This is a genomic window from Marinithermofilum abyssi, from assembly GCF_014641195.1.
In the GTDB taxonomy this organism is placed as follows: Bacteria; Bacillota; Bacilli; order Thermoactinomycetales; family DSM-45169; genus Marinithermofilum; species Marinithermofilum abyssi.
Window position 1 is genome coordinate 1 of sequence record NZ_BMHQ01000009.1, and the last position, 115,343, is coordinate 115,343.

113 protein-coding genes, 4 tRNA genes, 2 pseudogenes and 1 other annotated feature are annotated in these 115,343 nt (G+C 52.8%); of the genes and pseudogenes, 24 read left to right on the plus strand and 95 right to left on the minus strand.

Annotation, left to right across the window (positions count from 1 at the left end):
* Positions 1–706 (minus strand): RNA-guided endonuclease TnpB family protein (locus IEW70_RS12430; RefSeq protein WP_188648254.1); only part of this gene is annotated, 706 nt, incomplete at its 3' end.
* Positions 707–962: 256 nt separating this feature from the next.
* On the opposite strand from IEW70_RS12430, the gene IEW70_RS12435 reads away from it, so the two are divergent.
* Positions 963–2,600, plus strand: a complete 1,638-nt coding sequence (locus IEW70_RS12435; protein ID WP_188648255.1) for a PucR family transcriptional regulator — start codon at positions 963–965, stop codon at positions 2,598–2,600.
* Positions 2,601–2,621: 21 nt separating this feature from the next.
* Here the strand turns inward: IEW70_RS12435 and IEW70_RS12440 are convergent, their stop codons facing one another.
* The 7 genes from IEW70_RS12440 to IEW70_RS12470 form a co-directional block, all read right to left on the minus strand.
* The gene (locus IEW70_RS12440) at positions 2,622–3,512 is read right to left on the minus strand and encodes a nitrilase-related carbon-nitrogen hydrolase (protein WP_188648256.1); all 891 of its coding nucleotides are present in this window, start codon (positions 3,510–3,512) and stop codon (positions 2,622–2,624) included.
* A gap of 17 nt (positions 3,513–3,529) precedes the next feature.
* Complete coding sequence (gene hydA / locus IEW70_RS12445) at positions 3,530–4,921, minus strand: dihydropyrimidinase (protein ID WP_188648257.1); 1,392 nt, start codon at positions 4,919–4,921, stop codon at positions 3,530–3,532.
* 17 nt (positions 4,922–4,938) lie between these two features.
* Positions 4,939–6,201 (minus strand): NAD-dependent dihydropyrimidine dehydrogenase subunit PreA, encoded by a 1,263-nt coding sequence (gene preA / locus IEW70_RS12450; protein ID WP_188648258.1) that lies wholly within the window; start codon positions 6,199–6,201, stop codon positions 4,939–4,941.
* Positions 6,202–6,226: 25 nt separating this feature from the next.
* A complete protein-coding gene (locus IEW70_RS12455) occupies positions 6,227–7,564 on the minus strand; it encodes an NAD(P)-dependent oxidoreductase (protein ID WP_188648259.1) in 1,338 nt (445 codons plus the stop codon).
* Positions 7,565–7,584: 20 nt separating this feature from the next.
* Entirely contained in the window at positions 7,585–9,099 is a 1,515-nt protein-coding gene (locus IEW70_RS12460; RefSeq protein WP_188648260.1) for an NCS1 family nucleobase:cation symporter-1, read from the minus strand.
* A 188-nt stretch (positions 9,100–9,287) separates the two neighbouring features.
* Entirely contained in the window at positions 9,288–10,676 is a 1,389-nt protein-coding gene (locus tag IEW70_RS12465; RefSeq protein WP_373285965.1) for an aspartate aminotransferase family protein, read from the minus strand.
* 16 nt (positions 10,677–10,692) lie between these two features.
* Complete coding sequence (locus IEW70_RS12470) at positions 10,693–12,189, minus strand: CoA-acylating methylmalonate-semialdehyde dehydrogenase (RefSeq protein ID WP_373285973.1); 1,497 nt, start codon at positions 12,187–12,189, stop codon at positions 10,693–10,695.
* A gap of 305 nt (positions 12,190–12,494) precedes the next feature.
* Between IEW70_RS12470 and IEW70_RS12475 the strand changes: the two genes are divergently transcribed.
* Positions 12,495–12,608 carry a sporulation protein YjcZ gene (locus tag IEW70_RS12475; RefSeq protein ID WP_188648261.1) on the plus strand — a complete coding sequence of 38 codons (114 nt, stop codon included), beginning with the start codon at positions 12,495–12,497 and terminating at the stop codon, positions 12,606–12,608.
* 371 nt (positions 12,609–12,979) lie between these two features.
* On the opposite strand, the gene dapF is transcribed toward IEW70_RS12475, so the two are convergent.
* Together dapF and IEW70_RS12485 are read right to left on the minus strand one after the other, a co-directional pair.
* Positions 12,980–13,813, minus strand: coding sequence for a diaminopimelate epimerase (dapF, locus tag IEW70_RS12480; protein ID WP_188648262.1), 834 nt, complete (start codon positions 13,811–13,813; stop codon positions 12,980–12,982).
* Between the two features lie 391 nt (positions 13,814–14,204).
* Complete coding sequence (locus IEW70_RS12485; RefSeq protein WP_268234874.1) at positions 14,205–16,943, minus strand: calcium-translocating P-type ATPase, SERCA-type; 2,739 nt, start codon at positions 16,941–16,943, stop codon at positions 14,205–14,207.
* Positions 16,944–17,092: 149 nt separating this feature from the next.
* Here IEW70_RS12485 and IEW70_RS12490 point away from each other — a divergent pair, with 149 nt between their 5' ends.
* The 5 genes from IEW70_RS12490 to IEW70_RS12510 all read left to right on the plus strand — a co-directional run bounded on the left by IEW70_RS12490 (position 17,093) and on the right by IEW70_RS12510 (position 22,380).
* Positions 17,093–18,811 carry an Rqc2 family fibronectin-binding protein gene (locus tag IEW70_RS12490; RefSeq protein ID WP_188648263.1) on the plus strand — a complete coding sequence of 573 codons (1,719 nt, stop codon included), beginning with the start codon at positions 17,093–17,095 and terminating at the stop codon, positions 18,809–18,811.
* Between the two features lie 2 nt (positions 18,812–18,813).
* On the plus strand, positions 18,814–18,969 hold the full coding sequence (locus IEW70_RS12495; protein ID WP_188648264.1) for a hypothetical protein: 156 nt from the start codon (positions 18,814–18,816) through the stop codon (positions 18,967–18,969).
* 177 nt (positions 18,970–19,146) lie between these two features.
* Positions 19,147–19,914: a 3-oxoacyl-ACP reductase gene (locus IEW70_RS12500; RefSeq protein WP_188648265.1), complete on the plus strand. Its 768-nt coding sequence runs from the start codon at positions 19,147–19,149 to the stop codon at positions 19,912–19,914.
* A 352-nt stretch (positions 19,915–20,266) separates the two neighbouring features.
* The gene (locus tag IEW70_RS12505; protein WP_188648266.1) at positions 20,267–20,860 is read left to right on the plus strand and encodes a DeoR family transcriptional regulator; all 594 of its coding nucleotides are present in this window, start codon (positions 20,267–20,269) and stop codon (positions 20,858–20,860) included.
* 134 nt (positions 20,861–20,994) lie between these two features.
* A complete protein-coding gene (locus tag IEW70_RS12510; protein WP_188648267.1) occupies positions 20,995–22,380 on the plus strand; it encodes a PepSY-associated TM helix domain-containing protein in 1,386 nt (461 codons plus the stop codon).
* 155 nt (positions 22,381–22,535) lie between these two features.
* Here the strand turns inward: IEW70_RS12510 and IEW70_RS12515 are convergent, their stop codons facing one another.
* The 4 genes and pseudogenes from IEW70_RS12515 to IEW70_RS12530 form a co-directional block, all read right to left on the minus strand.
* Entirely contained in the window at positions 22,536–22,991 is a 456-nt protein-coding gene (locus tag IEW70_RS12515; protein WP_188648415.1) for a hypothetical protein, read from the minus strand.
* Complete coding sequence (locus IEW70_RS12520; protein ID WP_188648268.1) at positions 22,909–23,232, minus strand: tyrosine-type recombinase/integrase; 324 nt, start codon at positions 23,230–23,232, stop codon at positions 22,909–22,911. Before IEW70_RS12520 ends, IEW70_RS12515 begins: the two co-directional genes overlap by 83 nt.
* Before the next feature lie 16 nt (positions 23,233–23,248).
* Positions 23,249–23,794 (minus strand): annotated as a pseudogene (locus tag IEW70_RS12525) (tyrosine-type recombinase/integrase); the annotation flags it as partial.
* Between the two features lie 24 nt (positions 23,795–23,818).
* Complete coding sequence (locus IEW70_RS12530) at positions 23,819–24,139, minus strand: phage integrase N-terminal SAM-like domain-containing protein (protein ID WP_188648269.1); 321 nt, start codon at positions 24,137–24,139, stop codon at positions 23,819–23,821.
* A gap of 694 nt (positions 24,140–24,833) precedes the next feature.
* On the opposite strand from IEW70_RS12530, the gene IEW70_RS12535 reads away from it, so the two are divergent.
* A complete protein-coding gene (locus IEW70_RS12535) occupies positions 24,834–25,625 on the plus strand; it encodes an HAD family hydrolase (protein ID WP_188648270.1) in 792 nt (263 codons plus the stop codon).
* A gap of 146 nt (positions 25,626–25,771) precedes the next feature.
* Here the strand turns inward: IEW70_RS12535 and IEW70_RS12540 are convergent, their stop codons facing one another.
* From IEW70_RS12540 to IEW70_RS12595, 12 genes are all read right to left on the minus strand, one after another.
* The gene (locus IEW70_RS12540; RefSeq protein WP_188648271.1) at positions 25,772–26,152 is read right to left on the minus strand and encodes an NUDIX hydrolase; all 381 of its coding nucleotides are present in this window, start codon (positions 26,150–26,152) and stop codon (positions 25,772–25,774) included.
* A gap of 607 nt (positions 26,153–26,759) precedes the next feature.
* Complete coding sequence (gene pyrE, locus IEW70_RS12545; protein ID WP_188648272.1) at positions 26,760–27,347, minus strand: orotate phosphoribosyltransferase; 588 nt, start codon at positions 27,345–27,347, stop codon at positions 26,760–26,762.
* Positions 27,348–28,112 (minus strand): orotidine-5'-phosphate decarboxylase, encoded by a 765-nt coding sequence (gene pyrF / locus IEW70_RS12550; RefSeq protein WP_229751969.1) that lies wholly within the window; start codon positions 28,110–28,112, stop codon positions 27,348–27,350.
* Positions 28,113–28,243: 131 nt separating this feature from the next.
* Entirely contained in the window at positions 28,244–31,477 is a 3,234-nt protein-coding gene (carB, locus tag IEW70_RS12555; protein WP_188648273.1) for a carbamoyl-phosphate synthase large subunit, read from the minus strand.
* Positions 31,470–32,567 (minus strand): glutamine-hydrolyzing carbamoyl-phosphate synthase small subunit, encoded by a 1,098-nt coding sequence (gene carA, locus IEW70_RS12560; RefSeq protein ID WP_188648274.1) that lies wholly within the window; start codon positions 32,565–32,567, stop codon positions 31,470–31,472. The genes carB and carA overlap by 8 nt, the downstream gene beginning before the upstream one ends.
* 120 nt (positions 32,568–32,687) lie before the next feature.
* Positions 32,688–33,986: a dihydroorotase gene (gene pyrC, locus IEW70_RS12565; RefSeq protein ID WP_188648275.1), complete on the minus strand. Its 1,299-nt coding sequence runs from the start codon at positions 33,984–33,986 to the stop codon at positions 32,688–32,690.
* Between the two features lie 6 nt (positions 33,987–33,992).
* A complete protein-coding gene (locus IEW70_RS12570) occupies positions 33,993–34,910 on the minus strand; it encodes an aspartate carbamoyltransferase catalytic subunit (RefSeq protein WP_188648276.1) in 918 nt (305 codons plus the stop codon).
* Positions 34,911–35,217: 307 nt separating this feature from the next.
* The gene (gene uraA / locus IEW70_RS12575) at positions 35,218–36,573 is read right to left on the minus strand and encodes a uracil permease (RefSeq protein WP_188648277.1); all 1,356 of its coding nucleotides are present in this window, start codon (positions 36,571–36,573) and stop codon (positions 35,218–35,220) included.
* Positions 36,574–36,723: 150 nt separating this feature from the next.
* Positions 36,724–37,260 carry a bifunctional pyr operon transcriptional regulator/uracil phosphoribosyltransferase PyrR gene (gene pyrR / locus IEW70_RS12580; protein ID WP_188648278.1) on the minus strand — a complete coding sequence of 179 codons (537 nt, stop codon included), beginning with the start codon at positions 37,258–37,260 and terminating at the stop codon, positions 36,724–36,726.
* A gap of 214 nt (positions 37,261–37,474) precedes the next feature.
* Positions 37,475–38,404, minus strand: coding sequence for an RluA family pseudouridine synthase (locus tag IEW70_RS12585; protein WP_188648279.1), 930 nt, complete (start codon positions 38,402–38,404; stop codon positions 37,475–37,477).
* The gene (gene lspA, locus IEW70_RS12590; RefSeq protein ID WP_373285966.1) at positions 38,401–38,889 is read right to left on the minus strand and encodes a signal peptidase II; all 489 of its coding nucleotides are present in this window, start codon (positions 38,887–38,889) and stop codon (positions 38,401–38,403) included. Before lspA ends, IEW70_RS12585 begins: the two co-directional genes overlap by 4 nt.
* Before the next feature lie 107 nt (positions 38,890–38,996).
* Positions 38,997–39,704 carry a TraR/DksA C4-type zinc finger protein gene (locus IEW70_RS12595; protein ID WP_188648280.1) on the minus strand — a complete coding sequence of 236 codons (708 nt, stop codon included), beginning with the start codon at positions 39,702–39,704 and terminating at the stop codon, positions 38,997–38,999.
* Positions 39,705–39,923: 219 nt separating this feature from the next.
* Between IEW70_RS12595 and IEW70_RS12600 the strand changes: the two are divergent.
* Positions 39,924–40,410: pseudogene (locus IEW70_RS12600) on the plus strand (nucleoside transporter C-terminal domain-containing protein); the annotation flags it as partial.
* A 263-nt stretch (positions 40,411–40,673) separates the two neighbouring features.
* Here IEW70_RS12600 and ileS read toward each other — a convergent pair.
* The 36 genes from ileS to IEW70_RS12780 form a co-directional block, all read right to left on the minus strand.
* Entirely contained in the window at positions 40,674–43,454 is a 2,781-nt protein-coding gene (ileS, locus tag IEW70_RS12605) for an isoleucine--tRNA ligase (protein ID WP_188648281.1), read from the minus strand.
* Between the two features lie 42 nt (positions 43,455–43,496).
* Positions 43,497–43,734: a binding site (T-box leader), on the minus strand.
* Positions 43,735–43,960: 226 nt separating this feature from the next.
* Positions 43,961–44,758 carry a DivIVA domain-containing protein gene (locus tag IEW70_RS12610; protein ID WP_188648282.1) on the minus strand — a complete coding sequence of 266 codons (798 nt, stop codon included), beginning with the start codon at positions 44,756–44,758 and terminating at the stop codon, positions 43,961–43,963.
* A gap of 158 nt (positions 44,759–44,916) precedes the next feature.
* A complete protein-coding gene (locus IEW70_RS12615) occupies positions 44,917–45,699 on the minus strand; it encodes a YlmH family RNA-binding protein (protein WP_188648283.1) in 783 nt (260 codons plus the stop codon).
* A gap of 2 nt (positions 45,700–45,701) precedes the next feature.
* A complete protein-coding gene (locus IEW70_RS12620; protein WP_229751970.1) occupies positions 45,702–45,977 on the minus strand; it encodes a YggT family protein in 276 nt (91 codons plus the stop codon).
* 4 nt (positions 45,978–45,981) lie between these two features.
* Positions 45,982–46,383 (minus strand): cell division protein SepF, encoded by a 402-nt coding sequence (locus tag IEW70_RS12625; protein WP_308423164.1) that lies wholly within the window; start codon positions 46,381–46,383, stop codon positions 45,982–45,984.
* A gap of 35 nt (positions 46,384–46,418) precedes the next feature.
* Complete coding sequence (locus IEW70_RS12630; protein ID WP_188648285.1) at positions 46,419–47,108, minus strand: YggS family pyridoxal phosphate-dependent enzyme; 690 nt, start codon at positions 47,106–47,108, stop codon at positions 46,419–46,421.
* Positions 47,101–47,940: a peptidoglycan editing factor PgeF gene (gene pgeF, locus IEW70_RS12635; RefSeq protein ID WP_188648286.1), complete on the minus strand. Its 840-nt coding sequence runs from the start codon at positions 47,938–47,940 to the stop codon at positions 47,101–47,103. The genes IEW70_RS12630 and pgeF overlap by 8 nt, the downstream gene beginning before the upstream one ends.
* A gap of 50 nt (positions 47,941–47,990) precedes the next feature.
* Positions 47,991–48,299, minus strand: coding sequence for a YlmC/YmxH family sporulation protein (locus IEW70_RS12640; RefSeq protein WP_188648287.1), 309 nt, complete (start codon positions 48,297–48,299; stop codon positions 47,991–47,993).
* 100 nt (positions 48,300–48,399) lie between these two features.
* Positions 48,400–49,176 carry an RNA polymerase sporulation sigma factor SigG gene (gene sigG, locus IEW70_RS12645; RefSeq protein ID WP_229751971.1) on the minus strand — a complete coding sequence of 259 codons (777 nt, stop codon included), beginning with the start codon at positions 49,174–49,176 and terminating at the stop codon, positions 48,400–48,402.
* Between the two features lie 119 nt (positions 49,177–49,295).
* On the minus strand, positions 49,296–50,018 hold the full coding sequence (gene sigE, locus IEW70_RS12650) for an RNA polymerase sporulation sigma factor SigE (protein WP_188648289.1): 723 nt from the start codon (positions 50,016–50,018) through the stop codon (positions 49,296–49,298).
* A 44-nt stretch (positions 50,019–50,062) separates the two neighbouring features.
* Positions 50,063–50,971, minus strand: a complete 909-nt coding sequence (gene spoIIGA, locus IEW70_RS12655; protein ID WP_188648290.1) for a sigma-E processing peptidase SpoIIGA — start codon at positions 50,969–50,971, stop codon at positions 50,063–50,065.
* A gap of 247 nt (positions 50,972–51,218) precedes the next feature.
* On the minus strand, positions 51,219–52,334 hold the full coding sequence (gene ftsZ, locus IEW70_RS12660) for a cell division protein FtsZ (protein ID WP_188648291.1): 1,116 nt from the start codon (positions 52,332–52,334) through the stop codon (positions 51,219–51,221).
* Positions 52,335–52,370: 36 nt separating this feature from the next.
* Entirely contained in the window at positions 52,371–53,609 is a 1,239-nt protein-coding gene (ftsA, locus tag IEW70_RS12665; RefSeq protein ID WP_188648292.1) for a cell division protein FtsA, read from the minus strand.
* A 155-nt stretch (positions 53,610–53,764) separates the two neighbouring features.
* Positions 53,765–54,502, minus strand: a complete 738-nt coding sequence (locus tag IEW70_RS12670; protein WP_188648293.1) for a cell division protein FtsQ/DivIB — start codon at positions 54,500–54,502, stop codon at positions 53,765–53,767.
* A gap of 149 nt (positions 54,503–54,651) precedes the next feature.
* A complete protein-coding gene (gene murA / locus IEW70_RS12675) occupies positions 54,652–55,923 on the minus strand; it encodes a UDP-N-acetylglucosamine 1-carboxyvinyltransferase (RefSeq protein ID WP_188648294.1) in 1,272 nt (423 codons plus the stop codon).
* 14 nt (positions 55,924–55,937) lie between these two features.
* The gene (gene murB, locus IEW70_RS12680; protein WP_188648295.1) at positions 55,938–56,846 is read right to left on the minus strand and encodes a UDP-N-acetylmuramate dehydrogenase; all 909 of its coding nucleotides are present in this window, start codon (positions 56,844–56,846) and stop codon (positions 55,938–55,940) included.
* A 111-nt stretch (positions 56,847–56,957) separates the two neighbouring features.
* Complete coding sequence (gene murG / locus IEW70_RS12685; RefSeq protein WP_188648296.1) at positions 56,958–58,076, minus strand: undecaprenyldiphospho-muramoylpentapeptide beta-N-acetylglucosaminyltransferase; 1,119 nt, start codon at positions 58,074–58,076, stop codon at positions 56,958–56,960.
* A 30-nt stretch (positions 58,077–58,106) separates the two neighbouring features.
* Positions 58,107–59,207, minus strand: coding sequence for a stage V sporulation protein E (spoVE, locus tag IEW70_RS12690; RefSeq protein ID WP_188648297.1), 1,101 nt, complete (start codon positions 59,205–59,207; stop codon positions 58,107–58,109).
* A gap of 48 nt (positions 59,208–59,255) precedes the next feature.
* Positions 59,256–60,626, minus strand: coding sequence for a UDP-N-acetylmuramoyl-L-alanine--D-glutamate ligase (murD, locus tag IEW70_RS12695; RefSeq protein ID WP_229751972.1), 1,371 nt, complete (start codon positions 60,624–60,626; stop codon positions 59,256–59,258).
* Positions 60,623–61,624, minus strand: coding sequence for a phospho-N-acetylmuramoyl-pentapeptide-transferase (gene mraY / locus IEW70_RS12700; RefSeq protein WP_188648299.1), 1,002 nt, complete (start codon positions 61,622–61,624; stop codon positions 60,623–60,625). Before mraY ends, murD begins: the two co-directional genes overlap by 4 nt.
* A complete protein-coding gene (locus IEW70_RS12705; protein WP_188648300.1) occupies positions 61,625–63,022 on the minus strand; it encodes a UDP-N-acetylmuramoyl-tripeptide--D-alanyl-D-alanine ligase in 1,398 nt (465 codons plus the stop codon).
* Between the two features lie 10 nt (positions 63,023–63,032).
* Positions 63,033–64,514, minus strand: a complete 1,482-nt coding sequence (locus IEW70_RS12710; protein ID WP_188648301.1) for a UDP-N-acetylmuramoyl-L-alanyl-D-glutamate--2,6-diaminopimelate ligase — start codon at positions 64,512–64,514, stop codon at positions 63,033–63,035.
* Between the two features lie 115 nt (positions 64,515–64,629).
* Positions 64,630–66,561, minus strand: a complete 1,932-nt coding sequence (locus IEW70_RS12715; protein WP_188648302.1) for a stage V sporulation protein D — start codon at positions 66,559–66,561, stop codon at positions 64,630–64,632.
* Positions 66,562–66,681: 120 nt separating this feature from the next.
* Positions 66,682–68,811, minus strand: coding sequence for a PASTA domain-containing penicillin-binding protein (locus IEW70_RS12720; protein WP_188648303.1), 2,130 nt, complete (start codon positions 68,809–68,811; stop codon positions 66,682–66,684).
* 13 nt (positions 68,812–68,824) lie between these two features.
* Entirely contained in the window at positions 68,825–69,238 is a 414-nt protein-coding gene (gene ftsL / locus IEW70_RS12725) for a cell division protein FtsL (RefSeq protein WP_188648304.1), read from the minus strand.
* Positions 69,235–70,182: a 16S rRNA (cytosine(1402)-N(4))-methyltransferase RsmH gene (gene rsmH, locus IEW70_RS12730; RefSeq protein WP_229751973.1), complete on the minus strand. Its 948-nt coding sequence runs from the start codon at positions 70,180–70,182 to the stop codon at positions 69,235–69,237. Before rsmH ends, ftsL begins: the two co-directional genes overlap by 4 nt.
* Positions 70,183–70,214: 32 nt before the next feature.
* On the minus strand, positions 70,215–70,652 hold the full coding sequence (gene mraZ / locus IEW70_RS12735; RefSeq protein WP_188648306.1) for a division/cell wall cluster transcriptional repressor MraZ: 438 nt from the start codon (positions 70,650–70,652) through the stop codon (positions 70,215–70,217).
* 142 nt (positions 70,653–70,794) lie between these two features.
* On the minus strand, positions 70,795–72,054 hold the full coding sequence (locus IEW70_RS12740; protein WP_188648307.1) for an adenosylhomocysteinase: 1,260 nt from the start codon (positions 72,052–72,054) through the stop codon (positions 70,795–70,797).
* A 118-nt stretch (positions 72,055–72,172) separates the two neighbouring features.
* Positions 72,173–73,801, minus strand: a complete 1,629-nt coding sequence (gene bshC, locus IEW70_RS12745; RefSeq protein WP_188648308.1) for a bacillithiol biosynthesis cysteine-adding enzyme BshC — start codon at positions 73,799–73,801, stop codon at positions 72,173–72,175.
* Between the two features lie 232 nt (positions 73,802–74,033).
* On the minus strand, positions 74,034–75,434 hold the full coding sequence (locus tag IEW70_RS12750; protein WP_188648309.1) for an MFS transporter: 1,401 nt from the start codon (positions 75,432–75,434) through the stop codon (positions 74,034–74,036).
* Positions 75,435–75,509: 75 nt separating this feature from the next.
* On the minus strand, positions 75,510–76,460 hold the full coding sequence (locus tag IEW70_RS12755) for a ketopantoate reductase family protein (RefSeq protein ID WP_188648310.1): 951 nt from the start codon (positions 76,458–76,460) through the stop codon (positions 75,510–75,512).
* A 198-nt stretch (positions 76,461–76,658) separates the two neighbouring features.
* Positions 76,659–78,194, minus strand: coding sequence for an acyl-CoA carboxylase subunit beta (locus IEW70_RS12760; RefSeq protein ID WP_188648311.1), 1,536 nt, complete (start codon positions 78,192–78,194; stop codon positions 76,659–76,661).
* Between the two features lie 33 nt (positions 78,195–78,227).
* Positions 78,228–79,004, minus strand: coding sequence for an enoyl-CoA hydratase-related protein (locus IEW70_RS12765; protein ID WP_188648312.1), 777 nt, complete (start codon positions 79,002–79,004; stop codon positions 78,228–78,230).
* Positions 79,001–79,918 carry a hydroxymethylglutaryl-CoA lyase gene (locus tag IEW70_RS12770; protein WP_188648313.1) on the minus strand — a complete coding sequence of 306 codons (918 nt, stop codon included), beginning with the start codon at positions 79,916–79,918 and terminating at the stop codon, positions 79,001–79,003. Before IEW70_RS12770 ends, IEW70_RS12765 begins: the two co-directional genes overlap by 4 nt.
* A 13-nt stretch (positions 79,919–79,931) precedes the next feature.
* Positions 79,932–80,147, minus strand: coding sequence for an acetyl-CoA carboxylase biotin carboxyl carrier protein subunit (locus tag IEW70_RS12775; RefSeq protein WP_188648314.1), 216 nt, complete (start codon positions 80,145–80,147; stop codon positions 79,932–79,934).
* Positions 80,148–80,158: 11 nt separating this feature from the next.
* The gene (locus tag IEW70_RS12780) at positions 80,159–81,508 is read right to left on the minus strand and encodes an acetyl-CoA carboxylase biotin carboxylase subunit (protein WP_188648315.1); all 1,350 of its coding nucleotides are present in this window, start codon (positions 81,506–81,508) and stop codon (positions 80,159–80,161) included.
* A 179-nt stretch (positions 81,509–81,687) separates the two neighbouring features.
* Between IEW70_RS12780 and IEW70_RS12785 the strand changes: the two genes are divergently transcribed.
* Positions 81,688–82,161 carry an N-acetyltransferase gene (locus tag IEW70_RS12785; RefSeq protein ID WP_188648316.1) on the plus strand — a complete coding sequence of 158 codons (474 nt, stop codon included), beginning with the start codon at positions 81,688–81,690 and terminating at the stop codon, positions 82,159–82,161.
* Positions 82,162–82,201: 40 nt separating this feature from the next.
* Here the strand turns inward: IEW70_RS12785 and IEW70_RS12790 are convergent, their stop codons facing one another.
* The gene (locus IEW70_RS12790) at positions 82,202–82,819 is read right to left on the minus strand and encodes an RsfA family transcriptional regulator (RefSeq protein WP_188648317.1); all 618 of its coding nucleotides are present in this window, start codon (positions 82,817–82,819) and stop codon (positions 82,202–82,204) included.
* Positions 82,820–83,176: 357 nt separating this feature from the next.
* Positions 83,177–83,953, minus strand: a complete 777-nt coding sequence (locus IEW70_RS12795; protein WP_188648318.1) for an enoyl-CoA hydratase/isomerase family protein — start codon at positions 83,951–83,953, stop codon at positions 83,177–83,179.
* A 240-nt stretch (positions 83,954–84,193) separates the two neighbouring features.
* Here IEW70_RS12795 and IEW70_RS12800 point away from each other — a divergent pair, with 240 nt between their 5' ends.
* A complete protein-coding gene (locus IEW70_RS12800; RefSeq protein WP_188648319.1) occupies positions 84,194–84,421 on the plus strand; it encodes a DUF2626 family protein in 228 nt (75 codons plus the stop codon).
* 50 nt (positions 84,422–84,471) lie between these two features.
* On the opposite strand, the gene IEW70_RS12805 is transcribed toward IEW70_RS12800, so the two are convergent.
* The 8 genes from IEW70_RS12805 to IEW70_RS12840 form a co-directional block, all read right to left on the minus strand.
* Positions 84,472–85,575 (minus strand): class I SAM-dependent methyltransferase, encoded by a 1,104-nt coding sequence (locus IEW70_RS12805; protein ID WP_188648320.1) that lies wholly within the window; start codon positions 85,573–85,575, stop codon positions 84,472–84,474.
* 163 nt (positions 85,576–85,738) lie between these two features.
* Positions 85,739–86,698 (minus strand): cysteine synthase A, encoded by a 960-nt coding sequence (gene cysK / locus IEW70_RS12810; protein WP_188648321.1) that lies wholly within the window; start codon positions 86,696–86,698, stop codon positions 85,739–85,741.
* Positions 86,671–86,997: a rhodanese-like domain-containing protein gene (locus tag IEW70_RS12815; RefSeq protein WP_188648322.1), complete on the minus strand. Its 327-nt coding sequence runs from the start codon at positions 86,995–86,997 to the stop codon at positions 86,671–86,673. The genes cysK and IEW70_RS12815 overlap by 28 nt, the downstream gene beginning before the upstream one ends.
* An 85-nt stretch (positions 86,998–87,082) precedes the next feature.
* Entirely contained in the window at positions 87,083–87,619 is a 537-nt protein-coding gene (gene resA / locus IEW70_RS12820) for a thiol-disulfide oxidoreductase ResA (RefSeq protein WP_188648323.1), read from the minus strand.
* Between the two features lie 170 nt (positions 87,620–87,789).
* Entirely contained in the window at positions 87,790–88,503 is a 714-nt protein-coding gene (locus tag IEW70_RS12825; protein ID WP_188648324.1) for a cytochrome c biogenesis CcdA family protein, read from the minus strand.
* Between the two features lie 28 nt (positions 88,504–88,531).
* Entirely contained in the window at positions 88,532–89,146 is a 615-nt protein-coding gene (locus IEW70_RS12830; protein WP_188648325.1) for a TlpA family protein disulfide reductase, read from the minus strand.
* Positions 89,147–89,528: 382 nt separating this feature from the next.
* Positions 89,529–89,798, minus strand: a complete 270-nt coding sequence (locus IEW70_RS12835; RefSeq protein ID WP_188648326.1) for a hypothetical protein — start codon at positions 89,796–89,798, stop codon at positions 89,529–89,531.
* Positions 89,779–90,057 carry a prolipoprotein diacylglyceryl transferase gene (locus tag IEW70_RS12840; protein WP_188648327.1) on the minus strand — a complete coding sequence of 93 codons (279 nt, stop codon included), beginning with the start codon at positions 90,055–90,057 and terminating at the stop codon, positions 89,779–89,781. The genes IEW70_RS12835 and IEW70_RS12840 overlap by 20 nt, the downstream gene beginning before the upstream one ends.
* A gap of 377 nt (positions 90,058–90,434) precedes the next feature.
* Between IEW70_RS12840 and IEW70_RS12845 the strand changes: the two genes are divergently transcribed.
* Complete coding sequence (locus IEW70_RS12845; RefSeq protein ID WP_188648328.1) at positions 90,435–90,989, plus strand: TVP38/TMEM64 family protein; 555 nt, start codon at positions 90,435–90,437, stop codon at positions 90,987–90,989.
* Positions 90,990–91,096: 107 nt separating this feature from the next.
* On the opposite strand, the gene IEW70_RS12850 is transcribed toward IEW70_RS12845, so the two are convergent.
* Positions 91,097–91,735: an MBL fold metallo-hydrolase gene (locus IEW70_RS12850; RefSeq protein ID WP_188648329.1), complete on the minus strand. Its 639-nt coding sequence runs from the start codon at positions 91,733–91,735 to the stop codon at positions 91,097–91,099.
* A gap of 167 nt (positions 91,736–91,902) precedes the next feature.
* Between IEW70_RS12850 and IEW70_RS12855 the strand changes: the two genes are divergently transcribed.
* Positions 91,903–92,487: a YhcN/YlaJ family sporulation lipoprotein gene (locus IEW70_RS12855; RefSeq protein ID WP_229751974.1), complete on the plus strand. Its 585-nt coding sequence runs from the start codon at positions 91,903–91,905 to the stop codon at positions 92,485–92,487.
* Between the two features lie 32 nt (positions 92,488–92,519).
* Here the strand turns inward: IEW70_RS12855 and IEW70_RS12860 are convergent, their stop codons facing one another.
* The gene (locus IEW70_RS12860; RefSeq protein ID WP_188648330.1) at positions 92,520–92,975 is read right to left on the minus strand and encodes a pyridoxamine 5'-phosphate oxidase family protein; all 456 of its coding nucleotides are present in this window, start codon (positions 92,973–92,975) and stop codon (positions 92,520–92,522) included.
* Between the two features lie 135 nt (positions 92,976–93,110).
* Between IEW70_RS12860 and IEW70_RS12865 the strand changes: the two genes are divergently transcribed.
* Entirely contained in the window at positions 93,111–93,446 is a 336-nt protein-coding gene (locus tag IEW70_RS12865; RefSeq protein WP_188648331.1) for a DUF5665 domain-containing protein, read from the plus strand.
* Between the two features lie 23 nt (positions 93,447–93,469).
* A complete protein-coding gene (locus IEW70_RS18540) occupies positions 93,470–93,634 on the plus strand; it encodes a DUF2197 domain-containing protein (protein WP_188648332.1) in 165 nt (54 codons plus the stop codon).
* 1 nt (position 93,635) lies between these two features.
* Here the strand turns inward: IEW70_RS18540 and IEW70_RS12875 are convergent, their stop codons facing one another.
* The 6 genes from IEW70_RS12875 to IEW70_RS12900 form a co-directional block, all read right to left on the minus strand.
* Positions 93,636–93,917: a hypothetical protein gene (locus tag IEW70_RS12875; RefSeq protein ID WP_188648333.1), complete on the minus strand. Its 282-nt coding sequence runs from the start codon at positions 93,915–93,917 to the stop codon at positions 93,636–93,638.
* 44 nt (positions 93,918–93,961) lie between these two features.
* Positions 93,962–94,255: a YlaH-like family protein gene (locus IEW70_RS12880; RefSeq protein ID WP_188648334.1), complete on the minus strand. Its 294-nt coding sequence runs from the start codon at positions 94,253–94,255 to the stop codon at positions 93,962–93,964.
* A 14-nt stretch (positions 94,256–94,269) separates the two neighbouring features.
* Positions 94,270–95,112: a deoxyribonuclease IV gene (locus IEW70_RS12885; RefSeq protein WP_188648335.1), complete on the minus strand. Its 843-nt coding sequence runs from the start codon at positions 95,110–95,112 to the stop codon at positions 94,270–94,272.
* Between the two features lie 105 nt (positions 95,113–95,217).
* Positions 95,218–95,967 carry a glycerophosphodiester phosphodiesterase gene (locus tag IEW70_RS12890; RefSeq protein WP_188648336.1) on the minus strand — a complete coding sequence of 250 codons (750 nt, stop codon included), beginning with the start codon at positions 95,965–95,967 and terminating at the stop codon, positions 95,218–95,220.
* Between the two features lie 90 nt (positions 95,968–96,057).
* Positions 96,058–96,336: an iron-sulfur cluster biosynthesis family protein gene (locus IEW70_RS12895; protein ID WP_188648337.1), complete on the minus strand. Its 279-nt coding sequence runs from the start codon at positions 96,334–96,336 to the stop codon at positions 96,058–96,060.
* A 429-nt stretch (positions 96,337–96,765) separates the two neighbouring features.
* Positions 96,766–96,963, minus strand: a complete 198-nt coding sequence (locus tag IEW70_RS12900; RefSeq protein WP_229751975.1) for a YkzI domain-containing protein — start codon at positions 96,961–96,963, stop codon at positions 96,766–96,768.
* A gap of 323 nt (positions 96,964–97,286) precedes the next feature.
* On the opposite strand from IEW70_RS12900, the gene IEW70_RS12905 reads away from it, so the two are divergent.
* Entirely contained in the window at positions 97,287–97,919 is a 633-nt protein-coding gene (locus IEW70_RS12905; RefSeq protein WP_188648338.1) for a YktB family protein, read from the plus strand.
* 325 nt (positions 97,920–98,244) lie between these two features.
* A complete protein-coding gene (locus tag IEW70_RS12910) occupies positions 98,245–99,711 on the plus strand; it encodes an aminotransferase class I/II-fold pyridoxal phosphate-dependent enzyme (RefSeq protein WP_188648339.1) in 1,467 nt (488 codons plus the stop codon).
* Between the two features lie 96 nt (positions 99,712–99,807).
* Here the strand turns inward: IEW70_RS12910 and IEW70_RS12915 are convergent, their stop codons facing one another.
* The 3 genes from IEW70_RS12915 to IEW70_RS12925 form a co-directional block, all read right to left on the minus strand.
* The gene (locus tag IEW70_RS12915; RefSeq protein ID WP_188648340.1) at positions 99,808–99,930 is read right to left on the minus strand and encodes a GapA-binding peptide SR1P; all 123 of its coding nucleotides are present in this window, start codon (positions 99,928–99,930) and stop codon (positions 99,808–99,810) included.
* Positions 99,931–100,147: 217 nt separating this feature from the next.
* On the minus strand, positions 100,148–100,447 hold the full coding sequence (locus IEW70_RS12920) for a DUF3055 domain-containing protein (protein WP_188648410.1): 300 nt from the start codon (positions 100,445–100,447) through the stop codon (positions 100,148–100,150).
* A gap of 170 nt (positions 100,448–100,617) precedes the next feature.
* Positions 100,618–101,058: a hypothetical protein gene (locus IEW70_RS12925; RefSeq protein WP_188648341.1), complete on the minus strand. Its 441-nt coding sequence runs from the start codon at positions 101,056–101,058 to the stop codon at positions 100,618–100,620.
* Positions 101,059–101,467: 409 nt separating this feature from the next.
* On the opposite strand from IEW70_RS12925, the gene IEW70_RS12930 reads away from it, so the two are divergent.
* Entirely contained in the window at positions 101,468–101,890 is a 423-nt protein-coding gene (locus IEW70_RS12930) for a DUF1885 family protein (RefSeq protein ID WP_188648342.1), read from the plus strand.
* Between the two features lie 155 nt (positions 101,891–102,045).
* Positions 102,046–103,254, plus strand: coding sequence for a DNA polymerase IV (gene dinB, locus IEW70_RS12935; protein WP_188648343.1), 1,209 nt, complete (start codon positions 102,046–102,048; stop codon positions 103,252–103,254).
* A gap of 135 nt (positions 103,255–103,389) precedes the next feature.
* Here dinB and IEW70_RS12940 read toward each other — a convergent pair whose 3' ends face one another.
* The 7 genes from IEW70_RS12940 to IEW70_RS12970 form a co-directional block, all read right to left on the minus strand.
* Entirely contained in the window at positions 103,390–103,920 is a 531-nt protein-coding gene (locus IEW70_RS12940; protein WP_188648344.1) for a phosphatase PAP2 family protein, read from the minus strand.
* A 136-nt stretch (positions 103,921–104,056) separates the two neighbouring features.
* Positions 104,057–104,131: transfer RNA gene (locus tag IEW70_RS12945), tRNA-Val, on the minus strand.
* Positions 104,132–104,148: 17 nt separating this feature from the next.
* A tRNA-Ile gene (locus IEW70_RS12950) sits at positions 104,149–104,224 on the minus strand.
* A 9-nt stretch (positions 104,225–104,233) separates the two neighbouring features.
* Positions 104,234–104,310, minus strand: a tRNA-Asp gene (locus IEW70_RS12955).
* Between the two features lie 5 nt (positions 104,311–104,315).
* A tRNA-Met gene (locus tag IEW70_RS12960) sits at positions 104,316–104,391 on the minus strand.
* Between the two features lie 154 nt (positions 104,392–104,545).
* Positions 104,546–104,737 (minus strand): hypothetical protein, encoded by a 192-nt coding sequence (locus IEW70_RS12965; protein WP_188648345.1) that lies wholly within the window; start codon positions 104,735–104,737, stop codon positions 104,546–104,548.
* A gap of 260 nt (positions 104,738–104,997) precedes the next feature.
* Positions 104,998–105,546: a phosphatidylglycerophosphatase A family protein gene (locus IEW70_RS12970; protein WP_188648346.1), complete on the minus strand. Its 549-nt coding sequence runs from the start codon at positions 105,544–105,546 to the stop codon at positions 104,998–105,000.
* A gap of 261 nt (positions 105,547–105,807) precedes the next feature.
* Here IEW70_RS12970 and IEW70_RS12975 point away from each other — a divergent pair, with 261 nt between their 5' ends.
* The 3 genes from IEW70_RS12975 (at position 105,808) to IEW70_RS12985 (ending at position 107,265) form a co-directional block, all read left to right on the plus strand.
* Positions 105,808–106,332, plus strand: a complete 525-nt coding sequence (locus IEW70_RS12975; RefSeq protein WP_188648347.1) for a YjcG family protein — start codon at positions 105,808–105,810, stop codon at positions 106,330–106,332.
* 6 nt (positions 106,333–106,338) lie between these two features.
* Positions 106,339–106,773: a GNAT family N-acetyltransferase gene (locus IEW70_RS12980; protein ID WP_229751976.1), complete on the plus strand. Its 435-nt coding sequence runs from the start codon at positions 106,339–106,341 to the stop codon at positions 106,771–106,773.
* Between the two features lie 147 nt (positions 106,774–106,920).
* Positions 106,921–107,265 (plus strand): hypothetical protein, encoded by a 345-nt coding sequence (locus IEW70_RS12985; RefSeq protein WP_188648349.1) that lies wholly within the window; start codon positions 106,921–106,923, stop codon positions 107,263–107,265.
* A gap of 54 nt (positions 107,266–107,319) precedes the next feature.
* Here the strand turns inward: IEW70_RS12985 and IEW70_RS12990 are convergent, their stop codons facing one another.
* From IEW70_RS12990 to IEW70_RS13010, 5 genes are all read right to left on the minus strand, one after another.
* The gene (locus IEW70_RS12990) at positions 107,320–107,493 is read right to left on the minus strand and encodes a hypothetical protein (RefSeq protein ID WP_188648350.1); all 174 of its coding nucleotides are present in this window, start codon (positions 107,491–107,493) and stop codon (positions 107,320–107,322) included.
* Positions 107,494–107,546: 53 nt separating this feature from the next.
* On the minus strand, positions 107,547–108,074 hold the full coding sequence (locus tag IEW70_RS12995) for an AAA family ATPase (protein WP_188648351.1): 528 nt from the start codon (positions 108,072–108,074) through the stop codon (positions 107,547–107,549).
* A gap of 252 nt (positions 108,075–108,326) precedes the next feature.
* On the minus strand, positions 108,327–109,796 hold the full coding sequence (locus IEW70_RS17900) for an SEC-C domain-containing protein (RefSeq protein WP_229751977.1): 1,470 nt from the start codon (positions 109,794–109,796) through the stop codon (positions 108,327–108,329).
* 167 nt (positions 109,797–109,963) lie between these two features.
* Positions 109,964–110,959, minus strand: a complete 996-nt coding sequence (locus IEW70_RS13005; RefSeq protein WP_188648352.1) for a resuscitation-promoting factor — start codon at positions 110,957–110,959, stop codon at positions 109,964–109,966.
* Between the two features lie 274 nt (positions 110,960–111,233).
* Positions 111,234–112,304, minus strand: coding sequence for a VanW family protein (locus IEW70_RS13010; RefSeq protein ID WP_188648353.1), 1,071 nt, complete (start codon positions 112,302–112,304; stop codon positions 111,234–111,236).
* 332 nt (positions 112,305–112,636) lie between these two features.
* Here IEW70_RS13010 and IEW70_RS13015 point away from each other — a divergent pair, with 332 nt between their 5' ends.
* Both IEW70_RS13015 and IEW70_RS13020 read left to right on the plus strand, forming a co-directional pair.
* On the plus strand, positions 112,637–113,962 hold the full coding sequence (locus tag IEW70_RS13015; RefSeq protein ID WP_188648354.1) for a cytochrome ubiquinol oxidase subunit I: 1,326 nt from the start codon (positions 112,637–112,639) through the stop codon (positions 113,960–113,962).
* A gap of 13 nt (positions 113,963–113,975) precedes the next feature.
* Positions 113,976–114,989, plus strand: coding sequence for a cytochrome d ubiquinol oxidase subunit II (locus IEW70_RS13020; protein ID WP_188648355.1), 1,014 nt, complete (start codon positions 113,976–113,978; stop codon positions 114,987–114,989).
* Positions 114,990–115,343 lie beyond the last annotated feature (354 nt).

Here is a 115,343-nt window from a genome sequence, read left to right on the forward strand (position 1 = left end):
AGAGCCGGGCTACTTTTAATCGGGCTTTGTTCCGGTTTTGGCTGCCCTTTCGTCTCCGGGACAGAATCCGCTGCCAACGGATCAACTGTTTCTCGTACTTCCGGTGATGTTTTGGGTTGGGAATCACCTCTCCACTGGAGAGAATCGCGAAATGTTTCAATCCCAGGTCGATGCCCACGGCTTTGGATTTGTCTACCGGCACAAAAGGGCTAAAGATCCGCTGACACAAGACGGAGATGAAATACTTGCCGGAAGGGTTTTTCCGCACAGTGGCGGATAAAATTCGTCCCTCGACCTGTTTGGACTTCGCAAAACGGACCCACCCCAGTTTCGGCAGTTTGATCCGATGGCCTTGGATGACCATCGTCGGCGGCCCCTTTTTCGGATAGTTGCACTGGGACGTGTACGACTGAACCGGATGCTTTTTGCTCTTAAACCGGGGGCGGTGATTCTGTTTCTTGAAAAACCGTTGAAAAGCATCCGCCAAATGCTTCAATGCATTCTGCAACGAAGTCGCATCCGGTTCCTTCAACCATTCCAACTCTTTTTTTAATTTCGTCAATTNCCCCGTTTGTTCATGAGCTTTGTTCCATTGACTTAAAAAATGGTTGAACACAAACCGTGTGCAACCGATGGACCGATGGATGAGACTGATTTGTTTCCGGTTCGGGTAGATGCGAAACCGATACGCCTTGTAGATCTGCATTCACTTCCTTGTCCCTTTGATTTTACCTCAGCAGGAACGTATGTTCTAGTCTTTTGGCGAAAAAATTGTCGGACGGTTGAGAGGGGGCAAGCCCTCCCTTGTCCGACGCTCACTTTCATCCCAACCATAAAGGGCTGGGTTTTCCCGGTCACTATTTAGGTTTGAAAAACCATCTCCCATGATGGATCAAGGAAAGGGCCGGTGTAAAGGCGAATACAACAGATAGAGGACAATCCGATTAAGGGAGGAATAGGGTATGGACCATCGAGAGCCATTTACGGTTGCAGATGTACTGAAACGTCCCATCTTCCTTACTTCCAGGGTGGCGGCGGGAAAAAGAGGCTTATCCCGCCCGGTCCGCTGGGTGCATGTGTTGGAAGATACCCAGTCCGCTTCCTTTGTCAATGGACAGGAGCTGATCCTCACCACCGGGATGGGCTTAAACGGCCAGGATGCGTTAGCCCTGCAATTTGTCCAGCAATTGACGGAAAGGGGTGTCTCCGGTCTGTGCATCGAATTGGTCCGTCATTTTACCCAGGTGCCGAAGAGTGTGATCCAGTTCGCGGACACTCACGGATTCCCGATTATCGTCTTTGAACAGGAAGTCCGATTTATCGATATCACGCAAGATATTCACGCATACCTCATCCATCGCCATCATCACCAATTGGTCTCCCTGGAAGAGATGTCCCGCCGCTTTTTACAATTGACACTCAGACCCCAGGGGATCCTTCAGATTTTACGTCTTCTCTATGAGGAAACCGGCTGCTGCGTTTGGCTGAAGGATCATTTTGACACCGATCTTACCTATCCCCCGGAAGTGACACCCGCCACCTTCCAAAAACAACAGGAAATCGTCCAGCCCATCCTTGCACTGGACATGCAGGTCGGAGAGTTGCACCTGGCTCATGACGGCAACTTCGCTGAATTTCACCACTTCATTCTGGACAGGGCCGCAACCGCGATCGCACAAGAGTTGCTGCGACGCATTTCCTTGGAAGAACGGCAATTGCGTCAGGTGCAAAAATGGATCGATGAACTGCTGAGTCGAGGGAGAGCACAAGTACCCTCAGCCCTCTCCTCCGCCTTGCATCAGGGCAACCCCTGCGCCTTGGCTGCGATTGCCCCTGTTTCCACGGATACGGACATGCTGGAAGAGTCCATCCATCTGCAATGGATTCGGCAGGCCTTCCCGGCTTTTTACCGGGAGGGGATTCACGCCTGGATTGCCCCCCAGGAACACGGATGGGCCATGGTATTGACAGACCTCCAAGGCCGTCCTCCCCATACTTTTACTTCAGCGATTCAAAAGGGATTTGATCGCCTGTTCGCTCAAATGAACGGCAGAGCCACATGGTGCTCGAACCCTTTTCGGATCGGAATTAGCCAAGGCTTTTATCAGCTTCAGCAGGCACCTCAAGCCTGGTCACAAGCCATGCTGGCCCTCAAAGTGCATAAGCGTCCCGGAATGGACCTCTTTTTCTCCCAGACAGACAGCTCCTCTCATTCCTCTTATTCTCTTACTTGTTATGACGACCTTCATACATGGCAGTTGTTTTTGCAGATGGACCCGGCCACTTTACAAAACTACATCTCGGATCAGCTCGGGCCTTTGTTGGATTATGACCGGCAAAACGGCACCGAACTGATCCGCACGTTGGAAGCTTTTTTCGCCTGCGGACAATCCAAACAACACACCGCCAAAACGTTGTTTATCCACCGGCAAACACTGTACTACCGTTTGGAGCAAATCACCAACCTGCTCGGCAAACGCTGGGAAGAGCCGCCTCGTCGGCTGGCCCTAGACACGGCTCTGGCTGCCCATCGTTTTCTGGAGATACATCAACAGCCATATCCTCGTTCCGCGCCGCAAAAAATCCCCGGCGAAGGGTAATCGCGCCGGGGAGTGTTTTTTTCACGGCAACAGGACGGCCATTTCCTGATAGGTTTCCGGACGGCGGTCCCGGTAAAACTGCCAGGTATTCCGGACCCTTTTGATCAACTCCCGATCCATCTCACCAAGGATCACTTGATCTTTGTCCCGCTCTCCGATGGCAACAAATTCGCCCCGCGGGTTCACCAAGTAGGATTGACCGTAGAATTCCCCCATGTCCCAGGGTTTTTCCCATCCTACCCGGTTAATGGCGCCCAGGTAATAGCCGTTGGCTACTGCATGGGCCGGCTGTTCCAATTTCCACAAATACTCCGACAAACCTGCCACCGTCGCCGAGGGATTGAATACCACCTCTGCACCGTTGAGTCCCAGGAGCCGCGCCCCTTCGGGGAAGTGCCGGTCATAACAGATATACACTCCTACTTTGGCATAAGCGGTGTCAAATACGGGATATCCAAGATTGCCCGGTTTAAAGTAGTATTTTTCCCAGAAGCCACAGCCTTCCGGCCCCGCCTGCACCTGAGGAAGGTGCTGTTTGCGGTATTTGCCTAAAAATCTGCCGTCCGCATCGATCACCGCAGCAGTATTGTAGTAGACTCCCGTCAACTCCTCTTCGTACACCGGGACGATCAGTACCACTTCCAGCTCTTTTGCCAGCTTCTGCATCAGCCGTGTCGTCGGTCCGTCCGGCACTTTTTCCGCCGCCGCATACCATTTGGGGTTTTGTTCGGTGCAAAAATACGGCCCGTAAAACAACTCTTGCAGGCAGATGATTTTGGCCCCTTCTCGAGCCGCCTCCCGAATCAGGGGCAGATGCTTTTCAATCGCCGCCTGTTTATGAACCTCCACTGGTTCCGACCCGTCCACATCATGAGAAGCTTGAATCAGCCCGATTTTCACTTTGGCTTCCATGGCGTTTCCTCCTTCAGTTAAAGATCGACAGGGCTAAAGCGCTGCCCCCGGACAAACTGTCCCATCCCCGGTCTACCGGTGAACCGGTCGTGATTGACAATGGTCTCCCCCCGCAGCAGAACATAGCGAGGCAGCCCGCTCACCTTCATCCCCTCAAAGGGGTTGTAATCCACGTTCATATGGTGCGTTTCGGCAGACAATGTCCGTTCCGCGCTGGGATCCCACACGACGATATCCGCATCACTACCGACGGCGATCGTCCCTTTTTGAGGGTACAAACCAAACAGTTTGGCTGCATTGGTGGACGTCAACGCAACAAATTTGCTCAAGCCGATCCGCCCTTCATGGACGCCAAAGTGATAGAGAATCGACATCCGGTCCTCGATGGTGGGCGCACCGTTGGGGATTTTAGTAAAGTCGCCCAATCCCAGCTCTTTTTGCTCTCGGTAGTTGAAGGAACACTGATCCGAGCCAAGCACATGCATCTCCATGTTTTTCAGCTTGTTCCACAGCACTTCCTGGTGCCATTGATCCCTAAGCGGCGGAGACATCACATATTTGGCCCCTTCAAACCCCGGCCGCTCGTAATCCGTATAGTCGCATACCAGATACTGCGGGCAGGTCTCCCCGTAGATGGGAAGCCCCCTTTTCCGCGCCTCGCTGATCTGGTCAGCCGCATGAGCACAAGTAACATGGACCACATACAGAGGGGCTCCGGCGATCTCCGCCAAACGGATCGCTCTGGCTGTCGCTTCCCCTTCCGCTTCCGGCGGCCTGGTAAGGGCATGATATCTGGGCTCCGTCTGACCCGATGCCAAAGCCTCCCGGACCAGTACATCGATGACGTCCCCGTTTTCGGCGTGCACCTGCACCAGCGCTCCGTTTTGCCCTGCCATGCGCAGCACCCGGAACAAGGTTTCGTCATCCACCTGCAGATTGTTCTTGTAGGCCATGAACACCTTGAACGACATGACCCCTTCTTTTTCCACCATGGCGGGAATCTCGTTCATCACTTCTTCCCGCATATCCCCGACCATCATATGGAATCCGTAGTCGATGGCCGCCTTCCCCTCCGCCTTGGCATGCCAGGTACGCAAGGAGTCAGCCAAAGTGCTTCCTTTTTCATGCAGGGCAAAGTCGACGATGGTGGTGGTTCCTCCAAAGGCGGCTGCAATGGTTCCCGTTTGGAAGTCGTCTGCCGTGATTGTCCCCCCGAAAGGCATATCCAGGTGGGTGTGGGGATCAACCCCTCCGGGAAACAGATAACAGTTGGAAGCATCAATCGTCTCGTGACCGATGGACAAAATCCGTTCTCCGATATGGGTGACGATTCCGTTTTCAATCAGCACATCGGCTTTCATCACATCGCTGGCAGTCACAACAGTGCCGCCGCGGATCAACGTACCCATAGCTTCTCCTCCCGTCGTTATTTTCCGCCTATACGCGCCATTTCCCGCTCACGCCAGGTTTGCGCCGGTTTGCTGGCATCCACCTGTACCATCGTGATACAGTCATCCACTGGACACACCATCGAGCAGAGGTTACAGCCCACACAATCTTCTTCCCGCACCACCAACCGGTGGATTCCGTCCGGCTGCGGTACCCGGTCAATGCATTGATGCGCCGTATCTTCACAGGCGATGTAACACTTGTTGCAGCGAATGCAGGCATCCTGATCGATGCGGGCGACCACTTTGTATTCCAGGTTGAGGTTGCCCCACTCGGTATAGCGGTGAACGGATCGTCCCGTCAGTTCCCGGACGGAGGCCAGGCCGCGGTCGTCCAGATAATGGTTCAGCCCGTCGATCATATCCTCCACAATCCCGAACCCGTGGTGCATCGCCGCCGTGCACACCTGGACCCCGGTCGCCCCCATCAGAAGGTATTCTACGGCGTCTCGCCAGGTGGAAACGCCCCCGATCCCGGAGATGGGAATGTTGATATCCGGATCCCGGGCGCAATCCGCCACCATGTGCAGGGCAATCGGTTTGACTGCCGGGCCGCAGTACCCGCCGTGGGCCCCTTTTCCATCCACATGGGGCACGGGATACCAGGTATCGAGATCCACCCCCATCAAGCTGTTGATGGTGTTGATCATACTGATCGCGTTGGCGCCCCCTTGCGCCGCCGCCCGTGCCGTGTGACGGATATCCGTGATGTTGGGGGTCAACTTGACGATGACAGGAACCTCCGCTGCCTCCACCACCCATTCGGTACTCTGTTGCACCAGCTCCGGCACTTGCCCGACAGCAGAACCCATCCCCCTTTCCGACATTCCGTGGGGGCAGCCGAAATTTAGTTCAAACCCGTCTACACCCACGTCCTGAACCCGCTTCACCAGCTCCTGCCAGCTCTCCTTTTTCGGTTCCATCATGAGGGATGCGACCACCGCTCGATCGGGAAACCGTTTCTTTACCTCCCGGATTTCCTTCAGGTTCACTTCCAACGGACGGTCCGTGATCAGCTCGATATTGTTCATGGCGAACATCCGCTGAGAACCTACCTGTAAACCGGCAAATCGGGAGGAAACATTGACGATGGGATCTCCGAGCGTCTTCCACACGGCACCGCCCCAGCCCGCTTCAAACGCCCGCATCACCTGGTATCCGCTGTTTGTCGGCGGGGCTGAAGCCAGCCAAAAGGGGTTGGGACTTCGAATGCCCGCCAAATCGATGGACAAATCGGCCATGGATTTGCACCTCCGGATTCTGGATTTATACCCGTTGCATGTGACTCCACTGTTGATGGAGACTCCATGCTGCAACTTTCCCCTGCTCGGCCGCTTCCACTACCATCGCTTCCCCGCGCCCTTTTTCAAAAGTGCAGTCCCCGGCGGCAAAAACCTTGGGATTGCTCGTTCGGAAGCGTTCATCCACTTGGATCACGCCGTCCCTGCACTCCACCCCCAGTCCCTGCAATACTTCCGTCAGCCGATGTTGTCCAATCGCGCGAATCACCGTATCCGCCTCGACCACGTACTCGGAGCCGGGGATGGGAACGGGTCGGGGGCGCCCGCTGTCATCAGCCGCTTCCAGCCGCATCCGGATAAACTCCACTCCCCGTACGCGTCCCTCTTCTCCCAGGATGCGGGTGGGTGCAGACAGCCAGCGAAACTCCACGCCTTCTTGCTTGGCAAAGTCGTATTCAAATTCGTAAGCCGTCATTTCCTTTTCGGTCCGGCGATACACCATCGTGACCTGTTCCGCCCCCAGCCGTTTGGAACAAGTAGCCGCATCCACGGCGGTGTTGCCCGCCCCGATCACCACCACGGTGCTGCCGATCTCCCCGATGCTTTTGCCGGTTTTCACCCGTTCGATCAACTCGATGGCATCCCACACGCCGGTCAGCTCTTCCCCTTCAATACCCAGCCGCGGCACAGCACCCATCCCGAAAGCCAACACCACAGCATCAAACCGGGTGAGCAGCTCTTGTGGAGAGATATCCCGTCCCACCGCCGTATCGGTATGCACCGTTACCCCCAGCTTCACGACCTGCTCCGCCTCCCACAAGGCGACATCCTCAGGCAAACGGAAGGGAACGATCCCGTAGGTGTTCAGTCCGCCCAGCCGGGATTTGGCCTCATAGATGGTGACACTGTGTCCCATCCGGGCCAACTCCCGTGCAGCAGACAATCCGGCGGGGCCGCCGCCTACCACCGCCACCCGAAACCCGGTCGGCGGCCCCGGCTGGAACAGTTCCACATCGTGCTCCCGTACCCAATCAGTCACATACCGCTGCAAATCCCCGATCCGGATCGCAACATCCTCCTTATTCAACACGCAGGCGCCTTCACACAACTCTTCTGTAGGACAAACCCGTGCACAACTGGCCCCTGCGGGATTAGCCTCCATAATCACACGGGCACTGCCCTTCAGATTGCCGGTGCGGATTTTGTGGATAAACGCCGGTACATCGATATGGGTAGGACAGGCTTGCGTGCAAGGGGCATCGTAACAATAGAGACACCGATTGGCTTCATGAACTACGTCCATGCGGCCCAAGGAGCGGTGAATGGATGCAAAGAGCGAAGAAGATTCCAACCTTTCAGACATGGTATTCCCCCCTTTGTTTCTCATTGCGAAACGTTAGCAGTAGACACCAACGACGGCTCATCTTCCATCTGGGTCATGCTTCGATACTCCACAGGCGAAACCAATGTCTCATGGTTGCGCATCAACCCTGTATAGACCACGACGGCTGTCACCATCCCCACAAGCAGAGCATTGTCCCACAGAATGGAAAGACTAGGTATCAACCACCCCAAAGCGGGAACAGCAACCCCGATGATCAACGCAATCACGCTGTTCCAGTTGATGCCGCCCCGATAATGGTAGCGTCCTTCGTTTTGATACAGTTCTGCCAAGGCCAGCCGCCGCTTGCGGACCAACCAGTAATCGGCAATGGCAATCCCGTCAATCGGTCCCAGCAACGCGCCGTAAGTGCCCAGCCAGCCAAAGATGTAGTTGCCGAAGTTCTCCATGATGTACCAGGGTTGAATCGCCATTCCAAGCAGTCCGGTAATCACCGCCCCCATGGCGAAGGTGATCCGTTTCGGCCACAGATTTTCGATCGCCCTTGCCGGAGCCACCACGTTGGCACCCACATTGATCGTCAGGCTGGAAATGGTGATCACTACCGCGCCCAGCAATATGACCGGAGCGGGAAAGCGGGTAATAATCGCCACCGGATCCCACAACGCTTCACCAAAAACGACGACGGTGGCGGATGTAACCGCAATGGCGAGAAAAGAGAAGGCCCCCATCGCCGTCGGCAGGGAGAGCGACTGTCCCACCACTTGCGCCCGCTGGCTTTTGGCATAGCGGCAGAAATCCGGAATATTGAGCGCCATCGTAGACCAGAAGGCGATACATCCCATCAATGACGGAAAGAACACCACCAAAAACTCACCCGCTGAATCAAATTTGGACGGTGCCGACAACATCGGTCCCAATCCGCCGGCAGCAGTCACCGCCCAGATGAACAGGCCCAAGGAGGCCGCCATCAGCAGCGGAGCGGAGAACTTCATCAGATTCTTGATGCTTTCCGGCCCTCTGTAGGCTACAAACACGTTAAGCCCCCAAAACAACAGAAAGACGATCACGGTATGCCCCGGCACATCCCACCAGCCTCGATACACTGCCTGCAACAACCCGTCGATCGCTGTGGTCCCGATCCAGCAGTTGATGCCAAACCACCCGGCGGCGATCAGCGCCCGAGCCAGCGCGGGGATGTGGGCCCCTTTTGATCCAAACCACAGCCGGGCATATACCGGATACGGGATGCCGAACTTGGTTCCGGCATGGGCATTTAACAAAATCGGGATCAGCACGATCAGATTGCCCAGCAGGACGGTCATCACCGCCTGCCACCAGTTCATTCCCAAGGAAATCATGCCGCCAGCCAGGGCATAGGCAGGAATGCACAGACACATGCTGATCCACATCGCGGCAAAATTCCAGGTGGTCCAATGGTGTTCTTCCCGGCGCGTCGGCCGAAGATCGTCGTTCCACAACGGACTCTCACTCAACCGTTCCGCTGTCTGTGTTTCCAATGTAACGATCCCGTTTTTCTCCACTTGGGACTTCACAGGGAATTGCCTCCCTTCTGGATGAAAGCAGGCCTCCCCACTCCGTTAGCCAAACAAATTCTCTAACTTTGTAGTGCTGTCTGCAGTATTGCCTTCGACCCGGATGTCCCCCGCGCGATATACCATTCTGATACGGAATACACCCCTTTACTTTGCATCAATAAATCCGTTTTCGCACCCGCACTTCACTAAATGAAATGCACTTCCTGTAGAGCCTCCTGCAATACGCGGACGATCAGATCCAGCTCTTCGTCGGTGATGATCAAGGGCGGCGCAAGAGTCAGCACGTTGTTTTGCCCCGGCACCGTATCGGAGTTTTTGCCGATGAGCACGCCCCGGCTTTTGCAAGCAGCGAGGATCCGGCCCACGATTTCCGGGGAAGCGGGCGTTTTGGTTTCCTTGTCCGATACTAGTTCCACTCCCGCTATCAGACCGAAGAAACGAAGATCACCGACTAAGGGATGGTCTACTAGAGACATCATCCGCTCCTGCATCCGCTGCCCCAGCTCTTCACATCGGGCCACCAATTCCATTTCTTCCATCAGCTCCAATGTCCTCAGTGAGAGAGCACAGGCCGTGGCATTACCTCCAAAGGTGTTGACATGCCGGAAATGGGCATAAGCGTGCTCATCTTTGAAGGCATTGAACAGATCGGCCCGCACTGCCGTCGCGGACAGCGGAAGATACGCACTGGTGATTCCTTTGGCCATGGTGACCACATCAGGTTTCACGGCAAAGTTTTGATGACCGAAGGATTTTCCGGAACGGCCAAATCCACAGATTACCTCGTCTGCGATCAAGAGCACCCCGTACCGGTCGCAAATCTCCCGCACCTGTTGCATGTACTCCGGAGGCGGCACGATCACTCCCCCTCCCGTGATCGCGGGCTCCATAATCACCCCCGCCACCGTGTCCGGACCTTCCCACTGAATCACCTGCTCAAAGATGGAAGCACATTCTATTTCGCAAGTGTCTCGGCTTTTCCCGAAAGGACAACGGTAGCAATAGGGCGGCGGCACATGAACAAAGCCCGGTGCCAGGGGTTCATAGTGTTGCTTGCGCACCGCCTGACCGGTAGCGGCCAAAGCTCCCAACGAGTTGCCATGATAGGCCCGGTACCGGGAGATAAATTTCCACCGGGTGGGTTCCCCGTTCTGAGCATGATACTGCCTCACGATTTTAAATGCCGTTTCATTGGCTTCCGAACCGCTGTTGGAAAAGAAGATCCGGTAGTCTCCCTCCAGCCACTCATTCAATTTCTCACTCAGCTGGATCGCTGGCAGGTGGCTCTGGGTCATCGGATAATAAGGAATCTGCAGCAGCTGTTCATAAGCGGCTTGTGCCAACTCGCGATTGGAGTACCCCAGGTTGACGCACCAGAGTCCCGACATGGCATCCAAATACCGGTTCCCCTCCAAATCGATTACCCAGGCTCCATCCCCTTTCGTGATAATCAGGGGATTCTGGCTGGCCGCGTAGGGGAGCATGTGATGCCAAACATATTGCCGGTCTTTTTCGATCCACGCCTGCCGCTCCTCCTTACTGACCCTTTCCGCCTCCCGGTGCATTTGGTTCATTCTCCCGCACCCCTTCCTATCGACCTGCTTTTGGAGATTCCTCTTCACTGCCAAACCATCGGCTGGTGACCATCTTTTTTTTCGTGTAAAATTCGATCGCATCCCGACCATTGGCATGCAAGTCTCCATAAAAGGATTGCTTCCAACCGCTGAAGGGGAAGAAGGCACTGGGAACGGGAACTCCCACGTTGATCCCCAACATCCCGGCTTGCACCTCTTCACGGAACCGTCGGGCCGACTCCCCGCTTTCCGTGTATAACACCGCTGCATTGCCAAACCGCGATCGGTTCACCACTTCCAATGCTTCCGTCAAATCCTTCACACGAATGACACTGAGCACCGGTGCAAACAACTCTTCCCGGACAACGGCCATTTCGGGACGCACCCGATCCAGGATCGTCGGACCGAGGAAGTATCCTTTCTCCTGTTTAGCTTGTTCATCCCGTCCGTCCCGGAACAATACCGCCCCTTCCTTTACTCCCTCTTCAATTTTGTTCAGCACCTTTTCCCGGTGCTCCGAACGGATGAGGGGACCTTGTTCGATTCCTTCTTCCAGGCCGTTCCCGACACAGATCTCATCTGCTGCTTTCCCCAACGATGCCAGGAACCGGTCGGCCACAGCCTCTTCCACCACCACGACGCTTCCCGCCATGCAACGCTGACCTGCACAACCAAAGGCCGAACTGGCTACATTTTGCACCGATTTAGCCAAGTGGGCATCTTGCAGTACAATATGATGGTTTTTAGCGCCGGCCAGTGCCTGTACGCGCTTGCCGCGGGCAGCCGCTGTCCGGTAGACGGTTTCCGCTACGGGCTGGGACCCGACAAAGGATACGGCATGGACATCCGGATGCTCCAACAGCCTACTAACAACCTCCTTGCCCCCATGTACCAAATTGAAGACACCTTCGGGAAACCCGGCTTCTGTCAAAAGCTCGGCCAAACGAGTCGCGGAGAGAGGGGTTCTCTCGGACGGCTTCAGTACAAAGGTATTCCCCGCGCCAAGGGCCAATGGCAACATCCACAACGGCACCATGACCGGAAAGTTGAATGGGGTAATCCCCGCCACCACCCCGACAGGCATCCGTACCAATTCCATATCGATGCCGCGGGAGACTTGCGGAGTGATCTCCCCTTTGATCAAATGGGGCATACCCGCGGCAAACTCGACCACTTCAATTCCCCGCCAGATTTCCGCCTCAGCTTCCTTCAGCGTTTTACCGTTCTCCTGGGTCAGCGTGCGAGCCAGACTGTGCAAATCCCGCACCAACAATTCCCGGAACCGGAACAACAGCCGGGCGCGCTCAACGACGGGGACCTCGCTCCACCCTGCAAACGCTTGAACCGCAGCCGAAACCGCCGCATCCACGTCGTTCCCAGTAGATAGAGGAACCTCTGCCAGCACCTCCTCCGTCGCCGGATTGGGAACCGGCAGCACTTCCCTTGCTTCCGAAGCACGCCACACTCCCCCGACAAAATTGGATAAACGGGTTGCTTTCATCGCTGTTTCCAACACCATCACCTCATTTGTCCTTTCTCTTTTAAGCTATCGGTTTGCTGTCGGTTTCTTGCCATACAAAATGTAAGAAAACAACATCGAATGTTTAAACACCAAAACAACCATTCTCTCTCCAAGGATACCCCAATTATCAGAATTTTCCCTCGTGCATTGCATACGAAAAATTCCGTATTCTTTCATACAGATTGAACACACTGCCGATCCACCAAGGCGGACACCTTTTTTTCACTTTCTAGGCGAGCACCTTTCCCCAAGCGGCCCGGCCACAATATTTATAAAGGGAGAAAGGGGGGAAACACATGAGTGGCTACGGTGGCTACGGTTACGGTTATGGATTCGGCCTGCGTCGTCTGTTGCTTTTCCTGCTGGTGATTGCGACAATTTTTGCTTTGGTCGGTATCTGGGGCTATTAATGAAAACAACCCTGCCCTTTCAGGCAGGGTTGTCAGTTTGTTGACAAACTTGTAGGATAGCTTCAACCTTTTGCCCGTCGCTCCCTTTCCCTCCAACGCAGTCGTCAAAAGTCGCTACTCAGGTAAAAAGAGTTCTTTAGCTCATTTTGAGAAACTTTGTCAGCAGTTGTATAAGAGTAGCAAGATGCCCTTTGCTAGTCGCGGTATCTGAACTCAGCGAAAAAATGTAGGATCGAGGCAAAAGCGGGCTACACATAGCATTTCCTATCGCGCCTCGGTCATCGTTTTGGAACAGACAGTACCCGCTTGTTTATGCTGCTGGGATCCGCGGGTGTTCTTTTTCTTTGCTGTTGGCGCCGTTGTGTCATGTATTACAACGCCCATTCCCCTTCAAACACTGTAACTGCAGGACCGATCATATATACGTGCCCGTCCTCTTCATTCCACTCGATCTGTAAATCGCCGCCCTTAAGATGAACGGTCGCTCGGCGTTCGGCTTTCCCCGTCAGTACTGCCGCCACCAACGAGGCACAGGCACCCGTACCACAAGCCATCGTTTGGCCAACCCCCCGCTCCCACACGCGCATATCCAGCTCATGAGGAGAGTGGACGGTCACAAACTCCACATTTGTTTTGTTAGGAAACAGCGAATGCGTTTCCAGGCGGGGTCCCCAGTTCTCCACCGGGAACTGCACCGCATCCTCCACAAAAATGACAGCGTGGGGATTGCCCATCGATACCGCCGTGAAATGGAAGGTGGTATCCTCCACTGTCACCGGCTCATCCACTACCATATCCTTGTCGAGGACGGTAGGGACTTTCCGTCCTTCCAACACCGGTGGGCCCATATCGACGCGGACCATGGCGGCCCCCTCTTTATCCTCTTCCATCCATACCTTCTGAAGACCGGCCTTCGTTTCCACTGTCAACTCCCGGCGAGCGCCGGAAATACGGTCATAATAATACTTGGCTACACAACGGACAGCATTGCCGCACTGCTCCGCTTCCGTCCCGTCAGCATTGATGATCCGCATGGCAAAGTCCGCCTGCTCCGACGGCTGAATAAAGACCAGTCCGTCTGCTCCCACGCCCAAATGGCGGTCACACACTTTCCGTGCCAGCTCGAATACATCAAGCGATAACGGCTCTTTCCGATGACATACGACAAAATCATTGCCCAGTCCGTGCATCTTGGTAAATTTCATCGGGATGAGTCCAACTCCTTTGGCGAACAAACAACAAGATATACTTATTGTGGCTTGCTCCACACTTCTAAAGCATCCCAGGAGCACTTCCTGCGGGCGCCGTGGGCTTCTCGGATCATTGGGCGCGGCAACCCGCTACCCTCTCCCCGAGCCTGAGAAATGCCGAGCCTCCATCGGTTACTCGACAGGAATCATTTTACGACAGGACCGATTCCTCCTGCCAACCCTCTCTGATTCGGTTCTCCAGGCACGAGTAGTTGAACGAATTCCGCTCGTGTCTTAACGATACCAAAACCTTGTCGGACTTGCCAGAGGTTTACACCCTCCCTCGTCCGACGCTCGCTTTCATCCCAGCCCTAAAGGGCTGGGTTTTCCCGCTCGCTATCTATATTCAACCCCTGCTCCCCGCCAGCCGGCGCACCGGACGCAAGGTGTCGAGCAAACCGGCAGCAATGGTAGGCAAAGCCGATCCGACGATCACGAGGGCCCACTCCCGGAAGCCGAGAGACACCGTATGGAAAACGGGCTGCAGCGGCGGGTAGTACATCACACCGAACAACAGCATCACCGAGGACAAAACCGCCAGCACCAACGGTTTGTTGGATAGCGGGCTCCGATGGAAAATGGATTGGCTGCTGCGGCAATCAAAGACGTAAATCAGCTGCGCCATCACCAGGGTGGCAAAAGCGACGGACTGGGCTCGGACCAAATCATCCGGTGCCTCGTTATATACCATCCAAAAGGCACCCAAGGTACATGCCCCGATCATGAGGCCCCGGGTCAAAATCTTCCACCCGACGCCTCGGGCAAAAATGCTTTCCCGGCTGTTCCGCGGCTGCCGGTCCATCGTATCTTCTTCCGCCGGATCCACCCCGAGAGCCATGGCGGGCAAGCCGTCTGTCACCAGGTTGACCCAGAGGATTTGGATCGGAACCAGCGGCAGGGGCAGACCGGCCAGCATCGCCATAAACATGACCAGGATTTCCCCCACGTTGCTGGCCAACAAATAACTGATAAATTTGCGGATATTATCGTAGATGCTGCGTCCTTCTTCAATCGCCGCCACGATCGTGGCAAAGTTATCATCCGCCAGTACCAGGGAAGAGGCTTCCTTGGAAACGTCCGTGCCGGTGATCCCCATGGCAATCCCGATGTCTGAGGCTTTGATGGCGGGAGCGTCGTTCACGCCGTCCCCCGTCATCGCGACAACATGTCCTTCCTTCTGCAACGCTTTCACGATCTTCAGCTTGTGTTCCGGCGATACCCGGGCATATACATGGATATCGTTCACCTTTTTCTGAAACTCCTGATCGCCCATCCGTCCCAGTTCACTTCCAGTCACGGTCAGCCCCCGGTCGGTCAAAATCCCCAGCTGCTGGGCAATGGCTACTGCCGTGATCTGATGGTCACCCGTAATCATCACCGTACGGATCCCTGCCCGACGACAGGTACGGATCGCATCTTTCACTTCTTCCCGAGGCGGATCGATCATCCCTGCCAGACCGACAAACACCAGCTCCCGCTCGGCAGCGCTTTCCCGCTGCGGCTCAGCCCCTTTCCACTCCCGGTAGGCAAAGGCCAGGTTGCGGAGAGCCATGGAAGCCAGCTGTTCGTTGGTTTCCGTAACTTGAGAGCGCAGAGCATCTGTCAGGGGAGTTTTCCGACCGTTGTTCAAGATGTGGGTACATTTGTTCAACAGTACATCGGGAGCTCCTTTGGAAAAGACCATCCGCTCTCCTTTGCGGTTTTCCACCAGTACCGACATCATTTTGCGTTCCGAATCAAAGGGGTACTCTTTCACCCGCTTCCAATCCCCGCTCAAACGCTCCTGGGTCACTTCCCCCTTGGCACCGACTACCAGCAACGCACCTTCCGTTGGATCACCGTCCACCCGCCACTTTTCCTGCTTGCGCCGGAGCAGTTTCCCTTTTTCACCTTCCCGTAGTAGCTCCGCATTGTTACAGAGAACCGCCACCTCCAACAGCCGTTTTAATGCAGGATTGGAAGCGGGTTTTACTTTTTGTCCCTGTATGGTAAACTCTCCTGCCGGTTCATACCCGGACCCGGATACTTGCACCTGCCGCCCGTCCGTCCAAATGTGGGTGACCGTCATCTTGTTCTGGGTAAGTGTCCCTGTTTTGTCTGAGCAGATCACGGAAGCACAGCCCAGCGTTTCTACTGAAGGCAGTTTTCGGACGATGGCCTGCCGCTTGATCATCCGCTGTACACCCAGAGCCAGCGCAATCGTCACAATGGCCGGCAGCCCTTCGGGGATGGCAGCGACAGCCAAGCTGACTCCCGCCAGGAACATCTTGTACGCTTCATGACCGTGAATAATGCCCGTCAATACTACGACTGCCGTCAAAGCCAAGGCAACGACGATCAAGATTTTCCCCAGTTGCTCCAAACGGCGCTGGAGCGGGGTTTGCATCGTTTCCGTGGATTGAATCAAGTGGGCGATCCGTCCCATCTCCGTCTCCATCCCGGTATGCACTACCACCCCTATACCCGTTCCCCGCACCGCCATCGTCCCGAGATATGCCATATTTTTGCGGTCCCCCAATGGCACGTCCCCCTGGGGCAGGCGGGCATCCGTCTTGTTGACGGGCACCGATTCCCCTGTCAGAGCCGACTCTTCAATATACAGGTTTTCAGCATGAATCAGCCGTACATCCGCCGGAATCCGGTCGCCGCTCTCCAACGAGATGATATCCCCCGGAACCAAATCGGATGCCGGAATCCGCATCCATCGACCGTTCCGCTTTACCCTGGCAGTCGGCGCCGACAGCTTTTTCAACGCGCTGAGAGACTTTTCCGCACGAAACTCCTGCACAAACCCCAAGATGGCGTTCAACACCACAATCGCGATAATCGCCACCGCATCCGTATACTCTCCCAACAGTCCGGACACCAGCGTAGCCGCCAGCAACACCAACACCATGAAATCTTTGAACTGATTGATCAACATCACCACGGGGGACACTTTCTGCCCCTCAGCCAGCTGATTGGGCCCCACTTTCTCCCGACGCTTCCTGGTTTCCGCCTCATCCAATCCCATATCGGGATCCACGCCGAAATAGGAGGCGACCCGCTCGCTTTCCCAATCCACAAAGCGGCTGCCTTCAGACACGTTTCCTCCCCCTTTGTCTCAAAAACTCTCATGGTAACCTTATTCAGACAGGCTCCGAAACATGTCTTAAGATCAACAAAGGCAACCAAGTAAAGGAAAACATGCTATACTAGTTAATACTGATTTGGTCGGAAGAAAGGAGCAGCAGCATGTCCTTTGACGGAATTACAACCCGGGCCGTCGTTCATGAATTGCAAGGAATCGTCGGCGGGCGTGTGGCGAAGATCTATCAACCCACGGAAACGGAACTCATTTTTCATATACGGTCCAAAGGAAGCAACCGGCGGGTGCTGCTCTCAGCCCATCCCGCCTATGCCCGGATGCACTTGACGGAAGAACCGGCGGAGAATCCGATGACGCCGCCCATGTTCTGCATGTTACTCCGCAAGCATTGCGAGGGGGGGATCGTAGAAAAGATAGCCCAAGTAGGGATGGAACGGATCGTTCACCTGGATATCCGTACCCGGAATGACCTGGGGGATGAAGTGATCCGCCGCCTGGTGGTGGAAATCATGGGGCGCCACAGCAATATCCTCCTGATCGACCCCGAGGCGAACAAGGTGCTGGACGCTATCAAACGAGTATCCCCTGCCATGAGCCGTCATCGTCAGGTAATGCCCGGAGCCCTTTATGAGCCGCCGCCGGAACAGCACAAACGAAACCCTCTGAATGTCGACAAAAAGACCTTTCTCCGTTCCATCCAATTTAACACAGGGAACATTCATCAGCAGATCATCCAGCGATTTACCGGCATCGGTCCGCTCAACGCCAAGGAAATGGTCTATCGCACCGGAATCGGCAACCGGGAACAGCTTTGGGAAGCTTTTTCTGCGGTGATCAACCAGGTAAAGGAACATCGCTATGAACCGACGATCGCCTACAACGGTTCCAAAGAAGTCTTTTCCATGATCCGGATCACCCACCTTCAAGAAAAGCGGGAGTTTACCCAGCCCAGCCGTTGTCTGGAAACCTTTTTCCACGGCAAAGCGGAACGGGACCGCTCCCGACAGCAAAACCACGATCTAATCCGGAAGCTCAAATCCGAGATCGAGAAAAACGAAAACAAGATCCGGAAGCTGGAGCAAGAACTAGCCGCTACGGAGAAAGCGGAGGAGTACCGTACGTATGGCGAACTGGTCACTGCTTTTATGCACCAGATCCAACGGGGAGATGAATCCCTGACTACGGTCAACTACTATGATCCGGAGGCGCCGGAAGTCACGATTCCGTTAGACCCTCAACTTACACCGTCGGAAAACGCCCAGCGGTATTTCAAGCAGTACAACAAGGCAAAAGCCTCCCGCAAGCACAGTCAGGAACAGATCGAGAAGACATGTCAAGAAACGGATTATCTGGAATCGGTCCTGGTTCAGTTGCTGGATGCCACGCCATCGGAAGCAGAGGAAATCCGGGAAGAGTTGGAAGAGCAAAAGTGGCTGCGTCCCTCCGGAAAACAAAACCGCCGGAAAAAGCAGCCGCAAAAGCCCGTACCCGCCTCCTACCGCTCCTCCGAAGGGATACCCATCCTGGTTGGGCGCAACAACAAGCAAAACGACTACCTCACCCACCGCTTGGCGTCTCCGAGAGACACGTGGCTACACACCAAAGACATCCCCGGCTCCCATGTGGTGATCCGCGGGGAACACTACGGCGAAACCACCCTTCACGAGGCGGCCATGCTGGCGGCTTACTACAGCAAAGCCCGGGAGTCCAGCCAAGTACCGGTGGATTATACGTTGATCAAGCACGTCAAAAAGCCTTCCGGCGCACGACCCGGTTTTGTCATCTACGAAGAGCAGAAAACCCTCTTCGTCACACCGGATGAGCAAGCGGTGCGAAAGTTGGAGCAACAGGGAAAGGATGGTTAACAGTGGATCCTCTCTTTTGGCTGGGGTTTGCCTTGGCTGCTTCCCCCGGCCCCGACTTTCTGTTGATCGCTTTGCTGCAACAGTCTGTTACCCTGTTCTCCTTCATCCGGGTGGCAGGCGCGCTCTGTATTTGGTGTACCTCGGACTCAGAAGTCTGAGAGGAAAATGGAAAGCTGGTTTTCGATCCTTTTTCTATCCCATCCCCTATCCTCAATGAATACGATATACATCCCGTGAAGATTGTGAAACGCATAGAACATAACATAACATCGATCTTGTTACGTTATAAATCCTTTCTTCGTTCCCCGCTGTACTCGAGAAGGAGAGGGCTTTTAATGAAACTGAAAGGAAAGACCGTATTGGTGACAGGAGGGAGCCGGGGATTGGGCGCCTCTATCTGCAAGGCTTTTGCTTCCGAAGGTGCATCCGTTGTCGTCAACTACCGAGAAAGCAAGGATGAGGCTAAGGCGGTGGTGGATACTATCGCTTCATCTGGAGGAAGGGCGATGGCCATCCAGGCTGACGTCCGGGACGGAGAAGCGGTGCGACGGATGGTGGAGGAGATAGGACGGGAGTGGGGACCCGTGGATATCCTAGTCAACAACGCCTTGTACCGGTATGAGTTTGATCCTGATAACCGATCCCGGACGGATACCCTGACCTGGAAGGAAATGCAAAACCAGCTGGACGGAACGCTAAAAGGCGCCTTTCACTGCGTACAAGCTGTGATTGGAAGGATGAAGGAACAGCAATTTGGTCGGATCATCAATATTGGAACCAATCTGGTCAATCACCCAGTAGTCCCCTATCACGACTACACCACGGCCAAAGCGGCCCTGATGGGCTTCACCCGCACCTTGGCATCAGAACTAGGCAGTTACAATATCACGGTGAACACGGTGGCCGCAGGCTTACTGGACCGAACCCGGGCTAGCCGGAAAACCTCCGACGAGGTCTTCGAAATTATCCGCTCTTCCAGACCCCTCCGGCGGGTCACCCAACCACACGATGTGGCTGGCGCAGTATTGTTCTTCGCCTCGGAATGGGCGAGACAGATCACCGGACAATATCTGATCGTGGATGGTGGGTTGGTAATGAACTGACAGATGGGTATATAAGGGGTCACCGTACCGAAAAAAGAAAATTGTACGCTAAGGAAAAAATCCGTTCCTTAAAAATTTGGAACGGATTTTTTCGTGCTGGTAAGCAAAAGTATTCTTTTTTAATAGTTACGCACTACTTAATTGGGGATTTTAAACTGATCTTCCTTGTTATATCGTAACATACATAAACAGCACTATGTGTTTGAATGAATCTGTTTTTGATTGCTCACCGTCAAAAAACAGTAACAAATTATATACACTATGAACTTCCTAATGTAAACGGATTCTTGTACACTAGATGAGGATGTTTGTTTACTGTTGTTATAACTCAACACAATCAGGGGGTGGAGGGATGTTACCCAACGAAAGGCGCCAGCAGATCCGGGAATTCATCCAAGAGCACCGGTCGGTTCGTATCAGTGATTTGAGTGAACAATTCCAAGTATCAGAGATGACCATTCACCGAGATCTCAAAGCGCTGATTGAAGAAGGTGTTGTAACCAAGACCTATGGTGGCGTGGAATGGAAGGCTTCGGTTGATCCCGTTACCAGTAGTTGTGTCTTGTGCGGCCGAGCGGGAGAGCAGCGTCTGGCGTATCGATTGGTTTGGGCTAATCATCGGGTAGAAACGGCATGCTGTCCCCATTGCGGCTTGTTACGTCATCACCAAGTGCAGGAGCAAGTGATACAAGCTCTCTGTCAGGATTTCTTTACCAATACCACTGTCAGTGCCAATGCTGCCTGGTATGTGTTGGATTCCCACGTCAGTGTCGGGTGCTGTCAACCACAGGTTCTGAGCTTTCAACACAAAGAGACCGCAGAGCGATTTGTCAAAGGATTCGGTGGTAAGCTTTTCCCACTAGTAGAGGCCATGGATTTCCTTCAACAGCAGATGAAGCAAGATGCATGTTCTGGGTGTCATTCTAACACGAAGGAGGAATTGTAATGAAAAGACTGTTTCTTGGGCTTTTAGTCGGTATGGTACTCCTCACAGGAACAGCTTGTTCTTCCGATTCCAACCATAAGCACCACAAAAATCATGAAAACCACGAGCATCATTAAAGGTCAGAGGTGTAAATAATGCAAGCGACATTGGAACCACAACAACGAAATGCTGAGGAAAACGATGCTTCGAAATTTTACCAAACCATCTGGCGGTGGCATTTCTATGCTGGGTTGATTTTTGCTCCTTTCTTTATCCTACTGGCGATCAGCGGGAGTGTCTATCTATTTAAGCCCCAGATCGAATCCTGGTTATATAAGGATTACTACTACGTTTCCGCCGGTGAGAAAAGACTGGCACCTTCGGAACAGATGAAGAGGGTAACCCAACAATATCCCAAATCGCAAGTAACAAGCTTTACAGAAGGAATCGCATCCAACCGTTCGACTGAAATTGGAATAATGAACGGTGGACAGATGTCTAAGGTGTACGTCAACCCCTACAACGGAAAGGTGTTAGGGAAAATCAATGATGATGACCGATTGCTGGAAAAAATGAAATCCATTCATAACGGTGAGTTATGGGGAGGCACCTTCGGCAATCGGATTGTCGAGTTGGCCGCTTGCTGGGCTTTCATCCTGGTTTTAACCGGTATGTATTTGTGGTGGCCGCGGAATCGAAAATCTTGGTGGGGAACGTTCCTTCCCAGACTGAAAAAAGGGAAACGCATCTTCTGGCGGGATATGCATGCGGTCCCCGCATTTTGGCTATCGGCTCTCCTAATTATCTTCATTTTTACCGGCCTTCCGTGGTCTGGAGTATGGGGAGAAATGGTCAATAAAGCAGCTACAGCCACCCATACCGGATATCCCGCTTTTGCTTTTTCCTTCGGACCCAAACCGGAATCCACCGTTCCAAAAACCAAGGATGTTGCCAAAGATGTCGCCTGGGCAGCGGAAAATATGCCAGTTCCCAAATCTTCATCCAGCTCGATTAAACCCTTGTCGTTGAATAAAGTAGCAGCCATTGCAAAATCCAAACAACTGGAACCTGGCTATACCATTTATCTGCCGGAAGGGAAAAAAGGGGTGTACACCCTTTCCACCAATCCGGATCGCCCACAAAAACAGGCAACGCTCCATGTGGACCAATACAGTGGCAAAACGTTGGCCGATTTGCGATTCAATGATTACGGTCCCGTTGCCAAAGCGATCTCGATTGGCATCGCCCTGCACCAAGGCACCTATTTCGGGTTGGCTAATCAGATCATGGGTGTGTTGGCCTGCCTCGGTTTGATTGGCCTGGTTGCCACTGGTGTCACCATGTGGTGGAAACGTCGGCCGCAAGGTAAACTGGGAGCCCCACAGAAAACTCCAACTGCCCAGACCATGAAATCGGGAACCGTCATCCTGATGATCCTTGGAATCTTCTTCCCGCTGGTCGGGCTCTCTCTGATCATCGTGTTGCTCTTGGATTGGCTAATCATTCGAAGGATCCCGTCGTTAAAGCAATGGGCAAGTTAATCGGACATCACTGCCCGAAGAGGGTTAACCTGCGTGAGTTACTTTGTTTCAAATTCCTGTCTACTTGAAGATAAAAGCAGCCCTGTTAATAGGGGCTGCTTTGAGTTATCTATTAAAAAGTGGAGGTAGCACAGCTCACTTTTGCCGCCACTCCTTTAATTCTGTTGTGTCTGGAGAGCGCGATGTTTTACATGTTCCCGGATAAAGAAGACCAGGGTGAAGATCATCCCTATAAATACACAATCGAGAAATCCAACCATTACCAGAGGATTTTCATTAGCGACCATGACACCCAGCATGGGTCCCATCAAACCACCCATGATTCTAGCCAACATTCCATCTAGGGCTGCGACCATATGTACGGGCCTTCCTGTGAGATAACCCAATCCAATTCCGAGGATAACGGAAACCATCGTTGGCCAAGTCATCTGTTTAAAGATAATTCCAAGAATAGTACCTATCAGTGTGCTACCCATCATGGCCGCCCCCATGGAAAGTACCATCCCCTGCATCGGGGAAAAGACACGCTTATGTCGATTGATAAGAATGTATAGATAGGTGATGCAAGCTAATACGAGGATACAACTGCTGATATACACAACCACCGGCAACACCCATTTCCTTTTGTTTTCCAACTATATTCCAGGAAGAAAGGGGCTTATTCCCGCCGTCAAGAAAAAGCCTTTTCAATCGCCCCAGCTCTTTGGCGGAAGGTTTCGCATAACGTCGGGTAACATTAATATCTGCGTGTCCTGCTAGCTCTGCAACGGTCCCAGCCCCAACGAGCTCTCGGCAATAGGTATGGCGAAGCTGGTGAGGATGAACGCCGAATTTCTCCAACACCCGTTGCACTGAGTAGGGATTACTTTTATTCCTTGGACTCCGAAATGCTGTCCACTGCTTTTCTTAAATCATGCTCACTTGGGGTAATGTATCTACGGGTCGTCTCCAAGCTTTCATGCCCTGCCAATTGCGCTACCACTTGCAGGGGTTGGCCGGCATCGATTAGGTTTCGGCAAAAGGAATGACGAAGGGAATGGGCTGAATAGTACGCCAACCCCAGCTGATCAAGGAACTTACGAATCAGATAATGCACCCCTTGGCGGGTCATCCGCTTCTTCCCCCGCTCAGATAGCAGCCACGCAGGAGAATCGGTCTCCCCTCTCACCTTCCCCCATTCTTCCATTGCCCGTTTAAGGTCGGGATTCATCAGCGCTACCCGATACTTCCCGCCTTTCCCCGATCGCACCACCAAGGTGCTACGCTCCAGACTGACGTCCTCTGCATCCAAGTCAACCACTTCGGAAATCCGGAGACCGGCTTGGAGCATTAACTGAACCATGGCCAGGTTGCGGGTTCGCTTCCATGGGTTAGTTTCTTTTCTTACCAGGTGCAGAAACCGGGCTTGCTGCGGCCGGGTTAACCACCGCGGCGTCTGTCACAAGGAAGAGGCCCGCCGGATCCGGACGGGATCGGTGGGGTTCAGAGTGAAGTGTCCGGCTTGGGTTAGGAAACTCCAATAGGTCTTCATCGCGGCAATCCGTTTGTTGATCGTCGACGGGGCCAACCGCACCACGGTTTGCATATGGCCGATCCAATCGTGGAGATCCCGGGCGGTCACCTGATCGGGATCAAAGGGCTTACCGGTACTTGTTTCCCACCAACGAGCGAGGATTTTTACTACACGAAGGTATTCCTGTAGGGTTAATTCCCCTTTGCCTTTTTCCTGCAGCCAGGCCTGAAAGGGTTGTATGTACATCGCACCTCTCCCCTCCCCCATCTTGGAATAAAATTTTGTTTTCCTTCTCAGCTGTTCATGCCTCCTTTCCCTCTTCGTATTCTGTAAAAGCTGAAACCCCCTTGAAATCTACGTATTCTATAAAGAAAAAACAGCCTTTTTGGGCTGTTTACTTTACAGAATGCATATTCGGTAAAGTTAATAGGTATTAAAAAGCCACTCTCTTCCAGAGTGGCCCTAAATTCCGTGAATCGTTACCGGCATGGGTTAAAAATCCATGTATCCCAAGAGGAGGTTCATGCCGACGATGGTGAGGGCCAGCACAATTATCAATGTAAATAACAAAAAAGTGAACCGAAAGAACAATTGCTTTAAGAAATTCATCCACCATCCCCTCCAAAGATAAAAAATTAATGACTTCAGTGCTGTCTCAAGTCATTTTAACATTCACTGTGCGCAAAGCATTTTCCAGTTTCTTCACAGACTGCTCCTCGTGGTAAGGGTATTTTTATAGACTTTGTCAACAGCCTCGGCATTCATTTGTAAAAAAGACCGCAATCCAGCAAAGGAGCGGTCACGCAGTGCATGTAAACGCATCCATTGGGCGGCAAACTCCTTCTTCTCCCCGAAAACCGGTTGCACCTACCCCGTAGAAAAGGATATAGTGGTGCAGTTGAGATATTTGTTCGGTTGACTGGGAAGGAGAGGTACTCACATGATCAAGCTGATTGTCAGCGATCTGGACGGAACCCTGTTGGATGAAGGACAAAAGGTACGTCCCACCGACCAGGAAGCCCTCCACCGTGCCGTAGATCAAGGCGTGGAGATCTGTCTCGCCTCCGGCCGGATGCAGGAAGAGTTCACCCGCGTCATGGATGAGACGGGACTCACTTGCCACGGCGTGAGTCAGAACGGTTCCTTTGTCCATACCAAAGATAACGAGTTGCTGCACCAACAAACCTTCTCGTTGGAAATGGCACGGGACATATATGATACCACGAAAGCGTTTGATTTGTTCCTTATGATCTGTTTTGAACACCAACTGGTGACGCCTCAGGAACATGCCTTTTCCGAATTGATCCGCACCCGTCTGTTCGCTCCCATTGATATTATGAGTGATGTGCGGGAACGGTTCAGCAACGAATGGCTCCCTTGCAAATTCAGTTATTTCGGTGAGCTGAGTGTACTCAAAGAACTGAAGGCGACCTTGGAAAACAACGCCAGCCTAGCTCCTCACATCGATGCTTTCATCTCCGACAAGGATTGTCTGGATGTGATGCCGGTCGGTGTCTCCAAAGGAACGGGCTTAAAGGCCTTGGTACAGCATCTCGGCATCCAGCCGGATGAAGTGCTTTGCGTTGGCGATGCTTTCAACGATGTATCCATGTTTGAGGCCTTCCCCTCCTACAGCTGCGCCATGGCTCACAGCCCGGAAGGCGTGCGTACCAAGGCCCGCTACACAGTGGGTTCGGTCGCGGAAGCGGTAGAGATAGGGTTAAAAGGTTAATGGGGAATGGGTAGTACACCCTTGTTCCATAAGCAAAACTCCTGCCATCTGATAAGATCCCCTTTGAGTGGACCGTAAGAAGCAAGCCCCTTACTGTTCACTTGGAGGGGATATTTCTAGATGAACCAAAATCATATTTTAAGAAATCACCAGCTAATTACTTTGCTTATAGATCTTTTGTACCCGTACGGCATATGGATACTTTCCATTTTCGATATATCTAGCCACTTATAATCCATGTGTTCATCGCTTATTACAATTTGTGGTCTACCCAAACATTCACAAAGATAAGTAACTATAAAAACATTTCTATCCGAAAACACTTTATAAACCCATACATCTACTAATTTCTTAACCGAGCAAAAGATATTCAATTCTTCTTTAATCTCTCGTATTACACATTGTTCAGGAGTTTCATCGGGCTCTAGTCTCCCACCAGGTAGCTCCCATTCATTTCTTTCATTTTTTAACAACAACACCTTATTGTCGTAGATAATGATCCCTTTTATTGATATAGGCAAATTCAACTTTCCTCCCCCTTAGTGAATCAGTTTCTAGCAACATTTCGAATCTTCCTTGAGGGTAAATCTCGGGGTTGTATGCTTGACGTTTTTTCCATATCGCAAATAGGATTCGTAACCATCGCCAAACTCCACCACCACGGGCACGATCGACGCTTTTGGGATTCATGAAAAATACACCGTGTAGCCTAGCGCGTGAAGATATTGCATAAGAGGTTTCCGTTGAAATCGTTACATGATGGAGGTCAGGGGCAAGAGATTGAATCTCAAGGATGAGCTGGTCCAACCGGCCATAAAAGAGGGATGTGAATGGAGCCCTTCTGCACAGTCATCAATGGATTCCCGTACACATCCCATCCATACCACAAACTACTGCAAAGATACAACACATTTTCAGTATGTCGAGAAAAGGACACTGTGGACCATGCGTGTATGGAAAGCTTCTTTGGACATTTAAGTCCGAGTGGTAGCTCTCTATTCCGAGAAAAAGAAGAAACAGTGGATCGTATCATCCATTACTGCAACTACGAACGCTTCCAGAAACGTCTCAACCATCTGAGTCCAGTGAGCCGCTTGAATTATTTGTCTACTGGGCAGGGGTAAGACTTCATTATCAACCGGTTTTCACTATTTCCCGGCTGCCCGGTTTTACCGCCGGAATCCCTTCCTTACAGAGAGGGCACTCCTTTGGCGCATAGCTCTCGATCTTCAGTTCCAGCAGGGAACGAAAAGGCACGTCAAAGGGATTGCCGCCGCCGCTCCGATCCACGATGGAACCGACTCCAACCAGAGTGGCTCCCGCTTCCTTCGCCAGCCGGATTACTTCGTTGACGGAGCCGCCGGTGGTGACCACATCTTCAATAATCACCACCCGTTCACCGGGTTGCACCGAGAAACCGCGGCGGATGGTCATCTCTCCTTCCTTCCGTTCGGTAAAGATGCAGCGGACACCGAGAGCGCGGGCAGTCTCGTGAGCGATGATCACTCCGCCCAGAGCGGGGCCCACCACCACATCCACCGCTTCCCCGTGAAACAACGCAGCCAGGGCTTTCCCGGCTTCTTCTGCTTCCTCCGGATGTTGCAACAACTGGGCGCATTGCATATATTGCCGGCTGTGACGGCCGGAGGAAAGAAGAAAGTGGCCTTGTTTCAACACATCTCTTCTCTTCAGCGCTTCTTCCACATTCCACGTTTCGCTCATTTATTCCACCTCTGCCTCGATGATTTCCTGGATGATCGCTTGATAGGCACTGACCGGATCTGGAGCCTGAGTGACCGGACGGCCCACTACCAGGTAGTCTGCGCCGTTGGCAATGGCTTGGGCGGGAGTCATGACCCGCTTTTGATCTCCGACGGCGGCTCCTTTGGGACGGATGCCGGGGGTCACCGTGAGGAAGCCGCCTGACGTCGCTTGTTTAATCTCCCCCGCCTCCTCTCCGGAGCAAACCACTCCGTCCACCCCGCTGGCTTGGGCCAGTCGGGCATAGCGGAGGACACTTTCTTTCACGGTGCCGGGGATTCCGATCTCTTCGTTCAACATCCTTTGATCGGTGCTGGTCAACTGTGTCACCGCGAGCAGACGGGGACGTTTCTCCCCCGCCTGCTCTGCTGCTTCTCTCGCCGATTCCATCATCCGGCTCCCTCCGCCGGCATGGAGGGTCACCAGATCAACGCCGAGACGGCTGATGGATTGCACAGCTCCCTTCACCGTATTGGGAATGTCGTGGAGTTTAAGGTCGAGGAAGACGGGAAAACCGCGTTCTTTCAGAGAAACTACCCATGACGGCCCCGTCGCGTAAAACAACTGCATACCCACTTTGACAAAGGGTTTGGCGCCTTCTCGATCCTTCCACCGCTCTAAGAAGGCTTCTGCAGGCTCCTTCCCGGGAAAATCCAGGGCGACAATCACCCGCTGGCGAGCCGTTTCTTGATTTTCTTTTTCCATAGGCGCTTTGGATATCTTCATCCCGTCTCCTCCCTCCTTGATCATGCAAATTAACTGTCTTTCAGCGGATTTCGTTATCCCTTCTTGCTTTGTTGCGAGAAATGCCGTTTTCATGGACCCACCCTCCGGCTCCAAACAAGGTTGAACTTCCTTCATGCTTTGGATAAGACCGCTTCTTGCTCCTTTTTTTCCTGTTGCTGAATCGGCTGACCGATCGGCTCCGCTGTGAGATAGATCGACTCCAGCGTGGTCAAAAGCGCCGCCACCGTATCCAGCGAGGTAAGACAGGCAATCCCGTGCTCTACGGCTTCCCTCCGGATGCGGAAACCATCCCTGGCCGGCGTTTTCCCCCGGGTCCAAGTGTTGACCACCAGATCGGCTTTGCCTACCCGAATCAGATCCAGAATATGGGGCGATCCTTCTTTCAGCTTGTTGACCCGAATTACCGGCAGCCCGGCGGCTTCCAGTGTGTCTGCCGTACCGCTGGTAGAGACAATCCGATAACCCAACTGGTGGAATCGGCGGCAGAGATCCACGGCTTCTTCTTTATCCTTATCGCTGATCGTAGCCACTACCGTCCCGAAGCGGGGCAGCGAAACGCCCGCCGCCAGCAGGCCTTTGTAGACCGCCCGGTCATAATCCCGGTCGCGTCCCATCACTTCCCCGGTAGATTTCATCTCGGGGCCCAGGGTGACATCGACCCGACGCAGTTTGGCAAAGGAGAAGACCGGCACCTTGACGGCCACTTCCGGGCCCTCCGGCCACAAACCTCCGTCAAATCCCTGTTCCGTCAAACTTTCTCCCAGCATGATCCGGGTGGCCGTTCTGGCCATGGGAACCCCGGTCACTTTGCTCAAGAAGGGCACCGTGCGGGAAGCCCGCGGGTTGACTTCCAGGACGTAGATTTCGTCTTGATGCAAAACAAACTGGATATTGATCAATCCGCGGATGTTCAGAGCGCGGGCGATTTCTTCCGTCATCGTCACCAACCGATCCTTCTGCTCTTGTGTCAGAGACTGCGGCGGATAGACGGCGATGGAATCACCGGAGTGTACCCCCGCCCGTTCCACATGCTCCATAATGCCGGGGATCAATACCCGCTCCCCATCGGAGATTGCATCCACTTCGATCTCTTTCCCCCGCAGATACCGGTCGATTAGGACGGGGTGCTGGGGATTCACTTTGACGGCGGCATCCATGTACGAACGGAGCTCCTCTTCGCTGTAGACGATCTCCATCGCCCGCCCTCCCAAGACATAGGAAGGTCGAACCAATACCGGGAAGCCCAGACTTTTGGCCTCTTCCGCCGCTTCCTCCACCGACGTGACAGCCACACCCGGCGGCTGGGGAATATTCACCTCTGCCAACAGATGCTCAAATTTTTTCCGATCCTCGGCACGGTCGATCTGTTCCAAGGAGGTCCCTAAGATCGGGATGCCTTCCTCTTTCAAATCCCGGGCCAGATTAAGCGCCGTCTGTCCACCGAACTGGACGATGACACCCACAGAATTTTCCTTTTCGATGACATGGAGCACATCCTCAAGATACAGCGGTTCAAAGTAAAGCCGGTCGGAGATGTTGAAGTCCGTGGATACCGTTTCCGGGTTGTTATTGATAATGACCGCTTCCAGCCCGGCAGACCGGATCGCCTGGATGGCATGAACCGTCGCATAGTCAAACTCCACTCCCTGCCCGATCCGGATCGGACCCGATCCCAGAACGACCACGGTCGGCCGGTCGCTTTTCTCCACTTCATCTTCGGATTCGAAAGTGGAGTAGTAGTAAGGAGTGGCCGCTTCAAATTCGGCAGCGCAGGTATCCACCATCTTGTATACCGGACAGAGGTTGTTCTGTTGACGGAGTTGCCGGACTCCCGCTTCGGTTTGACCCGACCAGCGGGCGATGGCACTGTCCGTGAAGCCCATGCGCTTCGCCAGTTGAAGCCGTTCCGGTGTCAGCTCTGCTCCGTTCAGTTCTTGTTCCATCGCCACGATCTTCCGTATTTTGTCCAGGAAGAAGCGGTCGATTTTGCTCAACCAATGGGCATCTTCCAAGGACAAGCCCCGTCGGAACCATTCAGCCAGAAGGAAAAGGCGTTCGTCATCCGGTGTTTCCAGACGGGTTTCCAACTCCTCCTGGGTCAGCTCCCGCGCTTCGCTCAGCTCAATATGATCCAATCCGATCTCCAGAGAGCGCACCGCTTTCAAGAGGGATTCCTCCAGCGTCCGGCCGATGGCCATCACTTCGCCGGTCGCTTTCATCTGGGTGCCCAGTTTGCGGTTGGCCGTAGTGAATTTGTCAAAGGGCCAGCGGGGGATTTTGCTTACCACATAATCCAGTGCCGGTTCGAAGCAGGCATAGGTTTGTCCTGTAACCGGATTGCGCAGTTCGTCCAAGGTGTAACCGATGGCGATTTTGGCGGCAATCCGGGCGATGGGGTATCCGGTAGCCTTGGAAGCAAGGGCACTGGAACGACTCACCCGGGGGTTGACTTCGATGACATAGTATTGGAAGCTGTCCGGATCCAAGGCGAACTGTACGTTGCATCCGCCCCGAATATCCAGGGACTCGATGATATGGAGAGCAGAGGTGCGCAGCATCTGATACTCCCGGTCCGACAGCGTTTGACTCGGGGCAAACACGATGCTGTCCCCGGTGTGTACCCCGACGGGATCCAAGTTTTCCATGTTGCAGACCACGATGGCATTGCCCAGGGAATCCCGCATCACTTCATACTCGATCTCTTTCATGCCGGCAATGCTTTTTTCAATAAGACATTGGCGGATCGGACTGTAACGAAGGCCATTTTCCACCGTTTCCCGGAGTTCCGCCTCGTCTTTGGCGATACCGCCGCCGGTTCCGCCCAGCGTGTACGCCGGACGCACAATGACCGGGTATCTGGTTTTCTCTGCGAAGGCAACGGCTTCCTCCACTTCTTGGACGATGGTGCTTTCCGGGATCGGTTCGCCGATCTCTTTCATCAAGGAGCGGAACTGCTCCCGGTCTTCCGCGCAGGTGATCGCCCGCAGATCGGTACCGAGGAGACGTACGCCCTCCCGTTCCAACACACCCGCTTCCGCCAGTTCCACAGCCAGGTTGAGCCCGGTCTGACCGCCCAGGGTGGGCAGCAATCCATCCGGCCGTTCTTTCCGAATCACTTGGGTGACAAACTCCGGTGTCATCGGTTCGATATACACTTTATCTGCCATGTCGGTATCCGTCATAATGGTGGCCGGGTTGCTGTTGATCAGGATCACCTCGATCCCTTCTTCCCGGAGGGACTGACAAGCCTGGGTACCCGCATAGTCGAACTCTGCGGCCTGTCCGATGACGATGGGACCGGAACCGATGACCAGGATCTTTTTGAGTGCGGTGTCTTTAGGCATGCATCTTCTCCTCCTTGTTGGGTCGGGAATGGTTCTCCATCATCTCGATAAACCGGTCAAACAGATACTCCGAATCGTGTGGACCGGGAGAAGCCTCTGGATGATACTGCACAGAGAAGGCCGGATATTTCACATGGGCCAGCCCTTCACAGGTTCCGTCGTTCAACGCCATGTGGGTCATCGTGAGCGATGTCCCGGGGAGGGAATCCACGCTAACGGCATATCCGTGGTTTTGTGAGGTGATGTAGGTGCGGCCGGAGGCCAACTCTTTCACCGGGTGGTTGCTTCCCCGATGACCGAATTTCATTTTCTCCGTATCCGCACCGCAGGCGAGAGCAAACAGCTGGTGCCCGAGACAGATGCCGAACAGCGGCACTTCCCCCAGCAGGGATTCCACCGTCTTTACCGCTTCCGGCACATCTTTGGGATCTCCCGGTCCGTTGGAAAGAAGGACGCCATCCGGGCGCAGCCGGCGGATCTCGTCAATGGAGGTATCATGAGGCACGACGACCACTTCACAGCCCCGTTTGACCAGCTCCCGTTCCAGCCCGTATTTGGCTCCAAAGTCCATCAATACCACTCGTTTGCCATAGCTGGGCAGGGTATAGATGCTCTTGGTGCTTACCCGGGCTACCTGATCCCGCATCGGCGGCACATCCAACCGTTCCGCCAGCTCCTCCCAGGCAGCCGGACGGGTGGTCAACACGCCCCGCATGGTGCCGTGCAGACGAATCTTGCGGGTCAGGTGGCGGGTGTCGATCCCCGCGATCCCGAGGATGCCTTGTTCGTTGAGCCAATTGGAGACGCTTTGTTCACTGCGCCAGTTGCTGGGCAACTCCGCATGCTCCCGAACAATAAAACCGTGGACAAAGGATTGCTGTGCCTCCATATCGTACCGATTCAACCCGTAATTCCCGATTAAGGGGTAGGTCATGGTGACGATTTGCCCGCAGTAGGAGGGATCTGTCAACACCTCCTGATATCCCGTCATCCCGGTATTGAACACTACTTCACCGATCGTTTCCCCTTCCGCTCCAAAGGAGGTCCCAACCCAGCGGGATCCGTCTTCCAGTAACAGCCGTGCTTCCATATTGCTCCCTCCCTGTGTTCGATCATTGCTTTCGCTCGTACGGGTGTGGTTCCCCGCTCACTCTCTTTTTAATGCCGAGGAGCTCGGTTTGCTTTCCACCTGCAGTGTCCTCATGGTCGCTTAGACGCCGGGCGTTTGCTGTTCCCAGACGATTTCGCCTTCCAGCAGGGTTAATACCGGCCAGCCCTTCCCTTTCCATCCCGCGAAGGGGGTATTCTTCCCTTTGGACAAGAACTCGGCAGGATGGATCTCCCGCTCTTCTTCCAGATCGACCACCGTCAGGTCCGCTGTTTTTCCTTCCTCCAAGGTGCCGTAGGGGAGACCGAAGCATTCCGCCGGAATCCGACTCATTTTGTCCACCAATTCCAGCAGGGTCAGCTTACCGGTCAGCACCAGATGGGTATACAGCAGCGGAAACGCCGTCTCCAAGCCGACGATGCCAAAAGGCGCTTCCGTCATGCTCCGCGCTTTTTCCTCCGCTGTGTGAGGGGCGTGATCGGTGGCGATAAAGTCGATCGTGCCGTCCTTCAACGCTTCCAGCAACACTTCCCGGTCCCGCTTTCTCCGCAGGGGAGGATTCATCTTAAACATCGGGTCCGGGGACGGGATATCTTCTTCACATAACAACAGGTGGTGGGGAGTCACCTCCGCTGTTACCCGCTGTCCCCGGGATTTGGCTTCCCGCACCAGCCGGACAGAGGCTTCTGCGCTGATGTGGCACACATGGTAATGCACCCCGGTATCTTCCGCCAGCAAAATGTCCCGCCCGACATGGATCGCTTCCGATTCGGAGGGGATACCCGGCAATCCGTGCTTCTCCGCAAATACCCCGTCGTGGACACAAGCACCGGGGACCAACAACGCTTCTTCTTCACAGTGGGCCACCACCGGCATATCGAGCTGGGCCGCCTGACACATCGCTTCCTTCATCACCCGGGGATTCTGCACCCCCACTCCGTCGTCAGAGACAGCGACCGCTCCCGCTTCTTTCAGTGCCGCAAAGTTCGTCAGCTCTTTCCCTTGGGAGCCTTGGGTGATGGCAGCGATCGGCAAAACCCGAGCACCGCCTCCCTGGCGTGCTTTTTCCCGAATGGCGCGTACCGTTTCCGGCTGATCGGTCACCGGACGGGTGTTGGGCATACAGGCCACTGTGGTAAAGCCGCCTCGCGCCGCCGCCTTCGTTCCCGTAGCGATGGTTTCTTTTGCTTCAAATCCCGGTTCCCGCAGGTGGATATGCATATCGATCAGACCCGGCAGGATCAATTTCCCACCCAGCTCCACCACTTGGTCCACGGTTACATTCTGCGCTAGGTTTGGACCGATTTTGGCCACTTTCCTCCCTTCTACCAACACATCCGCCGCAACCAACTCACCCGTTGTCCGATCCAGCACCTTTCCATTTTTCAGCAATCGTTTCATCCATTTTCACTCCTTCTCTAAGCTGCGTTCCAGTACGGCCATCCGTATCCACACACCGTTCGCCATTTGTTCAAAGATCAAGGATCGGGGATGTTCCACAAATCGATCTTCCATTTCCACACCCCGGTTGACGGGCCCCGGATGCATAATGATCGCGTGGGGCTGCATCATGGATTCTCGCTTGCCCGTCAGACCGTAAGCCCTCAGATAATCGTCCGCCGAGGTAAATATGGTTTCCCGGTGCCGTTCCAGTTGCACCCGGAGCATCATGACTACATCCGTCTGGCGCACAGCTTCATCCACCGGCACATAGGGAGCGTGCTGTTCCAGCTGAGCATCCCGCATCGAAGCGGGTCCGCTCAGCACCACTTCCGCACCCATGGTCTTGAGGGCCCACACATTGGACCGTGCCACCCGGCTGTGATGGATATCTCCGATGATCGCTACCCGCAGGCCTGCCACTTCTCCGAAGTGTTCCTGCATCGTAAACAGATCCAGCAAAGCTTGGGTCGGATGTCCGCCATTGCCCTCCCCGGCATTAACCAGGCTGAGCCCCAGGTCTTCCCGAGCCAACTCCGCCAGCACCCCGACACCGGCATGCCGTACCACCGCTATTTCCACGCCGATGGATGCCAAGGTTTTCATCGTGTCCTGCAGCGTTTCCCCTTTTACGCCGCTGGAGGTGTCCGGATTGAACTGGATCGTTTCCATGCCCAATCGCTTTTCCGCCACTTCGAAGGAGACTCGGGTGCGTGTGCTGGGTTCATAAAAGAGGTTGGCTGCGAACCGACCCGCTCCAAGGGCATGTTTTTGCTTCCCTTGCTGTTTCCAATATTTCGCTCGGTCAAGCAACTCCTGAATCTCTTCCCGGGACAATCCATCCGTATCCAACAGGTGCCTTCTGGATTCCATCGCCATCAACATCGCGAACCCCTCCCCTGGTATAAAAAAACTCCTTCCGTTTTTCGGAAGGAGACTCAGCTTGAGACAAAGGTTTTCAGGCAGAATTGCTCTCTTCTCCAATGGGACACCATCCAACGTTCGCTCAGCCTGTCAAAGGGACCCCAATGCCCGCTGTTCATCCAGGCTGTGACCTTTCCGTGTTCAGACACGTTCACGGGTGCGAATCGTTAAACCCCATCGGTTTGCAAAGACCGCCTCAAACCTGAAGCTCCTTCCACGGCCTCTCGGGACCGGATTTAAAGGAACTGCTTGTATATGATTGAAACGTTTATGCCGCTTGCGTGGAACCCCGGTTTTCTTCCTCCGCCCCGGTGGTTTTGGGCAAAACCAGATTGAGCAGGATGCCCATCACCGTAGCCAAAGCCATCCCTTCCACTTCAAAATGGAGTCCGGCAAATTTGAGGGCGGCTCCGCCCACTCCGATCACCAGCACGACCGAGGCGATCACCAGGTTGCGCTTGTCGTTGAAGTCGACACGGTCCTCCACCATCATCCGCAGGCCTGCCGAAGCGATGATCCCGAACAGCAGGATGGACACCCCGCCCATCACTGCCGGCGGAATCGTGGAGATTAGTGCAGACAGTTTGCCGATGAAGGAGAAGGCGATGGCGATGACCGCCGCTCCTCCGATCACGAAGACGCTGAAGATTCGGGTGATGGCCATGACCCCGATGTTCTCTCCATAGGTAGTGTTCGGCGGTCCTCCGAGCAGTGCGGCGATGGAGGTGGCCACCCCGTCTCCCAGCAAAGAGCGGTGCAGCCCCGGATCTTTGGCCAGATCCCGGTTCATGATGCCGCTGGTTACCATCAGGTGGCCAATATGTTCCGTCAATGTGACCAAGGCGACCGGTACAATCACCAGGGCGGCTTTCCAGGAAACCTCCGGAGTGGTGAAGTTCGGCAAGGCGAACCAGGAAGCTTCTTTGACCGGCGTGAAGTCCACCAGCCCGGCGAAGCAAGCCACGACATAACCGCCGATAATTCCGCCCAAGACCGGGATGAGGCGCAGGAATCCGCGGAAGAAGAGACTGAAGAGAATGGCTATGCCCAATGTGGCCAGAGCGACACCGAAATGCTTCAAGGAGTACACTTTCAAGGTCACGGTGTTCGCTTGTTCATCCACCTTTTCCACCTTTCCGGGCAGGGCGTGGAACTCCTGCACCGTATCCGGCAGCTCCCGCGTCACCTGCTGGGTGCTGGCCATGTCGACAGCGGTGGATGCCAACGCCAGCCCGATGACGATCACCACGGAGCCGATCACTACCGGCGGCAGCAAGTAGTCCAGCCAGCCCGATCCATAGCGGTGAATCAGGAGAGCCACCACTCCGTAAGTCAATCCGGCCAAAAAACAGCCGAAGAGGGCCTCTCCCGTTCCCTCCGTCTGGGACACGGTGATGATCGGGACGATAAAGGCAAAAGAAGAACCCAGGTACGCCGGGATTTTGCCCCGCGTAATGATCAAGTAAGCCAAGGTCCCGATACCGCTTGTCAACAGTGCGATCGAGGGGGACAACCCCGTCAGCAGCGGCACCAGGATCGTCGCGCCAAACATGGCAAACAGGTGCTGTAAACTCAAAGCCAGCCATTCCGTTGTTTTCGGTCGTTCATGTACATCCAGTCTCATCTCCTACATCCTCCTTCGCCACATATGAAAAAACCTCTTCACCGATTCCGGCAAAGAGGTACACGAGAGGCGCACACACGGATTGCGCACGCCGGGCGACCTCCCTTGCCGGCCTCTCGGGACCGCCTTAAAGGGGGCTAACCGTCTATATCATGAAGTTCGTATGGTAACCTGATCCTGTCCATCGATCTCCACCACTTGAACGGCGACAACCTCTGAACGGGAGGTGGGAACGTTTTTCCCCACATAGTCCGGGCGAATCGGCAATTCCCGATGACCCCGATCCACCAGCACCGCCAGTTGGATCATTTGCGGCCGCCCTTGGTCGATCAAGGCATCCATCGCGGCCCGCACCGTTCGGCCCGTGTAGAGAACATCATCCACCAGCACCACGGTTTTGCCGTGAACAGACACCGGCATCTCCGATCCTCGGACGTGGGGTTGTTCTCCTTTTTCCGTCAGATCATCCCGGTACAGGGTGATATCCAACTCCCCAACCGGCGGGCGGATGCCTTCAATGCGTTCCAGCCGCTCCGCCAACCGTCGGGCCAGGTAGATCCCGCGGGTACGAATGCCAACGAGGACACAATCGGCGATGCCTTTGTTTCTCTCCAAAATTTCGTGAGCAATCCGGGTGAGTGACCGTCCGATGGTCGCTTTGTCCAGCAGAATTTTTTCTTCAGGCATCGGGCTTCACCTCCACATCAAGAGCACAAAAAAACCCTTGCCCGTCAGGCAAGAGCTATTCCCTGCAAACAAGACACACGAACCCTGCGTCTCATTATCCGTCTACCCTTGCCAGCCTCACGGGACTGATTTAAAAGGTGCTCATTCAGTTGTTCTTATTATGACGAACCCGCGGCGGGCTGTCAATAGAAAAAATAAAAAAAATGTCGTCCGGTTACACCGAACGGCTGCGAAAATCGCGAATCAAACGTTCCATATCCTCCGGTAGATCCGCCTCCAAACGAATGCGTTCACCGGTGCGGGGATGATCAAATCCCAGGACCTGCGCATGTAGGGCTTGTCCCTGAATTCCATACTTTTTGCTGGTGGTGCTGTATACCGGATCTCCTACCAAAGGGTGCCCGATATGTTTCATATGTACACGGATCTGATGCGTCCGTCCCGTTTCCAGGCGGCATCGAACCAGTGTCGCATTGCCAAACCGCTCGATCACTTCAAAGTGGGTCACCGCGGGCTTCCCGTTTTTGGGCTCTACGGCCATCCGCTGCCGATGACGGGGATCCCGGCCGATCGGGGCATCCACCGTACCGAGATCGTGGGAAATGTTTCCGTGCACCAGCGCTACATATTCCCGGTCGACCGAGTGCTCCTTCAATTGTGCCGCCAATGATTGATGAGCCCCGTCATTCTTCGCTGCCATGATCAGACCGGAGGTATCTTTATCAATGCGGTGTACAATTCCCGGCCGAATGACGCCCCCGATGCCGGATAAGTCCTGACAGTGGGCCAACAGCGCATTCACCAGCGTTCCCGTCGTGTTCCCGGGTGCCGGGTGAACCACCATCCCCCGCGGTTTATTGACGACGATCACATCCTGGTCCTCGTAGGCCACGTCCAAGGGGATCTCTTCCGGATCCACCGACAGTTCTTCCGGCGGCGGCACGCGCACTTCCACTCGGTCTCCCTGTTTTAACCGGTAGTTTCCTTTGACCGCCTTGCCGTTCACCAGCACCCGCTTCTCCTTGATCCAGGATTGAACGGCCATACGGGACCATTCTTCCTCCCTGGCCGCCAGGTATTTGTCTATCCGTTCTCCTTCATCTGCTGCATCAACCGTAATCTGGTGAATCTCTTCCTGGTTCAACGTCCTTCCCCTGCCTTGGAAACGTACTCCTTTTCTCTCGCCGGCTGACGGAGAGTAACGATCACCATCAGGCAGACACCGATTACGATCGCTGAATCCGCTACGTTGAAGATGGGATAATGGATCAGTCGAAAATCAAGAAAATCAACCACTTCCCCAAACCGGACCCGGTCGATCAGATTGCCCACTGCGCCTCCTAAAATGAGAGACAATGACCACAACATCATCGCCCCTTCCTTGCGCAGGCGATAGATATACACCAACAATACCGCTGTCACCACAACCGTAATGCCGATAAAGAGCCATTGTTGGTTTTGAAGAATACCGAAAGCGGCACCCCGGTTCCGATGGGATGTGATATGAAAAACATCGTCCCACACTGGGATGGATTCGTACAATTCCATCCGGTGCAGGACGAACCATTTTGTCACCTGGTCCAGCAAAAGGACGGCGACTGCGATCCCATAGTATCTCAGAGCTGTCATTGCCCTCCTCCTGTCTCCTCACAGTTCCGCTCACTTTTCCAAATCATTGTAGCATACGCTTGTTCGCCAAACAACAAATACCCGGGCGGTTTTGCTTGGACTGTCGATTATTCGCTGGATTCGCTTTCAGCTCTCTCTTTTTCATCTGCCCGTCGGTAAGCATCATTATGGGTGATGTCTGTAATCTCCTCGGTATCGCCCCGTGCATCCGTAATGGCGAAGCCTTCGAAATCGTCCACATACCCCCGCCGCTCGTCGTTGTCGATCACCAGTTCGTTGTAATTTTTCCCTTCTCGGAAAAAGTCCGGCGGATTGGAGGTTCCATATTGCTCCACCTCTTGCCAGGCATCTTCCCCGTCATAAGCGCTTTGCTTGGTACCGTCATTGAAATGGCGGCCATAAGGCGGACGGAGCACCTTCTCCTCCACTGGACGCCGGTGAGAAACTTCCTTCTCGGTTTGGTGTTCAATGCAAAGGGAAGTCTCCGGAACAGCCTCCAGCCGCTCATAAGGAATTTCTTTTCCACAGACTACACAGGTACCATAACGGCCTGCTTCCATCTGCAACAAGGCCATCTCAATTTCTTCCAGTCGATGTTCGTCTTCCTCGTTGAGAGCCAGATCCTTGCCCCGTTCAAACAACTCCGTTCCGATATCCGCCGGGTGGTTATCGTAACCGGAGAGCTCGCCGATTGAATTGTTCATCCCGTCTCCCATTCCATAGTGATGGTTGTCGGCCAACCGCTCCTCCAGCCGCTTTTTTTCTTCCATCAGTTGTTGTCGCAATTGTTGTTGCTGTTCCTGTGAAAGCACCATCGGTTCCCCCCCTGGTCCTATGATCCCTTTGGCGACGAGCTTTTTCTTTGGATGACAAAGAAAAAACTGACCAAAAACGAAGGGGTATTTCATTTTCCCCCCGCTTTGGAATTAGGGTCCCCTATGGGCCGGAATTTCACGCTTCCTTTTCCATTAAAAAAAGAAACCCCCGATTGGAGACCTCTGCAAAACACTAGGAAAAGCTCCGATCGGCGTTTTGATGCAGCGGCGGGAGGTGCGCTGGATGGGTTGAAACTGGCCCTTAACGTCGGTGCGTTGCTGATTGCCTTTGTAGGCTTGATCGCATTGCTTAACGGGATTTTGGGAGGAATCGGAGATCTGTTCGGCGTCGCTGGATTGACCCTGCAAAAAGTCCTGGGTTATGTTTTTGCGCCGATTGCCTTTGTGATCGGGGTACCGTGGTCCGAGGCGATTCAAGCAGGGAGCTACATTGGAACGAAAATGGTGGTGGCCTACAGTGCATTGGGCCCGCACATTAATGAACTGTCCACCAAAACAGCCGCCATTGTCACCTTTGCACTGTGCGGTTTTGCCAACTTCTCTTCCATCGCCATACAGATCGGTACTATCGGCGGGTTGGCACCGGAGCGCCGCAGAGATGTCCCGCTTCGGCATCAAAGCGTTGATCGCCGGTACACTGGCCAATCTCTTAAATGCGGCGATTGCGGGGATTTTGATTTCCTGAGAACGACATCACCAGCACGAACAAGTGTGTCGAGGAGAGTCGAACCCATCGGCTCTCTTTTTTATAAATAAGGGGGCCTAAAAGAGACACTTACAGAAACGAGGAAAAGCGCCGATCGGCGCTTTTCAATTTGGCTTACGGATTGTCCGTTCCGCCCCGTGGAAGAAGACCCTTTTTGCAGAGGTCTCCCATGAGGGGGGGGTCACAAGTCGCTCCTTGTGAATGGCTCGTTATGGACAGAAGATAGACCCCAGGGGACTGTGTTACTTCACATCAGCATAATGTTTTTCCACGATGTCGGCACAACGGCCGCACAACTTCGGATGGGATTCGCTTTTACCCACTGCGGGGCTGATTACCCAGCAGCGCTCACATTTACCGCCTTCAGCCGGTGAGATCTTTACCTGAAGACCCTCGCCGGCCACGGCACCTTCTGCCGCCTCTGTCCCCGGATCGTGCAGTTTTACTTGGGAAACGATCAACAACTCCGCCAAGTTGTCCAAACTGCTCAGCAGACGGTGGGTCTCTTCGGTGGTGGGGTACAGATCCACGGCCGCACCGAGGGAGTTCCCGATCACTTTCGCGTTACGTGCCTCTTCCAATGCTTTCAGCGCCACGTCCCGCAAGTCGAGGAAAGCATCCCATTTGGCTTCCAGTTCATTGTCCAGCAAGGCTTCATCCACTTGGGGGAAATCTGTCAGCTGGACGCTGACGGCTTCCACTCCGGGAACGTATTTCCACACTTCCTCTGTCGTGTGCGGCAAAATCGGGTGAATCATTTTCACCAGAGTTAGCAAAGCTTCATACAGCACGGTTTGGGACGACCGGCGTTTGGCATCCTCTTCCGGCAAGATATACAGGCGGTCCTTCAATACATCCAAATAGAACTGGCTCATAAACACGGTGCAGAAGTGGTGGACCGCGTGATATACCATATGAAACTCGTACTCGTCATAAGCTTTGGTCACCCGTTGCACCAAGCGTTGCAATTTGACCAAGGCATATTGGTCCAGCTCATCCATCTGTCCATGGGATACCCGATCCGTTTTCGGATTGAAATCGGCCAGGTTCCCCAGAAGGAAACGGAACGTGTTCCGGATTTTGCGATACACTTCCGCGATCTGTTTCAGAATGTCATCTGAGACGCGCACATCCGCCTGATAATCCACGGAAGCCACCCAGAGACGCAAAATATCCGCCCCGTACTGCTTCATCACTTTTAAGGGATCGATGGTGTTGCCCAGGGACTTGGACATTTTCCGCCCTTCGCCGTCCAGGGTAAATCCGTGACTCAACACCGCTTTGTAGGGCGCTTCGCCTTTCGTGGCCACTGCCGTGGACAGGGAGGAGTTGAACCAGCCGCGGTATTGGTCAGAACCTTCCAGGTACAAATCCGCAGGCCACACGGTTTCTTCCCGTTGCATCAATACGGCGGCATGGCTGCTGCCCGAGTCGAACCAGACATCCATGGTATCCGTCTCTTTGCGGAAGCTGTCCCCGCCACATTCGGGGCAAACGGCTCCCTTCGGCAACAGCTCTTCCGTATCTTTGGCAAACCAGGAGGAAGAACCTTCCTTGGCGAACAGATCGGCGATGTGCTCGATGGTATCGTCGTTGATCAGCGGATGGCTGCAGGATTCACAATAGAAGATGGGCAAAGGCACACCCCATACCCGTTGCCGGGAGATACACCAGTCCCCCCGATCCGCCACCATGTTGTGGAGTCGTACTTCCCCCCATGCAGGCGTCCATTTCACTCCTTTGATGGCTTCGAGCATTTTCTCCCGGAAGCCGTCGATGGAAGCAAACCATTGCTCGGTGGCCCGGAAAATGACCGGTTGTTTGGTACGCCAGTCATGGGGGTATTGGTGGGTGATGAAGGCCAGCTTCAAGAGGTGGCCGCCTTCCCGCAGCTTCTCTGTGACCAATTTGTTGGCATCATCGTAAAATAGGCCTTCAAAGCCGGGCGCTTCCGCTGTAAAGCAACCTTTTTCATCCACCGGACACAAGACACCCAGGTTGTACTTCTGTCCCAGCTCAAAGTCTTCCGCACCGTGACCGGGAGCGGTGTGTACACAGCCGGTACCGGCATCCAGGGTGACGTGATCCCCGAAAACCACCGGGCTTTCCCGGTCATAAAAGGGATGACGGCATACCACACCTTCCAGCTCTTCACCGCGGAAGATTTGCACCTTCTCGTAGCCGTCGATTTCCGCCAGCTTCATCACATCATCCACCAGCTCATCGGCCAGCAGGAACTGCCGGTCACCGGCTTTCACCAGCGCATATTGGAACTCCCGGTTCAGGGCGATGGCCAGGTTGGCGGGAATAGTCCACGGAGTCGTCGTCCAGATCACGATGGAAGTCTGTTCTTCCGGCAACACCCCGTTTCCTTTCTTGACGGGGAAGGCCACATAGATGCTGGGAGAACGTTTGTCTTTGTACTCCACTTCCGCATCAGCCAAGGCAGTCTCCGAAGACGGGGACCAATAAACCGAGCGATAGCCGCGGTAGATGTAGCCCTTTTTTACCATGTCTCCGAAGATGCGAATTTGTTGCGCCTCATATTCCGGACGGAGGGTGATGTAAGGATTTTCCCAATCCCCGCGTACCCCGAGACGCTTGAACTGGCTTTTTTGCTTTTCCACAAAGGAGAGAGCGTACTCCTTGCACTGTTCCCGGAAGGTTACCGGATCTGTCTTTTTCCGGTCCACTCCCTTTTTTGTGGAGATCGCATGCTCAATGGGCAGCCCATGGGTATCCCATCCGGGAATATATGGGGCATCATACCCTTGCAGCGACTTGTAACGGATAATAAAGTCTTTCAAAATTTTGTTCAGCGCATGACCGATATGGATATCTCCATTGGCGTACGGCGGTCCGTCATGAAGGATAAATTTCGGTTTACCCTCCCGTTCCTTGCGCACTAACCGATAAATGTCGATATCCTCCCACCATTGTTGCATTTCTGGTTCGCGGTTGGGCAGATTCCCCCGCATCGGAAAATCTGTCTGCGGCAACCGCAACGTTTTTTTGTATTCCAATCCTTTCACCTCCCAATAAAAAAGGAAAACTTCTCACTCCCGGTTAGGGACGAGAAGTTTTCCCGCGGTACCACCCTAATAAGCCTTGTTTGGTCATATGTACAACCGAACAAAGCTCGCTTTCGGATTCCTAACGCGAATCACACGGTTTCCCCTACTCCGCAGTTCAGGGAAACGGCTCCCGGAGGATCTTCGACAGATGTTCGGGTTAGGCTTCCACCATCCCTAACTCGCTGATGCCGGATTTGCATCTGCCTACTCTTCCGTTCTTCGCCTTCATGGGAAAGCCTCTGATGCGGCTCCCTCCAACTTTTAAGGAACCAACCTTGCTCACGCTTCACCGGGGTAAAGAGGAGAGATCCTTCCTATCCTTTCCTTATGCCCCATCTTCTCGGGATAAACAAGGTTGTTGTATTTTACTCATAACCGGATGAAATGTCAAGGATATGGATTCGATGCCCCGGTTCAGAGAATCACCATATCCATCATCCTCGTCCTGCACCTGCTTAGAACATCGCCTTCTTCTTCAGCTTGCGGGAAGTTCTGCGAAGTTCGCGGCGAGGTTCTTCTTCCAGGTAACCGTGATCGGCATCGTCCATGTCAGAGGCATAGTCATCATGATGATGATACTCGTCTGCATGGTCCATTTCAGTGGACGGAGGTTCTGCGAACTCTTCCAGCTGCTTGCCGGCTTCATCCAAACCTTCTTCCAGCTCCTCAAGGGATTCCCAATCGGAGTTTTCCAGAATGTCCAGATGGGATTGGACCAAGGTTCTGAAGCGCGCACGATACACGGTAGCTTTTTGCTTCAGATCCAGCAGTTCGCTGTGGATGGCGCGAGCTTTTTGAAGGGCTTCGTTGATAATTCGGTCCGCATTTTTCTCCGCTTCCTGAACGATCAGTTCCGCTTCTTTCTTCGCGTTCAAGCGAACTTCCTCAGCCACTTCCTGTGCCACACGGATGGATTTGTGGATGCTTTGCTCCATCGAAGACAAGGAAGAGGGAGACATCTGCGATGCCGGTTGCGGTGGTTGCGGCGGCTCCGGCTCGCGATAACGCGGCTGGGGCTGCGGCGGCTGAGGAGGCTGCGGTACTTGCTCCACCGGCTCCATCTGTTGTTCCAGCGCTTGCTCCAGTTCTTGTTGCAATTCCTCGACCTGTTGTTCCAGCTGCTGCTTCTCACGAATGAGAAACTCAAAATCCTTAATAATTTGATCGAGGAAGTCGTTTACTTCATCTACATCATAGCCGCGAAACGAACGTTTAAATTCTTTGTTGTGTATATCCAAAGGACTAAGCGGCATTATTGACACCTCCTCAAGAGATTGGCTTCGCCACTTCTATTCTACAATGGTAGCAAAATTCCTTCCGGAAAGCTACAACTACTTGTCTAAAAACCATCGGTACACACTGGAAAATGACCATCGGATGACAAAATTTGCCGTAATGAAACCCTGTCAATCTATTGATATTTTTTGATTTCCACCCATTGGCGACCTTTTTTGGTCGTTCCGCAGAGATCGCCGACAAAAAGTCGTCCAAAGCCCCGCAGGGAGATCACATCCCCTGTTTCTACCTGGGCTGCCGGATTTTCTTCCACCTTCCAATTCACCTTGCATTTACCGGATTTAATCAAAGCTACTGCTTTGGATCTAGAAAGGGAAAAGCCTTCCGAAGCCACAGCATCCACCCGAAGCGAGGCTACAGTCACCCGCTTCCCTTCCAACGGCTGATCCGGTACGATCAACTCCGAACGCGAAATCTCACGGACCAGCACTGAGGTTCGGCCCACCCGGTCCAGCTGGGACCGGACAAAATCCGCCATCTCCCGACCGAGCACCACATGACAGCCTTGTTCATGGGGCAGGATATCCCCCACTTTTTCCCGCTTGATCCCCAGACCCAACAAAGAGCCCAGCACATCAGAATGCTGAAGCTCTTTTTGATTGGCAGATTCAAGGTGTAAAAAGGACAGCTCGAACGCTTCGGGTTCAGCCTCCATATACGGAGGCAGGATCAACCCTCGGCAACGTTCCGCATGCTCATATCCGCCATCGAAGCACAGGCCCAAATCCGGATCCCTTCGAATCAGCGATTCCACGATCACCCGCTCCCTCGGATTAAGAAAGAAGGTGAGATACGGTTGATAACGGCGAGATGTCCACTCCATCCAATCCAACACTTTTTCCGCCAAAATGCGCTCCTCCGGACGAAAGTGCGTAAACAACGCCTCTTTCGCTGCCATGATCAGAGCCCCATTAGCGCTTCCAGTATGAAGTAAACGCCGTGTTCAATGAATTGCAGGGCAAACAAGGCGATAATCGGAGAGATATCCAACATCCCTAACGGCGGAATGATGCTTCGGAATACAGAGAGATAGGGTTCGACCAAATGGGCCATGGCTCTGCGGACCGGCGACTCCCTCGCCTGTGGAAACCAAGACAGCAGGATATAGCCGAAGATCAGAAATTTGTAGATATTGAAGAGTGTGCCGATCACATCGTATATCATCATTACGTTCATGGAGTCACCTCAAAATGTCATTCGCTTCGTGGTTTAACAGATCGGATATCGTTCCCTGGATGTCTACATTGGACGGGGTACAGATAAACGTATGGGAACCGAGTTTCCGGATGTTTCCGCCCAGTGCATACACCGTTCCGCTTAAAAAGTCAATGATGCGGATCGCTTGGTCTTTGGGAGCCCGTTGCAAATTGACGATGGTAGGTCGGTGGTTCCTCAGGTTGTCAGCGATGTCTTTTGCGTCTTCGTAGGCTTTGGGCTCAATCAACACCATGCGAATATTTTTTTGCGAATGGAGCGAAACCACATTGCGGCGATCACGGGTTGCCGCGTTTCCCGGTTCGGATTCATTGTACTCCTTGTATTCCTCATCGCTGATTCCGAAAAACCCCATTACACGGTCCATGATACTCAACGGAACCGCCTCCTTCTACCACCGCTTCATTTTTTACCTCCAACCAAAATAGAACCTAAGCGAAGAAACGTTGCCCCTTCTTCCACCGCTACGACAAAATCGCGGGACATCCCCATGGACAGGTGCGGTACCTGTAGACGGGGGTGCTCCAGTCGCTGCAATTCCTGTTGCAGCTCTTTTAACCGCCGGAACACCGGACGAGTCTCCTCCGGATCATCCGTATAAGGGGCCATGGTCATCAGACCTTCGATCTGAAGGTAAGGAAACTGGGCAGCCTCTTCGGCAAACTCCACCAGCTTGTCCGGTTCGACGCCAAACTTGGAATCTTCTCCGGAAACATTCACCTGCAGAAAACAGCGCATGATCCGGTCCTGCTGCTCACACCGGCGACTCACTTCTTTCGCCAAAGACAAGCGATCCAGGGAGTGAAGGTATGTAAAGCGTTCCACAACCGGTTTCACCTTGTTCCGCTGCAGATGGCCGATAAAATGCCACGTTCCTCGATCGCCCAATGCATTCCATTTGGGAAGCGCTTCTTGCACGCGGCTTTCCGCGATATGCTCCAGCCCCGTATCCAACGCTTCCCGAGTCCGTTCCGTATCTACATATTTCGTCACTGCCACCACGGTTACCTCTTCGGGATCCCGACCACTCCGGCGGCAGGCTTCCTCAATCTGCTGTTGAATCCGTCTCCAATTGTCCCGAACATCACCCATGACGTCCTCTTCCTTTCCGTTTGCCGATAAAGGCCACCATACGACCTGTTTTTCCCTGGTCTCTTCGATGGGAGTGGAAGAGTTCCGGATGACAGCTCGTACACCACTTCGTAACGATAATGTTCTCCGGTTGAAGTCCCGCACGCATAAGCAATTGACGATTGGCTTGGCGAAGATCCAACTTCCATTTGCCCGGTTGTACAGGCCGCAAAACTTCGCTGGAAGCGTCCGGCAAAACCTCGAGCAACGGATGAGCCACTTTTTCGTCCACTTCATAACAGCAGCCGCCGATCGACGGGGCAATGGCAGCCAAGATGGTTTTTGCAGAGGCGCCTTTGCTTTCCATGGCTTCCACCATGCGCCGGCCGATTTCGCCGACAGTCCCGCGCCAACCTGCATGGGCCACTCCCACTATATCCGCTTCAGGACTATAAAACAGCAAAGGAACACAATCGGCGTAAAAGGAAGACAACAATACGTCCTCCTCACCCGTGATCAATCCATCGGTAGCGGGAATGGCGGTCTCCTGAGATTCCTTCCCTCTTCCCCGTTCACTCTGATCGACTACGTGAACGTGTGTGCCATGCACCTGATTGGCACAAGTCCAGCTTGATACAGGAAACCGCAGCTGTGAAAGGAGCTGCTCTCGGTTTTGCACGACTCTCCCCGGGTCTTCACCCACGTGCAATGCGTAATTCCAACGATCAGGGTCTTCTTTGGAATGGATATCCCTGGCACTCATCCCCACGACCAGATGCGGAAACTTCTCCTCCCATTCTTTGAGGGAGAAATAGGGGATGGAAGTATCCTGTCGCATGTAAAAAGGTTCCATTACCTTCCCTCCCTCTACATATTACCATACACCCAACGAGAGACAAAGTGTCAGGTTGAAGGCCGTTCGTGATCCGTTGACGGCGGTGTACTCAGAAGCGGACGCGGCTCCGCTTCATACCCTCGGGATTCCAGCCGGACCAAAATGACATCCGTTCCGATCTTTACGATTTGATGCCAGGGGATGACCCATTCTTTCCCTCCCGACCACAAGCCGAACAGACGACTTTCACCAGGGACCACCAGCGCTTTGATCTGTCCCTGACGCATATCCAACTCCAAATCATGGATTTGTCCCAACTTCCGTCCATCACTCACGCTGACGACATCCTTCGCTTGCAATTCAGATATTTTGACCATAACGGCTTCACCCTAAAGGTAGATTTATTCCAAGTATATGTAGACAGCGGGATTTATGTCCTAAAAAAAAACCGCACATCATCGTGTGCAGTTCTACTCCCTATTGAATGAATTTGTTCATCTGTTGGATCGCAGCTTTTTCCAAACGAGACACCTGGGCCTGGGAGATTCCGATTTCCTCCGCCACTTCCATTTGGGTTTTTCCCTCAAAAAAGCGCATGGATAAAATCATTTTCTCCCGGTCGTTCAGTTTCCCCATCGCTTCTCTAAGAGCGATCTCTTCTACCCATTGTACGTCCTTTTGATCGTCGTCGCTCAATTGATCCATCACATAGATCGGATCGCCTCCGTCCTGGTAGATCGGTTCAAAAAGAGAGACCGGATCTTGGATGGCATCCAGTGCAAACACGACTTCTTCCTTGGACACATTGAGCGCTTCGGAGATCTCGTTCACCGTGGGTTCCCGCGAGTGCCGGTAAGTGAGTGTATCCCGCACCTGCAGTGCTTTATAGGCGATGTCCCGCAGGGAGCGCGACACCCGAATCGGATTGTTGTCCCGAAGGTACCGGCGGATTTCCCCGATGATCATCGGCACTGCATAAGTGGAAAATTTTACGTTTTGGCTTAAATCAAAGTTATCAATGGCTTTCATCAAACCGATGCAGCCAACTTGGAAAAGGTCGTCCACATTTTCACCGCGGTTATTGAAGCGTTGAATCACACTTAACACCAACCGCAAATTACCGTTGACGAGCTTTTCCCGTGCAGAGCGGTCGCCGGCCTGAAGTTCCCGAAACAACTTGCGCATCTCTTCGTTCTTCAGCACCGGGAGTTTGGATGTATCCACTCCACAGATTTCCACTTTGTTACGTGCCATGAGTTCCCCTCCTAACGATACGTCACTGTTAAGTATCTCCTTCGGAGGGAAATTTATGATATACACATGGAAAAACTGTTCACCCAAAAACAAAAAGCGGAGGAAATCCCTCCGCCTTTTCACACCATTTTGTTGAACTCTTTTCGCAGCCGCTTGATAATCCGCTTTTCCAGTCGAGAAATGTACGATTGGGAGATGCCGAGCATATCGGCCACATCTTTTTGTGTTTTTTCTTCTCCGCCGTTCAACCCAAACCGCAGCTCCATGATCTTCCGCTCCCGATCCGACAGCTTCATCAAGGCGGCATGGAGGATTTTCCGATCCACCTGCTCCTCGATATTGCGGTAAATGGTATCGTTCTCGGTGCCCATCACATCGGATAGCAGCAGTTCGTTTCCGTCCCAATCCATATTCAAGGGTTCGTCAAAAGACACTTCCGAACGGATCTTGTTGTTCCGGCGCAGGAACATCAGAATTTCGTTCTCAATACAGCGGGAGGCATACGTGGCCAATTTGATTTTTTTGGAAGGATCGAAAGTGTTGACCGCTTTAATCAACCCGATTGTCCCGATCGAAACCAAGTCTTCGATATTAATCCCCGTGTTTTCAAATTTGCGGGCAATATACACCACCAATCGGAGATTGCGTTCAATCAGCATGGCCCGAACCGCTGAATCTCCGCTGGGCAAACGGTTTAACAACACTTCTTCTTCATCTCTCGACAATGGCGGGGGCAGTGCCTCACTTCCCCCGATGTAATAAATCTCTTCTCCTTTGAGTCCGATTTGCATAAGGATACGATACCACAGCAGCTGAATCGCCAATTTCCACTTAACCATCACGCTTTATCCCTCCCTTGTGATATCTCTTTATCCTTAAGGCACCATCAGCTCGCTTGCGTCATACAGGACGGATGGAGAATCGCCTGATACGTTCCATCGGATGATAACCTGCCCGCATCCAAGCCGATGAGCACTTTGCCGGATTCACGCCATTCCTGCTCATGAAGCACTTCCACTCTGTCCGGCTTCAGAACCAACATAACCCCACCATCGCTTCCCGCTCCCCGAAAGGGAACAAAACGAATGCGTGTCATCCACTCTGCAGGCAGCTGATTCTCCATCCCTCCCCAATTTTTCTCTTTGACCATGACGGCAAGAGATTCCGGCAAATAAGAAGCTATCTCCTCCAGTTCCACCATCATCACCGGTGTTCGGGTAATGGGATCTCTGAGCTGATTGCCGGTATCGATCAGCCCGGTGCATTCCAACCGCTGATCCCCAAAAGTAATCGCCACTTGAGCCAAATATTGATTCACTATCTGCCTTCGCTGCAGGGATCCGAAGGAAAAACGGGCATACAGCCATACAAGCGGAAAAGCGACCAGCACAAACACCCATGAGACAGGCGAGCCCCATCCGGAGGAAGCAGTAAACAGCACACCGCCTGCTACATGGGCTTCTCCGGACAATATATAATGGAGAGCAAACATTCCGCCGCCCATCACAAAAGAAATCAAATAAAACACGGTAACATTGCGCAGATATTGCAGCGGACTGTGATATCCGAGTGCGATCCATACCATGAAGAGGGACACCAGCAGTTTGATCAACATGGTGTGAGGGACGGCCAAAGGATCCCACAATTGAGCCATAGCATAAACAGCACCGAGGAGCGCCGCCGTAAAGATTCGCCATAGAGACGTTCGCTGCCGTCGGATGGCTGCAGTCAGCATAAGGATGAGAGAATCGATGCACAAATTGAGGAGGAAGACCATATCGGCATAAACCACCATAATTTAGGACATCCCTTCCTCTTCTGAGGTGGTTCCAGTATATATTAATCCTTATTCAATGTCTGTCTAAACTTGCTGGTACCACGGTACTTTTTTTGTCGAAAGAAGAAAAAAAGAGAGGCGGAAGGTGGACATATCTATGAACGTCGGAAAGAGCATAAATGTAGAACTGCCGGAACATCCAGCTACACATAAAAACAGGTTCTCTCCCCTGAGGTTTGGGAGAGAACCTGTACCATCACGTTCCCTATTTTTTCTTCCGTTGATAGCGCAGAAATGTGGGAATATCCAGATCGTCATTGGTACTGATCGGATTGATATCCAGCACATTCCGGTCACGGGACTCGTTTTGTTGCTGTTTGTTCTCATTAACATTAAAGTTGGGCTTTCCTACCCGTTTTTCCTGCTCGCTGTGGTCAAATCCCGTAGCGATCACCGTCACCAGGATTTCATCTTTCAGGTCCTCATTGATCACAGCCCCGAAAATCATGTTCACATCCGGGTCCGAAGCCGAAGCAACGATATCTGCCGCTTCGTTCACTTCATAGAGGCTCAGGTTGGTGCCCCCGGTGATGTTCATCAGAACGCCCCGTGCCCCATCAATCGAGGTTTCCAACAAGGGGCTGCAAATCGCCTTCTTCGCAGCCTCTGTGGCCCGGTTTTCGCCAGTGGCTGTTCCGATGCCCATCAGGGCGGATCCCCGCTCGGTCATGATGGTCTTCACATCGGCAAAGTCCAGGTTGATGAGACCCGGCACGGCGATCAAGTCGGAGATCCCTTGCACCCCTTGGCGGAGCACATTGTCTGCCTCGCGGAAAGCTTCCAACATCGGTGTGTTTTTATCGACGATTTCCAACAACCGGTCATTGGGAATCACAATCAGCGTGTCCACTTTTTCTTTCAACGCCGCAATCCCCTGATCCGCTTGCAAGGAACGCTTCCGTCCCTCAAAAGTGAAAGGACGGGTAACCACACCTACGGTCAGCGCTCCGGCTTCCCGGGCCACTTCTGCAATTTCAGGGGCGGCACCCGTTCCTGTACCTCCGCCCATGCCGGCGGTAACAAATACCATATCCGAGCCTTTCAACACATTTTCAATAATTTCCCGGCTTTCTTCCGCCGCCTTTTTCCCTACGGATGGATTGGCCCCTGCACCCAGACCGCGGGTCAGCTTCTCCCCTATTTGCAGCTTCGTCGGAGCATGGGAGCGGTTCAATGCCTGAGCATCCGTGTTCACGGCGATAAACTCAACTCCCTGTACACCGTTCTCAATCATCCGGTTGACGGCATTGCTGCCACCGCCGCCGACACCAATCACTTTAATCTGAGCAATTTGTTCAATCTCCATGTCAAACTCCAGCATCGATTGTCCCTCCATATCTCTCTCTATTTCTCAGGATCAAATAAACTCGCTGAACCAGCTTTTCATCCGTTCAAAAGTGGACGGACCACCCTTTTTCACCTTGGATTTGGACTGTTGGTTGTTTTCCTTTTCCATCAGACGAATCATACGGCGCTTATAGATATAGTGCACCATACCCACTCCGCTAGTGAAAGAGGGATCCTGCACACCGATATACTCCGGTGTAATAATCCGAACGGCATGTCCCAGATGTTCCTGTGCTGCATCCAAAATATGAGGAATCGACATAACCCCTCCGGTTAATACATAACCGCCTGCGGGCTCTTTGGAAAAGCCCAATTCTTCCACTTCTTTGCGAATCAACTGAAACATCTCAGCCACGCGCGGCTCGATAATATGTGCCAGTTGAAACTGGTTGACCGTGGTTTCCCGGTTGCTGCCGATAGTGGGCACCTGGAATCTCACGTCTTCCGACGACTGATCCACGATCGCCACCCCGTATTTTCGTTTCAGTTTCTCCGCCGTTTCCGTCTGGGTCCTGAGCCCGATAGCGATATCATTGGTGATATATTCACCGCCGATGGGCAATTCGGCCGTCGCCACCATATGTCCTTGCTGAAAAATCGCCAAACTGGTGGTGCCGCCCCCGATATCCGCCAAGACCACACCCAAGTTTTTTTCATCTTCCGACAAGCAAACCTCACTGGTAGCCAGCGGGGATAGGACGATTCCGGCAACGGAAAGAGAGGCTTTCTCCACACACCGGAGAACATTGTGCATAATGGTTTTGGCTCCGGTCACAATGATGGCTTCCACTTCCAATCGGACGCCTATCATCCCATGAGGATCCCGGATCCCCGATAAACCGTCCACGATAAATTGTTTGGGCACCACTTCGATGATAGCCCGCTCCGGGGGCAATGCCACCACCCGGGCAGCCTGCAACACCCGTTCGATATCAGGGGAGCCGATTTCTCTGTTTTCGTTGGAAACCGCCACCACTCCGTGACTGGGTTGCAAGGATACGTGGTTTCCGGAAATCCCTACAAAAACCCGGGATATCTCTATGCCAACCATCCGTTCGGCATGATCTACCGCTTCACGAATGGAGTGCACGGCTTGATCGATGTCGATGATAGCCCCTTGCTTCGTCCCCCTGGCAACCGCCGAGCCGACGCCCACCAATTGCGGGCTTCCTTCCGTCATTTCGGCGACGATCACGCGAACCTTGGAAGTTCCTATATCTAATGTGGCAATGTACTCTCCACTGCTCAAATCCTGGGCACCTCCTTGCCCGAGAATCAAGGTAATGTGGTGGAATCTTTCTCTCTAAATGTGGGGGTGGGGGAGCGAAGGAAAGTTCTCTCTTACCCTCCTTATTCAACACCCGAATAGGTTTCCCCTTTTTCCCACCCAACTTTTTCTTGGTTTTATCGACTCTTTTTCTTGGTGTTCTCCTTAGCCGGAACAAACCAAGTACTTTCCAGAAAATTGACGGTCCCGGGAGGATGCTTACGGAACGCGGGATACAGCTTCATTTTTTCGGACAGCTCACCTGCCCTAAGACGTACCAAATGGTTATGACGCGTGTACACTTTGACCAAATCTCGGTATGTACGATCATAGCCCGGGCGGATTTCCGAGATGTCCGCCATCACTTCCGACGGTAATTTTGCCAACTCTTGCGCCAGTGTGCGGTCCATATGCCCGCTGTTCCAGCCGCTCATCACGGGCCTGTCTACCAAACCGTTCCATGGCCGGTTTCTCATCACTGTCCCGTCCCCCAGAACGGGATATAAACGTCCCTGTTGATCCCAAAGGGCCACGCGCATCTCTTCCTGTATATGAAAACGAACCGTTCCGGGAAAAACTTTGTCCACAGTCACTTTGGAAATTTCGGGTTTTGATTGGAGCCACTCAGCCGCCTGATTTCCGTTCCATTGGAAGAAAGACGTTCCCTGGCTCAAGCGGGCGGTTTTCAGTACCTCTTTATCCGGCACCATCCGATTCCCCGTGACCTCAATCCGGTGAATCTTTCCGAGAGGGGATTGGAGAAACAACAGTACGCACACACCGGAAAAGAAGAGAAGAATCAGTACTGCTGCCAACGGAGACGGGGATTTCCTCCGATGTACAGACGGTCGAAAAGGAGGCACCCGCTGTTCCATAAGCACATCTCCTTCCGGGAATGGTTGGAAATTTAGAGTAATTGCAACCAATCTCTATGTTACCATAAATCTAGTACAAAAGGATGACAGAGTATCAACATCCAATATTCCCCCATAAGAAAAAACAGCGGCACATAGATGTGCTGCTGTCATAACGACGCGATTTTTCCATGGTATCGCTGAATCTGTCCGCCCAGCTTCAACAAGGTCCGGTCCAGCCGCTCATAGCCGCGGTCAATATGAGAAAGGCCTTGCACATGTGTAGTTCCACTGGCGGTCAAACCAGCGATGACCAGAGCTGCACCCGCCCGGAGATCGGTCGCTTTCACCACAGCTCCGCGCAAGCGGGGCACTCCCCGAATTTCAACCGCTTCATTCTGTACAGTCAAATCAGCGCCCATTTGCACCAATTCATTGACATGTTTGAAACGGCCGTCAAAGATTTTTTCTTCGATGGAACTGATCCCTTCACTGATCGACAGAAGTGTCATCAATTGAGGTTGCATATCCGTGGGAAAGCCGGGATAAGGGGCCGTCTTCACCTTTCCAACGCATTTCAAAACAGGAGCACTGCGGATCCAAAGCACATCGCCTTCCTGCTTGATGCGCGCACCGGTCTGACGGAGAATTGTCAGGGTGGATTCCAAATGGTCGGGGACCACATGCGTCAACAGAATCTCCCCGCCTGTAGCGATTGCCGCTGTAGCCAAGGTTCCGGCTACAATACGGTCAGGAATCACTTCATGCGTCGCCGGTATCAAGCGTTGGACACCGCGAATGGTGATGGTGGAAGTACCTGCACCGCTCACATCCGCACCCATCCGGTTCAAGAATCGCTGCAAATCGACGATCTCGGGCTCCCGGGCGGCATTTTGAATCACCGTCACGCCTTCGGCTCGAACAGCAGCCATCATGATATTTTCCGTCGCGCCGACACTGGGCAAGTCCAGGGGGATGACCGTACCTGTAAGCTTGCGGGCACGGCAGTATATCGTCCCCTCTTTTTCTTCAATCTCGGCCCCCAACATGCGAAGTCCTTTTAAATGCAGATCGATCGGACGGGCGCCGATGGTACACCCTCCCGGACGTGTCACACTCACTTCGTTTAAGCGGGAAAGAAGCGGGCCCATCAAAAAGATGGAGGATCGCATCAGTCGCATTAGAGACTCCGGTATTTGGGCAGTCCGGATACCGGAAGTTTCCAATTTCATATGATTCCCATCCCATTTCACCTTGACACCGAGCACCCGCAGGATTCTTTCCATGACCTTAATATCGGATAAACGGGGTATATCCCGAATTTCATGGATCCCCTCGGTCAACAATGTGGCGGCCAAGATGGGAAGAGCCGCGTTTTTGGCCCCTTGAACCCGAACGGTTCCGTACAGAGGTTTTCCGCCTTTGATGACAAACTGCTCCAATGTTCCACCTCCGTTTACCCCTCGCCCACCACCTGTACTTCCGGCTCCAACGAGACGCCGAATCTGTCTTCCACCGTCCGGATAATGTGATGAATCAGGGTGAGAACATCTTCCGCCGTTGCTTGCCCTCTGTTGATAATAAAGTTGGCATGTTGCGTCGAAACCTCAGCATCGCCAACACGATATCCCTTCAGACCGGCCGCTTCGATCAGCCGTCCCGAATGATCGCCGGGGGGATTCCGGAAGACGCTTCCGGCACAGGGATATTGCAGGGGCTGTGTCTGCCTGCGGCGATCTTTAAACTGGGCCAGAGAAGAGGCGATCGTTCTGCGATCCCCCTCTTCCAAACGGAAAGTCGCTTCCGTCACGATGCCGCGCAATTTGGATTGCAGAATCGAAGTACGATAGCTGAATTCCAGTTCATCATTGCTCAGCACAATCCATTCACCGGTTTCCAGCAATACTTCTGCTGATTCCAACACCCGTGACACTTCCGAGCCGTGTGCTCCGGCATTCATAAAAACGGCACCGCCGACGGTTCCCGGAATGCCGCCGCCGAATTCCAGTCCGGTCAGAGCGTATTTCGCCACCATGGAAGCCAGCCGGATCATGGAGTAACCTCCGCCGGCAATGACACGGGTTCCTTCCACCCGAAAATCATCGATACCCTTGCCGGTCTTAATCACAGCACCTCGGATGCCGCCGTCCCGGACCAGGAGGTTGGACCCTCTGCCGATTACCCGCCAGGGAATACCGCTTTGATAGATGACAGCCATTGCTCGTTGCAGCTCTTCTTTGCTGCGGGGATAAACCAGCAGGTCTGCCGGCCCTCCCACTTTCCATGTTGTATGCCGGGATAAAGGTTCATTGATGCGTACATCTTCCACTTGTACCTCTTTCAGCTGGCGAGCAATTGCTTCCATTGGCGCTTCCCCCCTTTTACCGAACCTTTACGGACTGGAAGTTCCAGGTATGGTATACGATAGTCTATGCCCTGCGCATATTTTGGTGACGGTTGCCCAAAGGGCTCGCGTCTATTTTTCCCTTCGGATATGAGACAACTTTGTAAGTTCATCCACTAGCACCTCCGCAGCATCCGGGCGACCCAAGCGGCGGGCGGCGTTGCTCATGGCCCGGTGCCGCTCATCATTGTTCACAATACCATCTATAACGTCCCACAATCGCTCTCCGTTCAGATCCTTCTCCAAAACCATCCGGCCGGCTCCGTTTTCTTCCACCCAACGGGCGTTCGCCTCTTGATGATTGTTGGTCACATAAGGAGAAGGCACCAGGATGGATGGTACGCCCAGAGCAGTGATCTCCGCCAGTGTGGATGCCCCGGCACGGCCAACCACCAACGCCGTGGCAGCCAATACATCCGGCATGTTATAGATGAAAGGTTTAATCGTTAGGTTAGTATACCGATTGACATCCACATTGGCAACTACCGAGTCATAATGAACTTCCCCGGTGACATATACAAAATGGATATGATCATTTTCCGCAATCCGAGGAAGGAGCTGGGCCACCGCTTCATTTAACGGGCGGGCACCGCGGCTCCCCCCGACAAACAGAACGATGGGCTTGTCCGTTTCAGCCAGCCCCAAAGATTTCCGACCCGCCCGGGCATCTGCTTCCACCACTTCTGTTCCGCGGGGGTTGCCTGTATGAAGGATCCGTTTGGCACTGGTCAAGTGTTTTTCCGACCCGCTGAGACTGATGGCCACCACATCCACATAGCGGGAAAGAAACCGTGTGGTCAGCCCGGGCAGCACATCCGGCTCCAGGATCAATGTGGGCACTCCGGCTTTGGCCGCGGCATACACAGAGGGGCCGCTTACATAGCCGCCGGTTCCCACCACCACATCGGGCTGAAACTCCCGGATGTAGGATTTGCAATCCCTTACCGCCCGGATAAATTTGGCCACCGTCTGAAAGTTATCCAAGGACAGCTTTCGCCGGAATCCCTGAATATCCACATCAAAGAACCGAATATCGCCTTCTTTGGGAACAATCTTGGCTTCCAACCCTTTTTGGGTACCGATGTATGCCACTTCGACGTCGGGATACCGTTTCCGAACAGCTTTGACAATGGAGAGGGCAGGATAAATATGTCCGCCGGTCCCTCCACCGGACAACAAGATTTTTTTCATTTTTCAACCACCCGTTCTGTATTGCTGGTGTCACGACTTGGAGTAACGGGACAGATTGAGCAGCAAACCGACAGCCATCAGTGTCAGCGTGAGGGAGGAGCCGCCGTAACTCAGAAAGGGCAGCGTAATTCCGGTAACGGGAAAAGCTCCGGTCACCACGCCGATATTGATTCCCGCCTGGATAACGATCATTCCGGTCACACCCGCCGCCACCAGGCTGGAAAACATATCGGGAGCGGTGATCGCCACTCGCAATCCCCGCCACACCAGCACCGTAAAGAGCACGATCACGGTGCCTGCGCCGAGAAACCCCAACTCTTCCCCTAATATCGAAAAAATAAAGTCCGTATGGGGTTCCGGGAGATAAAGGTGTTTCTGGCGGCTCATCCCGATCCCCAGCCCCATCAATCCTCCGGGACCGATGGCATAGAGCGACTGGATCAACTGATATCCCGCTCCCAGCGGATCCTGCCAGGGATTGAGAAAAGCGGTAATCCGGGCAATGCGGTAGGGTGCCGCCAGCACCAATCCCGTAAATCCGATCACGCCGACCATCCCCAGGCCCAGCAAATGTTTCATCCGGGCCCCCGCGGCGAATATCATCACCATCGCCGTCCCCATCAACACTGTACCCGTCCCCAAATCGGGTTGTAACATGATGAGAGCAAACGCCCCTCCGGCAATGCCCAGCGGGGGCAAAAGCCCTCTTATAAAGGACTGAATCTGATGCGCGTTCAAGGTCAAAAAACGAGACAAATACAAAATGATGGCCAACTTCATAAACTCCGACGGTTGGATGCTGAAAGCACCGATGCCGAGCCAACTGCGGGCACCGCCGCGCAGCAAGCCAACACCGGGGATCAGCACAACAACCAACAAGCCGAAACAAATCAACAATAGCGGTTTGGACCACTGATAAAACAACTTCGGTTCCAGCCGGGATACGACCATCATCATGAAAACGCCCAAGGCGGCGAAAAACATCTGCCGCTTGGCATAAAAGAAGCTGTCACCGTATTTGTGCAAGGAAAAAGCCGCACTCGCGCTGTATACCATGATGACGCCGATGGTTAACAGCAGAAAAATAGCAGCAATAATCAACAGATCCGGTGAGCTCTTCGGTTTGGACATGGGCGTTTTCACCTCTCGAAAAGATTGGGACAAAAAGGTCAAGCCTCATTAAAGACTATGCACGGCTTGTTTAAAAATGCGTCCCCTCTCTTCAAAAGAGGTGTACATATCCCAGCTGGCACAAGCGGGAGATAGCAACACCACATCCCCGGCTTCCGCCAGCCGGGCCGCTTTTTGGGCAGCTTCCGCCACATCCTCTGCGGACTCCCTGAGCGGCACTTCCGCCTCCTCAGCCCGTTCCATCAGCACGGAGCCCGCCTGTCCATAGGTAACGATCCCCTTTACCCGACTTCGGAGCAAGGGTAGTAGTTCCCGAAAGTCGACACCCCTGTCCAGCCCGCCGGCGACCAATACAATCGGGGAATCAAAGGCCTGCAATGCTCCCATCGTCGCCTCGGCATTCGTCGCTTTGGAGTTGTTGTAAAAACGGATACCGTCTACTTCCCGAACGAATTCCATCCGGTGTTCGACTCCGGTAAAGGAAGACAGCGTCTCGCGTATCGCTTTCGCAGGACAGCCGCAGCCCCAGGCAACAGCCGCGGCCGCCAAGGCATTATCCAGATTGAATGCTCCCGGCAGAGCGACTTCATCGGCCGGCATCAACCGCTGATTTTCGGCCCCGGGAAGACGCAGGGTAATCCATCCTTCTTCCACATCAACACCCCGGTTCACCCGTTCCCGGCGGCTAAACCACCAGATTTCCCCTGGAACGGTTTCCGCCACTTGACGGCAGGTATCCGAATCCCTGTTCAAAACGGCGATATCCTGTGCCGTCTGATTTTGAAACAGCTTGCTCTTGGATCGTACATAATCCGACATTTCCTTGTGATAATCCAGGTGGGCGGAAACCACGTTAAGCAGCGCGCCGACTCGGGGCCGAAAGCGCTCCGTCCCCTTGAGCTGGAAGCTGGACAATTCCGCCACCAGCCATTCGTCGTCCGCCAGCTCCTCCACCACTTCGGTCAAGGCTTTGCCGATATTGCCAGCTATCCGGGCTTTTACCCCGCCAGCCTGCAGCATTTCCCCCACAAGGGTCGTCGTGGTGGTTTTTCCGTTGGAACCGGTAATGGCAGCGATCGGGCTGTTCGTGATCCGCCAGGCGATCTCCACTTCCGTCACTACCGGGATGTTACGGGACAGCGCTTGTTGCACCGGAGGCACGTGATAGGGTATACCCGGATTTTTCACCAATAAATCGATATGGTCACCGATTAAGTCCTTAGGATGTCCGCCGCAGATCACCGGGATACCCATCTGTTCCAACTCTGCGGCTTCCGGGCACTCCGAGCGGGGCTTTCGGTCATTCACTGTCACCCGGGCCCCCAGGCGGGAGAGCAGCTTGGCCACTGCCACACCGCTTCGGGCCAACCCCAGAACGATGATATTTTGACCTGTCCACTCTCCCACAGACGAGCTCACCCTAAGAACACCTCCAGATAGATACCCAATGCCGCACACAGGAATCCAGCAAACCAGAAGGTCGTCACTACCCGCCATTCGGACCAGCCGACCAGCTCAAAGTGGTGGTGGATCGGACTCATCCGGAATACCCGCTTCCCGCGCAGCTTAAAAGAACCGACTTGAATCATTACCGAGAGAGTTTCCACAACGAATACACCGCCGATAATCAAGAGCAGCAACTCGGTTTTGGTGATCACCGCCAGAGCTGCCAAACCGCCGCCCAACGCCAATGAACCGGTATCTCCCATAAACACTTTGGCCGGGTGGGCATTAAAGACAAGGAAGGCCAAGAGCGCGCCAACCACAGAAGCGGAAAAAATGGTAACCATATAATTGCTTTGCGCCATTCCAATAATGGCATAGGCCCCGTAGGCAATCGAAGCGGTTCCCGCTACCAAGCCGTCCAGACCGTCGGTCAGGTTCACGGCATTGGAGGTGGCGATCATCATGAGCACCAAGAGCGGGAGGTATATCCAGTTAAGTTGCCAATGAATGTCTGTTCCCGGAATGGTAATGGTGGAGATGGCCGGGTTTTCCCCCCGGTACACCCGTACCTCCAACAACACCCAGAACAGGACGCAGCCGATGAATAGCTGCCCCAGGAGCTTCTGTCTGGCCGTCAGCCCCAGATTTCGCTTCATCACTACCTTGATGTAATCATCGAGGAATCCCAAAATCCCATAACCCAGCGTGGCAAAAAGTAAAAAGAATAAATCCGACAAACGATCCGAAAAGAACAGATTGCTCAGCGGGATAGCAGTCAGCACCAGCGCAAACAGGAAAATGGTGCCGCCCATCGTCGGCGTTCCCGCTTTCTTTTGGTGTGCCTTCGGTCCTTCTTCTCGAATGGCCTGCCCAAACTTCAGCCGCCGCAGAACCGGAATCACCAACGGCCCCAACAGCACCCCGATGCCGAAAGCCACGGCAAGGGGGACAAGAATAATTCGCATATCCATTTAGCTTTCCTTCTCTCCTTTGATCAATTCTTCTACTATACCTTCCAGACGGGCCCCACGGGATGCTTTGACCAGTAGCACCGTATCCGGGTTCCCTTCCGTTTGCAATATGTCGATCGCTTCCTCTGCCGATTGGAAATGACGGACCTGTATATGGGTGTCACCTGCGGCTTTCTTCGCGCCTTCAGCAATCCAGCGTCCTTTCTCCCCAATGGTGTACACCCGGTCCACCCCTTTTTCCACCGTATACCGTCCCACTTCACGATGGTATCGAGCTTCCGCCGGACCCAGCTCCAAAATATCTCCCAGCAGGGCCCATTTTTCCTTTCCAGCAGGCAAAGTTACCAATAAGTCGATCACCGCCCGCATGGAAGTGGGGCTGGCATTGTAAGCATCATTGATGATACGCATGCCATTTTGGGCCGTCGCCTGTTCCAAGCGCATGCCAGAGATTTTCACCTGAGAAAATCCTTCCTGGATTTCCTCTTCCGTCATGCCGAAATGACGGGCCAAGACAAGAGCGAACAAAGCATTCACGGCATTGTGACGCCCCGGAAGCGGCAACCGGAAACGAGTGCCGACGGCACGGGACGTAAAGGAGGTGTCCGTCGTCCCTTCCATCCGAATGTCGATGGCCTGTTCATCATTTTCATCACGCAAACCGACAGCAACCGTTCGCCGGGTTTCCGCCGCCAGACGTTCCCTCAAGAGCGGCTCATCCCCGTGATAGATCAGCACCCCGTCACTGGATAAGCCTTCCCGAATTTCCAATTTGGCATCGGCAATCGCTTCCCGGCTGCCCAAATACTCGATATGCGCCTCTCCCACATTCGTGATGACGGCCGCATCCGGGGCCGCCAACCGGGAAAGGAGAGCGATCTCACCGGCGTGATTCATGCCCATTTCCACCACGGCAATTTCCGTATCTCGAGGCATAGACAGCAAGGTCAAGGGCAGACCGATATGGTTGTTCAGGTTGCCCTCTGTCCGATGCACCCGATAACGGACAGACAAAACGGAGCTGATGAGATCCTTGGTGGTGGTTTTTCCGTTGCTGCCAGTAACGGCGACAACAGGGACACCCAGCTCCCGGCGATAGGCAGCAGCCAGCGCCTGCAACGCCTGCAGAGTATCGTTTACCACTACCAGCGGAAGCGGGAGCGGATCGGGCAACGGGCGGTCCTCCTGCCACAAGGCCGCTGCCGCCCCCTTTTTTGCCGCATCTTCCACAAAACGATGGCCGTCAAACCGCTCTCCCACCAATGGAATATACAACTGGTTGGGCTGAATCTCGCGGGTATCGGTGGATACGCCGCTGACCAGCAATTGACGGTCTGACACCCCGCCTCGCAATCGACCATTTAATATTTGTGCAATGGAACTTAGTGTGGTTTGCATCGTTCATCCCTTATCCTTTTCGCTGTTGAATGGCTTCACGCGCCACTTGGCGATCGTCAAAGTCATGCCGGACGCCGTTTACTTCCTGATAGGTCTCATGACCTTTTCCGGCGATTAACACCACATCACCGGGTTTGGCCGACTTTACCGCATGGTGAATCGCTTCGGCGCGGTTGAGGATCACCGTGTATTTCTCAGCAGGGACCCCGCAAAGGCCTTCCAGCATATCATCGACAATCTGTTGCGGTTCTTCCGTTCGGGGGTTATCCGAGGTGATTACTGTCACATCACTGTATTGAGCAGCGATCTTTGCCATGATCGGCCGCTTGGTCCGGTCCCGGTCACCGCCGCAGCCCACTACGCAAAAGATCCGGCCCTCGGCAAATTCGGTGATGGTAGACAATACATTTTCCAACCCATCCGGCGTATGAGCGTAATCGACCAGGACCGTAAAGGGCTGTCCTTCATCGACCCGTTCCAGGCGTCCGGCCACCCCCTGCATGTTTGCCAGGGCCCGGGCGATATCTTCGAGGGAAATCCCTTCGCCCAAGGCGACGGCTGTCGCCGCCAACGCATTATACACACTGAATTTCCCCATCATCTTAAGGGACATCTCCACACTTCCCTTAAACGTGTGCAGCGTAAAATGGGTTCCGTTCGAAGTGTAGCGAATATTTTCCGCCCGCACGTCAGCCGGACGGTCGATCCCATAAGTGATCACTTGGGCGGACGTGATGCGGGCAAAATGCCCGGATGCCTCTTCATCTGCGTTCAGGACGGCCAGGGGTTGTTCCGTCGGTTCATCTCCATACCGGTTGCCCAATTGGGTAAACAACAACCCTTTGGCGTCCCGATACTTTTCCATTGTTTGATGATAATCCAGGTGGTCCTGGCTCAAGTTTGTAAACACACCGGTTCGGAACTCACACCCTCGGGTTCTCCCCAAATCCAATGCATGAGAAGATACCTCAATCAATGCGTAATGGCAACCGGCATCTGCCATCATGCGGAAGCTTTTTTGCAGTTCATCCACATCGGGTGTCGTATTGCGTACCGGATAGGTTTTCTCCCCGATGCGCATGTTGATCGTCCCGATGATGCCGGTTTTCTTCCCTTGTTCTTGCAGGATGTGCTGAATCAAGTGAACCGTAGTCGTTTTTCCATTGGTCCCGGTCACTCCGATCAGCTTGAGCTCCCTGGTGGGATGACGGTAGAAAGCGGCGGCAACGACCGCCATCGCCCGCCGGGTATCCGGAACGAGAACCCGCGTTACGGATGTTTCAACAGGTTCTTGAACCAGTACGGCTGCTGCTCCCTGATTGACAGCCTGTTCCACGTAACGGTGTCCGTCCACCGTAAAGCCCTTTAAAGCAATAAATAAGTCCCCGGGCTGCACGTGACGGGAGTCCGTTTGAATCCCCCGGATGTCCACGTTTCTATCACCGGCAACCTCCGCCAGAAACAGCGGGCGGATCAAGTCTGATAGACGCATATTGTCCCTCCTTCGATCCGGCTGTTGCGTCTGTTACAAAAAACAAAAGAAAAAGCAAAAAGACAAGAGAAAATGCCAGGATCAACCTGGCAAATTCCTTTTCATCATCCCTATTTTAATCTCCTTTTGGCGATTTGTCACCCAGATAGATGCGGATGGGCGTGCCTTGCTTGACCCGTTGGCCCGGCTTCGGCTGTTGATCAATCACTTTTTTACCGGTCCCGTACACCATCAAACGGGCTTGAAAGAGACTGTTGCGGATGTCGTTCACGTCCTGTCCGATCAGATTGGGCACCTCTACGATCGGGGTGGTCAACGGCGTTTTCTCCAATGGGATCTGATTCTTTCGTTTTGGCACTTTCATATAGCGCAGGCTGTCGTGCAAAATATTCTTCACGATGGGAGCGGCAACGACGCCGCCAAACTGAACCCCTTTGGGATTGTCCACCGCCACATAAACGACAAGCCGCGGATCATCAGCAGGTGCGAATCCGATAAAGGAGACGATATGGTTGTTCTTGAGATACCGGCCGTCCGGGCCCACTTTTTGAGCCGTCCCCGTTTTGCCGCCAACCCGGTAACCGTCTATGAACGCTTTGCGTCCCGTACCTTTGGCGACCACGCTTTCCAGGGCTTTTCGAACTTTTTGTGACGTTTCTTCCGAGACGACTTTCCTTTTCATCCTAGGCTTCACTTTTTCCACCGTCTCCCCCTTTTCCGGATCCACCCACTCCTTTTCCAAATGGGGCTCCATCAAACGGCCTCCATTGATCACAGCCGCCACCGCAGCCACTTGTTGAATCGGCGTCACAGAAACCCCTTGACCAAAGGCCGTGGTCGCCAGTTCCACCGGCCCGACCCGCTTTGGTGAAAAAAGGATGCCCTTCGCTTCTCCATTCAGATCGACCCCGGTTTTTTGGCCAAACCCAAACTTCTTGATATAGGAAAATAGTTTCTCCTTTCCCAATCGTTGTCCCAACGTGACAAATCCCGGGTTGCAGGAGTTTTCCACCACTTCCAAATAGGACTGGTGCCCATGACCGCCATGTTTCCAACAGCGGAGGCGGGCTCCTGCCACTTTGATAAAGCCGGGATCATGAAAGGATTCTTTTAGATTCACTTTATGCTCTTCCAGTGCCGCAGCCAAAGTAATGATCTTAAAAGTAGATCCCGGCTCGTAAGTCCGCCAAATGGGAAGGTTTCGGTTGTAAATCCGGGGATCCGCATCCCGGTATTGATCCGGACGATAGGTGGGGCGGCTGCCCATCCCCAGGATTTCCCCTGTCTTCGGATCCATGGCGACGGCCAGCACGTTTTCCGGCTGATATTGCTCCATCGCTTGATCCATCTCCCGCTCCATGATCATCTGAATGTTTTTATCGATGGTTAAGACCAGGTCCATCCCATCCTGTGGCGGTGAATAGGTTTCTTCGCCACCCGGAAGCTTTTCCCCCCGGGCATTGGCACTGAAAGAAACATGGCCTCTTGTTCCCTTCAAGCGGTCATCATAAACCAGCTCCAAGCCAGCCAGCCCCTGATTGTCAATCCCGGTAAATCCGAGAATATGAGCAGCCAGGCTCCCATTGGGATAGTGGCGTTTACTGTCTTCCACCACCGCAATTCCCGGTATCCGCATCCCCTGGATAGCACGGGCGGTTTCTTCAGGAATCTTCCGTCCCCAAGGTTTAATATAGACGAACAGCTGCTTTTTCGTGATTTGACGATACACCTTTTCCTCCGGTGCCTTGAGAATCCGGGCCAGCTTCCGCGCTGTCTCCGCCGGCTGTTTGATTTGGACCGGAACAGCCATGACTGTGGGCGAACTGATATTATACGTTAGAACCTCCTGGTTTCGATCCAAGATCCTTCCCCTCTTTGCTTCAAAGGGAATATCCCTTCCCCACAGCTCTTCCGCTTTTTCACTCAGCCATTGCCCTTTGACCAGTTGGACATACCCCAGTCGGCCCAACAATCCCCCGAACAACAACAGCCCTAGGATCAACGTGATAAACAGCCGTTTACGCACTCGATTGCCGGTCAACCGCATCGTTCCTTCCTCCTTCCGGAAGACAAACCTCTCACAGACCACCCTATTCCGAAAAGGAGATTCTTAGAACAAGCCCCATAACAGAGAAAGGCTCCCCCTGGAATCGATCAGGGAGAGCCTTTAGGAATCCGGCTCGGGATGCAATATCAGTTGGATGGTTTGTCGGTCCAGAATCCGTTCGTCGGGGGGAATCGATTGGCCGACGACGTACCCTTCCCCTTCCACGTCGACTTGGAGTCCCAACAAGGAACAGATATCCAGCGCTTCTCGCAGAGATTTTCCATAAAGATCGGGCATATTCATGGCTCGCGAATCTTCTGTCAGCAAATATACCCTTCGATCGTACACGGGTTTATCCGGCGCAGGATATTGGGCAATCACTTTGTCACCGCCCCCCAGCACATTCACATTCAATCCTTGATTGGACAGACGCTCGTTGACCTGGTCCACCCCTTGACCCCGCCAATCTTGTGCCAGCGGGGACTCGTTGCCGGCCGTCTCATTTTGAACCGGAGAAGAGGAAGGGTTAACTCCCTTCACTCGAAGAACTTCCCGCAAAATATCCCGAGCAGCCGGTGCCGCTACCTCCCCTCCATGGGGGGATCCTGCTGGATCGTCCACCGCTACGTACACGACCGCTCTTGGATGATCTGCTGGAGCAAACCCTATAAACGACACGATATACTCGCCTTTGGCATATCCTTTGCCGCCGGCCAGGGGCTTTTGGGCCGTTCCCGTCTTCCCGGCCACCTCAAATCCGGGGATATCCGCTTCTTTACCCGTGCCCTCTTTCACCACCCCCCGCAGAATGTCCCGCACCTGGGCGGCCGTCTGCGGTGACACCACCCGTTTACGGATGGCGTAGGGCTTCTCTTTTTGCAGTACTTTGCCGGTATCCGGATCCCGAATCTCTTTCAACACATGGGGACGGTACAATGTCCCTCCGTTGGCGATCGCTGAGACGGCCATCACTTGTTGAATCGGTGTTACCGCGATTCCTTGCCCGAAAGCGGTCGAGGCCAATTCCAAAGGGCTCAGTTCTTCCTTGCCGAAAAAATATCCTTTTGCCTCAGCAGGTAAGTCGATGCCAGTTTTTTGCCCGGTCCGCTCCGTAATCCGGCCAAAACCAAAACGGTCAATGTAACGGATCAGCTTGTCTGCTCCCAGTTGCCTGCCCAATTTGACAAAAGCCACGTTGCTGGAAAGCTCCACACCCTTGCGGTATGTAATCTCTCCCCAACCCGTGTCGTTCCAGTCCCGGATTTTTCGGCCGGCTACCTTGATCGCGCCGGACTGAAAGAAGGCATCTCCTTGGAAAAGTTTCTCCTCGATGGCAGCAGCCAATGTGACGATTTTAAAGGTGGAGCCCGGCTCAAACTGGGAGCTAATTGCCATATTCTTGTCGTTTGCACCGGATTTCCAGGTAGATCCATAGTTCCCCGGATCAAACGTCGGCCGATTGGCCATTGCCAGAATTCCCCCGGTCTGCGGGTCAGCGACAACCGCCGTAGCCGCTTTGGGTTGATACTGCTTCATCACTTGATCCAACACTTTTTCCGCTTGATATTGAATCCGTCCGTCCAAAGTCAGTACTACGTCTTTTCCCTGTACCGGCGGCGTAAAATCTTCTACCCCGTGGTACAGCTTGCGTCCCTGGGCATCCTTTTTGTACCGGATCTTCCCTTCTTTCCCTTGGAGCTTCCGGTTATAGCGCTGTTCCACTCCGCCGGTAGGCTGTCCTTCCGCGTTGACAAAACCGAGTACGTGGGCTGCCAATTCCCCTTCGATATAATCCCGATCGGTGGTGCGAATGGCATAGATCCCGGGAATCCCCAGCCTCATAATCTGCTGCCGCTGCTTTTCCGAGACTTTATAGTGTCCTCCGTTGCGGATTTCTACCTGCCGTACTCCTTTTTTGAGCAGCCGCTCCCGAATCGTCTTTTCCGGCATGTCCATAATGGGAGCCAGCTGTTTTGCCGCTTGTTTCGGGTGCTCCAGCTGATTCAAGTCCGCCGCGATGATATAGGCGCTCACTTCCTGAGCCAATTCTTTTTCGTTGCGATCCATAATCGTCCCGCGTTCCGGCTTGATCATCTCATTTTTTTGCCAAGCTTTTTCCGCTTGCGCCTGCAAGTGGGACGCATCCACGGTTTGCAACCAAATCAATCGTATCAAAAGTCCCCCCAACAGCCCGATGTAAATGAAACCGATCAACAAGGAGCGAAGTTTGCTCTTCCGATGGGAGACCAATCCACCCCACTCCTTATCCCTGATTGTCGCGAACCGCTACTTTGGGGTTCTTATCCGTCTGTTTTTGCATCGCAGGGAGAGTCTGCATCCGGTCCACGAGTTTCATTCCGTTGTCCCGGGCAAACTCACGAATGCGTTTGCTGCTTTTCAGTTGAGCCAGGTCCGCTTGCAGCTGCTGATTGCTTTCTTTCAGTTCAGCCGCTTGTTGTTCCAGCTGCTGCGTCTGCATGTTCAACTGCGCCGATGTTGCGTGTTGGGACAACACAAAAGCCGACAGGGTGACACACATAACCACGCTACCCAAATACAACAGCTTTTCCCCGGCGGGAAGCCCGACTCTTTTTGGCCGCTCTTGTTTCTCCGGTTTGACAACCGTCTTTTCAAAAGGTACGGCGAAGGCGGTGTTTCCCCTGCTCTCTCTCATCATGCTTGACCCTCCTCTGTTCTCTCTGCCACGCGCAGCTTAGCCGAACGTGCCCGCGGGTTCTGGTCTACTTCCGCCGGCGACGGCAACACGGGCTTTTTTGTAATCACACGGACTACGGGCTTTCTGCCGCAAGTGCAGACGGGAAAGTCCGGGGGGCAAATGCAACCGCTGGCCAACTCCTGAAAGGTCCGTTTACAAATCCGGTCTTCCAGGGAGTGAAAGGTAATCACGCTCACTCTCCCGCCCGGCTTCAAAGCATCGACCGCTTGTTGCAAGGCATCCTTAAAGGCATTCAGCTCATCGTTCACCGCAATCCGAATCCCCTGAAAACTACGCCGCGCCGGATGAGGTCCGGTTCGGCGTGCGGGAGCGGGTATCGCTTCCTTTATCAGATCCGCCAGCTCCCCGGTCGTTTCGATCGGCTTGTGCATACGCTGATCCACGATCTTCTTGGCGATGCGGCGGGCAAAACGCTCCTCTCCATAATCCCGCAAAATCTTCGCAATCTTTTCCAGGGGCCAGGAATTGACGATTTCGTGCGCGGTCAATTCCCCTTCCGGGTCCATTCGCATGTCCAGGGGTGCATCATGCTGATAACTAAATCCCCGTTCCGCTTCATCCAGTTGCGGAGAGGAGACACCCAGATCAAAAAGGATCCCGTTCACCCGGTCCACCCCCAACTCGCCCAAAATCCGGCCGAGATGGCGGAAATTGCTTTTGACCAGGTGAACCTGGCAAGCGGCGCCTTTTAGTCGCTCTGCTGCAGCCCGAAGGGCGTTGTCATCCTGATCGATGCCGATCAAGGCGCCGGATGGATCCAGTTGTTCCACAATCCCGCTGCTGTGACCCGCGCCGCCGAGGGTGCAATCCACATATATCCCCCCAGGGCGAATGCTCAACGACTCCACTGCTTCTTTTTTAAGTACCGTCTCGTGACGAAACACACCGTTCAACCTCTCTCGCTTGTCCAGATCGATCATAAGTCCAAATCAAAGTCGACGATTTTTTCTGCGATTTCGTTAAAGGAGTCCTCGGAGGTCTCGTAATACGCTTCCCACGCTTCTTTACTCCAGATCTCCACTCGGTTGGAAACACCGATCACGACGCATTCCTTCTCCAACTTGGCAAACTCCCGCAGGTTGGCAGGCAATGTGACCCGCCCCTGCTTATCCAGCTCTGCCACCGTTGCTCCGGAAAAGAAAAACCGGGTAAACGCCCGCGCATCGGCACGGGTAAAGGGCAGAGCCTTCAGCTTCTGTTCCAGCTGTTTCCATTCGGCCATGGGGTAAACGAAAAGACAGTGGTCCAGTCCACGGGTGACCACAAAAGAGGATCCCAGCTCTTCCCGGTATTTGGACGGGATGATGAGGCGTCCCTTATCGTCAACAGAGTGACGATACTCACCCATGAACATGCCACAGCCCTCCCTTCGCTCCCCCTTCTCCCCCACTTCCCCCCACTTTCCACCACGTTGGTAATTATACCACACGCCACTAAAAAAATCCTGCACCGAAGTGCAGGATTTTGACGGCAGAGTGATATTTTAGGAAATCGGTTCAAAGTTTCCAGCTGGCCAAATATTCTTCTTGAGCTTCATTCAAATCATCGATGCGAATGTTCAGAGATTCCAGCCGGTAACGCGCCACTTGTTCATCAATGTGGTACGGAACATCCAGTACCTGAGCACCGATTTTTTCGTGGTTTTCGTTGACATACATCAGGGAGAGTGCCTGCAGGGCAAAGGTCATGTCCATGATCTCTGCCGGATGTCCGTCTCCCGCCACCAGGTTGACCAAGCGGCCGTCACAAAGGAGGTAAAGCTTCCGTCCGTCTTCCATCTCGAATTCGGTGATATCTTGACGTACCACACGTTCGCTCACGGCTTGCTCGGCCAGAGCCACCTTGTCAATCTCCACATCGAAGTGGCCGGCATTGGCCATGATGGCACCGTCTTTCATCACTGCGAAATGTTCTCCGTTAATGACACCTTTGTTCCCGGTTACCGTAACAAAAATGTCTCCCACTTTGGCAGCTTCGGCCATCGGCAATACGGTAAAGCCGTCCATGTGGGCTTCTGTCGCCTTGATGGCGTCCACTTCCGTCACCACCACACGGGCGCCCAGCCCTTGGGCCCGCATGGCTACACCGCGGCCGCACCAACCGTAACCGTTGACAACCACGGTTTTACCCGCCACGACCAGGTTGGTTGCCTTGTTGATCCCGTCCCAAACGGATTGTCCGGTACCATATCGGTTGTCAAACAGGAACTTGGAGTAGGCGTCGTTTACAGCGATCATCGGGAACTTCAATTCCCCTGATTTTTCGAGAGCACGAAGACGCAAAATCCCGGTCGTGGTTTCCTCCGCACCGCCGAGCAAGTTTTCCGCCAGATCCGGACGCTCATCATGCAAAATGGAAACGAGGTCGCCGCCGTCGTCAATGATCAGGTCCGGCTTGGATTCCAGAGTCATCAGGAGATGTTCCTTGTATTCCTCCGGGGTAGGGTCATATTTGGCAAAAACGGTGACACCGCCTGCCGCTAAACCGGCGGCTACATCATCTTTGGTGGACAGCGGGTTGCTTCCCGTAATGGTCACTTCCGCTCCCAGATCATGGATCAATTCGGCCAAGCAAGCGGTTTTGGCTTCCAGATGCAAAGAGATCGCCACTTTTTTGCCGGCGAGGGGCTGCTCAGCCTGCATCTCCTCCCGGATCCGATTGAGCACCGGCATATGTTGGCGGGCCCAATCGATCTTCAACCGACCTTGCGGAGCCAAATTCATGTCGCGTACCACGCTGTCTACACTACCACTCATGTACATCCTCCTCTTTTCCAACTGATAAGGGGTATATCCCATCATAGAATTACAGCCGCCTCAAGCCATGGGGGAGTCTTTCATCCCGCCTGTATGGGCGACTTTTCCCAACGCGTCTTTACAAGTATACCACTCGATGGTTGGCGAGTGAAAGAAGCGGCGTGTCAATTAATCGGAAAATCCATTCTTTCCCGTAACGGTTCCAAAAGGGCAGCAAATTATAAATCCGCTCTTGGAGGCCCCCTGCAGGCGCCAGCCCGTTTTTCAACTGATTCATCCGGTGCACATCGGTATCAAAACGCTCTTCCAGAGCTTTTTTCGCCCTCTTCTCCAAATAGTCCACCTGCTGCAACAGTTTCCGGTGGTTCGTTTCACCCAGCGGTTTTAAATCCGGACGAATCTGGGCAAGCTCTTCGACCAATGGCGTATAGATTTCCCGCAGCCGTGCCCGCACTTGGTCAAAACGGGCAGCCACGTCCCATTGGATTTGACTGTTGAGCCACTCGCGCTTTTTCATCTCCTCTCTGAGCAGCACATCCTGAAAGCTCCACTGAAAGCGGCGAAGTTGCTTCTCCCAGCGGCGGTCCATCAACGTCAGGCTGATCCGGGGAAACAGCGGCGGCATCTCCATGTCAAAGAGAGCGAATGCTTCTTTCAACAACCCCCAGTAGGCCGTTTCACCCGGCCCCAGCACCACAGCCAACACCGGAAAGAGGAACTCCTGCATCAATGGCCGGCTGACCACATTGTTGCTGAACCATTCGGGATGTCGGTGAAGCAATGCTTTCAGCTCCTCCGCCGTCCAGGAATCCTCCTCTTCCCGGGTACGGAACCGGCCTCCCGTCTGTTCCAAAGCACAGCGTTCTCCGTTTTGCAGCAAAAAAAGATGGGCATGCTCACGGGGCAAGTCCAATTGCACAGGATATCCTTTTTCTTTCACCTGTTCGATTTGGGTCACCAAAGCATGTTGAAGATCTTGGTTATGATCGATCAACCGTTCGAAAAAAGGAACTTCCAACTGCCGCAGCGGAGGAAACGCTGCATCAATCAACAACAAACCATACCGCCCAAACCATTCATGCATCCAACGGGCAAAATGACGGCTCAGGCTGAGTCGGCTATTCGCATGCTGCCTGAGCTTACTTAAAATGCCGGCTTTGTATTCCGAGTCCGGAAGCAGCTGTTCCAGCCCCTGCACCCATTCCTCCCACATGTCGGGGGTCGGTACCACATTTGAAACAGGAACCTTTTGTTCGCTATGTATCTTCAAACGATGCTTGAGCGGTTCCCCTTTTCCCCCGAACAAGTAGATGTGATCCACTTCATCCAGATCGTGATCTTCGCCGGCAATCCAAAAAACCGGGAGGACCGGACGTCCCAGACGCTTCTCTTCCCGGCGAGCCAACTGTATGATCGTGATGGCTTTGTATATGGTGTACAGCGGTCCGGTCATTAAGCCTGCCTGCTGTCCGCCGATCACCACCAGACTGTCCGGCTGAGCCAGCCGCTTCAGGTTGCGTTCTACCTCCGGATGAGAGAGTTCACTGCCGTGATACTCCCGGATCACTTCCGCTAACCGGACTCGGTCGATACCGGACTCTCTTTCCCTTTGCCTTTTCGCACGCAGCAACATGTTTTCCTCATCAGCGGGAGAGTATCCGTACAGATCCGCCACCCGGTCAAAATGATGGATCATATCCCGGTATAACGGAGATTGGGGTTCCAGATAGACTTCATCGATATGCATCGGCTCGGCACCCTCATTTCACTATATTCCGCTTGGATCACACCAGAGGTTGTTCAGATGGATGACAAACCCCGTCAGGCTCTTCCGCTTGCTTCACAGCAGAAAAGCTCTGCTGACAGCCGTCCCGACAACCTCTGGTCCTTTCCTTTTTGTAAGCTTACCCCACCCAGTATAGCATGAAGCGTTCCCGGGAGGAAATTCCCTTTCACGAAGTCCGGATCTGTCCTTTTCCTTACGATTTCTTGTGGTTACTGCTGGTGGAAGGCTGCAGCATCAGGGACAGAATCAAGCCGAGAACCGAAGCGGATGCTGCCATTAACATGGCCGTCTCATACCCGTGTTGCCAGGCTTGAGGCAAAATCCCGCTCCCCTGCTGAGCAAAAGGAAACGGAGCCGATTGGTAGAAAGCCATCCCCATGATGACCAGACCCAGTGCAGCACCCGCGGCGCGGGACATCCCGGTAACCACCAAGCTGGGCTGTACTTTGCGCGGAGGCAAGATTTGGAACAGCAGCTCATGAACAGGTGCCGCCAATGTACACCCCATACCCGCTCCCAACAAGAACAACATGCCGACGCTTACGTAGGGGTCTTTCACCAATCCCAGCGTCAGATACGCAGACGAGGTTCCTAAAAACCCCACCACCAACACGGATTGGTATCCCATACGGGAAGAAAGCCAGCGCACCAGCGGGATCACTGCCCAAGCACTGAGGAATATCACCGAGAGAAACATACCCCCGATGAGAAAGGTTCGATGAAGCGTACTGACCAACCCGCCAGGGACAAATATAATGGCTACCCATGAAAAACCGGACAGTCCCAGCACTCCGTGCATCACAAAGAGTCGCCCGTCTGCCAATAGATTGGCGGCGAAAATAGGCTGTTTTGCCCGCCGTTCCACCATCATCAAGGGTATGGCTGCTCCTACAGCCAGAATGGCCCACGGCAGAACAGCGGGTTCGGTCCATGCCATCGCACCCCGGGCCGGATCCAAACGGGTGAGGGCAATCATGGCGCACAGCAGCATAATACCAAAATATAAGAGACCATGAATGTGAAACTCTGATGTCCGGTAATAGCTTTTGGACCCCCAACGAAAACTAACCGCAAACAATATCAGGGCAACGGCGATGTTGATCCAGAAAAGCCAGCGCCACCCCAACCAGATAGTGATCCAAACAGATCCTGCGGGGACCAGAATCAACAAAAAGGCAAACAGGATATGGGCAACCATTCTCCATCTGCTCTTTCGCAGGTGAGACAGCCGGCGGATCTCAAAGGACAACAGCGGAACAATCCCTCCCGCTCCCAGCGCTTGCAAAGCTCTACCCAGAATAAGAACGGTCCAGGAACGGCTGCTTCCTGCCACAAAGCTACCGACAGCAAAAAAGAGCAAGGCACAAATAAACCACTTCTGCCGACCTACTCGGGCACTCCAAGTCTCCATCAAGGGTAGTGCCAAGACCAGAATAGCCAAGTGCAGCGCAATCACCCAAACGGCCCAACGCACAGGAAAATGAAGCTCCCCTACGATTGCCGTAAGGGATGGGGCGATCATCCCAATATCCAATGCACTCAAAAAAATGGCAATGATGAAGGTATCTAGGGACATCTTTTTTGCCAACGGCATGCCCTTCGTCCTCCCCGTTCGCCGTCCTGTTCACCGGCATATAATCTTCCGTACAACATCTCACTGTGGATTATATCATGAACACGGGAGGCTTTCTTCCGTCCCCGTGTTTCTCCCGCTGATGGCGGACACCAACTCTGTCACCCATTGATTTACTGGTGTGGCAATACCGTACACCTTACCTTTTTTTGCGATATACCCGTTGATCGCACTGATCTCTGTCGTTCTCCCTCTTCTCACATCTTGTAACATCGAGGAGTGGTTGGGTGCCGTTTGACGGCATACATCCGTCACCCGCTGCAGTGTGGAACCCACATCAAAGGCATATCCTTCCGCCTCGGCCACGGCCGTTGCTTCTTCTACAATCGGCAAAGCCAACGAAAAAAAGGACGGCTTCTCTATAAGTTCCCCGTTGGTAACATGTAATATGGCCGTCAAAGGATTAATGACACTGTTGATTAACAGTTTTTCCCACATTCGATGACGGATATCTGGATCCCAACGAAGATCCGCGCCGAGAGACTGCCCGCTCTGCAACAACCGATCCACATCAGCCGACCGGGGGGTTCCTGCCAGGGAGCCGACCCAAGTCCTCCCGGTTCCTGTGTGAACCACCTCGGTATCGCTCTCTTTCCGGGCTCCCTCCGTGGTCACCGCTTGGATCACCCGTTCCTGGGAAAAGGATTGCGGAAGTACCTCTTCCCCGCCCATGCCATTTTGCCACAGCCATAGGGTTCCCTTCGGATGCAGCCGCCGGAGAGATTGCCGAACAGCCGTGGGCAAGGCGGTTTGCTTGACCATCAGCAGAATTTGATCCAGAGCCTCCATCTCTTCTTCCGCCCAACGGCACTCTATAGACAACCGATGAACTTTCCCCGTTACAGTAACCAGCGTGATTCCTTTCTCCCGGATTTGGTCTCGTTGCTGTTTCTCTCGGGTGATCAGAACGGGGGACCACCCGGCCAATGCCAGCCGGGCAGCCCACATCAATCCGAGGGAGCCGGCTCCCCATACGGCAATACGCATGATATTTCACCATCCGTCCCTGTGACCTGAATGCATTCCAGAAAATCTTGGATTCGTTTCACCGGGAACGAATCCGCCTCACTACTCCTTTTGTTGTACCAATGACACGGCCCTTTTTCAACACGGGCAGCGGATTCCATAAAAAAAGGCGGGATCCGCCATACAGCAAGTTCCCGCCGATTCGATCCATTCATGGTTTTATACCGGGTATACCGGATGTTTCCGTTCACTGAACTGCATCTCTTTATTCTCATAGGCTACGAGCCGGCCGATTAATTCTTCGCGCAGATGATCCGGATCAACGATACCGTCGATGATCAATTCCGAAGCCAACCGATAGATATCGATGTCCCGCTTGTATTCTTCCCGCTTTTCCTGCACGAATTTCACTTTTTCCGGCCCTTCCAATTCAGCGATTTTATTGCTGTAAACGGCGTTCACCGCAGCTTCCGGCCCCATGACGGCGATTTGCGCCGTGGGAAGGGCCAAGCAGCAATCCGGCTCAAAAGCAGGACCAGCCATGGCATAAAGCCCGGCACCATATGCTTTTCGCACGATGATCGATATTTTAGGAACGGTGACTTCCGACATCGCCGCAATCATCTTGGCCCCGTGCCGGATCATCCCTGCTCGCTCTGTCTGGGTTCCGATCATAAAGCCGGGCACGTCCGCCAGGAAGAGCAACGGGATATTGAATGCATCGCACAGGGTGATAAAACGGGCTGCCTTATCTGCCGAGTCGACAAACAACACCCCGCCTTTCACTTTGGACTGGTTGGCTACGATCCCCACCGGACGCCCGTCGATCCGCGCCAGTCCGGTAATCAGTTCCCGGGCGAACAGTTTCTTGATCTCAAAAAAGCTGCCTTCATCCACCAGGGAATCAATCAATTCCATCATATCAAAGGGCACATTCTGATTATCCGGAACGATTTGGGAGAGAGGTCGTGCATCCGCCGGCGGTGTTTTCCCCTCCGCCATCGGGGCGGATTGACGGTAATTGGCCGGAAAGTAACTCAGATACCGTCGTGCTTCTGCAATGGCCTCCTCTTCATTGGACGCCAAGACATCTCCGCAACCGCTAACCGAACAGTGCATACGGGCCCCGCCCATCTCTTCCAATGATACCTTTTCCCCGATCACCATCTCCGCCATGCGGGGAGAGCCCAAATACATGCTGGCGTTTTTGTCGACCATGATGACCACATCGCAAAAGGCCGGGATATATGCTCCCCCTGCCGCAGAAGGACCAAACAGCACACAGACCTGAGGAATCATGCCGGAGAGCTTCACTTGGTTGTAGAAAATGCGGCCGGCTCCTCGGCGCCCCGGAAACATCTCAATCTGATCGGTGATTCGCGCTCCTGCCGAATCCACCAGATAAATGAGCGGCACCCGCATCTTTTCCGCCGTTTCCTGGATTCGGATAATTTTTTCCACGGTGCGAGAGCCCCAAGAGCCCGCTTTTACCGTGGAATCATTGGCCATCACGCACACCGTCTGGCCGTTCACCTTACCGATGGCTGTCACAACCCCGTCTGCAGGCAGCGACTCCTCCGTCACATTGGCATACAGGCCGTCTTCCAGCTGAAATTCATCATCAAAGAGCAGTTCCAGCCGCCGCCGGACAAACAGCTTGTTTTGCTCTGCCAGCTTTTCATGGTATTTGGGTGCTCCCCCCTTCTTCACCCGCTCCTCGATGTCGGCCAGCTTTTGTAAAGTGGTTGTTTCCATATCGGTTCCCTCCTTTGATTCTCCCGTGATGCACTATTCCCCCAGATAGATGGGCTTTCTCTTTTCTTTAAAGGCATTCAGCCCTTCCAACCGGTCCTTGGTAGGGATCAACACTTCATAAGCTTTTGTTTCAATCGCCAAACCGGTTGCCAGATCCGTTTCACTTCCCTGATCAATGGCGAACTTGGCTTGGGCCAGGGCCAACGGAGCGTTTTCATTGATTTCGGCAGCCAGTGACAACGCTGCCTCCAACGCTTTCCCCGGAGCCACCACCCGGTTCACCATCCCCATCGCTGCCGCGTCCTTGGCCGAGAACCGACGGGCGGTAAAGATCAGCTCCTTTGCTTTGGCCTTGCCGACCAGACGGGCCAACCGCTGGGTTCCGCCCGCTCCCGGAATAATTCCGAGCGAGGTTTCCGTCAAGCCAAACATCGCCTCCTCATCCGCCACGCGCAGATCACAGGCGAGGGCCAGCTCCAACCCTCCGCCCAAAGCCAGCCCGTTGACGGCGGCTATCACGGGTTTGGGCAGCTTGGCCAGCGCTTGAAAGGTTTCACGAATCGTATGGATGTAACGCCGGACCTGGTCTTCGGTAAAGCCCCGCCGCTCTTTGAGATCCGCTCCGGAACAGAACGCTTTGTCACCGGCACCCGTTACCACCACCACCCGTGTGGCACGGTAATGAGCCAGTTCCACGATGATACGGCCCAATTCCAGTAAAGCCGGCATATTCAAGGCGTTGTACACTTCCGGACGTTGAATGGTGATGATCGATATGCCTTCTCTCCGCTCCCACTCCACCACGTTCATCCCAGGCCCTCCTTCTCTTTGTTAAGTATGGCTTCCCGGCTTTGCAACACCTTTGAGGGCAGCCGCTTCCCCAATCTCTCCTGCACCTGGAGACTGACCTGACAGAGCGCATCCAAATCGATGCCGGTCCGAATCCCCATTCCTTCCAACATGTACACCAAATCCTCCGTAGCCAGATTGCCGGAAGCGCCCGGTGCATAGGGACAGCCGCCCAGCCCGCCGAAGGCGCTGTCCAACGTGGTGACTCCTGCTTCCAGGCAGACATAGGTGTTGACCAATGCGGTTCCGCGAGTGTCATGAAAATGACCCGCCAGTTGCTCCGGAGGAAAATGCTGCGTTAATATTCGCAACACGGCCTTTACTTGATGGGGAGTGGCTACACCGATGGTGTCCCCCAGGGAGACTTCATAGACACCCATCTCAAACAACCGCTCGCAAATGGCTGCCGTTTGCCGTACGGGAACCTCTCCTTCATAGGGACAGCCGAATACGGTCGAGACATACCCCCGCACTTTTTTTCCGCGGGATCGGGCCAGCTCGACTACTTCCTTCAAGACAGGATAGGTTTCTTCCAGGGTTTTGTTGATATTTTTTCGATTATGGGTCTCGCTGGCAGACAGGAAGATGGCGTACTCGTCAACCGGGGTTTCCAATGCCCGCTCCAACCCTTTGCGATTGGGGACCAATGCCCGGTACCGGACATCCGGTTCGGCAGGCAATGCACGGGCCAGGTCTTGGGCATCCGCCAGTTGCGGCACCCATTGGGGATGGACAAAAGAAGTCACTTCCAGCTCTGTGACCCCTGCCCGGATCAACCCTTGAGCGATCTCCACTTTCATTTTCGTCGAGAGGGTCATCTGTTCATTTTGTAAACCATCGCGTAAACCGACCTCCACGATTTTTACCTGCGTCATGCCGATCCCCCTTTTACTCATCCAGCTCGAGCAGCACATCCCCTTCGCCTACAAAAGCTCCCGCTTCCACCTTGACTTCTTTTACCGTGCCGCTGGATTCCGACTGAACCGGCACCTCCATCTTCATCGATTCTAGAATCACCACATCCTGGCCCGCTTCCACTTGGTCACCGGGTTGCACCAACACCTGTAGCACGGTTCCGGCCATCGTCGATTGTACTTGTTGCATGCTGTTTCACCTCATCGTTGTTGAATCGGTTTGTTGTTTAAAAATCCAGTATCGTACTTTCCCTGTACAAACCGCACATCATGGACAATCTTTTGCAGCAGCGGCAAGTTGGTTTTGATGCCTTCCACCTGAAACGCCGCCAAGACCTGCCGGCTCCGTTCCAGTACCTCCCCCCGGTTGCAACCGCTTACAATACACTTTGCAACCATCGGGTCATAATAGGGAGATACCGTGTTACCGGATTCCACTCCAGCATCCACCCGAATGCCTTCTCCTTGAAGCATCTGAAAGCGGGTTACTTTTCCCGGACTGGGCAAAAACCGTTCGGGATCTTCCGCATAGATTCGGTATTCGATGGCATGGCCTTTCGGCGTCACATCCGCTTGCGAAAAGGGCAAGGGTTTTCCTTCCGCGACATCCAATTGAAGCCCTACCAGATCCAGCCCCGTCACCGCTTCGGTCACGGGATGCTCCACCTGCAATCGGGTGTTCATCTCCAGGAAATAAATGCGCTCTTTTGCGTCCACCAAAAATTCCACAGTTCCGGCTCCCGTATAACCCACGGCTTTTGCCGCTCGAATCGCCGCATCTGTCAGTTTTTGGCGGGTGGCTGGCTCAATCGAGGGCGACAAACATTCTTCCACCACCTTCTGATTGCGGCGCTGGATGGAACACTCCCGCTCAAACAGGTGTACTGTATTGCCTTGAGCATCCGCCAAAATCTGCACTTCCACATGCCGGGGCGATTCCACGAATTTCTCCAAAAACAAGGTGCCATCCCCGAAGTAGGCCTTAGCCCGCCCTTGAGCGGAAGGGAACAGCTTCTCCAACTCCTCCCGGGACCGTATCACATGCATCCCGATCCCGCCGCCGCCGGCGCTGGCTTTCAACATCACCGGATAGCCGATCCGGTCCGCCTCCCTCGCCGCCTCTTCCCAGGTATGCACACCGCCGGGGGTCCCCGGCACCACAGGTACGCCGGCTTCCTCCATCACTTTGCGTGCCGTCACTTTATCTCCCATTCGGGCGATCACTTCGGGATCGGGACCGATAAAACAAAGCCCTGCATCCATCACTTCCCGGGCAAATCCGGCATTTTCTGATAACAGTCCGTATCCTGGATGCACCGCTTCGGCACCCGTCTCCTTGGCTGCCCGAATAATGGCTTTTCCATTCAGATAACTTTGTGCCACCGGCGGCGGACCGATACACACCGCTTCATCTGCTTCGCGGACAAAAGGCAGATCCCGGTCCGCCTCGGAGTATACCGCCACCACACCGATCCCGCGCTCCTTCAAAGTACGCGCGATCCGTCGGGCAATTTCCCCTCGGTTGGCGATCAATACCTTCTGAAACTGCATTTCTCTCCCTCCTTTTTTCTCTAAAGAAAATTCTTTTGGGAAGAATCCGACCCATGGGAATCATTCGACAACGGATCCCTTGAGTCCTCCTTTTGCCGGGGTCATAGGCAAAGCGTCGCCCATTGTGTATAATGAAAAAGACGAAACCGGATCGAGCGGAAGAAAGGAGCGGCACCAACATGAGTCAACCGAAGGTGGAGCGGCTAAAAATCAACTATAAAACCTTGGAAGAATTTCAAAAGTTCCGCGAATACGGGCTTCAAGAGCTTTCCATGTTGGAGGACCTGCAGGCAAACATTATCGAGAACGACAGCAACTCCCCTTTTTACGGCATTTACGTGGATGGAAACCTGGTCGCCCGAATCAGCCTATACCGCATCGATGCCAAATATGACCGGTACTTTGAACCTGCACAGGATTATTATGAATTATGGAAATTGGAAGTGCTTCCGCAATACCGTGAACGGGACTTCGGCACGGCACTGGTCAACCATGCCAAAAGTTTGGGACTGCCCATCAAGACCAATGCCCGGTGCCGTTCCGATGAGTTCTGGTTGAAAATGGGCTTTCAGCCTGTAAACTATGACCCGATGAGAGACCGCGGAGAAAATCCCTTTGTCTGGCTGCCTCCGGGGGTTCAGTTGCGCGGCTGAACAACACAAAACACCCCGCCTGTCTGTGGCGGGATGTTTTTTATTTATCCACTCGTTCCAAGTTCCCGTTGGAATCCATCCGAAACTTGGATTTCACTTCCAGTTCCTCACTCTCATCCAGGAGCGCCAACTTGCGTGCGCGATCCATGATTTGGATGAGGGCTTTGTAATCATCATTGACTGCCCGATAATCGGTCTGTACATTGTTCAAGCGGCTTTTCATCTCTTCATTTTCCTTCTGCAAGACCTCGATCTGTGCTTCCCGTTCTTCGATCGCTTTCTCCAATTCCTGTTGCCGCTTTCGCATCTCCGTCACGTCCAGCTTATGTTGGCGAAGATAACGGATAATGGAATCAAGGGATACCGCTCGATCCAGTGACAGCCCCGGAGCGGACTCGGCGATTCGGCTACGACGTGCTCCTTTTTCCTTATTTCGTTTTTGCCGATGGGATTTGGCAATTTGGATCGCCGCCTCGTACTTTTTGCGAACACAGCTGTTCCATCGAAACCCGCACGCCGCCGGTGTACGGCCGAGTTTTTCAGCTACTTCTTCAAAAGCGGTCAATTGAGTGCTTCCTTCCCGAATATGACGAAGGGTGATTTCCGCCAACACCAAATCATCGTCAGGTGTCCAAGCATCTTGTCGTTTTACAGCCATAGGTCGTGGTCTACCTCCAATCCGTTTTACCGGTCTTTCCATTGTTTCGATTTGTTCTATCTGTATGCAATTGCTATAAAGCGTAGTATATGTAACTAGTAATTTTTATAACCGAAAGCTTCCCATGCTATACGTCCGTCCCGAAAAACCGCCGAAACACAAAGATGGAAGACCTAATCGGTCTTCCATCTGATTGACAAACCTCTCAAGTCCGGCTAAAAGTCTTTTCGACACACCGCTCCCTTTTCAATATCACAGATATAACTGTACCGCTTCAAATGTGGGCGTAGCGGCACATAGACTAAATTCCCCATGGGTTTAATGACCGAGACGCGAGCCCCATGCATGATGTGCCTCTCATTCTTCTGATGGTTTGTCTCGTCGTTGCAAGAAAGATTTCACCGCTTGCCGATGTTCCTCCGTTTCCCACAATTGCGAGCAGCTGCGGGCTTCCATCTCCGCTAAAGACTCCAAAGCAGCTCCTTGGACCGATGCCCGTACCAAACGGACGTAGTTGGTAATCACCCCTAAGGAGGCATGGCACAGATTGTCAGCAAAGCGCTGCACATGAGCGGTAAAAGAATCATCGGGGACCAACTGATGGACCCAACCCGCCTCCCATGCTTCACGGGCTGAAATCCAGTCCCCGGTCAACAACCAACGGAGCGCGATTCCGCGGTCCATCTGTGACAGGAGCCGGCTCCCCCCGCCCCAGCCGGAAGTGATGCCCATCCGCGACTGAACAAAAGCAAACCGGGCATTTTCCGAAGCCAACCGGAAGTCGCAACTGGCGGCAATTTCACAGCCGCCTCCTACAGCCGCTCCCTGTACCGCAGCCACCGTCGGCTTCTCCAATTGATGGAGACAGTGCAACACTTGTCCCATCCGCCTCATAAAGGGATATACCTCTTCAGCAGTGGAGTGCTGGTGCAATTCATCCAGATCGCCGCCGGAAACAAACCCCCGGGCATTTCCGGTTAAAACCAGCACTTTGACCCGATCATCCTGTTCCCACAGTCGTATTTGCTCTTCCAACTCCTGCATCATCTGGCGATTCACCGCATTGCGAACCAGGGGCCTATTAAACTGAATCCAGCCTGCGGCTCCTTCCCGATACACTTTCAGCGTCTCCATCTCTATCCCCCCGTAATTCAATGCATGGATCCAAAGGGAGCAGCACAAACTACAAGTGCTTGATCCCCGACTTTTCTTAAGGTTATAATGAGTTATACCATTAGCGGTGAAATGGGCAAAAATCAACTTATGGGATGACCCAGCCTCAGGGCCGCCCGCCTTTGCCCCGAAGAGAAGGAAAAGAAAACGGTTTCCTTTCCTGGTGAACGCCCATACTGACGACGAAGGAGTGTTACATACATGGACCGCATGTTTCGCGTATTGGGTTTCTGGTGTTTGGTCATGGCCTTGATGTTTATGGCTGGTCAAATGAATGTGGTGGCAGGACTTTTCTTCCTTCAAACCGTGCTCTTTTTTGGATTGGGGTACATGCGTTATACCGAACGGACCTATATGTACCTTTTCGGCGGTTACATGGTGATCGCTTTCATCGGCATTGTCTACTGGTCCTTCTTCCAGATGGACTAAAATCATCGATTTCACCGCTTGCCCGCTGGCTCCCAGAGAGGGGGCTTTTTTTATGGCCACCGCGGCAAACAGAGGCCTTTGGTTTGGATCATCACCTGAAAGGCATCCCCCATTCCGCCGGGAGCGATTAGCTGCCGAACGGCCCGGTTCCGTTTGTGGTCCGGGTGAAAAGGATCGGCGCTTTGCACCGGCTGCACCCAATCCAAAATCCCCGCCCCTTGTAAAAAACGGGATTGGGATTGATATACCCAGCGCCGCAATCCCAGCTGATGGCCCCACCGTTCCAGCGCGGTGAAATTGACATCCGCCGTGATATCTGCTTCCCCCGGGTTTTGGTATACATCGGTATGCAGCCGATGGTTTTCATAACAACGCCAAGTGCCTTTCAACCGGTGCGGTGCGGTCAACTCATGGGACAACCCTCCGTAATCTACCGTGATCAATAATCCCCGCTCCCACCATTGCGTGGCATCATGTATCCACTGTTTTGCCTCCAGGTTGATTTCCGTCTCCTGGCCTTCTGTCAAGTGCACATCCATTTCTTCGATATATCGGGCAAGTTCTGGAGTGGAGAGCGGCCCCTCGCACTCAGCGAAGCCCTCCTGATCGGGGGCCAGGGTCACATAAATTTCAAGCAAACAGCCCTGACGCTGGCGAACCCGGTGAAAAGGCATGGCATCCAGCAGCTCATTGCTGATGATGCACGTACACCCTCCCGGCGGAATCTGATCCCAGTTATCCACCCAATGCACGATACCGCGAAATTCATGGAGGCGTTGTTGTTGCTGTGCCCGGTGATCGGGGCTGACATCCAAGAGATAACTAACGACCTCTTTCGGTGAAAGTCCTTCCCGTATCCATTCCCGAAGGATTTGTTCCGTCAGACGCCCGTCTCCGGCACCCGCCTCCACCAGCACGAAGGGAGCCTGTCCCCAAAACCGCCGCAGAAACCGTCCCCATGTTCGACCAAACACCTCCCCCACAAAGGGGCTGGTATAAAAATCCCCTTCCGGTCCGAGCTTTTTCCGGTTACCGGTATAATAACCCCAGCGGGGATGGTATAAGGCCAACTCCATATATCTCCGAAACGGGATTCTCCCGGCTGGAGCATTCCGGATCTCCTGTATGATCGCTTGTTTCAGTTCAGCCGTCATACCTTCCCTCCAAGAGACAAAAGAGGGCAACCCGTAAGTCGCCCTCCCCAAGATGACAAACCCATCCAGCCAACTGGAGAACGCCCTTCTACCGTATCTCCTTTTTCCGGCGTCCAGATGTGATATTGTCCGCTCCGAAATAGAGCGTGACTGTGGCGCTTGATTATGCGAACAGATCCGTGCTCAGATAACGTTCTCCCGTGTCCGGAGCGATGCATACCACCCGTTTTCCGGGCTCCAGACGACGGGCGATTTGTAAGGCGGCCCATACCGATGCCCCCGAGGAAGGACCGACGAGAATGCCTTCCATCCGCGCCAGTTTGCGGACTGTCTCGGCAGCATCTTCATCCGTCACATGAACGATTTCATCATAGATCTCCTGGTTTAGAATGGGCGGAATAAATCCGGGACTGGTGCCCGGGAGTTTATGAGGACCCGGCTTACCGCCAGCCAAAACAGGAGAACCTTTTGGTTCCACCACGGCGATATGTAGTCCGGTGTAATGTTGTTTTAACACCTCTCCCGTGCCGGTAATGGTACCCCCGGTACCGGCTGTGGCCACAAATGCGTGCAGCTGTTCTCCCATCTGCTCAATAATCTCAGGCCCAGTGGTTTTACGGTGAACATCCGGATTAAACTCATTCTCAAACTGCAACGGCATAAACGCATTCGGGATGCTTTCCACCAACTCCTTGGCCCGCCGGATCGCCCCTGGCATCCGTTCATCCCCCGGCGTCAGCTCCACTTCCGCGCCGTAGGCTTTCAGAATGTTGATCCGTTCGGCGCTCATGGTATCGGGCATCACTAAGATCGTCCGGTATCCTTTGGATGCCCCTACCAATGCCAACCCAATCCCGGTATTGCCGCTGGTCGGTTCCACAATCGTGGCCCCCGGCTTCAGCCACCCCTTCTCTTCCGCCGCCCGAATCATATTGAAAGCCGTCCGATCCTTCACACTGCCGCCGGGATTAAAACGTTCCAGCTTCACATATACTTCGGCGTCCTGTTCCCCAGTCAGCCGATTCAAGCGAACAAGCGGAGTTCTCCCGATCAGATCGGTGATTTTGTCCGCTGCTGTCGCCCACGACTGAGAGGTTACTTTGTTTCCGTCGGCCCGGTCCATTCCAACATCCCTCCTTTGAGGTTAAACAGGCGTTTGAATCCTTTTTCGGACAAGACTTTGGCAGCGAACACACTGCGCCGTCCGCTGCGGCAGACCAAAAGGAGATCCCGATCTTTATGAGGCACCAGCTCTCCTGCCCGTTCCTCCATTTGGTCATGGGGAATATGGATCGCTCCGGGAATGTGCCCCGCTTCATACTCTTCGTCGGTACGCACATCGACAACGAGATATTTTTCCTTCTCCTGATCATAGGCCCGGCTCAACTTTTCCGCTTCCACATCGGTATACGCTTTTTCCATAGGGATCCCTCCACTGTCTAATTCAAGTATTTCCTATATGATAACATGTATTAACCGCCTCTATAACCCCAGGGGGTATGTTTCATCAGGGGTTTTTCGGTAAGATTTCTTGGGTATATCCTTCGATCAGTCCTTCATCCATTTGCCCCGACACTTTCCGTTGAATGCTTCCGTCCGGGCCGATAAACAGACTGGAAGGGATCGGACCGATTTGATACAACCGGGTTACCTTTCGATCACGGTCCAACACGACAGGAAAGGTGAGCTCCAATTGGTGGGTAAACCCCTGCACCGCCACCTCCGTCTCCGCGATATTCACCCCGACGACCACGAACCCTTTGCCTTTGTATTTTTCATAGACCGATTGGATGGCCGGCATTTCTTCCCGGCAAGGTTTGCACCAGGAAGCCCAGAAGTTGAGCAGAACTCCCTTGCCCCGCAAATCGCTCAGCTTTAGTTCCTTTCCATCCAGCGTTTTTAAGGTGAAATCCGGCACGGGCTGCCCTTCTTCCAACCCTTTTTGTTTTCCTTGATCCATACTCTGATACAGAGCGAAAGCTACCAATCCTGCCATCACCAAAAACAAAATTCGACGCAGCCAGTACCTTGTCTGCTTGTTCATTTGGAAACACCCTTTTTGCTGTACTTTTTTACAATTGAGCCGATAACCAAGAAGCCTGATCGTATGGAATCGTCACAGACCATTATAACGTAAGAATCGCAACAGACGGAGCGGCCAATAAAACAGCCCAACGGATCTATCCGCTGGGCACGTCGATGGTGTTTGGAAGATTAAAAACCGGTAAACCCGCCGGTAAATTGCGTCAACCAGTTAATGATCATCGTCATTTGATTGAAATAGAGCAAGACACCCGCGATCACCATCATGGCTCCGCCTGCTTTCATCAACCCTTGGGAGTAGCGGAGGATCCAGCGGGTGCGTCCCAGGAAAAACGCCATGACGAAGAAAGGGATCGCAAACCCCAGTGTATAAGCGGTGATATAAGCCAAGCCGGCGGCAGGATTGGCAGCAGCCATATATAAAACAGACCCCAGAATCGGGCCTACACAGGGCGTCCACCCCGCTGCAAACCCGATCCCCACCAAGGTGGAACCCAAATAGCCCCATCGCTTCCCGCCGATATTCAGCCGTTTTTCCCGCATCATAAAGCCGGGCTGAAAGATGCCGAGCAAAAACAACCCCATCACAGCCAACAATACGCCGCCCAGCATTCGAATCGTATCCTGATACTCCTTGAACAACTTGCCGACGGCACTGGCGGAGAAGCCCAATGCAAAGTAGATGATGGAAAAGCCCAAGATGAAAAAGAGCGTATGTATCATCGTCTTTCGCCGCAATTCCGCCGACTGTTCTTTATCTTGGAGCTGACTCACCGACACCCCGGTGATATAGGACAGATAAGAAGGATATAAAGGAAGGCAGCAGGGAGAAATAAAAGACAGCACCCCTGCAGCAAAGGCCAGCCATATACTTACATCCGCCATGGACCGACACTCCTCTCTTTTGTTTCTGTCAGCCGGACGTCACCATTTTCAGTAGTTCTTGCAGTTGATCCTTGGTCATCGCCCCAATTACCACTTTAACAATCTCGCCCTCCGTGTTCACAATGACAGTTTGAGGAATGCCTGTCACGTTGTATTCCTGGGCCACTTCTCCGGTTTCATCCAGCAGGATCGGGAAGGTGAACTTTTCTTTTTGGATGTATTTTTTCATCTCATCGGGATTGTCCTGAACCGCCAAATTGACCATATGAAAGTTGACTTTCCCTTTATATTGCTCGTAGGCCTCCTGAATATGGGGCATCTCTGCCTTGCACGGCGGACACCAGGAAGCCCAGAAATTGATCAGAGCCGGTTTGCCGTCGTTATCCGACAATCGAACTTCTTTCCCATCCATTGTCTTCAATGTAAAATCCGGCGCGCGAAATCCTTCCTGAGGCCGCTCTTCCCGACTTCCCTTCCCTTGGGAAACCGGCTGCTCCTCTTTTTTCTTCGACGTATCCACTGCGGTTTTGGAAGAAGAGGGTTGGGAAGCTTTTTCTTTGGATCCTCCCGCCCAGATCGCTCCTGCCACCGCCACCACAATCACCAGACCGACCACCATATTTCGAATCAATTGCCCCTTCACCATTCCATCCCCTTCCGACATGTTGATTCAGCACCGTCCGACCGCCCGGAATCCTCACCGGGTCTTCTCTTTCATCCTTGACAGCTTGTATCTCCATTATATCCTTGCGAGCGGGAAAACCCCTAACTTTAGTTATGGGGATGATAGAGAGCGTCGGACGACGGAGGGGTGGTTTTTACCCCTCTCGCAGTTCGACATGTTTTCAGAAAAGTATTTACAAACAAATGTTCTACTGTTAAAATACAGTTAGTTGCTTATTGACAAGTGGATAGCATATAGGGTTGTGCAAGCCAATCACCTTGCACGTAAAATGCTATGTGTATGGACTGGCTAGACTGAAAAGCGAAAACCAAGCAGTAGGTCTAGCCTGAGACGTAGCAACTCAAACTGTTAACCGTGGGGCCCACGGGGTTAGCTTGGTCAACTTCCTGTCAGTGGACGGGATTACCCAAGAATCCCCTGCGTTTACGCATGGGGAGTGGTCAAATGAAAGTGTCCCCTTTTGATCTTCCTTATTGGAGGCGTTGGTTTGGATTGCCAGCAAAAAACTGCTGAGCCAGCCTGCCGTTGCCAGTCCGGTCATCCACCATTGCTCCGGAGCCAGCCCGTCGACGGAAACAGCGGGATCATAATCAGCCCAGGAAGCCGCCAAGAGAGCAGCCCCTCCCGTCCCCGTCAACCAAGGAAAAGGTGTGACCTGTTGGATACCGGCTGCGCCTCAGCCACCACCAGCCTCCAGCTATCCACATTAATCCCGCCCGATAGAGATGAACGGGGTGATAAGCGTACTGACTCCCTTCCCAGGTCATGCCCCAGGGCAAGGTTGTCACTTTTCCCCAGTCGATAAAGACCACGTTGTGATCCGATCGCGACGATCCATCCTGACAGAGCCGCAGCATCCAGTACCGCACGCCACGACCACCTTTGGCTCTTCGTCCGCCGCCACAGCCAACCGGCAGCCATTAATCCGCCCAGCCACCAACCCTTATCAGAGCCGCTAGAATACAGCAATACCGAAGGTTGACCCAAAACATCGGGGGCGTCCAATACCAAGGGACAGCTTCCATCCCAGGAAGGCCAGGATCCCCGCCGTAAGGGGGACATCTTTCCATCCTTCCCCGATTTCCGGCGTACGGGATGTCCACCATCCCGCCGCCCACCGGGGTTGCCCTCAATTTTCTTCAAGTTTTCCTTTTTCATTATACCGCTGTGAAGAGGAAAAAAGATTTGCTTTCCTCCTTTGTTTTTGATTAAGGTAGGGGCAGAAAAGTCTCAACAGGAGGTTTATATGAGCGAGGAGCTGGCGAGGTGGTTGACAGATTGGGGAATCTGGGGCGCGTTGTTCAGCATTCTCCTGAATGGACTGATCAATGTATTGGGAATCGTGCCGAGCGTATTGGTCACCGGAACCAATGTACTCGCTTGGGGGCCGTTATGGGGAGGGGGAATTTCCTGGGCGGGGGAGTTGCTCGGGGCGGGAATCGCCTTTTGGTTGTACCGAAAAGGAATCCGCCGGGTACGGAAAGGGCGGGAGATTTCCTGGAAGTGGATCAAGCGGTTCAATGACCACCGCTCAGGGCGACAGTTTTTTGCCTTGTTGGCGGCACGGATGACGCCCTTTATCCCGTCTGCTGCAGTCAATCTGGCAGGAGCCTTGACCAAGGTCTCTTTGTCCGTGTTTCTGACTGCAACGGCTGTGGGAAAAATTCCATCCATCGCCCTGGAAGTGTTGGTCAGTTACGATCTCATCCATATCCAGGAAAATGTGTTTCGCCTTCTATCCGTCCTGCTGCTGATCACGGCGGTATGGCTGGTGACTCGGCCTCGACGAACCCGAACGTGATCCGGCTCAACTTTAAAAGAAGTAGGATACAAAAAAGACGGCTGAGTGAAATCCTTTGCCGTCTTTTGTTATGGCAAGATCCCTCAGTTCCTGCACCTACGGCCTTTTCACCCCAACATACCGGTTACATACGGGTTGGTTTCCTGCTCCCGGCCGATGGTGGTTACCGGGCCGTGCCCGCTGTAAACGGTCGTCTCCTCCGGCAGCTCCATCAGTACATCGTGAATTGAACGCATCAGCGTTTCGTAATCGCCGCCGGGCAGATCTGTTCGGCCGATGGAACCGGCAAAAAGCACATCCCCGCTGTACACTTGATTCGGCAAGACATAGGTGACACTGCCGGGAGAGTGTCCCGGGGTATGTACCACTTCAAACGTGTGACCCAAGAAGGAAAGGGTTTCACCACCCTTTAACACGTGATCAGCCTCCCGGCACGTGACCGGCTCCACTCCGGGAAACAATCCGGATCCATTCAAGCGTGGATCCGTCAGCCATTCCGTTTCTTCTTGATGGACATAGACCGGCGCACCCGTTTCCTGCCGAACTTCTTCCAAGCCTCCGATGTGGTCGAAATGAGCGTGGGTCAGCAAAACCGCCTGGATGCTCAAATCTAATTCACGAATCCGATGGAGCAGCTTTTCCGGGCCAGACCCTGGATCAATCACCAACCCTTCGCCGCCGGAAGCTTTATACAGCAGATAACAGTTGGTCATTACAGGACCTAAGGTAAATGTTTCGACATGCATCTGTCACACCCCTCATTCCATCGCTTCATTCCGGCTCTTGCCCCATTGTACACCGAATCGGCCGGGAACAAAACAACCATGGAGAAAGACAATTTCCCGATAAATACATGCTTTCCTTTCAGGCGGTTACACTATGCTTAAACGATAACTGGAAAGGAAGGAAGCCCATGGCCATGATTCGATTTTTGTCCGTGCTTTGCGGGATCGGCCTTCTGTTCGGGTGCCAGCCTGCAAACAAACCGCCTGCCAATGAATCGGCACCTCCGACGGATAAGATTCCTCATACTCAACGCGTACGGCAAACGGCTCCCGATCCGAGATATGCCCGCAATCCGCAAGCGATAGCGAACCGGATGGTAAGAATCGCCACCAACATGCCCCAGGTAAAAGGAGCCACCGCTGTCTCCGCCGGACCCTACACCATTGTGGGGATTGATGTGGATCCCACTCTGGATCGGGGCCGCGTGGGCACGATAAAGTATTCCGTCGCCCAGGCCTTACAGGAAGATCCCCAAGGTTCCAATGTATTGGTGACAGCCGATACGGACCTGGTGCAACGTCTGCGGGAGTTGTCGGATGACGTGGCACACGGCCGCCCCTTGAGCGGAGTAGCCCAAGAGCTGGCCGAAATTGCCGGCCGCATCATGCCCCAACCTTCCAAACAGATTCAGCGCAAGGAACAAGCTCCTAACCGGCTGAACCAGGAACGGGAAAACCAAACCCCGAACCCCAAACCGGCACGGGGACGCTGAGTGCAAGCAGCCAAAAAGCCTAGAGTGATTCTCTAGGCTTTTTTCAATGCGGCCATCACTTGACGGTCCAACTTGTCTGCCGCTTCTTGATCGTAGGTTTTGACATACTCCGGTTCGCGGGAAATCTTAGCGCCGTAAAACATGACATCCTGCACCGCTTCCACTTCCAAAGTAATCTCCGCCAGCTTAATGGTCACGTCTTCCATCGGCTGACGGGTGACTGCGGCTTTGCCGTTGATGGTATAGGTGGAATTCGGCCCGATCACCGTGACCGCAGCCCGGGCATTGGTTTTTACATTGCTGACGATGCGGGATTTGTGGCCTACTGCCATTTTGATATGCCGGGCATCGGGTGCATACACCCAAGATACTGCGTTCACAACCGGTGCTCCGCTCTTTTCATCCAAGGTGGATAACAGTACATACTGCTCCTTTTGCAGTTTGGACAACAACGCATCGCTCAATTGAGAGCCCAGATGTTCCGCCATAACCCATCCTCCTTTTGCTGTGTCAGTCTCATCATATCAGAAGCTTTCCCCAACCCCAACCGGGAGAAATCGTGACATGTTACCCAAGAGAGCGGGTATAGTATACTAGGAAAGGGAGAAAAGGAGAAGGCCGCGATGCATCCTCAAAAAATATCGGTCCGGTTGACCCATTCCAGTGAGGTAGACCGTCTCGCTGCGGAAACTCGGCGATTGAACCGTCAAGTCCAATCCGTCACCGACTGGATGGAAACCGCACGCATGCAAGACTTGTTGCAAAACTACAGCAGCCCTGTTCGTGTTTTCTGGATCAATCTGCTGGCGGGGTTGGCCCGAGGGTTGGGGCTCACATTAGGAACCGCCATCGTGTTGAGCCTATTAAGCATCTTGCTCTCCAAACTGTCAGGCGTCCCGTTTTTCAGCGACACCCTCCGGGACTTAAAAGAACTGATCGATCATGCCACACCGCAATAAACGGCCTAAGGAGGTACTCTGCTATGAAAGTCACGTGTCTATTATGCGAGCGCCCGTTCAGCCCATCACCCCTGCAAGCAAAAAAACTGCGAAAACATCCGCACCGCATCTTCCTTTGTCCTTCGTGTCATGAACGGATCTCAACCAAAACCATCGCACGCCGAAACGAAAGCTCCTCCGCCGGATGAATTATTCAAAGGATTGGTTGTATTTCGGCTCCGATTGAATGCTCTTGAGCAAATCCTCCACCTGTTCCCGAGGAAATCGTTCGGTGTGCTCTTCCCCGTTCAATCGGTAACGAACGACATACTCTTGTGCATCCTTGGTCGCTTCCAGCTCTTCCACACCGTGGTCCTGAATCAGCATGTCATGAAAAAACCGGGTGGTATCCTCCGCGGACCGGTCCTGGGGACGCGCATCCCAAACCACCCGAATTTGCAGCCAGTTGAACAATGCATCCTTCAACCTCATCGGCTTTTTCCCCCCATTTTCCACCATGAATTGTAACTCCGATGTCATTTGTTCTCTGTTCGGGAGGAGGATGGCGATCTGCGGATCATGGCCATCCGGATACGTGCGATGATAATCATCGCATTCGTGACCAACAAAATTTCCATGATTGGAAAACGAAGCAAAAACATCAGCCAAAATAAAACGCAGCCGACCGCTAATACCGCATACACAATGAGTGACTTTAACACCGGTAACTTTCGCGCAAAGGCCACTTTATAAATGATGCCCGTCAATACAAAAATGACGAGATAGGCGGCCAAAGGATGGCCTTTCAACCAAGCATCCACGGCTTCCATGCGTATCCTCCCCTTCAGGCGGTTTCGCCTTGTTTCAGGTCGGCGAGATACTGGATCTCCTCGGCGTACTCCGCTTCATCCTCTACCGGCGTTTCCAGGATGACCGGCAATCCTTCCAACTCTTCGCAACGCAGGAACTTCGTCAATGCAGCAGCCCCGATCTCACCCTTTCCGATCTTTTCATGACGATCCTTGCGGGAATTGTACGGAGCCTTGCTGTCATTGAAATGAATGGCAACCAGATGCTCGAGATAGCCGGTCTCCTTCATCTTTTCAATGAGTTCATCAAAAGATTCCTCATTCCAGGCGCCAGCAGCAAACCCATGGCAGGTATCAAAACAAAAACCGATTTTTTTCGGATAATCCGTCGCGTCCCGAATCGCCGTCAGTTCCTCGATCTGCAAGCCCAGTTCGGAACCTTGTCCCGCCGTGTTTTCCAAGAGCAACAGGGTTTCTCCATCATAGTCGGACAAAATCTGATTCAGCGTCTCCACCATGCGGCGGGTTCCGTACTCCACCCCTTCACCCACATGCTTCCCGCAGTGGACCACGGCTCCGACAGCACCGTAGGTTTCCGCGATATGCAAATCCTCTTTGATGGAGCGGATCGTCACTTCGTGCAGATCCTCCTTCGGAGTGGACAAGTTGGTAATATACGGTGTATGAGCTACCAGCGTGATATCATGCTCCCGGCAAAAGGCCACTCCTTTTTCCGCGTCTTGATAATCGATTTTTTTCGGACGGAGTCCCCGCGGATTTTTCGTAAAGACTTGAAATGAAGCCGCCCCCAGCTCCAACGCCCGGCGTGACGCCTTATGGAACCCTTTGGCGACACTGATATGGCATCCCAGTTTCATGTTTTCTCCCTCCTTAAACCAAAGAAGCGCCGCAGTCTGCGGGCGCCTCTTACACCTTCTTCATCATACCACTGGCCCTGTCCTCGCTGCAACTGAAGAGAGCCGTCAGGACGGGGAAATGGCCGCTGTCTTTTCCATCTCTTCACGCAACACATCCGGTTTGTCTGTGATGATCGCATCGACACCCAACTGGAGCAAGCGGCGCATCCCTTTCGGCTGGTTTACCGTAAAAGGACGAACGGGCAGGTTTTCCTTCTGGCATCCCTTCACCACTTCCTCCACTACCGTGTACCAATAGGGATGAAGGGAAGTCGCTCCTGCATGTTTGGCGTAAACCCACGGATCGACCAGCCCTTCCATATAGAGGATGGCTGTATCGATTTCCGGCTGGACTTGCTTCATCACCTTCAAACTGTAATGGTTAAAAGAAGAAATCACGGCCTGTTTTACCAAACCGTATTGCTGCAACAAATTGGCTACTTTTTGTTCCAACTCCGGATAAATCACCCGGTTGTTTTTCAGCTCGATATTGATCTTCATCCCATGTTCAGCCACCAATTGGAGCACTTCCTCCAAGGTGGGGATCTTTTCTCCTTTAAACTCCGGATCAAACCAGCTACCGGCGTCCAATCGCCGCAGTTCTTCCAATGTCAATTCCCGCACTTTTCCCGTGCCATCCGTGGTCCGTTTCACCGTCTCGTCATGGATGACAACCACCTTATTATCCTTCGTCAAATGAACATCCAACTCCACCCCGTCGGCGCCCGCATCCACGGCCCGTTGAAAAGCGGCCATGGTATTTTCGGGCGCCATCGCGGAAAAACCTCGATGTGCATATACTTCCGTACGTTTCATGGAAAGACTCCTTCTGATCTGCTTTGTACAAAAGAACCCTGTTGTTAGGTTTACCTCTGCTGAAAGCTTTATTTTATCAACCGGCCAGTATCACAGCCGAATGTGATGAAGATAGATCTGACTGGCACTCTTTACTGTGAAGGTATCCTGCTCCACGATATAATCCAATGACATCAACCGCTCCAAATACATCCGGCTGTGCGGGTCGACCACGATGACGGGATCTTCTTCTTCCGTTTGCACCCAGTTGTCCTCCCTTCTCTCTGCATCCCAGTTCAACTCATACAAGACCGTTGCACCACAGCCGCAGCCCTCATCCATCGCCGCCATCCGCAACACGGTGCCGGGCTCCGGCTTTTTTTCAGACAAGGCTTTCCGTGCCCTCCCAATTCACATTTCGACACCTCCGTAACTATCGTACTCCGATAAGCCCATGAAAAAAAGGGCGGGATCTTCCCGCCCAGATTGATGACAGTCCTGTATGATCGCTTCGACTCTTTTGCCCGTTGCTCCCTTTCCTCCGACTTAGAAGTCCGTACTGTCCGCTCCAAGAGATTCAACGAGACGCGGCACAATGCGGAGTGCATTCAAAAAGTACAAGTCACGCCTTGCGTCGCTCTGATGCCGGCCGTCCTGAGATGGTGATCTCACTCTTTACCTATTGCAAAACCGATCATTCTACATTTTGCGTGGGAAGGTACTAAAAAAGTGCATCTCCGTCATGGAGATACACTTTCACTTCGACAATGGGATGGGATATCCTTATTCCCTCCAACCGATGGTCCCCTGGACTTACGTTCACAACGCTTCGAGCATCAACATTTCTTGACGGAGTTCCCGTAAACGGGCTTTGTGTTGATCCACCCGATGGGTATTGTTCTCAACCATGGCCTCATACAAAAGGGCCAGCTCATAATCCAATTCCATCCGTAACACGGGGATTCTCTTTTCCGGTTCCCGACACTTGAATGCCTTGATCACGTCTTCCACGGTCACGCTGCACCCCATTTCCTCATAATTTCCCAGTGACCCGAACAATGTCCCCATCATCCGGAATCGACAACAACACCAACATTTACCACGACGAATCTGGCTACAGGATGCCCGCATACCAACTGAAATAAACCTGTCCCCTGACCACGAAGCTCTCCAAGGCTCATCTCTTGATTTCACTTTACGCATGCCCAGGGAGTTCGGTCACGGTTCCCTCCCAATTGTTTTACTTTTCCGACAACAAAGCGCGCTGTCTGAGGGAACCCGTTTGTCTTTCCCTCTCTTGTGATAAGATAGAGAAGAATACATCAGGTGGTGGTGGAAGGATGACGTGGACGGGTTTTACATCCGATGATTTTGACGTGTTCTCCATCCCGGGTTTGGAACCCCGGATGGATGCCTTGAAACAACGGATTCGCCCTAAGCTGGAAGGCTTGGGTGAAGCTTTGCAACCTCATCTGACCCAACAACTCGGGGAAGAAGTGTTTGTTCATGTGGCCAAACACGCCCGGCGCACCGTCCATCCGCCGGATGAAACCTGGGTGGCTTGGGCTGCCAACAAACGGGGATATAAGGCTCATCCTCACTTTCAAGCAGGACTTCGGCAAAGCGGGCTGTTTGCCATGTTTGCCTTGATCTACGAATGCAAGCAAAAGTCCGGTTTTGCCGCGAACTTCCTCGAACAGTTTGATGAGATATTCCCGCTCCTACCGGATCATTTTGTGGTGTCCAAAGATCATACCCGACCCGAAGTCGCCTCTGTCAAAGAGCTGGGCCCGGAAGGAATGAGAGAAGTGCTGGAACGTCTTCGCCAGGTAAAAAAAGCAGAGTTTTTGTGCGGTATTCAGTTGGACCGGAAGGATGACATCGTCCGGGATCCGGCCGCTCTGGAAACTCGCATCCGGGAAACCTTCCAGACCCTGGATCCGTTGTACCGCCTGGCGATAGCAGCACAATAGGGTACAATCATCTTATTCCCAGTGGATTTTGTGGAGAATAATGATAAGAAGTCCTTCTACCGAGAGTCGCCTCCTTTTAAAACGGCAAACGCCCGAAAGGAAGCGATGAGTAGAAGGACTCTCCCTTCACTCGTACTGCTTGTCATCCAGCTGCCCTTTTGAATGACAGGAAAAACTCTTTCCATCCCCTTGTTCCCTTTCATTGATTTCTCTGCGCCCATTACTTCCTTTGAAGCATGGATTTCCCGCAAATTCCTCTTTCTTTGCCTGCTTCCTTTTGTTATACTTTCCCTCATGGACTTATGATTAGAGAGGGAGAGGCCCCTTGAACGAAAAACAATACACGACGCCTCTGCTTACCCGTTTGAAAGAACATGCGGCACAACAGCCTATACAATTTCATATTCCTGGACACAAGGGAGGTCGGGGCATGGATCCCGAGTTTCGGAATTTCATCGGGGAAAGTGCGCTTTCCATCGATTTGATCAACATCGCTCCCCTGGATGATCTGCACCATCCCCACGGCTCCATCAAGGAAGCTCAAGAATTGGCTGCTGAAGCCTTTGGAGCGGAGCATACCTTCTTTTCCGTACAAGGAACCAGCGGTGCTATCATGACCATGGTGATGTCGGTATGCACACCGGGGGACAAAATCATCGTTCCCCGCAATGTACACAAATCCGTGTTGTCTGCGATCATTCTCGCGGGCGGCCATCCGGTGTTTGTTCACCCGGTGATGGATCCCCGCTTAGGCATCGCCCACGGAGTCACCAAAAAAGATGTGGAACGTGCCATTCACCTTCATCCCGATGCCAAAGCGGTTTTACTGATTAATCCCACCTATTACGGCATCGCTGCCAATTTGGCGGAGATTGTGGAATGCGTGCACGGCTACGGTATCCCGGTGCTGGTGGATGAAGCTCACGGAGTGCAGACCCATTTTCACGAACGGCTTCCGATGTCCGCTATGCAGGCAGGAGCGGATATGGCTGCCACCAGTGTGCACAAACTGGGAGGCTCCCTCACGCAAAGCTCTGTGCTAAACGTACAGGGTAACCGCATCAATCACCGGCGTGTTCAGTCCATCATCAGCATGTTGACGACAACTTCCACCTCTTATATCTTGCTCGCTTCCCTAGATGCTGCCCGGCGTCATTTGGCCACGCGGGGCCGGGAGCTGGTGGAAAATGCCCTTCAGTTGGCGGATAAAGCACGCAGGGAAATCAATCAAATCCCCGGAATCTCCTGTATCGGCCGGGAATTGCTGGGCAGTGATGCAGTCTATGATATGGATGAAACCAAGCTGATCATTCATCTTCACAGCCTCGGCATCACTGGTTACGACGCCGAGCGATGGCTTCGGGAGCGCTGGAATATCGAAGTAGAGCTGAGTGACCTTTACAACATCCTGTGTCTCGTTACACCGGGGGATACTCCTGATTCCATCGAGGTTTTGATCCGGGCACTGCGGGATTTGTCCAGCCACTTCTACACCGAAGGCAAACAGGAGCGGAAAGCAGCTCAATTGCCGGATATTCCTTCACTCGCTGTCTCTCCCAGAGATGCCTTTTATGCCAATACGGTGACCATTCCGTTTACGGAATCAGCCGGCCGCATCATTGCCGAATTCATCATGATCTATCCTCCGGGCATTCCGGTTTTGCTCCCTGGCGAACGGATCACCGAGGAAAATATCGAATACATTCAAAAACACATGGAAGCGGGGTTGCCTGTTCAAGGCCCGGAAGATCCGGATATTCGGATGATCCGTGTCATCCGAGAACCCCGCTGACACTCTCCCCGGCTTTTCCGAGGGTTTTTAGTGTGAAAACAAAACGGACGGGATTTCCATCCGTCGTCCGTCTCTTTTCCCCTTATTTTTACGCTTTTATGAATGGTCCCCGTCACCACAGTCGGTGCATCTGGGGCATTTTCCGTATAAAGTGCCTGCTTTTTCAGCATCCACATAGGCGATTACTTCTTCGCAGGATTGACACACAATCGCTTCCATCAAAATCCCCTCCCGCGCGGTTTTTTGTAAGCGGTTTTATTTATATGTCACAATAATTATATTATGTTATACTATTTGTGTCAATCCGCATGTATCCGGTGATCTCAAATAAAAAAAGCTCTTTTCCGCCTTTTTGGAAAATAGCCCAGTGGGGAACAGTGGAAATAAAAAAGCAGGTAACCATCCGGTTTACCCGCCGAAGTTTAAGAGAAAAGAATCAACTGGATTCTGCTTCCATCTCCAATGTCAGTGCCGGGAGACTGTTTCGGAAAAAGATCGACACTTCTTCCGCTTCTTCGATGGAACGAAGGTTGTAGAGCTTTTGAAGGTATTCCAGGTTTTCGATATCATCCTGGGCGAGTAAAGAGGAGCGTCCTGTCTGCATACAAACGACCAAAGGCTTACCAAAAAACATGTTTGTGTAGACGATGCCAAAGTCATATCGACCATGCTCCGAAATAAAGCCGACAAAACGAACTTTGGCCTGTTCCGTTTCATCGTACAGCCGTTCATACATTGCCATACAAGATCTCCTCCTTGTTGTTAGATATGAGACATCCTTTCATTATCCAAGATGCAAGTTTCTGAAAAAACCGATACCATCCATCTTTCTTATATAGATCACTAAACTCGTTCGACAGCCAGCAGAAAAACATCTTGCCATCGGTAGGACGGGGGAAGCTCCTGTTAAGAATTGCACTCCTTGCCTTTACTCTCAAACAAGGACGCCAATTCACAAAAGAGGTCGATATCCTCATTGTCGATGCAGTCCTGTGGTTCCCCGATGACCACAATCTCTCCTATCAAGTGGTGGCCCCGATAAAACGGCACATACACTTCCGTCCGTTTCCCCACCACTTCCCGGACCACACCTCCGCGTGCAGCAGCCACGCTGTGGAGCCCTTCCCCAAATCGGATTACTGGGGGTAATGAGCTGTATCCCGCATGACAGACACAACGAAACCGATATTGGTCCGCCAGGTAAATGCCTGCAAAGCAGTACTCCGGGACCTTGTCATACAGGGTCCGGATCGAAAACTCATACAACTTGTGGATCTCGCCCTCCAACTTGTCTGACACGACGCCGATATCAGCACGGAGCTCATCCAACAAATCCGCTTTTCGCATCAGATCCATCCCCCATCGTCATCGGAGTACATTTCAGTGTAGCACATCCAACAGAGTAAGACAACGCATTTTTCGTAATATTTCATAGTTTTAATTACTCGCATTGGACTAATTATTCCGTTTTCACTTTCCCTGTATTTATAGATTCCACAGCCGGGGCTTTTTTCCTGTTTCCTTCCAGTGAAAACCCCAGACCCGATCTGCTGCGTACATATGGTGTATATTCTTTTTCTACAGACCGAAGTGCTTTTCCTTCCCGCATCTTTAATATGGATTTTAAATTTTTTCCATAACGCTTTCCTGCTCCTGGGATTTTATTCTGTAAAAGGGGCGGTCAACATGCTAAACTGGATTTGGATTGAATTTTTTGAACGCTGAGCAGCGGACCCTGGGCCTAGAGGTGATCACCATGACAAAAAGCGCGTATATTCATTTGGTAGAAAAATCCACCCATCAGGAAATCACCCTGGACGATGTGAAACAAGCGTTGGAACGATATGTGACAATGACCTCCCATACCGGCAAACAGCTGGGGTGGGATTATGCTGCGGCCGCTTTTCCTTACCACGTTCATGAAGAAGAAAAAGACGGTGTTCGGTGGCTGCGCCTGGAGGGAACAGACCCCCACCTGTATCGTCGCCTTATCCTAGGTGTAGGTACCCGGCGCGACCATGAGCAGACCCGCCATTACATCCAATGCATTCTTCCTCCTGATGCCACTCACGGCGATCTGGCCAAAGGAAACGAATTGTCCCGCTATCTGGCTAAAGTTTTTCAAGCCGAGCTCCACCTGTTCAACGGACGTGTCATGTATTTCTACCCGCGGAAGTAAACGTTGGACGGGAGCGACAAGTAGAGATTTGTCATCAATCTGCCGGCAGATGCCGGCTTTTTTCATTCCTCCATTTTCCGGTATTCATTATCGCGTAAAAAGGATATGATAAAATACAGAACAAATGTTCGTGTATCGAATCGGAGGAATGAACCATGCGCACGGTATTACTGGCAGATATGAACGCCTTTTATGCCAGCGTAGAACAAGTGCTGCACCCGGAGCTGCAAGACAAACCGCTCATCGTCTGCGGAGATCCTACACGGCGGCACGGCATCGTGCTGGCTGCCTCCTACGAGGCAAAAGCCTGCGGTGTCAAAACCGGAATGCCGGTTTCCCAAGCCAAAGAGCTGTGCCCTTCCGCTTGCTTGGTTCCGCCTCATATGCGCACCTATGTCCAAATGTCTGTGCGGATCCTGGATATTTTACGGCAGTTTTCACCATTGGTAGAACCTTTCTCCATCGATGAAGCATTTGTGGAGCTGACCGGTTGCGAAGCGCTCTTCGGTACCGGCGAGGAAGCGGCCCGCTGTGTGCAGAAGCGGATCCTGAAAGAAACCGGTATCCCTTGCTCCATCGGTGTAGGCCCCAACAAGCTGCTGGCCAAAATGGCGGCCGAAATGGAAAAGCCCCTGGGATTAACCATACTGACCCAAGCCGATGTTCCGAAACGGGTGTGGCCGTTGCCCGTTAAAAAACTCTTCGGGGTCGGCCCGCGGATGGAACATCATTTTCATCGGATGGGGATTCGCACCATCGGCGATCTGGCCCATGCAGACCCCGAAAGGCTTCACCGCCGTTTCGGGATCATCGGAAGGGTGCTGCATCAATCCGCCCATGGTATCGATCACAGTCCGGTAGACCCTCACTCTTTGGACAGCAACCAGTCCATCGGCCACCAGTTTACCCTGCCTCGGGACTATGATACCGAAGAGGACTTGCGCATCGTGCTGCGGGAACTGGCAGAAGAAGTAGCCGGCCGGGCCCGCAAGGCGGGCTATACAGGGCGAACCGTTTCCCTCACCCTCAAAGGCACTGACTTTCGATCGATTCACCGGTCTTTCACCTTGCCGGAGTCCACTCAATTCGGACGGACAGTGTTTGAAGGTGCAATGAAGCTATTTCATCGTCATTGGAACCAGCAGCCGGTCCGGCTGGTAGGAATCACCCTTTCCAATTTGCAGCCCGATCAAGGAGTTCAGCTGGATTTGTTCGGGAAAAGAGACAAAGAAGCGCGTCTGGCAGCAACTGTGGACGCTATTCGGGAAAAATACGGCACCGGCAGCATTTTCCTGGCCCAGTCACTGTCAAGTGCCAGCGTGTTTGTGGATCGCTCCCGAAAAATCGGCGGGCACCGCATGTAGCCCACCTTATTATGGTATGTGGTTACCGGTATTATGTTACAATATTTTTCATGCCTAAGCAGGGGGATACCAAAAAGGAGTTCGCTCTGAAACGATTGGCGAACTCCGGAAAATTCCCTTCTTCTCATATCCAGACTACATACCCAAAGAATAATATACGCCGACAGCAAACCCGGTTCCCAAGGAAGCTCCCACCACGACATCGGTAGGGTAGTGAAGTCCCAGATACATTCGGGACAAACCCACCAAAGCAGCCAGGGGAATCAGAAAAATCCCCGTCCAAGGGGCATGCAAGACAAACACCCCGACAATAGAGAAAATCGCTGTCGTATGTCCTGAAGGAAAAGAGTAATCTTTCAGGGGATCTGTTGACGGATGCAGAGGAACAAGCTTTTGATACGGGCGATCACGGTGCAAGAGTGTTTTCAGCACTTCGACCACCAAATGGCTGGCCGTCAAAGAGACCAAAGCCTCCACCGCCCAATACGATAACGGCGAATCCATCACCACCCACCAGATCAATAAAAAGGAAAGGCTGAACACTGCACCGCCGATATGCGTAATCCGCGGCATCAGCCAGTCCATCGCTCTGCACTTCCACTGCTGGTTCATATAACAAATCCACCGGGCATCCACACTTTGCATCATGACAACCCAGCGCCTCATCCCCCCACCCCCGTTTTACCTTAATCCCTTTTTCTCTATCATAAAAAAAAGGGATCAAACAGAAGTGAATCCTTTGTTAACGTTTTATGGAGCTCTGAAAATCAAAAAAGACACTTGATAATCAAGTGTCTTTCAATGGTGGGCAGTATTGGAATCGAACCAACGACCTCTTCCGTGTCAAGGAAGCGCTCTCCCCCTGAGCTAACTGCCCACAGAATGTCTCGGATATGGTGGGCCCAACAGGACTCGAACCTGTGACCGATCGGTTATGAGCCGACTGCTCTACCAACTGAGCTATAGGCCCGAAAGAAAGTGGCGGAGCTGACGGGACTCGAACCCGCGACCTCCGGCGTGACAGGCCGGCGTGAACTCCAACTTCACCACAGCTCCACATTTGGTTGCGGGGGCAGGACTTGAACCTGCGACCTTCGGGTTATGAGCCCGACGAGCTACCAACTGCTCCACCCCGCGTCAATAAGACCTTTATTTTTTATTTTTCAAGCAGCGACGATTTATATCTTACTACATCCTGTCGTATTTTGCAAGAGGTTTTTTTATTTTATTTTTGTCAGCGAGCTTGTCCTTGAAGTGACATCTTCTATTATACACAGCTCGCCCCTCTGGTTCAACCCCTATTTTTTGAATGGGTACTCCAAATGTATCGAACGCCGTAACGGCCTCGTTTCGATTGAAACACTTCAACTTCGTCCGGGCTCTCATACCCGTACACCCACCAATCTTCCTGCATCCGTGCCGCCAGACACCGGGCCTGAAACCGGGTGTTATACAGTTTTGCCCAATATATCCAGCAAGACATGATTTCCCTCCTTCCAAGACCCTATGCTTTTGATAGTGTGTCAAATGAAGACGGGATTCATGCCCATGGACACGTGCACATTTTGAAAAGTGCCGATACACTGGGACATGGAGGGACATAGGATATATCAGCAAGCGGATCCAAGTGGTTTTACAACCATCTGACCTGCCATGGACAGATGTTCCCTCCTCTTTATTGCCCGGGCTTTCCCGGGACTTTTCATGTGAAAAGCCCTTTCCATCACGGAAAGGGCTTTTCGTTCAACCGGCATGTTGATCCCGTAACCGGGATTCGGCTTCCTGCGCCCGCTCCTCTTCATCCCGGAGCCGGTGGGCCAACCGGCTGGAAGCGGAGGCAGCGATACTGGCCACCAAGTCATCCAAAAAGGTATGAATCGGCCCTCCCTTTTTGGTATCCAGTTTTTCAATCAAACCGATTTTATGTTTATCCAAATGGCCAAAGGTTGTTACAGCGATGCTGCCATAACCGAAAACGGAACCTAAAGCCAGCGTTTCATCACATCCGAACAATCCTTCATCCGATTGAATCAAGGATTGCAATGGTTCAGACAGTTGTTTCTTTTCAGCGAGTATATCCAGTTCCACTCCAACCAAGATGGCATGTTGAATCTCACGCTTTTCGAGGACGGCAATGACGCTCTCTACACAGGCTTCCATCGTCAAGTTGTTGCTATATGGTGCTTGCATGCGGTAGACGATCTCCGCAATTCCTTCAATGGTGACACCCCGGTCTTTCAAACGCTGTAACGCCGCTTGCTTGACTTCTTTGCTGTGCACACGCCTTCTCATCCGATTTCCTCCCTCCGGTCACAAAAAGGACCTGCTTTTATCTTATCACAATTGGAAACAGGGCCGCACGTTTGGACAACCCCGCTTTATCACGGAAACAGAAGCGGTTATAATGGAAATGAAAGCTTTCGAATTCTATATCACCTGCATCCATCTCCCCTGTTCGCAATTTTTCCAACCATTTTCATCTTCCGGCCCATTCTCCACACCGAGATACCGGTTCGATCAGCCGCGACAAAACCCCCGCAAGGAGGAGTTCCTATGAAATACGGCATAGCTGTCTTTCCCGAGAAAAAAGTGCAGGATATAGCCAACTCATACCGAAAACGATATGATCCTCACTACTCTTTGATTCCTCCCCATATCACACTGAAGCAGGCATTTGAGATGGATGACGACCAGCTGTCTCGGGCAATCGTTCATCTGGATCAGGTTGCGCAGCAAACCTCGCCTTTTGAAGCACGTTTTACCAAAGTAAGCACGTTCCATCCAACCAATAATGTCATCTTTCTCAGCATAGCCGACCCGGCTCCCTTTAAAAGCTTGCACGAAAAAATCAATCAGGGATGTTTACAGCATGAGGAATCTTATGATTTCATCCCGCATTTGACCATCGGCCAATCCTTGTCGGATGACGAACTGCACGATGTGTACGGCAGCCTGCGCATGTCCACGTTTGATTTGAGTACCCGAGTGGATTGCTTTCACCTTTTATATCAACTGGAAAACGGGTCCTGGACCATTTACCAAAGCTTTTTGCTAAATCAAGACCAGGTACAGGAGTGAATGTTGTTGACGCCAACAGTCAAAGTGGCAAAACAGGACGAGCAGCGGGAACAAGCTTTTGCCATTCGTCGCAAAGTTTTTGTAGAGGAGCAAAAAGTTCCGCTCTCTCTGGAAATGGATGAATGGGAGAACGACTCGATTCATTTTGTTTTATATGACGGAGACAAGGCTGTTGGAACCGGACGACTTCGGCCCTGGGAGGGCCAGTCCGGCAAAGTGGAACGGGTCGCTGTCCTTCAGGATTACCGTGGACAAGGCAGCGGTCGAATCATTATGAAGGCCATAGAAGAATATGCCCGCAAGTTAGGGATGATCCGCTTGGTATTGAACGCTCAGGTTCAAGCCCAAAAGTTTTACGAATCCCTCGGCTTTCAAGTAGAAGGGGATATTTTCCTGGATGCAGGCATTGAGCACATCAAAATGACGAAAGCACTGAGCTGATCCGGTTGGAAACATAAGACCAACTTCCGCTTCATAAAATGAAGGTAGATTTTCTTCCCATTTTGAAAACGGACACAAAAATGGATTAGCTTCCGTCTTTGAAGGGTATACAAGGGAAAAACGCCTGAATTTAGAGGAGGAAACCGTTTGAAACTGAAAATCAAAAGTATCAACGGTTTGACTCGCCCTCGGGAACAAGTCGACCACTTTCTGAAGTCACAGGGTTTTGTCTGCCGTCCCAGCCATCATCCCGTCTACGACATACGTATTGAAGACGCTGCCTCCGGCCAAGTATATCGTCTGCGCATACCTACACATCACCATCTATCCCTAAACCAATCCGCTTATCTCCGATTGGGTGAACCGACACTCAGTCAAAACTCCAAGTTTCAGAAAAATCAGTTCCAAGGTGACATTCCTGATTCCGTGATGCAAGCCGCCAATGACAAGATTGCCGAGATCGTCTCCTATTTGCAGTCTTCCCCAGAATAATAAAGACCCTAAAACAGCACCCCTTTTCGGGGTGCTGCAACACTCAACTCACTTTCAGGAACGCTTTCGGATTTCTCGTTTCATTTTTTCGCCCATATCTCGAGCCTTTTCGGGAGACAAGCTGCGAGTTCGCTCGTTGACCCCCAATTCTTGCCCCACTTCGTTCATCAGTTCCTTGATCTTGCGATCATCATCGGACTGAGCACGGTTTCGACGAAATTCAGACATCCAAAGGCCCCCCTATTTAAAAAAAGTTGAGTGCATGATTAGCATCAGCGGAACTACCCCTTTCTATCCGTGGTGTTTACTTCCAAATAAACGGTCACATCAGGCAGGTCTTCCTCCGTGACCAACACCACCTGGTCAAACCCCTCCCCTTTTATTCGTTCTTTGGTGGTTTGCAATTGTTGATGATATTTTTCGATCACAATGGGATCCACCTGACGGTCCCGGTTTCTATTTTGTTCTAAACAACGGGAAAGCGGCATGTCCAAGAGAATGAGGACCGTATGAAATCCGTATTCTCTGGCGAGAGCCTGCATTTCGCTTCGATATACCCGTCTCAGGGATGTCGCATCCACCACGGTCAGCCTTCCCAAGGACAACCGCAATCGAACAATATGTCGCACCAGGGAAAAGGTCTCCTTGTTGACGCGCATATTGTGGACATCATCGCACACCATCTGACGGCAGTGATCGGATGAAACCACTTGTGTCGGTAAAAAATAACGGTGCGCAAATGTAGACTTGCCGCAGCCCGGAGCTCCGCATAATTGAATCAAGCTGTTTTCGGGAACACGTATGTCCATGTCCCTGCTCCTTTCCGACCGGAATGGAAGGTATCACCATACAATTCAAGCTGTTGCCCCCGTGTATCCTGTGGTAAACTGTATAAATATTTGGGACTATAAAGGAGTGGCCAAAGACACAGGAATCCACTCTCTTTTGTGATTCGCTGGGTAACGCCAATCCTGATTTTGACGGTGTTGGTGTTCCAAGTGTTAACCTCCCTGGGATACATCACCGCCTGAAAAAGCGGTTCCCGTAGGGGAACCGCTTTTTTAGTTGGCTTGCGTTTCTTCCAAGATCACTTCTTGTCCGCGGAAAAAGGGATACACACCGTCGATCTGTGTAAAGTAACTCTCCTGTTCCTTGACCGCCAATGTTCCCCGAACCCAGAAGCGATTCTCCATCCAAGCCGGAGGTAAACCGCGAAGGTTGATCTGTACAGGGAGCCACTTTTCCCCGATTTGGACCGTAGCCCCTTGGGAGGAGACCGTCAACATATAAGTCCCCCCCAATGTGGGTGCATGAACATCGCCATCCATGACAGCATTTTCGTTCAACCATTTTCCTGTTTTAAACGCCATCGGCAGTGTGTGTATGTAAGCCATATACACCGATGCAAAAACAGGATAAATGTCGCAGATAGCTTCGTCGCGAAGCCAGCGGAAAAAGTGCTTCATCGTATTCATGAAGATTTTGGACCGGATGGGACTGCCTCCACCACGGTCAATATACCAAATGCCGAAGAAATGAGCCAAAGCTTCCTCCGATAATTTGGACCAGGTAAAAGTTTTGCCATAACGGGTAGAAACATACTCACGAAACAGGTTCAAGGATTGCCGATAAAATGCCCGCGTCCGCTCCTGCAAACCGCTGACATGTTTTCTCAGAAACACTTCAATCTGCTGATCCACCACATCCGGAACACCGCGTTCTTCTTCCGGCAAGGCCGGCATCGCCGGCGGCCATTCTTTTTTGCTGAAATGTTCCGTTTCCATAGCGGGAGCTGCTTCTTTCAGCGAAGAAGCCAGCACTTTTTCGATTTGTTCCATATTCCGCGCCCTTTGCATCAACCATCCCAATATCTGCATTCCGTTTTGCTGCCAAAATTCCCGTCGGACCTCTTCTTCTTTTTGCGCGTAATTCTTCAGATGCACGAGAATCTCTCCTCTCATCTCTGACCCAAAGGATGTATAAGGTCCTAACAGCTCATAACGGTTTCCAATGCGAGAGAGGCGGGCGAACAACAGCATTCCTTTTTGAAGGGGTGATGTTACGTAAGTAGTATATACCTGTTCATGTATTAACGACTGCAACAGCGCTTCTTCATGTTCTACGTCCAACACAGCGTAACAACAGAGGTGAAGCTCACATAACTCCGACGCCATCTGTCTTTCAACCTGCGGCGTGTCCACTGTTTTCATCCATTGTTCGACAGGTCGCTTCCCATTCAGACAAGGTGCGTCAAACAACAACCAAAAACGGAAAGTGAATGAAAACTGCGGCGGGATCGGCTTGTCCGGTGGAAGCTTTAATTCTTGCTTAAATTTTTCACTCCATTCATCTTCCACCTTAGCGGCATGAGGTTCAAACCAACGATTCAAATCTGTGAGCAGCCGGGATTTCATTTGCCGTTCCATTTGCTCTTTGGATTGTTTAGCAGCTTGGATGGCCACCACGCGTTCACAACACTTCTTGTATTTTTTTCCGCTTCCGCAGGGACAAGGATCGTTACGACCAACCATAACCAACACATCCCGTTGAATAGTGCTTATCTCCAGTATATAAGAAAAAGGCACTAGATTACAAAAAAATTTGGAAAACCCCCATACAATTACCACTTACCCCGATAAACACGACCACAAACGAAACCCCCCGCGGTTCGACACCACAGGGGGTTCGCCTTTGTATCCTATTCTAAAATGTACACCGTCACATTTCGTCTGCCCCATTGAATGGCTTCTTCTTCACTGTCAAAATACAGATCAATCACATTTCCGTCGACGGCACCGCCGGTATCTTCAGCAACAGCTTGCCCGTAACCGGGAATGTAAAGGCGGGTACCCAAGGGAATCACATCCGGATCCACAGCAACTGTTCCTCGACGGGGAGTGGTACCAGTCGCTGTTTTATTCCCGGTGGCCGTATATCCCGTTGTCTCCGCCTGCATGGTACGGGAGTATTTCAAACCGGCAATCCGGGACCCGGATGCCAACTCGCTGTTGCTGGCAGTTTCCTCTTCACCGGAGCCCACTTTAACAATCTGGGTCACCGGCTTCACTTGATCTACTAGCTTTTTATCGGTAACCATCGCTTTTCCGTTTTTATACAAAGCGGTTACCTGGTAGATGGCTTTCCCCGGCTTTCCTTCCTGCTCCACTTTTTTCTCGCCTGCAGGAAGTTCTGGGTCTTTTTCTTTTTTCACATCAAAATCGACCGTCTCTACTTTTTTCTGAACGCGCCGTTCGATTTTGTCGATCACCACGGTCATATTATCGGTGATCTTTTCATTCATCGTCGCATTCATCTGGTCATTCGAATCCACTTGAACCTTTTTCTCTTTCAGGAATTCTCCAACCGTCGGTTCCATGGTTGTGTACTTTTTCGGATCTTTACCGCCCACTTTCAGAGAAACATCGCATTTGCAAGCGAGTCGAATATTCGTATCCTTCTGAATGGGCTGATCCCACGGAACACTGGGTTTATACTTGGCTTTCAGCTTTGCGGGATTATATCCCTCATCCGCCAGCGCTTCCTCCAAGGTTCCTCCAAGTACGTTCGTGGAGACTGTTTTTTCTTTATCACTGAAAGAGACCGTTACTTCCTTGTTCATCATCGCGTACCCAACGGTACCCGATAAGAGTAGGATGGCTGCAACCCCTATGGAAATGATCAGGGTTTTCTTCATCCAATACCCCCTTCTCGGCTTCGGAAAATAACGCTTAATATTATAGCAGAGACTATCCGATCCATCTATGAAAAATTTTCATTAACTGCAGGGCTGAGGAAGGGAAAACGTCTTCCTCGTTTCTTTTTACGGAATTAGCACAGGATAAGAACGGATTGGTATACGATATCTAATGTTTTCACCTCCTTTTTCCATCACCACCATTTTCCCCGTGCATCCCCTCCTTTCCTTCGTAAAAAGACGAGCGGAGGTGCCCGCTCGTCTTTTGTGTCAATTACGTTGGATTGCGCTTCAGATCTTTCGGGGGTAACGGTACCCGATTATACTCCTTCGCTTTTTCATTGAGCGGCTGTTTTTTTTCCGGTGCCGGTACCCGTTCCGTTTTCGGTATGGTTACGGGTGGCTTTGGAATACTATGCGGCGTATATTCCGTATCCGCGGCAGCTGTCAATGCAATGGTCAATCGGCCGTTTTTGGCGGAAGCAACTACCAATATGGGGTTATTCAGCTGATTTTGAAACTGAAAATCCGGACCTCCCCAGGAAACAGTGGCATCCCTCCCGGCAGGAACGTAAGTCACTTGTTTGCTGTGACTGACGCGCTGTAAAATGCGCAATCCTGCCCGATCCACACTGTTAAACAGCGTCGATGAGGTTTGACAAATCCCGCCTCCGATTCCTTCCGTGTATTCGCCTTTTACAACAACCGGAGCAGGTTTGTATCCCCGGCTGATCGTCCGGGGGCCGACCACCCGGTTGAAAGAAAAAATTTCTCCTACATCCACAACATGGTGATCGATGGCCTGTACGGACAATTCGATATTGCGCGTTCGGTTGAAATTCCTTGTATGATAGAAAGTCGTATAGCTCGCCAATTGTTTCTCTTTTATTCTGTTCAGTTCTTGCGTCGTTAAGTGTGGACGCCAAATCTGCACCGGTGCTTCCATGGGATGGTTCACATATCCATGGATATGATCCAGCCAATGATCCAGCTCATCTCGGTCCAATCTGCGCCCGTTTTTGTGCGGATAAAGGACTCGGTTTTTAAAGGTTGCCGATTGCGGAGGGCGATTAATCGATTTCTCCACGGTTGATAACCAACGGTTAAAAGCTCCCCGATCGATTATTGTCGGGTCCACTCCATCGTATCCGATCTGATAAAGATCCAATCGCCACTCTTTTTCTTTATACTTCAGGATGAGATCTGCCGGCTCCCGTTGATCCCCTGCTGCCGATGACTGCTGAGGCTTGGTTCCTTCATGAGGCTTGATCCCTTTAGGAATTTGCTGAAATAAACTGCACCCGCTAACGAAGCACAGCACGAAGATGATCCCGAATCGTTTCATGCGTTCACTCCCTTCATCCGTAGTTTGTGATGAAAGGGGGTGGGGTTTGTAAGGTAAATCGCACCACTGACCGGCATCCGATCCAAAGAAAGCGTATCGAATTTTCACGGGATTTTCTATACACCATTTTGCGGATTCCAACCCATCTGACATCATACCATTGGCGTGTTTGTTCTCATTTGTCCATGGTAATTTTGTGAAGGAGCGATGGTGATTTGGTGGACATTGGGTGATTATTTTGTGAAATCCCTCACAAAGATTCTTATTTCCCCTGATATGGGGGTATGATATAAGAAATGAAAGCCATACTTGTATGGATCGGAGGGAGTATCATGGACCCGTTGATTCTCAGTCGGATTTTAACAGCGGAAACTTTGGGATTTCATATCATTTGGGCGACAATCGGTGTCGGTGTTCCCATCTTCATTTTCCTCGCGGAGGGTTGGGGAATATACAAAAAAGATCCCCATTATATCCTGATGGCACGCCGCTGGACACGCGGATTTGTGATCACCGTGGCAGTCGGTGTGGTGACGGGAACATCGATTGGACTGATGTTGAGCTTGCTGTGGCCCCGCTTCATGCAATTAGCCGGAAATGTGATCAGTTTGCCGTTGTTTTTGGAGACCTTCGCCTTTTTCTTTGAAGCCATTTTTCTGGGTATTTACCTGTATACCTGGGATCGATTTAAACCGATCATCCATTGGCTGACCTGCATTCCCATCATTGTCGGATCATCGTTATCCGCTGTGTTTATCACTACGGTCAATGCTTTTATGAATACTCCCGCCGGGTTCACCTTGAAAAACGGAAACACTTTGACGAATCTGCGCCCGCTGGAAGCGATGATGAACCCGGCCACACCGACAAAAGTGGCCCATGTTCTCTCCTCCGCTTATGTCACCGCGGCCTTTCTGCTGGGGGGCATTGCAGCCTATGCTATTATGCGCGGCCGCACGGAAGCATATTACAAAAAAGCGGTCAAACTGACGATGATCGGCGGACTGATTCTGTCTCTGGCAACGGCGATCGCCGGAGATTTATCCGGCAAGTTTTTGGCGGAATATCAACCGGAAAAACTGGCGGCAGCCGAATGGCACTTTGAAACGCAAAAGCGTGCTCCTCTAATTGTCGGAGGATATCTGGACGAAAACAATCAAGTCCGAGGTGCAATCAAGATTCCGTTAGCTTTAAGCATCCTAGCCAAAGGAGATCCCAACGCAGAGATCACAGGATTGAATGATGTGCCGAAAGAGCTGTGGCCCCCATTATATGTACACTATTTATTTGATGGAATGGTGGGCATCGGCTTCTATCTCATTTTTATCTCGGGTTTGTTCCTCGCCCTGTGGATTTGGAAACGCGGCAACCCTTGGCACCCGTGGGTAATGGCCGGAATCGTGCTGGCCGCTCCCCTCTCCTTTGTCGCGATTGAACTGGGTTGGATTTATGCGGAAGTAGGCCGTCAACCCTGGATGATTCGAGGCATTATGAAGGTAAGCGAAGGGGTTACCACCTCCGAACAGGTCGGGCTGCTGCTTACGCTCTTTACCATGTTGTATGTAGCTCTCGCTGTGATTGCCACCTCCGTTTTAATCCGGATGTTCCGTAAAAATCATCCGGAAAAAGAGCTGGAAGAACGGCGAATCATTCTCTGAGGAGGGGAGAGACATGCATCTTGAGATGATCGGCATCACTGTGTTGTGGACCTTTCTGTACGGATATCTGATCGTGGCTTCCATCGATTTTGGAGCCGGATTCTTTTCTTATTACAGCATGCTCACCAAACAGGAGCACATCATTAATAAAGTGATCGACAGGTACCTCTCCCCTGTATGGGAAGTAACCAATGTTTTTCTCGTCTTTTTTTTCGTGGGGATCGTCGGATTTTTTCCGGATACCGCCTATTATTATGGAACAGCCTTGCTGCTTCCCGGAGGCATCGCCTTATTGCTTCTTTCCATTCGCGGCTCTTTCTATGCCTTTGCTAATTACGGAGCGCGAAAAAGCAAAACTTATCTGTTTTTGTACGGAATGACCGGGCTTTTTATCCCCGCTTCCCTGTCCACTGTACTGACGATTTCCGAAGGGGGGTTCATTGAGAAGCGCGGGGAACATATCGTCTTCCTCCCCTGGGAATTGTTCACCAGTCCTTACTCCTGGGCGGTGGTCTTTTTGGCCATCGTGAGCATCTTGTTTATCAGTGCCAGTTTCCTGACCTATTACGCATATAAAGCAAAAGACCGACCGGCTATGGAGATCCTGCGGACGTATGCCCTGTCCTGGAGCGGTCCGACGATTGTGGCCAGTTTCCTGGTCTTCGTCTCCCTCGCCCGACACAACCCGCAACATTTTGCCCGGTTAATGGACTACGCCTGGATGTTCGGCTTGTCCCTTCTCTTTTTCCTTGGAGCTGTCTATTTGATTTGGCGCAAGCGTTCCTTGGGATGGGCCTTCGTCCTGGTGATGTTTCAGTTTGCAGCCGCTTTTTACGGATATGGAGTCTCCCATTTGCCCTATTTGTTGTATCCGTATGTAACCGTACACTCCGCACTCACCAACACCACCATGGGATGGGCATTGGTCGGGGCCTTCATCGCGGGATTGTTCCTGCTGGTTCCATCCCTGATCCTGTTGCTCCGGCTCTTCCTGTTCAGCGCCAAATATGTACAGGGAGGGAAGTAATCTCCTGGACATATAATAGTCCACTTCCCAGACCCGTCGCTCCGCTCCCGGGTCGAGGTACGGATCACTTTTTGCCTCGGCTCTTCAAATTCGGGTACATCATTCAAAGGCCGCCCTTTAAGAGAGATGTGCGCTTTTCTTTTCGGAAGCATGATACTTCGACTCTTTTGCCCGTTGCTCCCTTTCCTCCGAAACAGAAGTCTATACTGTCCGCTCCAAGAGATTCAACGAGACGCGGCACAATACGGAGTGCACTCAAAAAGTACAAGTCACGCCTGGGTCGCTAGCTCCCAGGTCGTGCTATGTGCCGCTTTTTTTGTCTCGTCTCCTCTCTTGTCGCTGTGTTCGTCGTCA

Coding starts and splice junctions, on each gene's coding strand:
- IEW70_RS12915 (WP_188648340.1), bottom strand. CDS start 99,930: ATGGAAGCGATTGTGTGTCAATCCTGCGAAGAAGTAATCGCCTATGTG.
- cysK (WP_188648321.1), bottom strand. CDS start 86,698: ATGGACCGGGCCGACGGAAACAAAGTAACCTCTCAGTCGTGGGCGACA.
- IEW70_RS17900 (WP_229751977.1), bottom strand. CDS start 109,796: ATGGTTGGTCGTAACGATCCTTGTCCCTGCGGAAGCGGAAAAAAATAC.
- IEW70_RS12755 (WP_188648310.1), bottom strand. CDS start 76,460: ATGCGTATTGCCGTATGGGGAGCCGGCTCCCTCGGATTGATGTGGGCT.
- bshC (WP_188648308.1), bottom strand. CDS start 73,801: ATGCATATCGATGAAGTCTATCTGGAACCCCAATCTCCGTTATACCGG.
- IEW70_RS12640 (WP_188648287.1), bottom strand. CDS start 48,299: ATGGTCAAAATATCTGAATTGCAAGCGAAGGATGTCGTCAGCGTGAGT.
- IEW70_RS12940 (WP_188648344.1), bottom strand. CDS start 103,920: ATGAGGCGCTGGGTTGTCATGATGCAAAGTGTGGATGCCCGGTGGATT.
- ftsZ (WP_188648291.1), bottom strand. CDS start 52,334: ATGCTGGAGTTTGACATGGAGATTGAACAAATTGCTCAGATTAAAGTG.
- IEW70_RS13010 (WP_188648353.1), bottom strand. CDS start 112,304: ATGAAACGATTCGGGATCATCTTCGTGCTGTGCTTCGTTAGCGGGTGC.
- IEW70_RS12630 (WP_188648285.1), bottom strand. CDS start 47,108: ATGGGTGATGTTCGGGACAATTGGAGACGGATTCAACAGCAGATTGAG.
- IEW70_RS12440 (WP_188648256.1), bottom strand. CDS start 3,512: ATGGAAGCCAAAGTGAAAATCGGGCTGATTCAAGCTTCTCATGATGTG.
- IEW70_RS12925 (WP_188648341.1), bottom strand. CDS start 101,058: ATGCGAAAAGCGGATTTGTTGGATGAGCTCCGTGCTGATATCGGCGTC.
- murG (WP_188648296.1), bottom strand. CDS start 58,076: ATGAAAAAAATCTTGTTGTCCGGTGGAGGGACCGGCGGACATATTTAT.
- IEW70_RS12970 (WP_188648346.1), bottom strand. CDS start 105,546: ATGAGAAGGCGTGTGCACAGCAAAGAAGTCAAGCAAGCGGCGTTACAG.
- IEW70_RS12595 (WP_188648280.1), bottom strand. CDS start 39,704: ATGGTGCTTTCACAGGAACAGCAACAACAATTGCGACAACAACTGATG.
- IEW70_RS12715 (WP_188648302.1), bottom strand. CDS start 66,561: ATGCGGTTGACCGGCAATCGAGTGCGTAAACGGCTGTTTATCACGTTG.
- spoIIGA (WP_188648290.1), bottom strand. CDS start 50,971: ATGGTGGTTTATGCCGATATGGTCTTCCTCCTCAATTTGTGCATCGAT.
- IEW70_RS12670 (WP_188648293.1), bottom strand. CDS start 54,502: ATGGAACAGCGGGTGCCTCCTTTTCGACCGTCTGTACATCGGAGGAAA.
- pyrF (WP_229751969.1), bottom strand. CDS start 28,112: ATGAAGATATCCAAAGCGCCTATGGAAAAAGAAAATCAAGAAACGGCT.
- IEW70_RS12625 (WP_308423164.1), bottom strand. CDS start 46,383: ATGGACCGTGTAATGGGGTTTTTCGGAATCAGCGATGAGGAATACAAG.
- IEW70_RS12875 (WP_188648333.1), bottom strand. CDS start 93,917: ATGAGGTTGAAGGATGCATTGTTCAACTGGCTGCAAATTCGGGTGGTT.
- IEW70_RS12905 (WP_188648338.1), top strand. CDS start 97,287: ATGACGTGGACGGGTTTTACATCCGATGATTTTGACGTGTTCTCCATC.
- IEW70_RS12765 (WP_188648312.1), bottom strand. CDS start 79,004: ATGAACGTGGTGGAGTGGGAGCGGAGAGAAGGCATATCGATCATCACC.
- IEW70_RS12930 (WP_188648342.1), top strand. CDS start 101,468: ATGACAAAAAGCGCGTATATTCATTTGGTAGAAAAATCCACCCATCAG.
- ftsL (WP_188648304.1), bottom strand. CDS start 69,238: ATGATGAGAGAGAGCAGGGGAAACACCGCCTTCGCCGTACCTTTTGAA.
- IEW70_RS12995 (WP_188648351.1), bottom strand. CDS start 108,074: ATGGACATACGTGTTCCCGAAAACAGCTTGATTCAATTATGCGGAGCT.
- IEW70_RS12610 (WP_188648282.1), bottom strand. CDS start 44,758: ATGCCGCTTAGTCCTTTGGATATACACAACAAAGAATTTAAACGTTCG.
- carA (WP_188648274.1), bottom strand. CDS start 32,567: ATGGAAGCACGGCTGTTACTGGAAGACGGATCCCGCTGGGTTGGGACC.
- IEW70_RS12795 (WP_188648318.1), bottom strand. CDS start 83,953: ATGGAGACGCTGAAAGTGTATCGGGAAGGAGCCGCAGGCTGGATTCAG.
- pyrE (WP_188648272.1), bottom strand. CDS start 27,347: ATGAGCGAAACGTGGAATGTGGAAGAAGCGCTGAAGAGAAGAGATGTG.
- IEW70_RS12505 (WP_188648266.1), top strand. CDS start 20,267: ATGTTACCCAACGAAAGGCGCCAGCAGATCCGGGAATTCATCCAAGAG.
- hydA (WP_188648257.1), bottom strand. CDS start 4,921: ATGGGTACGTTGATCCGCGGCGGCACTGTTGTGACTGCCAGCGATGTG.
- IEW70_RS12760 (WP_188648311.1), bottom strand. CDS start 78,194: ATGGAAACAACCACTTTACAAAAGCTGGCCGACATCGAGGAGCGGGTG.
- dinB (WP_188648343.1), top strand. CDS start 102,046: ATGCGCACGGTATTACTGGCAGATATGAACGCCTTTTATGCCAGCGTA.
- IEW70_RS12855 (WP_229751974.1), top strand. CDS start 91,903: ATGGCCATGATTCGATTTTTGTCCGTGCTTTGCGGGATCGGCCTTCTG.
- IEW70_RS12535 (WP_188648270.1), top strand. CDS start 24,834: ATGATCAAGCTGATTGTCAGCGATCTGGACGGAACCCTGTTGGATGAA.
- IEW70_RS12475 (WP_188648261.1), top strand. CDS start 12,495: ATGAGTGGCTACGGTGGCTACGGTTACGGTTATGGATTCGGCCTGCGT.
- IEW70_RS12510 (WP_188648267.1), top strand. CDS start 20,995: ATGCAAGCGACATTGGAACCACAACAACGAAATGCTGAGGAAAACGAT.
- IEW70_RS12790 (WP_188648317.1), bottom strand. CDS start 82,819: ATGGCTGTAAAACGACAAGATGCTTGGACACCTGACGATGATTTGGTG.
- IEW70_RS12860 (WP_188648330.1), bottom strand. CDS start 92,975: ATGGCGGAACATCTGGGCTCTCAATTGAGCGATGCGTTGTTGTCCAAA.
- IEW70_RS12620 (WP_229751970.1), bottom strand. CDS start 45,977: ATGAACGTAATGATGATATACGATGTGATCGGCACACTCTTCAATATC.
- IEW70_RS12615 (WP_188648283.1), bottom strand. CDS start 45,699: ATGGCAGCGAAAGAGGCGTTGTTTACGCACTTTCGTCCGGAGGAGCGC.
- IEW70_RS12965 (WP_188648345.1), bottom strand. CDS start 104,737: ATGTCTTGCTGGATATATTGGGCAAAACTGTATAACACCCGGTTTCAG.
- preA (WP_188648258.1), bottom strand. CDS start 6,201: ATGGCCGATTTGTCCATCGATTTGGCGGGCATTCGAAGTCCCAACCCC.
- IEW70_RS12920 (WP_188648410.1), bottom strand. CDS start 100,447: ATGTATGAACGGCTGTACGATGAAACGGAACAGGCCAAAGTTCGTTTT.
- IEW70_RS12570 (WP_188648276.1), bottom strand. CDS start 34,910: ATGTTGATGGCGATGGAATCCAGAAGGCACCTGTTGGATACGGATGGA.
- IEW70_RS12890 (WP_188648336.1), bottom strand. CDS start 95,967: ATGAAACGTACGGAAGTATATGCACATCGAGGTTTTTCCGCGATGGCG.
- IEW70_RS12530 (WP_188648269.1), bottom strand. CDS start 24,139: ATGTACATACAACCCTTTCAGGCCTGGCTGCAGGAAAAAGGCAAAGGG.
- pgeF (WP_188648286.1), bottom strand. CDS start 47,940: ATGGAACCTTTTTACATGCGACAGGATACTTCCATCCCCTATTTCTCC.
- IEW70_RS12805 (WP_188648320.1), bottom strand. CDS start 85,575: ATGACGGCTGAACTGAAACAAGCGATCATACAGGAGATCCGGAATGCT.
- IEW70_RS12500 (WP_188648265.1), top strand. CDS start 19,147: ATGAAACTGAAAGGAAAGACCGTATTGGTGACAGGAGGGAGCCGGGGA.
- IEW70_RS12785 (WP_188648316.1), top strand. CDS start 81,688: ATGAGTCAACCGAAGGTGGAGCGGCTAAAAATCAACTATAAAACCTTG.
- IEW70_RS12750 (WP_188648309.1), bottom strand. CDS start 75,434: ATGCCGTTGGCAAAAAAGATGTCCCTAGATACCTTCATCATTGCCATT.
- IEW70_RS12990 (WP_188648350.1), bottom strand. CDS start 107,493: ATGTCTGAATTTCGTCGAAACCGTGCTCAGTCCGATGATGATCGCAAG.
- IEW70_RS12845 (WP_188648328.1), top strand. CDS start 90,435: ATGAGCGAGGAGCTGGCGAGGTGGTTGACAGATTGGGGAATCTGGGGC.
- IEW70_RS12490 (WP_188648263.1), top strand. CDS start 17,093: ATGTCCTTTGACGGAATTACAACCCGGGCCGTCGTTCATGAATTGCAA.
- IEW70_RS12775 (WP_188648314.1), bottom strand. CDS start 80,147: ATGCAACAAGTACAATCGACGATGGCCGGAACCGTGCTACAGGTGTTG.
- dapF (WP_188648262.1), bottom strand. CDS start 13,813: ATGAAATTTACCAAGATGCACGGACTGGGCAATGATTTTGTCGTATGT.
- mraZ (WP_188648306.1), bottom strand. CDS start 70,652: ATGTTCATGGGTGAGTATCGTCACTCTGTTGACGATAAGGGACGCCTC.
- murB (WP_188648295.1), bottom strand. CDS start 56,846: ATGGAAGCAATTGCTCGCCAGCTGAAAGAGGTACAAGTGGAAGATGTA.
- IEW70_RS12710 (WP_188648301.1), bottom strand. CDS start 64,514: ATGCGTCTATCAGACTTGATCCGCCCGCTGTTTCTGGCGGAGGTTGCC.
- uraA (WP_188648277.1), bottom strand. CDS start 36,573: ATGAGACTGGATGTACATGAACGACCGAAAACAACGGAATGGCTGGCT.
- IEW70_RS12740 (WP_188648307.1), bottom strand. CDS start 72,054: ATGAGTGGTAGTGTAGACAGCGTGGTACGCGACATGAATTTGGCTCCG.
- IEW70_RS12800 (WP_188648319.1), top strand. CDS start 84,194: ATGGACCGCATGTTTCGCGTATTGGGTTTCTGGTGTTTGGTCATGGCC.
- IEW70_RS12705 (WP_188648300.1), bottom strand. CDS start 63,022: ATGCAAACCACACTAAGTTCCATTGCACAAATATTAAATGGTCGATTG.
- IEW70_RS12780 (WP_188648315.1), bottom strand. CDS start 81,508: ATGCAGTTTCAGAAGGTATTGATCGCCAACCGAGGGGAAATTGCCCGA.
- IEW70_RS13015 (WP_188648354.1), top strand. CDS start 112,637: ATGGACCCGTTGATTCTCAGTCGGATTTTAACAGCGGAAACTTTGGGA.
- sigG (WP_229751971.1), bottom strand. CDS start 49,176: ATGGCACGTAACAAAGTGGAAATCTGTGGAGTGGATACATCCAAACTC.
- lspA (WP_373285966.1), bottom strand. CDS start 38,889: ATGACAGCTCTGAGATACTATGGGATCGCAGTCGCCGTCCTTTTGCTG.
- IEW70_RS12975 (WP_188648347.1), top strand. CDS start 105,808: ATGAAATACGGCATAGCTGTCTTTCCCGAGAAAAAAGTGCAGGATATA.
- IEW70_RS12880 (WP_188648334.1), bottom strand. CDS start 94,255: ATGGAAGCCGTGGATGCTTGGTTGAAAGGCCATCCTTTGGCCGCCTAT.
- IEW70_RS13005 (WP_188648352.1), bottom strand. CDS start 110,959: ATGAAGAAAACCCTGATCATTTCCATAGGGGTTGCAGCCATCCTACTC.
- carB (WP_188648273.1), bottom strand. CDS start 31,477: ATGCCTAAAGACACCGCACTCAAAAAGATCCTGGTCATCGGTTCCGGT.
- IEW70_RS12815 (WP_188648322.1), bottom strand. CDS start 86,997: ATGGAAAAAGCGTATACCGATGTGGAAGCGGAAAAGTTGAGCCGGGCC.
- IEW70_RS12435 (WP_188648255.1), top strand. CDS start 963: ATGGACCATCGAGAGCCATTTACGGTTGCAGATGTACTGAAACGTCCC.
- IEW70_RS12465 (WP_373285965.1), bottom strand. CDS start 10,676: ATGAACCAAATGCACCGGGAGGCGGAAAGGGTCAGTAAGGAGGAGCGG.
- IEW70_RS12455 (WP_188648259.1), bottom strand. CDS start 7,564: ATGTCTGAAAGGTTGGAATCTTCTTCGCTCTTTGCATCCATTCACCGC.
- resA (WP_188648323.1), bottom strand. CDS start 87,619: ATGAACAAGCAGACAAGGTACTGGCTGCGTCGAATTTTGTTTTTGGTG.
- IEW70_RS12850 (WP_188648329.1), bottom strand. CDS start 91,735: ATGCATGTCGAAACATTTACCTTAGGTCCTGTAATGACCAACTGTTAT.
- mraY (WP_188648299.1), bottom strand. CDS start 61,624: ATGGATATGCGAATTATTCTTGTCCCCCTTGCCGTGGCTTTCGGCATC.
- IEW70_RS12825 (WP_188648324.1), bottom strand. CDS start 88,503: ATGGCGGATGTAAGTATATGGCTGGCCTTTGCTGCAGGGGTGCTGTCT.
- spoVE (WP_188648297.1), bottom strand. CDS start 59,207: ATGTCCAAACCGAAGAGCTCACCGGATCTGTTGATTATTGCTGCTATT.
- pyrC (WP_188648275.1), bottom strand. CDS start 33,986: ATGAAACGATTGCTGAAAAATGGAAAGGTGCTGGATCGGACAACGGGT.
- IEW70_RS12770 (WP_188648313.1), bottom strand. CDS start 79,918: ATGACGCAGGTAAAAATCGTGGAGGTCGGTTTACGCGATGGTTTACAA.
- IEW70_RS12865 (WP_188648331.1), top strand. CDS start 93,111: ATGCATCCTCAAAAAATATCGGTCCGGTTGACCCATTCCAGTGAGGTA.
- IEW70_RS12885 (WP_188648335.1), bottom strand. CDS start 95,112: ATGAAACTGGGATGCCATATCAGTGTCGCCAAAGGGTTCCATAAGGCG.
- IEW70_RS13020 (WP_188648355.1), top strand. CDS start 113,976: ATGCATCTTGAGATGATCGGCATCACTGTGTTGTGGACCTTTCTGTAC.
- IEW70_RS18540 (WP_188648332.1), top strand. CDS start 93,470: ATGAAAGTCACGTGTCTATTATGCGAGCGCCCGTTCAGCCCATCACCC.
- pyrR (WP_188648278.1), bottom strand. CDS start 37,260: ATGCCTGAAGAAAAAATTCTGCTGGACAAAGCGACCATCGGACGGTCA.